At 72.5% G+C, this 109251-nt stretch carries 112 protein-coding genes, 1 tRNA gene, 1 pseudogene and 1 riboswitch (2 of these 115 cut by a window edge); of the genes and pseudogenes, 54 read left to right on the forward strand and 60 right to left on the reverse strand.

Annotated elements, in window-relative coordinates; genetic code table 11:
* Window positions 1-391 carry the 3' end of a HelD family protein gene (locus ACZ5DC_RS16640; RefSeq protein WP_468653314.1) on the forward strand. 1670 nt of this gene lie to the left of the window's left edge, so 391 of the gene's 2061 nt are visible here — the last part of the coding sequence; its start codon lies beyond the left edge, outside the window; the stop codon is at window positions 389-391.
* 510 nt (window positions 392-901) lie between these two features.
* Here ACZ5DC_RS16640 and ACZ5DC_RS16645 read toward each other — a convergent pair.
* Window positions 902-1600: a copper homeostasis protein CutC gene (locus tag ACZ5DC_RS16645; protein WP_468653316.1), complete on the reverse strand. Its 699-nt coding sequence runs from the start codon at window positions 1598-1600 to the stop codon at window positions 902-904.
* 71 nt (window positions 1601-1671) lie between these two features.
* Window positions 1672-2340 carry a maleylpyruvate isomerase family mycothiol-dependent enzyme gene (locus tag ACZ5DC_RS16650; RefSeq protein WP_468653318.1) on the reverse strand — a complete coding sequence of 223 codons (669 nt, stop codon included), beginning with the start codon at window positions 2338-2340 and terminating at the stop codon, window positions 1672-1674.
* Between the two features lie 44 nt (window positions 2341-2384).
* Here ACZ5DC_RS16650 and ACZ5DC_RS16655 point away from each other — a divergent pair, with 44 nt between their 5' ends.
* Both ACZ5DC_RS16655 and ACZ5DC_RS16660 read left to right on the forward strand, forming a co-directional pair.
* The gene (locus ACZ5DC_RS16655; RefSeq protein ID WP_468653320.1) at window positions 2385-3029 is read left to right on the forward strand and encodes an HD domain-containing protein; all 645 of its coding nucleotides are present in this window, start codon (window positions 2385-2387) and stop codon (window positions 3027-3029) included.
* Window positions 3030-3064: 35 nt separating this feature from the next.
* The gene (locus tag ACZ5DC_RS16660; RefSeq protein ID WP_468653552.1) at window positions 3065-4156 is read left to right on the forward strand and encodes a GNAT family N-acetyltransferase; all 1092 of its coding nucleotides are present in this window, start codon (window positions 3065-3067) and stop codon (window positions 4154-4156) included.
* Here ACZ5DC_RS16660 and ACZ5DC_RS16665 read toward each other — a convergent pair.
* The gene (locus ACZ5DC_RS16665) at window positions 4138-4413 is read right to left on the reverse strand and encodes a DUF4031 domain-containing protein (RefSeq protein ID WP_468653323.1); all 276 of its coding nucleotides are present in this window, start codon (window positions 4411-4413) and stop codon (window positions 4138-4140) included. The two genes, ACZ5DC_RS16660 and ACZ5DC_RS16665, sit on opposite strands and share 19 nt — an antisense overlap.
* Before the next feature lie 7 nt (window positions 4414-4420).
* Window positions 4421-4804 carry a hypothetical protein gene (locus tag ACZ5DC_RS16670; protein WP_468653325.1) on the reverse strand — a complete coding sequence of 128 codons (384 nt, stop codon included), beginning with the start codon at window positions 4802-4804 and terminating at the stop codon, window positions 4421-4423.
* 55 nt (window positions 4805-4859) lie between these two features.
* Here ACZ5DC_RS16670 and ACZ5DC_RS16675 point away from each other — a divergent pair, with 55 nt between their 5' ends.
* The 3 genes from ACZ5DC_RS16675 (at window position 4860) to ACZ5DC_RS16685 (ending at window position 7418) form a co-directional block, all read left to right on the forward strand.
* A complete protein-coding gene (locus ACZ5DC_RS16675; protein WP_468653327.1) occupies window positions 4860-5765 on the forward strand; it encodes a MurR/RpiR family transcriptional regulator in 906 nt (301 codons plus the stop codon).
* Window positions 5766-5873: 108 nt separating this feature from the next.
* Window positions 5874-6797: an N-acetylmuramic acid 6-phosphate etherase gene (gene murQ, locus ACZ5DC_RS16680; RefSeq protein WP_468653554.1), complete on the forward strand. Its 924-nt coding sequence runs from the start codon at window positions 5874-5876 to the stop codon at window positions 6795-6797.
* A gap of 48 nt (window positions 6798-6845) precedes the next feature.
* Window positions 6846-7418 carry a hypothetical protein gene (locus tag ACZ5DC_RS16685; protein WP_468653329.1) on the forward strand — a complete coding sequence of 191 codons (573 nt, stop codon included), beginning with the start codon at window positions 6846-6848 and terminating at the stop codon, window positions 7416-7418.
* A gap of 27 nt (window positions 7419-7445) precedes the next feature.
* Here the strand turns inward: ACZ5DC_RS16685 and ACZ5DC_RS16690 are convergent, their stop codons facing one another.
* The 5 genes from ACZ5DC_RS16690 to thrC all read right to left on the reverse strand — a co-directional run bounded on the left by ACZ5DC_RS16690 (window position 7446) and on the right by thrC (window position 12986).
* A complete protein-coding gene (locus tag ACZ5DC_RS16690) occupies window positions 7446-8573 on the reverse strand; it encodes an NADH:flavin oxidoreductase (RefSeq protein ID WP_468653331.1) in 1128 nt (375 codons plus the stop codon).
* A 235-nt stretch (window positions 8574-8808) separates the two neighbouring features.
* Window positions 8809-10431, reverse strand: a complete 1623-nt coding sequence (gene groL, locus ACZ5DC_RS16695) for a chaperonin GroEL (RefSeq protein ID WP_014673417.1) — start codon at window positions 10429-10431, stop codon at window positions 8809-8811.
* A 299-nt stretch (window positions 10432-10730) separates the two neighbouring features.
* Entirely contained in the window at window positions 10731-10934 is a 204-nt protein-coding gene (locus ACZ5DC_RS16700; protein ID WP_004986573.1) for a cold-shock protein, read from the reverse strand.
* Between the two features lie 449 nt (window positions 10935-11383).
* On the reverse strand, window positions 11384-11659 hold the full coding sequence (locus ACZ5DC_RS16705; protein ID WP_468653333.1) for a ubiquitin-like small modifier protein 1: 276 nt from the start codon (window positions 11657-11659) through the stop codon (window positions 11384-11386).
* 43 nt (window positions 11660-11702) lie between these two features.
* On the reverse strand, window positions 11703-12986 hold the full coding sequence (thrC, locus tag ACZ5DC_RS16710) for a threonine synthase (protein WP_468653335.1): 1284 nt from the start codon (window positions 12984-12986) through the stop codon (window positions 11703-11705).
* Window positions 12987-13003: 17 nt separating this feature from the next.
* Window positions 13004-13143: riboswitch (SAM riboswitch) on the reverse strand.
* Window positions 13144-13274: 131 nt separating this feature from the next.
* Between thrC and ACZ5DC_RS16715 the strand changes: the two genes are divergently transcribed.
* Window positions 13275-14219: a glucosyl-3-phosphoglycerate synthase gene (locus tag ACZ5DC_RS16715; RefSeq protein ID WP_468653337.1), complete on the forward strand. Its 945-nt coding sequence runs from the start codon at window positions 13275-13277 to the stop codon at window positions 14217-14219.
* Between the two features lie 74 nt (window positions 14220-14293).
* Window positions 14294-15733, forward strand: coding sequence for an alpha,alpha-trehalose-phosphate synthase (UDP-forming) (locus ACZ5DC_RS16720; RefSeq protein ID WP_468653339.1), 1440 nt, complete (start codon window positions 14294-14296; stop codon window positions 15731-15733).
* Here the strand turns inward: ACZ5DC_RS16720 and otsB are convergent.
* The 3 genes from otsB to ACZ5DC_RS16735 form a co-directional block, all read right to left on the reverse strand.
* Window positions 15700-16563, reverse strand: coding sequence for a trehalose-phosphatase (gene otsB / locus ACZ5DC_RS16725; protein ID WP_366749897.1), 864 nt, complete (start codon window positions 16561-16563; stop codon window positions 15700-15702). The two genes, ACZ5DC_RS16720 and otsB, sit on opposite strands and share 34 nt — an antisense overlap.
* Window positions 16564-16657: 94 nt before the next feature.
* Complete coding sequence (locus tag ACZ5DC_RS16730) at window positions 16658-16882, reverse strand: DUF3263 domain-containing protein (RefSeq protein ID WP_468653342.1); 225 nt, start codon at window positions 16880-16882, stop codon at window positions 16658-16660.
* A 36-nt stretch (window positions 16883-16918) separates the two neighbouring features.
* Window positions 16919-18154, reverse strand: a complete 1236-nt coding sequence (locus ACZ5DC_RS16735; RefSeq protein WP_468653556.1) for an ABC transporter substrate-binding protein — start codon at window positions 18152-18154, stop codon at window positions 16919-16921.
* Window positions 18155-18312: 158 nt separating this feature from the next.
* On the opposite strand from ACZ5DC_RS16735, the gene ACZ5DC_RS16740 reads away from it, so the two are divergent.
* From ACZ5DC_RS16740 to ACZ5DC_RS16750, 3 genes are all read left to right on the forward strand, one after another.
* Entirely contained in the window at window positions 18313-19257 is a 945-nt protein-coding gene (locus tag ACZ5DC_RS16740) for an ROK family protein (RefSeq protein WP_468653558.1), read from the forward strand.
* Window positions 19257-20459, forward strand: a complete 1203-nt coding sequence (gene nagA, locus ACZ5DC_RS16745) for an N-acetylglucosamine-6-phosphate deacetylase (protein ID WP_468653343.1) — start codon at window positions 19257-19259, stop codon at window positions 20457-20459. Before ACZ5DC_RS16740 ends, nagA begins: the two co-directional genes overlap by 1 nt.
* A 121-nt stretch (window positions 20460-20580) precedes the next feature.
* On the forward strand, window positions 20581-21510 hold the full coding sequence (locus tag ACZ5DC_RS16750; protein ID WP_468653345.1) for a 1-phosphofructokinase family hexose kinase: 930 nt from the start codon (window positions 20581-20583) through the stop codon (window positions 21508-21510).
* Here ACZ5DC_RS16750 and ACZ5DC_RS16755 read toward each other — a convergent pair.
* Complete coding sequence (locus ACZ5DC_RS16755; protein ID WP_468653347.1) at window positions 21507-22424, reverse strand: CBM35 domain-containing protein; 918 nt, start codon at window positions 22422-22424, stop codon at window positions 21507-21509. The two genes, ACZ5DC_RS16750 and ACZ5DC_RS16755, sit on opposite strands and share 4 nt — an antisense overlap.
* A gap of 118 nt (window positions 22425-22542) precedes the next feature.
* Window positions 22543-24198, reverse strand: coding sequence for a diguanylate cyclase CdgB (gene cdgB / locus ACZ5DC_RS16760; RefSeq protein ID WP_468653349.1), 1656 nt, complete (start codon window positions 24196-24198; stop codon window positions 22543-22545).
* A 330-nt stretch (window positions 24199-24528) separates the two neighbouring features.
* On the opposite strand from cdgB, the gene ACZ5DC_RS16765 reads away from it, so the two are divergent.
* Together ACZ5DC_RS16765 and ACZ5DC_RS16770 are read left to right on the forward strand one after the other, a co-directional pair.
* A complete protein-coding gene (locus ACZ5DC_RS16765) occupies window positions 24529-25101 on the forward strand; it encodes a flavin reductase family protein (RefSeq protein WP_468653351.1) in 573 nt (190 codons plus the stop codon).
* 79 nt (window positions 25102-25180) lie between these two features.
* On the forward strand, window positions 25181-25642 hold the full coding sequence (locus ACZ5DC_RS16770; protein ID WP_468653353.1) for a GNAT family N-acetyltransferase: 462 nt from the start codon (window positions 25181-25183) through the stop codon (window positions 25640-25642).
* 11 nt (window positions 25643-25653) lie between these two features.
* Here the strand turns inward: ACZ5DC_RS16770 and ACZ5DC_RS16775 are convergent, their stop codons facing one another.
* Window positions 25654-26493 (reverse strand): sigma-70 family RNA polymerase sigma factor, encoded by an 840-nt coding sequence (locus tag ACZ5DC_RS16775; RefSeq protein ID WP_468653355.1) that lies wholly within the window; start codon window positions 26491-26493, stop codon window positions 25654-25656.
* Window positions 26494-26599: 106 nt separating this feature from the next.
* Entirely contained in the window at window positions 26600-27037 is a 438-nt protein-coding gene (gene arfB / locus ACZ5DC_RS16780) for an alternative ribosome rescue aminoacyl-tRNA hydrolase ArfB (protein ID WP_366749905.1), read from the reverse strand.
* A gap of 167 nt (window positions 27038-27204) precedes the next feature.
* On the opposite strand from arfB, the gene ACZ5DC_RS16785 reads away from it, so the two are divergent.
* Complete coding sequence (locus ACZ5DC_RS16785; protein ID WP_468653358.1) at window positions 27205-27780, forward strand: TerD family protein; 576 nt, start codon at window positions 27205-27207, stop codon at window positions 27778-27780.
* 84 nt (window positions 27781-27864) lie between these two features.
* Here ACZ5DC_RS16785 and ACZ5DC_RS16790 read toward each other — a convergent pair whose 3' ends face one another.
* A complete protein-coding gene (locus ACZ5DC_RS16790) occupies window positions 27865-28365 on the reverse strand; it encodes a hypothetical protein (RefSeq protein ID WP_468653360.1) in 501 nt (166 codons plus the stop codon).
* Window positions 28366-28897: 532 nt separating this feature from the next.
* Here ACZ5DC_RS16790 and ACZ5DC_RS16795 point away from each other — a divergent pair.
* The gene (locus ACZ5DC_RS16795) at window positions 28898-30292 is read left to right on the forward strand and encodes a M1 family metallopeptidase (protein ID WP_468653362.1); all 1395 of its coding nucleotides are present in this window, start codon (window positions 28898-28900) and stop codon (window positions 30290-30292) included.
* Window positions 30293-30322: 30 nt separating this feature from the next.
* Here ACZ5DC_RS16795 and ACZ5DC_RS16800 read toward each other — a convergent pair whose 3' ends face one another.
* Window positions 30323-31015 carry a pentapeptide repeat-containing protein gene (locus ACZ5DC_RS16800; protein ID WP_468653364.1) on the reverse strand — a complete coding sequence of 231 codons (693 nt, stop codon included), beginning with the start codon at window positions 31013-31015 and terminating at the stop codon, window positions 30323-30325.
* A gap of 123 nt (window positions 31016-31138) precedes the next feature.
* On the opposite strand from ACZ5DC_RS16800, the gene ACZ5DC_RS16805 reads away from it, so the two are divergent.
* Together ACZ5DC_RS16805 and ACZ5DC_RS16810 are read left to right on the forward strand one after the other, a co-directional pair.
* The gene (locus ACZ5DC_RS16805) at window positions 31139-32311 is read left to right on the forward strand and encodes an FAD-dependent oxidoreductase (RefSeq protein ID WP_468653366.1); all 1173 of its coding nucleotides are present in this window, start codon (window positions 31139-31141) and stop codon (window positions 32309-32311) included.
* A gap of 47 nt (window positions 32312-32358) precedes the next feature.
* Window positions 32359-33330 carry a zinc-binding dehydrogenase gene (locus tag ACZ5DC_RS16810; protein ID WP_468653368.1) on the forward strand — a complete coding sequence of 324 codons (972 nt, stop codon included), beginning with the start codon at window positions 32359-32361 and terminating at the stop codon, window positions 33328-33330.
* A 664-nt stretch (window positions 33331-33994) separates the two neighbouring features.
* Here ACZ5DC_RS16810 and ACZ5DC_RS16815 read toward each other — a convergent pair.
* The 3 genes from ACZ5DC_RS16815 to ACZ5DC_RS16825 are packed head-to-tail and all read right to left on the reverse strand — an operon-like array spanning window position 33995 to window position 36577.
* Window positions 33995-34474 carry a GNAT family N-acetyltransferase gene (locus ACZ5DC_RS16815; protein WP_468653370.1) on the reverse strand — a complete coding sequence of 160 codons (480 nt, stop codon included), beginning with the start codon at window positions 34472-34474 and terminating at the stop codon, window positions 33995-33997.
* A 32-nt stretch (window positions 34475-34506) separates the two neighbouring features.
* Entirely contained in the window at window positions 34507-35913 is a 1407-nt protein-coding gene (locus tag ACZ5DC_RS16820) for an NAD(P)/FAD-dependent oxidoreductase (protein ID WP_468653372.1), read from the reverse strand.
* Window positions 35914-35923: 10 nt separating this feature from the next.
* Window positions 35924-36577, reverse strand: coding sequence for a rhomboid-like protein (locus tag ACZ5DC_RS16825; protein ID WP_468653374.1), 654 nt, complete (start codon window positions 36575-36577; stop codon window positions 35924-35926).
* Between ACZ5DC_RS16825 and ACZ5DC_RS16830 the strand changes: the two genes are divergently transcribed.
* Entirely contained in the window at window positions 36576-37487 is a 912-nt protein-coding gene (locus ACZ5DC_RS16830; protein WP_468653376.1) for an aminoglycoside phosphotransferase family protein, read from the forward strand. The genes ACZ5DC_RS16825 and ACZ5DC_RS16830 overlap by 2 nt on opposite strands.
* Before the next feature lie 39 nt (window positions 37488-37526).
* On the opposite strand, the gene ACZ5DC_RS16835 is transcribed toward ACZ5DC_RS16830, so the two are convergent.
* Window positions 37527-37600, reverse strand: a tRNA-Thr gene (locus ACZ5DC_RS16835).
* A 110-nt stretch (window positions 37601-37710) separates the two neighbouring features.
* Here ACZ5DC_RS16835 and ACZ5DC_RS16840 point away from each other — a divergent pair.
* From ACZ5DC_RS16840 to ACZ5DC_RS16860, 5 genes are all read left to right on the forward strand, one after another.
* Window positions 37711-38625: a hypothetical protein gene (locus ACZ5DC_RS16840; protein ID WP_468653378.1), complete on the forward strand. Its 915-nt coding sequence runs from the start codon at window positions 37711-37713 to the stop codon at window positions 38623-38625.
* Window position 38626: 1 nt separating this feature from the next.
* Entirely contained in the window at window positions 38627-40837 is a 2211-nt protein-coding gene (locus ACZ5DC_RS16845; protein ID WP_468653380.1) for a UvrD-helicase domain-containing protein, read from the forward strand.
* Window positions 40838-41050: 213 nt separating this feature from the next.
* On the forward strand, window positions 41051-42187 hold the full coding sequence (locus ACZ5DC_RS16850) for an ABC transporter ATP-binding protein (RefSeq protein WP_468653382.1): 1137 nt from the start codon (window positions 41051-41053) through the stop codon (window positions 42185-42187).
* 196 nt (window positions 42188-42383) lie between these two features.
* Window positions 42384-42845 (forward strand): hypothetical protein, encoded by a 462-nt coding sequence (locus ACZ5DC_RS16855; RefSeq protein ID WP_468653384.1) that lies wholly within the window; start codon window positions 42384-42386, stop codon window positions 42843-42845.
* A gap of 98 nt (window positions 42846-42943) precedes the next feature.
* A complete protein-coding gene (locus tag ACZ5DC_RS16860) occupies window positions 42944-43675 on the forward strand; it encodes a nucleotidyltransferase family protein (RefSeq protein ID WP_366749922.1) in 732 nt (243 codons plus the stop codon).
* Window positions 43676-43802: 127 nt separating this feature from the next.
* On the opposite strand, the gene ACZ5DC_RS16865 is transcribed toward ACZ5DC_RS16860, so the two are convergent.
* The 7 genes from ACZ5DC_RS16865 to ACZ5DC_RS16895 form a co-directional block, all read right to left on the reverse strand.
* Complete coding sequence (locus ACZ5DC_RS16865; protein ID WP_468653386.1) at window positions 43803-45494, reverse strand: DoxX family protein; 1692 nt, start codon at window positions 45492-45494, stop codon at window positions 43803-43805.
* Between the two features lie 150 nt (window positions 45495-45644).
* Window positions 45645-46586, reverse strand: a complete 942-nt coding sequence (rlmB, locus tag ACZ5DC_RS16870; protein WP_468653388.1) for a 23S rRNA (guanosine(2251)-2'-O)-methyltransferase RlmB — start codon at window positions 46584-46586, stop codon at window positions 45645-45647.
* A gap of 89 nt (window positions 46587-46675) precedes the next feature.
* Window positions 46676-48079, reverse strand: a complete 1404-nt coding sequence (gene cysS, locus ACZ5DC_RS16875; RefSeq protein ID WP_468653390.1) for a cysteine--tRNA ligase — start codon at window positions 48077-48079, stop codon at window positions 46676-46678.
* Between the two features lie 450 nt (window positions 48080-48529).
* Complete coding sequence (locus tag ACZ5DC_RS16880; RefSeq protein WP_468653392.1) at window positions 48530-48934, reverse strand: PPOX class F420-dependent oxidoreductase; 405 nt, start codon at window positions 48932-48934, stop codon at window positions 48530-48532.
* A gap of 56 nt (window positions 48935-48990) precedes the next feature.
* Complete coding sequence (gene ispF / locus ACZ5DC_RS16885; protein WP_468653394.1) at window positions 48991-49488, reverse strand: 2-C-methyl-D-erythritol 2,4-cyclodiphosphate synthase; 498 nt, start codon at window positions 49486-49488, stop codon at window positions 48991-48993.
* Complete coding sequence (gene ispD, locus ACZ5DC_RS16890) at window positions 49478-50230, reverse strand: 2-C-methyl-D-erythritol 4-phosphate cytidylyltransferase (protein ID WP_468653396.1); 753 nt, start codon at window positions 50228-50230, stop codon at window positions 49478-49480. The genes ispF and ispD overlap by 11 nt, the downstream gene beginning before the upstream one ends.
* A gap of 364 nt (window positions 50231-50594) precedes the next feature.
* The gene (locus ACZ5DC_RS16895; protein ID WP_003953493.1) at window positions 50595-51077 is read right to left on the reverse strand and encodes a CarD family transcriptional regulator; all 483 of its coding nucleotides are present in this window, start codon (window positions 51075-51077) and stop codon (window positions 50595-50597) included.
* A gap of 626 nt (window positions 51078-51703) precedes the next feature.
* On the opposite strand from ACZ5DC_RS16895, the gene ACZ5DC_RS16900 reads away from it, so the two are divergent.
* Window positions 51704-52387: a copper chaperone PCu(A)C domain-containing protein gene (locus ACZ5DC_RS16900; protein WP_468653398.1), complete on the forward strand. Its 684-nt coding sequence runs from the start codon at window positions 51704-51706 to the stop codon at window positions 52385-52387.
* A gap of 88 nt (window positions 52388-52475) precedes the next feature.
* Here ACZ5DC_RS16900 and phoP read toward each other — a convergent pair whose 3' ends face one another.
* Together phoP and phoR are read right to left on the reverse strand one after the other, a co-directional pair.
* Window positions 52476-53156 carry a two-component system response regulator PhoP gene (phoP, locus tag ACZ5DC_RS16905; protein ID WP_014673455.1) on the reverse strand — a complete coding sequence of 227 codons (681 nt, stop codon included), beginning with the start codon at window positions 53154-53156 and terminating at the stop codon, window positions 52476-52478.
* The gene (phoR, locus tag ACZ5DC_RS16910; RefSeq protein WP_366749931.1) at window positions 53153-54454 is read right to left on the reverse strand and encodes a two-component system sensor histidine kinase PhoR; all 1302 of its coding nucleotides are present in this window, start codon (window positions 54452-54454) and stop codon (window positions 53153-53155) included. Before phoR ends, phoP begins: the two co-directional genes overlap by 4 nt.
* A gap of 180 nt (window positions 54455-54634) precedes the next feature.
* Here phoR and phoU point away from each other — a divergent pair, with 180 nt between their 5' ends.
* From phoU to ACZ5DC_RS16925, 3 genes are all read left to right on the forward strand, one after another.
* Entirely contained in the window at window positions 54635-55324 is a 690-nt protein-coding gene (gene phoU, locus ACZ5DC_RS16915) for a phosphate signaling complex protein PhoU (protein ID WP_468653401.1), read from the forward strand.
* Window positions 55325-55440: 116 nt separating this feature from the next.
* Window positions 55441-55596, forward strand: coding sequence for a hypothetical protein (locus ACZ5DC_RS16920; RefSeq protein ID WP_014673458.1), 156 nt, complete (start codon window positions 55441-55443; stop codon window positions 55594-55596).
* 129 nt (window positions 55597-55725) lie between these two features.
* Window positions 55726-55974: an SCO4226 family nickel-binding protein gene (locus ACZ5DC_RS16925; protein WP_366749933.1), complete on the forward strand. Its 249-nt coding sequence runs from the start codon at window positions 55726-55728 to the stop codon at window positions 55972-55974.
* Window positions 55975-56220: 246 nt separating this feature from the next.
* On the opposite strand, the gene ACZ5DC_RS16930 is transcribed toward ACZ5DC_RS16925, so the two are convergent.
* On the reverse strand, window positions 56221-57480 hold the full coding sequence (locus ACZ5DC_RS16930; RefSeq protein WP_468653404.1) for an MDR family MFS transporter: 1260 nt from the start codon (window positions 57478-57480) through the stop codon (window positions 56221-56223).
* A 198-nt stretch (window positions 57481-57678) separates the two neighbouring features.
* Here ACZ5DC_RS16930 and ACZ5DC_RS16935 point away from each other — a divergent pair, with 198 nt between their 5' ends.
* Together ACZ5DC_RS16935 and ACZ5DC_RS16940 are read left to right on the forward strand one after the other, a co-directional pair.
* Window positions 57679-58440, forward strand: a complete 762-nt coding sequence (locus tag ACZ5DC_RS16935) for a phosphoglyceromutase (protein WP_014673463.1) — start codon at window positions 57679-57681, stop codon at window positions 58438-58440.
* A 963-nt stretch (window positions 58441-59403) separates the two neighbouring features.
* The gene (locus tag ACZ5DC_RS16940) at window positions 59404-59613 is read left to right on the forward strand and encodes a hypothetical protein (protein WP_468653406.1); all 210 of its coding nucleotides are present in this window, start codon (window positions 59404-59406) and stop codon (window positions 59611-59613) included.
* Between the two features lie 84 nt (window positions 59614-59697).
* Here the strand turns inward: ACZ5DC_RS16940 and ACZ5DC_RS16945 are convergent, their stop codons facing one another.
* A complete protein-coding gene (locus tag ACZ5DC_RS16945) occupies window positions 59698-60069 on the reverse strand; it encodes a hypothetical protein (RefSeq protein WP_468653408.1) in 372 nt (123 codons plus the stop codon).
* 291 nt (window positions 60070-60360) lie between these two features.
* On the opposite strand from ACZ5DC_RS16945, the gene ACZ5DC_RS16950 reads away from it, so the two are divergent.
* The gene (locus ACZ5DC_RS16950; RefSeq protein WP_468653410.1) at window positions 60361-60834 is read left to right on the forward strand and encodes a carboxymuconolactone decarboxylase family protein; all 474 of its coding nucleotides are present in this window, start codon (window positions 60361-60363) and stop codon (window positions 60832-60834) included.
* A gap of 17 nt (window positions 60835-60851) precedes the next feature.
* On the opposite strand, the gene ACZ5DC_RS16955 is transcribed toward ACZ5DC_RS16950, so the two are convergent.
* A complete protein-coding gene (locus ACZ5DC_RS16955) occupies window positions 60852-61328 on the reverse strand; it encodes a DUF2000 family protein (RefSeq protein ID WP_468653412.1) in 477 nt (158 codons plus the stop codon).
* Here ACZ5DC_RS16955 and ACZ5DC_RS16960 point away from each other — a divergent pair.
* Window positions 61327-62124, forward strand: a complete 798-nt coding sequence (locus ACZ5DC_RS16960; protein ID WP_468653414.1) for a helix-turn-helix domain-containing protein — start codon at window positions 61327-61329, stop codon at window positions 62122-62124. The two genes, ACZ5DC_RS16955 and ACZ5DC_RS16960, sit on opposite strands and share 2 nt — an antisense overlap.
* On the opposite strand, the gene ACZ5DC_RS16965 is transcribed toward ACZ5DC_RS16960, so the two are convergent.
* The 3 genes from ACZ5DC_RS16965 to mshA all read right to left on the reverse strand — a co-directional run bounded on the left by ACZ5DC_RS16965 (window position 62103) and on the right by mshA (window position 65782).
* Entirely contained in the window at window positions 62103-63752 is a 1650-nt protein-coding gene (locus tag ACZ5DC_RS16965) for a glycosyl hydrolase family 28-related protein (RefSeq protein WP_468653416.1), read from the reverse strand. The two genes, ACZ5DC_RS16960 and ACZ5DC_RS16965, sit on opposite strands and share 22 nt — an antisense overlap.
* Before the next feature lie 154 nt (window positions 63753-63906).
* Window positions 63907-64407, reverse strand: coding sequence for a type III secretion system chaperone family protein (locus tag ACZ5DC_RS16970; RefSeq protein ID WP_468653418.1), 501 nt, complete (start codon window positions 64405-64407; stop codon window positions 63907-63909).
* Window positions 64400-65782, reverse strand: coding sequence for a D-inositol-3-phosphate glycosyltransferase (gene mshA / locus ACZ5DC_RS16975; RefSeq protein ID WP_468653420.1), 1383 nt, complete (start codon window positions 65780-65782; stop codon window positions 64400-64402). Before mshA ends, ACZ5DC_RS16970 begins: the two co-directional genes overlap by 8 nt.
* 261 nt (window positions 65783-66043) lie before the next feature.
* Between mshA and ACZ5DC_RS16980 the strand changes: the two genes are divergently transcribed.
* The 3 genes from ACZ5DC_RS16980 (at window position 66044) to ACZ5DC_RS16990 (ending at window position 70233) form a co-directional block, all read left to right on the forward strand.
* The gene (locus ACZ5DC_RS16980) at window positions 66044-66856 is read left to right on the forward strand and encodes a class I SAM-dependent methyltransferase (protein WP_468653422.1); all 813 of its coding nucleotides are present in this window, start codon (window positions 66044-66046) and stop codon (window positions 66854-66856) included.
* A 679-nt stretch (window positions 66857-67535) separates the two neighbouring features.
* Window positions 67536-68639, forward strand: a complete 1104-nt coding sequence (locus ACZ5DC_RS16985; RefSeq protein ID WP_468653424.1) for a C40 family peptidase — start codon at window positions 67536-67538, stop codon at window positions 68637-68639.
* A 292-nt stretch (window positions 68640-68931) separates the two neighbouring features.
* Entirely contained in the window at window positions 68932-70233 is a 1302-nt protein-coding gene (locus tag ACZ5DC_RS16990; RefSeq protein WP_468653426.1) for a PP2C family protein-serine/threonine phosphatase, read from the forward strand.
* Window positions 70234-70329: 96 nt separating this feature from the next.
* On the opposite strand, the gene ACZ5DC_RS16995 is transcribed toward ACZ5DC_RS16990, so the two are convergent.
* The 3 genes from ACZ5DC_RS16995 to ACZ5DC_RS17005 form a co-directional block, all read right to left on the reverse strand.
* Complete coding sequence (locus ACZ5DC_RS16995) at window positions 70330-70677, reverse strand: DUF2516 family protein (protein ID WP_468653428.1); 348 nt, start codon at window positions 70675-70677, stop codon at window positions 70330-70332.
* Window positions 70678-70786: 109 nt separating this feature from the next.
* The gene (locus ACZ5DC_RS17000; RefSeq protein ID WP_468653430.1) at window positions 70787-71401 is read right to left on the reverse strand and encodes a hypothetical protein; all 615 of its coding nucleotides are present in this window, start codon (window positions 71399-71401) and stop codon (window positions 70787-70789) included.
* 81 nt (window positions 71402-71482) lie between these two features.
* On the reverse strand, window positions 71483-71971 hold the full coding sequence (locus ACZ5DC_RS17005; RefSeq protein ID WP_468653432.1) for a helix-turn-helix domain-containing protein: 489 nt from the start codon (window positions 71969-71971) through the stop codon (window positions 71483-71485).
* 130 nt (window positions 71972-72101) lie between these two features.
* Between ACZ5DC_RS17005 and ACZ5DC_RS17010 the strand changes: the two genes are divergently transcribed.
* On the forward strand, window positions 72102-74471 hold the full coding sequence (locus tag ACZ5DC_RS17010; protein ID WP_468653434.1) for an ATP-binding cassette domain-containing protein: 2370 nt from the start codon (window positions 72102-72104) through the stop codon (window positions 74469-74471).
* Window positions 74472-74486: 15 nt separating this feature from the next.
* Here the strand turns inward: ACZ5DC_RS17010 and ACZ5DC_RS17015 are convergent, their stop codons facing one another.
* The 6 genes from ACZ5DC_RS17015 to ACZ5DC_RS17040 form a co-directional block, all read right to left on the reverse strand.
* Complete coding sequence (locus tag ACZ5DC_RS17015; RefSeq protein ID WP_468653436.1) at window positions 74487-74960, reverse strand: HAD domain-containing protein; 474 nt, start codon at window positions 74958-74960, stop codon at window positions 74487-74489.
* Window positions 74961-75012: 52 nt separating this feature from the next.
* Entirely contained in the window at window positions 75013-77067 is a 2055-nt protein-coding gene (locus ACZ5DC_RS17020) for a HelD family protein (protein ID WP_468653438.1), read from the reverse strand.
* 50 nt (window positions 77068-77117) lie between these two features.
* Complete coding sequence (locus ACZ5DC_RS17025) at window positions 77118-77738, reverse strand: TetR family transcriptional regulator (RefSeq protein WP_468653440.1); 621 nt, start codon at window positions 77736-77738, stop codon at window positions 77118-77120.
* Window positions 77739-77747: 9 nt separating this feature from the next.
* Window positions 77748-80006: a phosphotransferase gene (locus tag ACZ5DC_RS17030; RefSeq protein WP_468653442.1), complete on the reverse strand. Its 2259-nt coding sequence runs from the start codon at window positions 80004-80006 to the stop codon at window positions 77748-77750.
* A gap of 385 nt (window positions 80007-80391) precedes the next feature.
* Window positions 80392-81048, reverse strand: a complete 657-nt coding sequence (locus ACZ5DC_RS17035; RefSeq protein ID WP_468653560.1) for an HAD family hydrolase — start codon at window positions 81046-81048, stop codon at window positions 80392-80394.
* 86 nt (window positions 81049-81134) lie between these two features.
* Window positions 81135-82013, reverse strand: a complete 879-nt coding sequence (locus tag ACZ5DC_RS17040) for a GntR family transcriptional regulator (RefSeq protein WP_468653444.1) — start codon at window positions 82011-82013, stop codon at window positions 81135-81137.
* 130 nt (window positions 82014-82143) lie between these two features.
* On the opposite strand from ACZ5DC_RS17040, the gene ACZ5DC_RS17045 reads away from it, so the two are divergent.
* Window positions 82144-82332, forward strand: coding sequence for a hypothetical protein (locus ACZ5DC_RS17045; RefSeq protein WP_468653446.1), 189 nt, complete (start codon window positions 82144-82146; stop codon window positions 82330-82332).
* 40 nt (window positions 82333-82372) lie between these two features.
* Here ACZ5DC_RS17045 and ACZ5DC_RS17050 read toward each other — a convergent pair whose 3' ends face one another.
* Window positions 82373-83281, reverse strand: a complete 909-nt coding sequence (locus ACZ5DC_RS17050; protein WP_468653448.1) for a winged helix-turn-helix domain-containing protein — start codon at window positions 83279-83281, stop codon at window positions 82373-82375.
* Between the two features lie 332 nt (window positions 83282-83613).
* Complete coding sequence (locus ACZ5DC_RS17055; protein ID WP_468653450.1) at window positions 83614-84216, reverse strand: RsiG family protein; 603 nt, start codon at window positions 84214-84216, stop codon at window positions 83614-83616.
* Between the two features lie 161 nt (window positions 84217-84377).
* On the opposite strand from ACZ5DC_RS17055, the gene dtd reads away from it, so the two are divergent.
* On the forward strand, window positions 84378-84803 hold the full coding sequence (gene dtd, locus ACZ5DC_RS17060; RefSeq protein ID WP_468653452.1) for a D-aminoacyl-tRNA deacylase: 426 nt from the start codon (window positions 84378-84380) through the stop codon (window positions 84801-84803).
* Here dtd and ACZ5DC_RS17065 read toward each other — a convergent pair.
* On the reverse strand, window positions 84800-85000 hold the full coding sequence (locus tag ACZ5DC_RS17065; protein ID WP_468653454.1) for a DUF397 domain-containing protein: 201 nt from the start codon (window positions 84998-85000) through the stop codon (window positions 84800-84802). The two genes, dtd and ACZ5DC_RS17065, sit on opposite strands and share 4 nt — an antisense overlap.
* Window positions 84982-85824, reverse strand: coding sequence for a helix-turn-helix domain-containing protein (locus tag ACZ5DC_RS17070; RefSeq protein WP_468653456.1), 843 nt, complete (start codon window positions 85822-85824; stop codon window positions 84982-84984). Before ACZ5DC_RS17070 ends, ACZ5DC_RS17065 begins: the two co-directional genes overlap by 19 nt.
* 170 nt (window positions 85825-85994) lie before the next feature.
* On the opposite strand from ACZ5DC_RS17070, the pseudogene ACZ5DC_RS17075 reads away from it, so the two are divergent.
* Window positions 85995-86387: pseudogene (locus ACZ5DC_RS17075) on the forward strand (hypothetical protein); the annotation flags it as partial.
* A 5-nt stretch (window positions 86388-86392) separates the two neighbouring features.
* Window positions 86393-86704, forward strand: coding sequence for a hypothetical protein (locus ACZ5DC_RS17080; protein WP_468653458.1), 312 nt, complete (start codon window positions 86393-86395; stop codon window positions 86702-86704).
* A gap of 107 nt (window positions 86705-86811) precedes the next feature.
* On the opposite strand, the gene ACZ5DC_RS17085 is transcribed toward ACZ5DC_RS17080, so the two are convergent.
* The 4 genes from ACZ5DC_RS17085 to ACZ5DC_RS17100 form a co-directional block, all read right to left on the reverse strand.
* Window positions 86812-87099 carry a DUF1416 domain-containing protein gene (locus tag ACZ5DC_RS17085; RefSeq protein ID WP_366754703.1) on the reverse strand — a complete coding sequence of 96 codons (288 nt, stop codon included), beginning with the start codon at window positions 87097-87099 and terminating at the stop codon, window positions 86812-86814.
* 43 nt (window positions 87100-87142) lie between these two features.
* Window positions 87143-87988 (reverse strand): sulfurtransferase, encoded by an 846-nt coding sequence (locus ACZ5DC_RS17090; RefSeq protein ID WP_468653461.1) that lies wholly within the window; start codon window positions 87986-87988, stop codon window positions 87143-87145.
* Window positions 87989-88110: 122 nt separating this feature from the next.
* On the reverse strand, window positions 88111-88191 hold the full coding sequence (locus ACZ5DC_RS17095) for an Ms5788A family Cys-rich leader peptide (RefSeq protein ID WP_350751515.1): 81 nt from the start codon (window positions 88189-88191) through the stop codon (window positions 88111-88113).
* 229 nt (window positions 88192-88420) lie between these two features.
* Complete coding sequence (locus ACZ5DC_RS17100; protein WP_468653463.1) at window positions 88421-89158, reverse strand: LmeA family phospholipid-binding protein; 738 nt, start codon at window positions 89156-89158, stop codon at window positions 88421-88423.
* A gap of 132 nt (window positions 89159-89290) precedes the next feature.
* On the opposite strand from ACZ5DC_RS17100, the gene ACZ5DC_RS17105 reads away from it, so the two are divergent.
* Entirely contained in the window at window positions 89291-89554 is a 264-nt protein-coding gene (locus tag ACZ5DC_RS17105; RefSeq protein WP_366754706.1) for a DUF3099 domain-containing protein, read from the forward strand.
* Window positions 89555-89581: 27 nt separating this feature from the next.
* Here the strand turns inward: ACZ5DC_RS17105 and ACZ5DC_RS17110 are convergent, their stop codons facing one another.
* Entirely contained in the window at window positions 89582-89944 is a 363-nt protein-coding gene (locus tag ACZ5DC_RS17110; protein WP_468653465.1) for a DsrE family protein, read from the reverse strand.
* 235 nt (window positions 89945-90179) lie between these two features.
* On the opposite strand from ACZ5DC_RS17110, the gene ACZ5DC_RS17115 reads away from it, so the two are divergent.
* From ACZ5DC_RS17115 to ygfZ, 3 genes are read left to right on the forward strand one after another with little or no spacing between them, the layout of a single operon-like run.
* Complete coding sequence (locus ACZ5DC_RS17115; protein ID WP_468653467.1) at window positions 90180-90755, forward strand: heme-binding beta-barrel domain-containing protein; 576 nt, start codon at window positions 90180-90182, stop codon at window positions 90753-90755.
* Window positions 90756-90804: 49 nt separating this feature from the next.
* Window positions 90805-91242 carry a Fur family transcriptional regulator gene (locus ACZ5DC_RS17120; protein ID WP_468653469.1) on the forward strand — a complete coding sequence of 146 codons (438 nt, stop codon included), beginning with the start codon at window positions 90805-90807 and terminating at the stop codon, window positions 91240-91242.
* 9 nt (window positions 91243-91251) lie between these two features.
* Window positions 91252-92217, forward strand: a complete 966-nt coding sequence (gene ygfZ, locus ACZ5DC_RS17125; RefSeq protein ID WP_468653471.1) for a CAF17-like 4Fe-4S cluster assembly/insertion protein YgfZ — start codon at window positions 91252-91254, stop codon at window positions 92215-92217.
* A 26-nt stretch (window positions 92218-92243) separates the two neighbouring features.
* Here ygfZ and ACZ5DC_RS17130 read toward each other — a convergent pair whose 3' ends face one another.
* From ACZ5DC_RS17130 to ACZ5DC_RS17145, 4 genes are all read right to left on the reverse strand, one after another.
* Complete coding sequence (locus ACZ5DC_RS17130) at window positions 92244-93440, reverse strand: serine hydrolase domain-containing protein (protein WP_468653473.1); 1197 nt, start codon at window positions 93438-93440, stop codon at window positions 92244-92246.
* A gap of 75 nt (window positions 93441-93515) precedes the next feature.
* Window positions 93516-94823 (reverse strand): hypothetical protein, encoded by a 1308-nt coding sequence (locus tag ACZ5DC_RS17135; protein WP_468653475.1) that lies wholly within the window; start codon window positions 94821-94823, stop codon window positions 93516-93518.
* A 3-nt stretch (window positions 94824-94826) separates the two neighbouring features.
* On the reverse strand, window positions 94827-95081 hold the full coding sequence (locus ACZ5DC_RS17140) for a MoaD/ThiS family protein (protein ID WP_171155021.1): 255 nt from the start codon (window positions 95079-95081) through the stop codon (window positions 94827-94829).
* A gap of 66 nt (window positions 95082-95147) precedes the next feature.
* Window positions 95148-95996, reverse strand: a complete 849-nt coding sequence (locus tag ACZ5DC_RS17145) for an alpha/beta hydrolase (protein ID WP_468653477.1) — start codon at window positions 95994-95996, stop codon at window positions 95148-95150.
* A 180-nt stretch (window positions 95997-96176) separates the two neighbouring features.
* Between ACZ5DC_RS17145 and ACZ5DC_RS17150 the strand changes: the two genes are divergently transcribed.
* The 6 genes from ACZ5DC_RS17150 to ACZ5DC_RS17175 all read left to right on the forward strand — a co-directional run bounded on the left by ACZ5DC_RS17150 (window position 96177) and on the right by ACZ5DC_RS17175 (window position 101757).
* A complete protein-coding gene (locus tag ACZ5DC_RS17150; protein ID WP_366754713.1) occupies window positions 96177-96956 on the forward strand; it encodes a winged helix-turn-helix transcriptional regulator in 780 nt (259 codons plus the stop codon).
* Between the two features lie 106 nt (window positions 96957-97062).
* A complete protein-coding gene (locus ACZ5DC_RS17155) occupies window positions 97063-98085 on the forward strand; it encodes a LacI family DNA-binding transcriptional regulator (protein WP_468653480.1) in 1023 nt (340 codons plus the stop codon).
* A gap of 119 nt (window positions 98086-98204) precedes the next feature.
* Window positions 98205-99194 carry a S1C family serine protease gene (locus tag ACZ5DC_RS17160; RefSeq protein WP_468653482.1) on the forward strand — a complete coding sequence of 330 codons (990 nt, stop codon included), beginning with the start codon at window positions 98205-98207 and terminating at the stop codon, window positions 99192-99194.
* 25 nt (window positions 99195-99219) lie between these two features.
* Entirely contained in the window at window positions 99220-99444 is a 225-nt protein-coding gene (locus ACZ5DC_RS17165; protein WP_030653636.1) for a hypothetical protein, read from the forward strand.
* Between the two features lie 127 nt (window positions 99445-99571).
* On the forward strand, window positions 99572-100306 hold the full coding sequence (locus tag ACZ5DC_RS17170) for a response regulator transcription factor (RefSeq protein WP_392051895.1): 735 nt from the start codon (window positions 99572-99574) through the stop codon (window positions 100304-100306).
* Window positions 100303-101757 (forward strand): HAMP domain-containing sensor histidine kinase, encoded by a 1455-nt coding sequence (locus tag ACZ5DC_RS17175; protein WP_468653485.1) that lies wholly within the window; start codon window positions 100303-100305, stop codon window positions 101755-101757. The genes ACZ5DC_RS17170 and ACZ5DC_RS17175 overlap by 4 nt, the downstream gene beginning before the upstream one ends.
* Before the next feature lie 112 nt (window positions 101758-101869).
* Here ACZ5DC_RS17175 and ACZ5DC_RS17180 read toward each other — a convergent pair whose 3' ends face one another.
* Window positions 101870-103654 carry a bifunctional metallophosphatase/5'-nucleotidase gene (locus ACZ5DC_RS17180; RefSeq protein ID WP_468653487.1) on the reverse strand — a complete coding sequence of 595 codons (1785 nt, stop codon included), beginning with the start codon at window positions 103652-103654 and terminating at the stop codon, window positions 101870-101872.
* A 175-nt stretch (window positions 103655-103829) separates the two neighbouring features.
* Here ACZ5DC_RS17180 and mshD point away from each other — a divergent pair, with 175 nt between their 5' ends.
* The 5 genes from mshD to ACZ5DC_RS17205 all read left to right on the forward strand — a co-directional run.
* Window positions 103830-104756 (forward strand): mycothiol synthase, encoded by a 927-nt coding sequence (gene mshD / locus ACZ5DC_RS17185; RefSeq protein ID WP_468653489.1) that lies wholly within the window; start codon window positions 103830-103832, stop codon window positions 104754-104756.
* 92 nt (window positions 104757-104848) lie between these two features.
* Window positions 104849-105235: a GntR family transcriptional regulator gene (locus tag ACZ5DC_RS17190; protein ID WP_468653491.1), complete on the forward strand. Its 387-nt coding sequence runs from the start codon at window positions 104849-104851 to the stop codon at window positions 105233-105235.
* A complete protein-coding gene (locus ACZ5DC_RS17195) occupies window positions 105232-106152 on the forward strand; it encodes an ABC transporter ATP-binding protein (RefSeq protein WP_468653493.1) in 921 nt (306 codons plus the stop codon). Before ACZ5DC_RS17190 ends, ACZ5DC_RS17195 begins: the two co-directional genes overlap by 4 nt.
* Window positions 106149-107186 carry an ABC transporter permease gene (locus ACZ5DC_RS17200; protein ID WP_468653495.1) on the forward strand — a complete coding sequence of 346 codons (1038 nt, stop codon included), beginning with the start codon at window positions 106149-106151 and terminating at the stop codon, window positions 107184-107186. Before ACZ5DC_RS17195 ends, ACZ5DC_RS17200 begins: the two co-directional genes overlap by 4 nt.
* 1058 nt (window positions 107187-108244) lie before the next feature.
* Window positions 108245-109251, forward strand: the 5' portion of a protein-coding gene (locus ACZ5DC_RS17205) for an RNA degradosome polyphosphate kinase (RefSeq protein WP_468653497.1). 1354 nt of this gene lie beyond the right edge of the window; 1007 of the gene's 2361 nt are visible here — the first part of the coding sequence; the start codon lies at window positions 108245-108247; its stop codon lies beyond the right edge, outside the window.

Genomic DNA, 109251 nt, shown 5'->3' on the forward strand with positions numbered 1-109251 from the left:
GAACCCCGGGTTCTTCGAGGTGCGTACGGCCACGGGGGCGGGCGACGTCGTCGCCGCGTGCACCGAGCTGCTGCGCAACGAGGGCTCGACCGGCCTGATCGCCGCCGACGCCCGCGTCCCGGCGCTCGCCGAGGCCCTGACGGCGGCCGGCATCCCGTACCTGGCCCCCGGTGAGGAGACCACCCGCGAGACCCGGCTGACCCTGGTCCCCGCCTCGCTCGCCAAGGGCCTGGAGTACGACTACGTGGTCCTCGACGAGCCGCAGGCCGTGGTGGACGGCGAGCCGGACGAACGCACGGGCCTGCGGCGCCTGTACGTGGCGCTGACCCGCGCGGTGTCGGGCCTGATCGTGACGCACACGGCCCCTCTGCCGCCGCAGCTCACCGAGTAGGCACCGGGGACGAGGGCGCCCGCCCCCGATCCCCCGTCCGGCGAAACCGGGCCCCGCGCGCGAGACGGCGCCGCCGTCCAGCGCCGTACGCCACCCGGCGACCGCGGCCGGCGAGACCGCGCCGCGCGTGAACACCACTGGGCGAGCGACCGCCCCGAGCGCACCCCGCGCGCGACCGGACAGCCCCGCCGTCGAACGCCGGACGCCACTGGGCGGACCGGCAGCCGCCGAAACCGGGCCGCGCGCATCCGTCCAGCGCCGTGCGCCACCGGGCGACCGGCGTCGCCGGAACCGGGTCGCGCGCCGACAGCCGTGTCACCGCCCCAGGGCATCCGCCACTGGGCGAGCGACCGCCCCGAGCGCACCCCGCGCGCGACCGGACAGCCCCGCCGTCGAACGCCGGACGCCACTGGGCGGACCGCAGCTACCGAAGCCGGGGCTCGCGTCGCCTTCCGCGCCGCGCGCCACCCGGCGACCGCAACCGCAACCGCGGGACCGCGCCGCGTGCGGCTAGGCGGGCTCGCCGTCCAGCGTCGTGCGCCACTGGGCGACCGCGGTTGCCGAGACCGGGCCCTGCCAGCCGTCGGGGCGGGCCGCGCCGCCGATGTGGAACGCGGTGATCCCGCCCGCGCGCAGCCGCGCGACATGGTCGAGGCGCAGTCCGCCGCCGACCATGATCTGCTGCTCGTACCCGGGCTCGCCGTCGTGTGCCGCTTCGGCGAGCAGCGTGGGCAGGCCGTCGTCCACGCCCGCGGCGGAGCCGGCGGTGAGGTAGGTGTCCAGACCCGGCAGGTCGGCGAGCTGCTTGCGCAGGGCGTCCCGGTCGGCGGCCCGGTCGATCGCCCGGTGGAAGGTCCAGCGGCAGCCGCCGAGTGCGTCGACGACCCGCTCCACCGCGCCCAGGTCCACGCCGCCGTCCGTGCCGAGGAACCCGAGCACGAACTGGTCGGCGCCGGCCTGCCGCAGCGCGTCGGCGACGCCGATCAGCCGGTCCAGGTCGCCGGCCGCGAAGCCGTCCGCGAGGCGGAGCATCACGCGCAGGTCGATGTCGACGGCGGCGCGGATCGCGGCGACGGTGGCGGGCGCGGGGGTGAGCCCGTCGGCCGCCATCTCGGTGACCAGCTCCAGTCGGTCCGCGCCTCCGGCCTGGGCGGCGACCGCGTCCTCGACGTCGAGGGCGATCACCTCCAGGACTGCACGCTTGCTCATGGCACCCCATTCGTCGGCGCTACAGGTCTAGTCCAATCCGGTCCAAGACTACGCCTGCCGGGGGACGCCCTTCACCCGAAGATGTTCAGCTCCTCCTCCCGGGCCCCCACCAGCTCGTAGGACGCCCCGTTCAGCGGCCGTCCCGCGTACAGCCGTACGAGCGTGGCCGCGTCGCCGATGTACCGGGCGGGCGGACCGCCGGCGGCCGGCGCGCCGAGCCGCAGCGGTTCGTCGAGGTCGTCCAGGTCGGCGTGGAGCGGCACGTGCTCCTTCTGCCGGGTGAGCCGCGCCAGCAGCGTCAGCGCGTGGGGCAGCCCGGCCCCGGCGTACGCCCCCGGCGCCCCCAGCACCTCCCGCACGTCCCCGGCGTGCACCCACTCACCGAGCGCGATCGCGTCCAGCGAACCGTCCGACCCGGCGATCACCGGTCCGGCCTGCGTCATCCCGCGCTCCAGCTCGTCCACGACCCGCGCGTTCGTCCAGCCCGCCCGCTCGGCGATGTCCCGCTCGTTCGACTCCGGCGAGAACACGCCCGCCTCGAGCCGGTTCTCCACCACCCGCGTCAGCACGGCGGAACAGTGCGCCAGCACGTCCCGCACCGACCAGCCGGGACACCCGGCCGACGGCAGCGCGAAGTCGGCGTCGGGCCGCGACCGCAGCAGCGGTACGAGGGCGTCGCGCTCGGTGGCCAGCAACCGCCCGGGGAGCTCGGGATCGCGTACTTCCTGCGTCTCAGTCATGGGAAGCACGCTAGGGCCTGGCCGGCAGCCGACAGAATGGGGACATGGCCGACCTTGACGCCCTGCGCCTCCGTTTCGCCCGCGCCCTGGAAGCAGCCCGCTCCCCCGGCGGCGGCCCCGACCCCGCCCCCTACGCCGACAACCTGCTCGCCCGCTGGCAGGAGCCGCAGCGCCGCTACCACACGGTGGCCCACCTCACCGCCGTGCTCGACCACGTCGACATGCTGGAGGAGTACGCGGCCGACCCGGACGCGGTCCGCCTCGCCGCCTGGTTCCACGACGCCGTCTACCTCCCCGAACGCTCCGAGAACGAGGAGCGGTCCGCGCGGCTGGCCGAGCGCGCCCTCCCGGAGGCCGGCGTGCCGGAGGCGAGGACGGCCGAGGTGGCCCGGCTGGTCCGGCTCACCGTCAGCCACGACCCGGCCGACGACGACCGCGACGGGCAGGTGCTGTGCGACGCCGACCTCGCGATCCTGGCCGCGCCCCCGTCGGCGTACGCCGTCTACACCGCCGAGGTCCGCGAGGAGTACCACTTCGTACCGGGCGACGCCTTCCGCGCCGGCCGCTCGGCGGTCCTGCGTCAGCTCCTCGCCCTGCCCCGGCTGTACCGCACCCCGTACGGGCGGGAGCACTGGGAGGCCACCGCCCGCTACAACCTCACGTCCGAGCTGGAAATGCTGTCGACCTGAGGACACCACCGCCGTACTGTGCGCGCATGCGGACGATGAGCGGGGATCAGGTGGAGGAGGCCGTCGCGAGCTGCGCGGCGGTCCTGCGCACGGCGCTCGACCGGGACTGGGACGCGGTCGCCGCGGCCGGTCTGGACTGGAGCTGCCGCACCACGGCCTTCCACATCGCCGAGGACTTCGCCGTGTACGCCAGCCGCCTCGCCGCCCGCGCCCAGGACCGCCTCCCGCTGCGCATCACCCTCCCCGAGGGCACCGACAACGCCGGCCTGCTCCAGGTGATCGAGGCCACCGGCGCCCTGCTGGCCGCCGCCGTCCGCACCACCCCGCCCGGCGTCCGCGCCTTCCACCCCGCCCGCTTCGGCAGCGCCGACGGCGAGGGCTACGCCGCGATGGGCGTCGCCGAGGCCCTGCTGCACACCCACGACATCGCCCGGGGCCTCGGCCTGCCCTACGAACCGCCCGCCGGACTCGCCGAATCCGTTCTGACCCGGCTCTTCCCGCACGTCCAGCCCGGCCCCGCGCCCTGGCCGACGCTGCTGTGGGCGACCGGCCGCGGCGAGCTGCCCGGCCGCGCCCCGGTCACCGACTGGACCTGGTACAACAACCTCGTCCTGCCGGCCGGACGCGTCACCCTCACCGGCATCCGCCCGGCCGCCGCCCGCGATCTGGCCCTCGGCGGCGACGGCGGCTTCGACTGGCTGGACGACGGCCCGTACGAGGGCACCCGGGAGGCCTGCTCCTATCTGACGAAGGCGTACGAAGCCGGCGTGCACCGCCCGGAGTTCGGCGTCTTCGCCCTGGTGCGGGCCGAGGACGGCCGGGCGGTGGGCGGCATGGGCTTCCACGGCGCGCCGGACGACGAGCGCCGGGTGGAGATCGGCTACGACCTGGTCGGCAGCGCCCGCGGCCACGGCTACGCGACCGAGGCGCTGCGCGCGCTGACCGAGTGGGCGCTGGCCCGGGACGACGTCGACTCGGTCATCGCCACGATCGAACCGGCCAACCTGCCGTCCCAACGGGTGGTCACCCGGGCGGGCTTCACCCGCGCGACCGTGGAGGAGGAGCGTACGGCCCACGACGAGGACGACACCGAGGCCGGGCTGCGGCTCTACGTCCGCCGGGCGTGACGCCCCTTGCGCCTGCGCAGACCGGCCGAGTGCAGCAGGCGGACCACCTCGCGACTGCTGACCTGCACCGCGCCCGCCGCCACCGCGTCCGCGTAGCGGTGGGACGGGACGTCGTAGTGGTCGCTGTCGAAGGCCCGGCGGGGCATGCCCAGGCCCTCGGCGAACAGGTGGAGTTCGTCGTACGACACATCGCTGACCAGGTGCGACCACATGCGCCCGTGGCCGGGCCAGGTCGGCGGGTCGATGTAGAGGGTCACCGGCGCCTCAGGAGGACGTCGTCCCGCGCAGGGCCGGCCCCAGCGAGCCCACCGGCGCGACCTTCACGCCGGCCTTGTGGCACACCCAGTGCGGATCGGGGCCCAGTTCCGGCTCCACGTCCAGCGCGTGCGGGTCGCCCGAGCCGCAGGCCGGGCACAGCGGCCAGCGGCCGTACCGCTCCAGCAGCGCGTCCTGCACGTCCTGGGCGACCAGCCCGGCCACGAAGGCGGCGCCGTCCGGCCACTGCTCGACCCACCAGCGCCGCTGGGCGATGGAGTCCTCCACCAGGGAGACGACGTCGGCCTCCGCGACGTCTCCCGCGACGAGATCCGCGAGCACGAGGGCGCGGGCCGCGTGCAGTGACTGCTCCAGGGGGCTGATGGGGTCCATGCCCCCATTGTGCGCACTCTTGACCAGGACACCGAACCGAAAATATCTTTCAGGAGTGACCCAGGACGTGAAGGAAATTTTCGGCAGTCCGGGCGGATCGCTCGCCGCCAAGGTGCGCACGCTCGCCCCGTCCATGACCCGGTCCATGCAGCGCGTCGCCGAGGCCGTCGCCGGTGACCCGGCCGGCTGCGCCGCCCTCACGGTCACGGGCCTCGCCGAACTCACCGGCACCAGCGAGGCGACGGTCGTCCGCACCGCCCGGCTGCTCGGCTATCCGGGCTACCGCGACCTGCGCCTCGCCCTCGCCGGCCTCGCCGCCCAGCAGCAGTCCGGGCGCGCGCCCGCGATCACGACGGACATCGCGGTGGACGACCCCATCGCCGACGTCGTCACCAAACTCGCCTACGAGGAGCAGCAGACCCTCGCCGACACCGCCGCCGGACTCGACACCGTCCAGCTCGGCGCGGCCGTCACGGCGCTGGCCGGCGCCCGGCGCACCGACGTGTACGGCATAGGGGCGTCCGGGCTGGTCGCCCAGGACCTCACCCAGAAGCTGCTGCGGATAGGGCTCATAGCCCACGCGCACAGCGACCCGCACCTCGCGGTGACCAACGCGGTGCAGCTCCGTTCGGGTGACGTGGCCCTCGCGATCACGCACTCCGGGTCCACCGGGGACGTCATCGAACCGCTCCGGGTGGCCTTCGAGCGGGGGGCGACGACGGTGGCCATCACCGGGCGGCCGGACTCGCCGGTCACGCAGTACGCCGACCTCGTGCTGACGACGTCGACGTCACGGGAGACGGAGCTGCGGCCCGCCGCGATGTCCTCCCGGACGAGCCAGCTGTTGGTCGTGGACTGTCTGTTCGTGGGGGTGGCGCAGCGGACGTACGAGACGGCGGCGCCCGCGCTGGCCGCCTCCTACGAGGCGTTGGCGCACCGGCACCGGAGCGGTTCGCGCTAGGGGGTAGGAAGGAACCGCACCAGGTTCACCCCCCTCACACGTCACCGGAGAGAGCCGCCCCCTATGACCTCTCGCGACACGACCTCCCACGACACGACCTCCCACGACATGGCCTCCCTCGACCTGCGCGACCAGCTGGCCTCGCTGACCACCGAGGCCTTCCGTCCGGAACTCGCCGAGATCGACCGGTTGCCCACCCTCGACATCGCGCGGCTGATGAACGGCGAGGACGCGGGCGTGCCCGCCGCCGTGGCGACGCAGCTACCCCGGATCGCCGCCGGCGTCGACGCGGTCGCCGAGCGCATGGGCCGCGGCGGGCGGCTCGTCTACGCCGGTGCCGGGACCGCCGGCCGGCTGGGCGTGCTGGACGCCTCCGAGTGCCCGCCCACCTTCAACACCGACCCCGAGCGGGTCGTCGGCCTGATCGCGGGCGGTCCCGCGGCCATGGTCACCTCGGTCGAGGGCGCGGAGGACTCCGCGGAGCTGGCCCGCCGGGACCTGGACGCGCTGAAGCTCACCCCGGACGACACCGTGGTCGGCGTCTCCGCCTCCGGCCGCACCCCGTACGCCGTCGGCGCCGTCGAGCACGCCCGCGCGCACGGTGCGCTGACCATCGGCCTGGCCTGCAACGCGGGCAGCGCGCTGGCCGCCGCGGCCGAGCACCCCATCGAGGTCGTCGTGGGGCCGGAGCTGATCACCGGTTCCACCCGGCTGAAGGCGGGCACGGCCCAGAAGCTGGTGCTGAACATGCTCTCGACGATCACGATGATCCGGCTCGGCAAGACGTACGGGAACCTGATGGTCGACGTGCGCGCCTCCAACGACAAGCTCCGGGCCCGCTCCCACCGGATCGTCTCCCTGGCCACCGGAGCGAGCGACGCCGACATCGAGAAGGCCCTCACTCAGACCGGCGGCGAGGTGAAGCACGCGATCCTGGCCCTCCTCGCCGGCGTGGACGGCCCGACGGCGGCCCGCCTGCTGGCGGAGTCCGGCGGCCATCTGCGCACGGCGCTGGGCCACGCGGCACGCTGACGGACCGCGCGGTCAGGGCACCATGGAGGCAAGGAGGCACCCACCGACATGAATCACGCCCAGCTCACCGCCCTCGGACGGGCTCTCCGGCTGCTCGGGGAGCACGGGGACGCCCTGACCGCCGACACGCCCGACGCCCGGCTGCACGAGATCAAGGACGACCTGCGGCGGGCCCTGGACCTGCTGGACGACACCGTGACCACCGCCGCGCCCGCCACCCGCTGCCCGGAGCACCCGCAGGGACCGGTGGACGAGAGCGCGCCCGACCTGTGCCTGCTGTGCGAGACCCGGCGCCGGGCCGCCCGGCGGTCGGAGTTCCAGGGCGGCAGGCCCCGGCCGGGCGAGCCGGTGCCCACCGCCCCCTCCCGGTACGGCGTGCGCGGTGACCGGCCGCAGGCGCAGCAGCGGTGGCTGCCGGAGCTGTGGAACGGCCAGGAGTGGCAGCTGTGCGGGACGCCGAGGCGGGACCGGCACGAGGCGGAGGCGTACCTCGCCGCCCAGCGGCGCGGCTCCCGGCCCGCCCTGGCGTACCGGCTCGTGCACGAGTTCACCGACTACGAGGTGCTGCGGGTGTGGGGGACGCCGGTGCGGGTCGACATCGAGCCGATGGGCAACCTCTAGCCCCCGGCGCCCCCCGGGGGACCCCGGTCAGCTCAGGGTCTTCAGGGCCGCCGCGTCGTACGGCTTCAGCTCGTCGAAGCGGTCGGAGAGCACCTTGGCCGCCCACTCGGGGTCCTGGAGCAGCGCGCGGCCGACGGCCACCAGGTCGAACTCGTCCGCCTCCAGGCGGTCCAGGAGGTTGTCGATGCCCTTGACCGGGGAGCCCTCGCCCTGGAAGGCGTTGATGAAGTCGCCGTCGAGGCCGACCGAGCCGACGGAGACGACGGGCTTGCCGGTGAGCTTCTTCGTCCAGCCGGCCAGGTTCAGGTCGGAGCCGTCGAACTCGGGCAGCCAGTAGCGGCGGGTGGAGGCGTGGAAGGCGTCGACGCCGGCCTCCGCGAGCGGGGTGAGGATGGCCTCCAGCTCCTCGGGGGTCTCGGCGAGCCGGGCGGTGTAGTCCTGCTGCTTCCACTGCGAGTAGCGGAAGAGGACCGGGAAGTCCGGCGACACCGCCGCCCGCACGGCGGCGATGATCTCGGCGGAGAACCGGGTGCGGGCCACCGGGTCGCCGCCGTAGGCGTCGGTGCGGCGGTTGGTGCCCGCCCACAGGAACTGGTCGAGGAGGTAGCCGTGGGCGCCGTGGAGCTCCACGCCGTCGAAGCCGATGCGCTCGGCGGCGGCAGCGGCCTCGGCGAACGCGGCGACGACGTCGTCCACGTCCGACTGCGTCATCGCCTTGCCGGTGGGCTCGGCGCCGGCGGCCTCCAGGCCGGAGGGGCCGACGGCGGGCGCGTCCGGGAAGGGGGCGTCGCCCTGCTTGCGGACCATGCCGATGTGCCACAGCTGCGGGACGATCGTGCCGCCGGCCGCGTGCACGTCCTCGGCGACCTTCGCCCAGCCCGCCAGCTGCTCCTCGCCGTGGAAGCGCGGGACGCGCGCGCTGTTGCCGGCCGACTCGTGGCCGACGTACGTGCCCTCGGTGACGATGAGGCCGACACCGGCGGCGGCCCGGCGGGCGTAGTACGAGCGGACGTCCTCGCCCGGGACGCCGCCCGGCGAGAACATGCGGGTCATGGGCGCCATCACGATGCGGTTCGGGACGGTGAGGCCGTTCAGCCTGACGGGGCGGGACAGGACGCGGGCCGCGCGAGAGGCGGCGGGCGTGGTCACGGTCACGTGGGGGGCTCCTCGTGAGTCGACGGGGTGAACCGGTTGGTATGTGCGCACGCATTGTTGCAGCGTCTTAAGTAAACACCGTCCGCCGGCCCGTGTACCGGACCGGTCTCCGTTTCGCTCACGTGATACCGGACACTCTCCGCCGGTCCCGGGAAACGCCGAGGGCGGCACTCCCAGCCGGTGGCTGGGAGTGCCGCCCTCGGTCCGCAGGACGAGCGATCGGCCGTCAGGTCGATCAGAAGTCCATGTCACCGCCCGGCATGCCGCCGCCGGCCGGGGCCGCGGCCTTCTCCGGCTTGTCGGCGATGACGGCCTCGGTGGTGAGGAACAGCGCGGCGATGGAGGCGGCGTTCTGCAGCGCGGAACGGGTCACCTTCGCCGGGTCGATGATGCCCTCGGCGACCAGGTCGACGTACTCGCCGGTCGCGGCGTTCAGGCCGTGACCCGGGGTCAGGTTGCGCACCTTCTCCACCACGACGCCGCCCTCGAGGCCGGCGTTGACGGCGATCTGCTTCAGCGGGGCCTCCAGGGCGATGCGCACGGCGTTGGCGCCGGTCGCCTCGTCACCCTCCAGCTCCAGCTTCTCGAAGACCTGGGAGGCCTGGAGCAGGGCCACGCCACCACCGGCGACGATGCCCTCCTCGACGGCCGCCTTCGCGTTGCGGACGGCGTCCTCGATGCGGTGCTTGCGCTCCTTGAGCTCCACCTCGGTGGCGGCACCGGCCTTGATGACCGCGACACCGCCGGCGAGCTTCGCCAGGCGCTCCTGGAGCTTCTCGCGGTCGTAGTCCGAGTCGCTGTTCTCGATCTCGGCGCGGATCTGGTTCACACGGCCGTTGACCTGCTCGGAGGAGCCGGCACCGTCGACGATGGTGGTCTCGTCCTTGGTGATGACGACCTTGCGGGCGCGGCCCAGGAGGTCCAGGGTCGCGTTCTCCAGCTTGAGGCCGACCTCCTCGGAGATGACCTCGCCGCCCGTGAGGATGGCGATGTCGCCGAGCATGGCCTTGCGGCGGTCACCGAAGCCCGGGGCCTTGACGGCGACGGACTTGAAGGTGCCGCGGATCTTGTTGACGACCAGGGTCGACAGGGCCTCGCCCTCGACGTCCTCGGCGATGATCAGCAGCGGCTTGCCCGACTGCATGACCTTCTCCAGCAGCGGGAGCAGGTCCTTGACCGAGGAGATCTTGGAGTTGGCGATGAGGATGTACGGGTCCTCCAGCACCGCCTCCATGCGCTCCATGTCGGTCGCGAAGTAGGCCGAGATGTAGCCCTTGTCGAAGCGCATGCCCTCGGTGAGCTCAAGCTCCAGACCGAAGGTGTTGGACTCCTCGACGGTGATGACGCCTTCCTTGCCGACCTTGTCCATGGCCTCGGCGATCAGCTCGCCGATCTGGGTGTCGGCGGCGGAGATGGACGCGGTGGAGGCGATCTGCTCCTTGGTCTCGACGTCCTTCGCCTGCTCCAGCAGGGCGGCGGAGACGGCCTCGACGGCCTTCTCGATACCGCGCTTCAGAGCCATCGGGTTGGCACCGGCGGCGACGTTGCGCAGGCCCTCCTTGACCAGGGCCTGGGCGAGCACGGTCGCGGTGGTCGTACCGTCGCCGGCGACGTCGTCCGTCTTCTTGGCGACTTCCTTGACCAGCTCGGCGCCGATCTTCTCGTACGGGTCCTCGAGCTCGATCTCCTTGGCGATGGAGACACCATCGTTGGTGATCGTGGGGGCGCCCCACTTCTTCTCGAGGACGACGTTGCGGCCCTTGGGGCCGAGCGTCACCTTCACGGCGTCCGCGAGCTGGTTCATGCCGCGCTCGAGGCCGCGCCGCGCCTCCTCGTCGAACGCGATGATCTTGGCCATGTGAAGTGGTCCCTCCAGGACTGGGGGTGATTCCTTCGGACCGCGCCCGCGCCCGCGACGGACGGCTCGCGCGCCTCGTGGTTCCTTGCCCCACCCGGCCCGCGGGCCTCACCGACCCGGTCCTTCGCTGTCACTCTCACCTTCAGAGTGCTAACGCCAATGATTAGCACTCGGCATGGTCGAGTGCAAGCGCCTGGGCGGGTGGGAGGCCCCCGTCAGCCGCACGCGAACAGCGGAACCGGGGCACGGCGAAGGGCCCGCACCCTCTGCGAGGTGCGGGCCCTTCGGACAAGAGACGTTCAGGCGGTGACGCGAACCATGTCGGCCTGCGGACCCTTCTGGCCCTGCGAGATCTCGAACTCGACCCGCTGGCCCTCTTCCAGGGTGCGGTAGCCGTCCATCTGAATCGCGCTGTAGTGGACGAAGACGTCCGCACCACCGTCGACCGCGATGAAGCCGTACCCCTTCTCCGCGTTGAACCACTTGACGGTGCCCTGAGCCATGCCTAACTCCCCTATTACTGGCCCTTGCACAGATCCACACTTCGCGGACCCGGGTCAGACCTCACCCCCCAATTGGTCGGGGGCGTGCGCCGGAACGCGTCGACCGCGGCTGAATGTATCTGTCCAACTGCCGTCTGCAACAGGTCAATCGGACGAGAATTCTGGACGCGAGCGGTCCGGAATGTAGCGAGAATTCATCTGAATTCAGGGCAAGTCGGGCCCCATAAAGGCCACAAAAGCCGCAGACAACCCACACACTTTGGCTACTTCTTGTCGGGCGGGCGGCATGGAACGCGGGGCCCGCGACCCGGAGGCCGCGACCGCGTTCCCCAACTCTACCGCGCTCAATCACACAGAATTGCCCCCTCCGTTTCTCTCACGGAGGGGGCAATCGGGCGAACAGCCGGTAACCGCGGTTACCGAAGGTAATAATCGGGCGGATCCGCGGCTCAGCCGCCGGCGACCGCCGGGATGATCGAGACGCCGGCCCCCTCGGGGGTCGCCGTGTCCAGGCCCTGCTCGAAACGGACGTCGTCGTCGTTGACGTACACGTTGACGAACCGGCGCAGCTTGCCCTGGTCGTCCAGGACGCGCGCGGCGATGCCCGTGTGGTTCTTCTCCAGGTCGGCGATGACCTCGCCGAGCGTCGCGCCGTCGGCGGCGACCTCGGCCTGCCCGCCGGTGTAGGTGCGCAGGATGGTAGGGATGCGAACGGTCACGCTCATGCGGTCGGACCTCCGGTCGGGTTCACGGGTACGGCGGGGCCTGTCATGCGAGGCCGGCCTCGCGGAAGGAGTCCAGGGTCGGGCGGATGGTGGCGGTGAGGCCGGTCCCGGCCACCGCGTCCAGGGTCTTCAGGCCGTCACCGGTGTTCAGGACGACCGTGGTCTTCGCCGGGTCCAGCACGCCCGCCTCCAGCAGCTTGCGGGTGACGCCGACCGTCACGCCGCCGGCGGTCTCCGCGAAGATGCCCTCGGTCCGCGCGAGCAGCTTGATCGCGTCCACGACCTGCTCGTCCGTCACGTCCTCCACGGCACCGCCGGTGCGGCGCGCGATGTCCAGGACGTACGGCCCGTCGGCCGGGTTGCCGATGGCCAGCGACTTGGCGATGGTGTTCGGCTTCTGGGGCCGTACGACGTCGTGGCCGGCCTTGAAGGCGGTGGAGACCGGGGAGCAGCCCTCGGCCTGGGCGCCGAAGATCTTGTACGGCCTGTCCTCGACCAGCCCCAGCTTGATCAGCTCCTGGAGCCCCTTGTCGATCTTCGTGAGCTGGGAGCCGGAGGCGATCGGGACCACGATCTGGTCCGGCAGCCGCCAGCCGAGCTGCTCGCAGATCTCGTACGCCAGGGTCTTGGAGCCCTCCGCGTAGTACGGCCGCAGGTTGACGTTGACGAAGCCCCAGCCCTCGCCGGCCGGGTCGCCGATCAGCTCGGAGCAGAAGCGGTTCACGTCGTCGTAGTTGCCCTCGATGCCGACGAGTTCTCCGCCGTAGACCGCGGCCATGACGATCTTGCCCTGCTCCAGGTCGTGCGGGATGAACACGCAGGAGCGCAAGCCGGCGCGGGCGGCGGCGGCGCCGACGGCGCCGGCCAGGTTGCCGGTCGAGGAGCAGGACAGGGTGGTGAAGCCGAAGGCGCGGGCGGCCTCCAGGGCCTGGGCCACGACCCGGTCCTTGAAGGAGTGGGTCGGGTTGCCGGAGTCGTCCTTGACGTACAGACCGCCGGTCACGCCCAGCTCGCGGGCCAGGTTGTCGGCCTGGACGAGCTTGGTCCAGCCCGGATTGATGTTCGGCTTGCCGGCGACGTCCGCCGGGACCGGCAGCAGGGGCGCGTAGCGCCAGATGTTCGCGGGGCCCGCCTCGATGCGGCGGCGCAGGTCCTCGGTGTCGTAGGCGGAGAAGTCGTAGGCGATCTCCAGCGGGCCGAAGCACTCCTCGCAGGCGAAGACCGGGCCGAGCGGCACCCGGTGGCCGCACTCGCGACAGCTCAGGGCCGCGGCGGGGCCGAGGTCGACGGTGGATTCGCTGGTGGTGGCAACTGTCTGCACAGCCATGGAGGCGAGGCCCTTTCTCCTCATCTTCCTCACGACGCACCTCGCCGTGAGACGGAATTGGCACCTTCCCTGGCCGTGAGCCTCGCGCGAACGAGTCCGGTCAGGGGGGTTGCCGGGGCTTCACCGGGCCGTGTCCCTCTGCCCCTCTGGATGAGCGGTATGCGGTTGTGGAACGCGCGCGACCCCCGACATGCGATGGTCACCGGCGTTGTTCAAGACTGTAACCGACGGCCGGGACAGTTGAGATAGTCGTCCGAACCGCGAGACACGAGTGAGGAGCCGCAGACTGTGCTGGAAGAAGTCGAGCGCTGGCTGACCACCCGGTCCTGGTCCGTGGCCGACCGGCCGCTGCACCAGATCCTCGCCGCCAAGCAGCGCACGGGCCAGACCGTCAGTGTCGTGCTGCCCGCGCTCAACGAGGAGGAGACCGTCGGCGACATCGTCGCGGTCATCCGCCGCGACCTCATGGAGCGGGTGCCGCTCGTCGACGAGCTGGTGGTCGTCGACTCGGGCTCCACCGACCGCACCTCCGAGGTCGCCGCGCGCGCCGGCGCCCGGGTCGTCCACCGCGACACCATCCTGCCGCGCCTCCCGGCCGTCCCCGGCAAGGGCGAGGTGCTGTGGCGCTCGCTGCTGGTGACCGGCGGGGACATCGTCTGCTTCGTCGACGCGGACCTCAGGGAGTTCTCCTCCGACTTCGTCTCCGGGATCGTCGGCCCGCTGCTCACCGACCCGGACGTCGACCTGGTCAAGGCGATGTACGACCGCCCGCTCGGCGGCAGTGCCGGGCAGGGCGGCCGGGTCACCGAGCTCATGGCCCGCCCGCTGCTGAACATGCACTGGCCCAGGCTGGCCGGGTTCGTGCAGCCGCTGGGCGGCGAGTACGCGGCCCGCCGCACCCTGCTGGAACAGCTGCCGTTCCCCGTCGGCTACGGCGTGGAGCTGGGCATGCTGGTGGACGCGCTGCACCTGGTGGGCCTGGACGCGCTGGCCCAGGTCGACGTGGGCGTGCGCAGGCACCGGCACCAGGACGGGCAGGCGCTCGGCCGGATGGCCGCCGCGATCTACCGCACCGCCCAGCTCCGGCTGGCCCGCGGCCATCTGATCCGGCCCGCGCTGACCCAGTTCGAGCGGGGGGAGGAGGGGTTCGAGCCGCGCACCTACTCGGTGGACACCGAGGAGCGGCCGCCCATGGCGGAGATCGCGGAGTACGCCGAGCGCAAGGTGGCGTGAACGGGCCGTACACGGTCCGTCCGCCGGGCGGGCCGTACGTTTGAGCGGTTGGGGGCCGGGCTAGGTTGAGGCGTATGGCTTCCACGCTCGATGCTGCTCAGAAGGCTCAGGTGCTGGTCGCGTCGAACCGCGGCCCGGTCTCCTATCAGGTGGGCGAGGACGGCTCGCTGCACGCCCGGCGGGGTGGCGGCGGGCTGGTCTCGGGACTGTCCGCCATCGGCTCCGACGCGGGCTCGGTGTGGGTGTGCGCCGCGCTGGGCGACGGCGACCGGGCGGCCGTCCGGCGCGCGGCCGGCGGGCTGCTGCCGGCCGAGGAGACCGGCGGGCAGCGTGTGCGGATGCTCGACATCGACGCGGCCGTGCACGCCGAGGCGTACAACGGCATCGCCAACTCGGTGCTCTGGTTCGTCCACCACATGCTGTACCAGACCCCGCTGGAGCCGGTCTTCGACGCCGGTTTCCGGCGGCAGTGGGCGTCGTACGAGGCCTACAACCGGGCGTTCGCCGAGGCGCTGGCCGAGGAGGCGGCCGAGGGCGCGGCCGTGCTGATCCAGGACTACCACCTGGCCCTGGCCCCGCGGATGCTCCGCCAGCTCCGGCCCGACCTGCGCATCGGCCACTTCTCGCACACCCCGTGGGCGCCGCCGGACTACTTCCGGCTCCTTCCCGACGACATCGCGGCCGAGCTGCTCAGCGGCATCCTGGGCGCGGACCGGGCGGCGTTCCTCACCCGGCGGTGGGCGGACGCGTTCACGGACTGCTGCCACGCGGTGCTGGGGCCGGGCATCCCCTCCGGCACCCGCATCGGGGTGCACGGGCTGGGCGCGGACGCGGACTTCCTGCGCAAGCGGGCGCACGAGCCGGACGTGGACGAGCGGATGGCGGCGCTGCGGGCGGAGATCGGAGCAGGCCGGAAGACGATCGTCCGGGTGGACCGGACCGAGCTGTCCAAGAACATCGTGCGCGGGCTGCTGGCCTACGAGCAGCTGCTCGAGGACCGCCCCGAGTGGCGGGAGAAGGTCGTCCACGTGGCCTTCGCGTACCCGTCCCGGCAGGACCTCGCCGTGTACCGGGAGTACACCGCCCAGGTGCGGCGGGTCGCGGACGAGATCAACGAGCGGTTCGGCACGGCCGGCTGGACCCCGGTCGTGCTGCACGTGAAGGACGACTTCGCCCGCTCCCTCGCCGCCTACCGGCTGGCCGACGTGGCGCTGGTGAACCCCATCCGGGACGGCATGAACCTGGTCGCCAAGGAGGTCCCGGTCGTCTCCGACGAGGGCTGCGCGCTGGTGCTGTCGCGGGAGGCGGGGGCGTACGAGGAGCTGGGCGAGGACGCCTTCGTGGTGAACCCGTACGACATCGCGGGCACGGCACGGGCGCTGCACGAGGCGCTGAGCCTGCCGGCGGACGCGCGGGCGGAGCGCTCGAAGCGGCTGGCCGCCGCCGCGACCGCGCTGCCGCCGGCCCGGTGGTTCCTCGATCAGCTGGCGGCGCTGGACCCCCGGCCGAGCTGAGCGGCCAGCGCCCGCAGCAGGCCCACGACCCCCTCCGGGCCGTCGACCACCAGGTCGGCCCGGTCCGCCAGTTCCGTGACCTCCGTGCTGCCGCTGCACACCAGCAGGCCGGGGACGCCGTTGGTGCGCAGCTTCTCGATCGCGGCGAAGGCGGGGAGGTCGCCCAGGTCGTCGCCGGCGTAGACGACACAGCCGGCCCGGACGGCGCGGGCGTGGTCCAGGAGGGCCACGCCCTTGTCCATGCCCGGCGGGCGCAGTTCCAGGACCATCCGGCCGGGCTCGACGATCAGGCCGTGGCGGGTGGCCAGGTCGGCGAGGGGGGCGCGCAGGGCCTCGAACGCGGCCCGCGGGTCGGGGGCGCGGCGGGTGTGCACCGCCAGCGCCCGGCCCTTCTCCTCGATCCACGTGCCCTCCCCCGCTCCGGCGCGCTCCAGCAGGCCCGGCAGTTCGGCGCGGGCGGCGGCCACGCCGGGGTGCGGGGGCGGGGCGGTCAGCTCGCCGGTGGCCGCGTCCCAGCGCTCGGCGCCGTAGTGGCCGAGGACGGTGAGGTGCTCCAGGCCGGGGACGCCGGCGAAGCCGCCGTAGCGGACCGCGACCTCGGGCGGGCGGCCGGTGATCACGGCGACGGAGGCGATCTCGGGGGCGAGGGCGGCGAGGGCGGGCACGGCCCCGGGGTGGGCGCGGGCCTGCTCGGGATCGGCGACGATCGGGGCCAGCGTGCCGTCGAAGTCCAGGCCGACCAGGGCGGTGCGGGGCTGCGCGAGCAGGGCGGCGAGGCCGTCCTGGCCGGCTTGGGTGCGCGGGGTCGGCAGAGCGTCCATAGCGTCCATACCGCGACACTATCCAGCTCGGGGCGGCTCACGCCTGGGCCGGCGCCGCACACCCCGGGGTCCGGCCCCGGTCCCCCGCCGGGTGTGCGGAAGGTCAGCGTTCCGCGCGTCTCGTCTCGCGGATACGGCGCAGGCGGTTGACCGTCACCGGGTCGTGGGCCAGGGCCCGCTCGTCGTCCAGGAGGGCGTTGAGGAGCTGGTGGTAGCGGACGGGGGACAGGTCCAGCTCCTCCCGTATCGCGCGTTCCTTCGCGCCGGGGCCGGGGAAGGTCCGGCGCTCCAGCGCGAGGACCGCTTGCTCGCGGGTGCCCAGTTCCATGCCTGCCACGGTAGCGGCGGGCACCGACAGCGGGCTTCAGTTCACGCTGCTGCTGTCGGCCGCCAGGGCCGCCGACTGCAGGCGGGTCAGGACACCGGCGGGGCTGGCGCCGGGGGCGACCGCCTGGCCGATGTTCTGCTTCACGGCCGCGCTGACCGCCGCCCAGGAGGTCTTGCCGACGGGGTACAGCTCCGAGGTCGGCAGCTGCTCCAGGAAGGGGCGCAGGGCCTTGTCGGCGGAGGCGTCCGACGCCGCCATGGTGTTGGACGCGGAGCTGGTGACCGGCAGCAGCCCGTACTCGCGGGAGAACTCGAGGACGTTCTTCTCGTTGTAGGCGAAGTCCAGGAAGCCGCCGATCTGCTCGGCGTGCCCGTTCTGCCTGAAGCCCATCATCCAGTCGGCGACGCCCATGGAGGCCCTGGCCCTGCCGGTGCGGCCCGGCATCGGCACCGTGCCGAACTTCACGCCCTTCTTGGCCGCCTGCTGGATGAGCGTGGGGTGGCCGTTGACCATGCCGACCCGGCCGTCGGCGAACGCGGCGAACGCGGCGGCCCGGTTGAGCTTGCCGGGGGCGACCGGGCCGGTCAGGCCCTTGCCGACCAGCTCGTCCTTGAGCCAGGTGAAGGTCTCGACGTTCGTGGCGGAGTCGATGGTGTAGGTGCCGACGTCGTCGGTGTAGCCGCTGCCGCCGTTGCCGCCGCTGAGCAGCCACTGCATGGTCTCGGCCTGGGCCTCCTCGGGGCCGAGGGGCAGCGCGTACGGGTACTGCACGCCCTGCGCCTTGAGCGCCCTGGCGTCGGCGGCCAGCTCGTCCCAGGTGGTGGGCGCCGTCAGGTTGGCCTTGGCGAACAGGGTCTTGTTGTAGAAGAGCACGCGCGTGGAGGCGGCGAACGGGATGCCGTACTGCGTGTGCTTCCACTGCCCGGCGTCGGAGAGCGGGGAGAGGAAGTCCGCCTGCGTGCGTATGGAGAGCAGGTCGGAGACCGGGTAGAGCTTGCCGGCGGCGGCGTAGTCGGCGTAGGCGCCGATCTGGGCCATGTCCGGGGCGTGGCCGGCGTCGACCATCTCCTTGACCTTGCGGTCGACGTCGTTCCAGGAGTAGACGCTGACCTCCACCTTCACGTCCGGGTGCTGTTTCTCGTACTCCTTGACCAGGGCGTCCCAGTACTTCTTGGAGCTGTTGGCGGCGGAGTCGCCGTAGTCGGCGGCGACGAGCCTGAGGGTCACGTCGGAGGAGCCCGTGCTCCCGCAGCCGCCGAGGACCGCCGCCATGCCCAGTGCGGACACCACCGCGATCGTTCCTGCCGTACGCCGACGCACGCTCAATCCCCAACCCTGCTGTCTGACGGTTCAATATGTGGACACATAAGGTCTACACCACGTGAGTGGACTAGACCTCTCACGGGTGGGAGGGCCACACTAGGCCCGTGGTGAGACATGTCATCGCCCTCGACGTGGGCGGTACCGGGATGAAGGCCGCCCTGGTCGGCGACGACGGCGGGCTGCTCCACCGCGCCCGCCGCGCCACCGGCCGCGAGCGCGGCCCGGAGGCGGTGCTCGCGGGCATCCTCGACTTCGCCGCCGAACTGCGCGCGTACGGCGTCGAGCACCTCGGCGAGCCCGCCGGCGCGGCCGGCATCGCCGTCCCCGGCATCGTCGACGAGACGACCGGCACCGCCGTCTACGCCGCCAACCTCGGCTGGCGGGACGTCCCGCTGCGGGACCTGCTCACCGACCGGCTCGGGGTGCCCGTCGCCCTCGGCCACGACGTCCGCACCGGCGGCCTCGCGGAGGGCCGCATCGGCGCGGGCCGGGGCGCGGACCGGTTCCTGTTCGTGCCGCTGGGCACGGGGATCGCCGGCGCCATCGGCATCGACGGCCGGGTCGAGGCCGGCGCGCACGGCTTCGCGGGCGAGATCGGCCACATCGTCGTACGCCCCGGGGGCACGGTCTGCCCCTGCGGGCAGCGCGGCTGCCTGGAGCGGTACGCCTCCGCGTCCGCCGTCAGCGAGGCCTGGGCGGCGGCCTGCGGCGACCCCGGGGCGGACGCGGCGGACTGCGCCCGCGCCGTCGCGTCCGGTGACCCGAACGCCGTCCGGGTCTGGCGGGAGGCGGTGGACGCGCTCGCCGACGGGCTGGTCACCGCCCTCACCCTGCTGGACCCCCGCACGCTGATCATCGGTGGCGGCCTGGCCGAGGCGGGGGAAGTGTTGTTCCAGCCCCTGCGGGACGCCGTCCGGCACCGGGTCACCTTCCAGAAACTGCCGGCGATCGTCCCGGCGGCGCTGGGCGACGCGGCCGGCTGCCTGGGCGCGGGGCTGCTCGCGCAGGACCTGCTGACAGCCACTTCTACGACTCCGGAGGTAAGCACCTGATGGCAACCGAGCGGGAAACTCCGGGCAGGCACGGCGCCCCGTCGGGGGCGCGGCCGACCCCCACCGGCCCGCAGCTGCTCACCGGCGCGAACGTGGTGCTCCCCACCGGAACGGTGAAGAACGGCCAGGTGGCCGTCGACGGCAAGCGCATCGCCGGTACCGCACCGGCCGGCGCCGAGGTCGTCGACGTCACCGGCCACTGGCTCGTCCCCGGCTTCGTGGACCTCCACAACCACGGCGGAGGCGGAGCCTCCTTCTCCGGCACCGCCGAGCAGATCCTCACCGCCATCCACACGCACCGCCGCCACGGCACGACCACCCTCGTCGCCTCCACCGTCACCGACGAGATGGACCTGCTGGTGCGTCAGGCCGGCCTGCTCAGCGAGCTGGCCGAGCAGGGCGACATCGCGGGCATCCACTTCGAGGGGCCGTTCATCTCGCCGTGCCGCAAGGGCGCGCACTCCGAGAAGCTGCTGCGCGACCCGGACCCGGCCGAGGTCCGCAAGCTGATCGACGCGGCGCGCGGCAAGGCGAGGATGGTCACCCTCGCGGCCGAGCTGCCGGGCGGCATCGACTCCGTACGGCTGCTCGCCGAGCACGGCGTGATCGCGGCGATCGGGCACACGGACGCCTCCTACGAGCAGACGTCCGCGGCGATCGACGCGGGCGCCACCGTCGCCACCCACCTCTTCAACGCCATGCCCGCCCTCAACCACCGCTCGCCCGGCCCGATCGCCGCCCTGCTGGAGGACGAGCGGGTCACGGTCGAGCTGATCAACGACGGCGTCCACCTGCACCCCGCCGCGCTGGAGCTGGCGTTCCATCACGCGGGCGCCGACCGCGTGGCGTTCATCACCGACGCGATGGACGCGGCCGGCACCGGCGACGGGCGCTACATGCTCGGACCGCTGGAGGTCGAGGTCAGCGAGGGCGTGGCCCGGCTGGTGGAGGGCGGTTCGATCGCGGGCTCCACGCTGACGCTGGACCGCGCGTTCCAGCGGGCGGTGACCGTCGACAAGCTGTCGGTGGAGGACGCCGTGACCGCCCTGTCGGCCAACCCGGCCCGGCTGCTCGGCCTCTCCGACCGCGTCGGGTCCCTGGAGCCCGGCAAGGACGCCGACCTGGTCCTGCTGGACGCGGACTTCGCGCTGAAGGGCGTGATGCGGCAGGGCGAATGGGTGGTAGCGCCCCAACTGCCCTGATCCGTACCGGTGTCGAGGAGACGGCGGCCGGCCCGCGCACTGGGCCGGCCGCCGTCTCTTTGGCATGATCGAAGCCCCGGAAACGAGACAGCCGCACGGACTTCGAGGGAGGTCGGCCCGGGTGATCCTCACGGTCACGCTGAACACCGCTCTCGACATCACCTATCGCGTTCGGTCGCTGCGGCCGCATGCCTCGCACCGCGTCTCCGAGGTGACCGAACGGCCCGGCGGCAAGGGCGTCAACGTGGCCCGGGTGCTGGCCGCGCTCGGCCACGAGGTGACGGTCACCGGCTTCGCGGGCGGCGGGACCGGCCGGGCGGTACGCGACGGGCTGGCCGGCACGCCCGGACTGACGGACGCGCTGGTGCCGGTCGCCGGGGCGACCCGGCGCACGATAGCCGTGGCCGACGAACTGGCGGGTGACACGACCCAGCTGAACGAGCCCGGCCCGCAGATCGCGCCGGCCGAGTGGGGCGCCTTCCTCGACCGCTACGAGGAACTGCTGGAGGGCGCCTCGGCGGTGGCCCTGTGCGGGAGCCTGCCCCCGGGGGTCCCGGTCGGCGCGTACGCGAACCTGGTCCGCACGGCCCGGTCCGCCGGCGTGCCGGTGCTGCTGGACACGAGCGGCGAACCGCTGCGCCGGGGCGTCGCGGCCCGCCCGGACATCATCAAGCCGAACACCGACGAACTGGCCGAACTCACCGGCTCCCACGACCCGCTGCGCGCCACCCAGGACGCCCGGCGCCGCGGCGCCCGCACGGTGGTCGCCTCCCTCGGCCCGGACGGCCTGCTCGCCGTCACCCCCGAGGGCCGCTGGCGCGCCACTCCGCCGGCCCCCGAGTTCGGCAACCCCACCGGCGCGGGCGACTCGGCGGTGGCGGGCCTGCTGTCCGGCCTGGCGGAACACCTCCCCTGGCCGGACCGCCTCACCCGCGCGGTCGCCTTGTCGGCGGCGACGGTGCGGTCCCCCGCGGCGGGCGAGTTCGACCGGGCGGCCTACGAGGAGCTGCGGGAACGGGTGGCGGTGACCGGCGCGGTCAGCGCGGCCTAGCCCCGGCCGACCTTGCCCTTCTTCAGCCAGAGCTGGTCCAGGAGGACGTCGCACTTGTCGCCCGGCTGGCAGGACAGGGAGATGGTGTTGGAGCCCTTGTTCAGCGTCGGGTAGGCGTAGCTCTCCGTCCACGCCTTCGCCGGGTCGGACAGGCGCGTCCAGTTGGCGAAGTTGAACCCGCTGCCGTACTTCTGACCGTTGACGGTGAGGGTCATCGACTGGTTCTCACCCGGGTTGTTGTACCGCGCGAGGAGGGTGTACGCGCCCCCCTCGGGGATGTCCACGGTCCACGTCACCGAGGCCCCCACCGTGTTCAGACCGCCCACATAGGTGCCGCCCGCCGCTCGTGCGCCCTGTACGTCCGTCGCCTTGGTCGCACCGCCGGCCAGCTGGAGCGCGCTCGCGTCCGACTTCGGCAGCTCGCCCGGGGCCGCCGAACCGCTGCCCGACGGGCTCGGGCTGCTGGTCTGGGACTGGGCCGGGGTGGAGCCGGCCTCGTTGCCGGAGTTGTCGTCGTCTGTGTTGCCGTTGATCATCGCGACACCGATGCCGATGACGACCGCGGCGACCACGGCGATCGCGCCGATCAGCAGGCCCTTGGTGTTGGGGCCGCGACGGCCGGGCGCGGAGGCCGCGGGGCGGTGGGAGGCCGGGGCGCCGCCCGGGAGCGTCTCCGGGGCCTGGTAGTGGGCGTTCGGCTGGCCGTAGGCGCCCTGCTGGGGGACGCCCTGGCCGTACGTCGCCTGCTGCGCGCCGTAGCTGCGCTCGCCGACCGCGCGCACCCTGCTGACCGAGTTCGGGTAGCCGTAACCGCCGGACGGCGGCTGGGCTCCCCGGGCCTGGCCGTCTGCGTACAGGTAGCCGAACGGGTCGTCGTCCTCGGGCGTGCTCGCGCCGTTGTCGCCGGGCGTCATCCCTTGGTACTCCTCAACAGATGCGGTCGGATGCGGTACGGGTGTGGAATGGCGAGCCTACCCGCTCTCGCCGGCCCAAACAGGTGACTCGGACCGCATCAACTCGCTGACCTGCGCATCATCCAGCGCGACGGTGCTGTTTGGGACGAGATCGTTTCTCTACGTACATCCGCTCGTCAGCGGACTTCAGCACCTCGTCCGCCGTCATCCCGCAGTGCGCCCAGCCGATGCCGAAACTCGCGCCCACCCGGACGGCCCGGCCCTCGGCGCGGATCGGCTGGATGATCTCGTTGCGCAGCCGTACGGCGAGGTCCTGGGCGTCGGCCCGGCCGAGACCGTCGGCGAGGATCACGAACTCGTCGCCGCCGAGCCGGGCGACCGTGTCGCCGTCGCGGACGCCGTTGCTCAGCCGCCGCGCGACCTCGATGAGCACCGCGTCGCCCGCGTTGTGCCCGAACCGGTCGTTGATCGACTTGAAGCCGTCGAGGTCGCAGAAGAGGACCGCGAGGCCCTTGGTGCCGTCGTCGCGGCCGTCCTCGGGGGCGACGGTGTGCACATGGTGGTCGTAGGCGTCGAAGCCCTCCGCGCCCGGCGTGAAGTCGAAGCCGTGGTCCGCGGGGGCGTCGAAGGCGGGGTGGCCGTAGGCCGCGTCCAGGGACTCCAGCGCGCCGGCGTGCGCGGGGCGCCGGCACAGCCGGGCGGACAGCCGCGAGCGCAGTTCGGCGGAGTTGGGCAGGCCGGTCAGCGAGTCGTGGGAGGCCCGGTGGGCGAGCTGGAGCTCGCGCCGCTTGCGCTCCTCTATGTCCTCGACGTGGGTGAGCAGGAAGCGGGGGCCGTCGGCGGCGTCGGCGACGACGCTGTTGCGCAGGGACACCCAGACGTAGGTGCCGTCGCGGCGGCCCAGCCGCAGTTCCGCCCGGCCGCCCTCCGCGGAGGTCCGCAGCAGGGTGCCGACGTCCTCGGGGTGGACGAGGTCGGCGAAGGAGTAGCGGCGCATCGCGGAGGCGGGCCGGCCGAGCAGCCGGCACAGGGCGTCGTTGGTGCGCAGGATGCGGCCGTGCTGGTCGCCGCCCATCTCGGCGATGGCCATGCCGGAGGGGGCGTACTCGAAGGCCTGGCGGAAGGATTCCTCGCTGGCGCGCAGGGCCTGCTGCTCGCGCTCCAGCCGGACCAGGGCGCGCTGCATGTTGGCGCGCAGGCGGGCGTTGCTGATCGCGATGGCGGCCTGGAAGGCGTACATCTGGAGGGCCTCGCGGCCCCAGGCGCCGGGGCGGCGGCCGTTGCGCGGCCGGTCGACGGATATGACGCCGAGCAGTTCGCCGCAGGCGGTGCCCTGCACGCCCGGGGTGTACATGGGCGCGAAGAGCCGGTCGGAGGGGTGCCACTCGTCCTCGAAGCGCGGCTCGGGCCCGTCGGTGTACCACTGGGGGACGTCGTCGTCGTCGAGGACCCAGCCCTCGGTGTGCGGTATGAAGACGAGGTCGCCCCAGCGTTCGCCCATGCCCAGCCGCCGGTCCCAGGACTCCCGCGAGCCGGCCCGGCCGGTGATCAGGGCCTCGGCGGCGGAGTTGCCGGAGAAGGCGGCGACCACGAGATCGCCGTCCTGGCGGACCAGGTTGACGGCCGCCATCTCGTAGCCGAGGGCGGACACGGCGCCGTCCGCGACGGTCTGCAGTGTGTCCGCCAGGCTGCGTGCCGTGTTCATGTCGGCCATGACCTGGTGCAGCTGTCGCAGGGACGCAAGACGGACATACGGCTCCGACTCGGTCTCCATGCTCACCCTCCCCCCGAGACCTCGCAGCGAATCAAGGGTTGTGTCTGAACCTCTTCGTGGCTTCCCCGCCACTGAATCACAGCGCGAAGCCCACTCGGTACACAGGGTCAACAATTCCTGCCCCTTGTGACTCAAGTCACAGGAGAACGTGAACAATTGAGTGGAGTTTCTGCGTTTGCCCTGTGCGTTTCCTGAACGCACAGCGTGCACCCGTGCTCACATGATGCGCGTATCCGGCCGGTTCGCGCCTGTGTGCGCCGCTGGTCCTAGGACCAGGCTCGGGCGGAGGGCCGATGCGGGCCGCGCGGGGCGGCGACTAGCGTTTCCGGCGTGCTGAAGACTCCCTCCCCCACGACCCCCCTGCCCACCGGGCATGCTGAGGGGGTGAGCAACGACGAGTTCCGGGCCGCGATGTCCCGGCTGGCCGCCGGCGTGGTCCTGGTCACCGCGCAGGAACCGCCGCTGGACCCGGACGACCCCGAGGCGCCGGGCGTGGAGGACGTCGGCATGACCGCCACCGCGTTCATGTCCGTCTCCCTCGACCCGCCGCTGGTCCTGGTCAGCCTGCGCACGGGCGCCCGCATGGACGACCTGCTCGACGAGCAGCCGCTGTGGGCGGTGTCGGTCCTCACCGAGAGCCAGCGGCACATCGCCGGCCGCTTCGCCATGAAGGGCCGCATCAGCGACCGGCTGCTCTTCGAGGACATCCCCTACGTCCGGGGCGAGGTCACCGGCGCCCAGCTGGTCGGCGGCGCGCTGGCCACCCTGGAGTGCCGGACCGAGCAGCGGGTGACCGCCGGGGACCACACCCTGGTCATCGGCCGCGTCCTCACCGCCCGGGTGCCGAGCGCCGAGGGGGGCCCGCTGCTGTACTTCCGGGGGCGGTACCGGCAGTTGGGCTGAGCCGGGCACCTCGCGGCGGCGCCGGGCCGGCCGGTGAATTCCGTGGCGGCCCCGGGAAGCGCCCGCCTACGGTGCGCGGATGACACCACGTCTGGAAGAAGTCACCCCGGAGAACTTCGACACCGCCGTCGCCCTCCGCGTCCGCCCCGACCAGGAACACGCCGTCTCACCGGTCGTACGCTCCCTCGCCGAGGCGTACGTCCACCCCGCCGGTGTCGCCTGGCCCCGCCTGATCGTCGACGGCGCACGCGCGACCGGCTTCCTGATGGCCTTCTTCGACATCGACTGGCACGGCGACGGCAGTGTGCGCCGCTCCGGGCTGTGGCGGCTGAACATCGCCGCCGACGAGCAGGGCAACGGCTACGGCCGCTTCGCCGTCGACGCCGTGGCCGCCGAGATCCGCCGCCGGGGCGGCAAGCGGATGTACGTCAGCTGGCACCCCGGCCCGCACGGCCCCGAGGAGTTCTACCTCCGCCTGGGTTTCCGGAAGAACGGGGAGACGAGCGGGGGGCAGACGGTGGGGGTGCTGGACCTGGCCTGAGCCGGGCCCGTTCACAGCTCCTCGACGGTCAGCTCCGCCAGCCGGGCGGGCCCGGTGACGACGTCGATCACCGAGATGCGGCCGGCGGCGAAGGTGAAGGCCAGCACCCGCTCCGGGCGGCCGCCGGCGAACACGGCGAGGCCGGTCGCGCCGTCCACCAGCACCGGACGCGCGACGTCCGCAAGATGGGCGAAGGTCGCCGCGGCGGCGGCGACCCGGGCCGCGCCGCTGTTCACACCGGCCTCGCTCCGGGCCTCCACCGCGGGGTCGAGCACCGCCAGCAGCCCGTCGAAGTCACCGTTCCGCGCGGCTGCCAGGAAGGCGTCCACCACCTCCCGCTGCCGGGCCAGGTCGGTCTCCGGCGCCTGCACGCCCCGCACCCGGCGCCGGGCCCGGCTGGCGAGCTGCCGGGCCGCGGCCGGGCTGCGGCCCAGGATGCCGCCGACCTCCTCGAAGGGCACCCCGAACAGGTCGTGCAGCACGAAGGCGAGCCGCTCGGCCGGGGAGAGCGTGTCCAGGACGACGAGAAGGGCCGGCCCGACCGAGTCGGCGAGCAGGGCGTCCCGCACCGGGTCCGGCTCGGCGGAGGGCGCCGGCCGCCAGGTCTCCAGCGGCTGCTCGCCCCGGGAGCGGCGGGAGCGGAGCATGTCGAGGCAGACCCGGCCGACGACGGTCGTCAGCCAGCCGCCGAGGTTCGCCACCTCGCGGGTGTCGGACCGGCTCAGCCGGAACCAGGTCTCCTGGACGGCGTCCTCGGCCTCGGCGGCGGAGCCGAGCATCCGGTGGGCGACGGCCCGCAGGTGCCCCCGGTACGCCTCGAAGCGCTGGGCGAGAAAGTCGTCGTCGGTCATGGGTGGCTGCGGCCTCTCCGTCGTCGTCCCCGGCGGTCCCGAGTCCTCCTGCACCGCCTTGACGACGGGGAGCGCGGAGATGTGACAGGGCGCGGCTCCGGCCCGGCTAGCCCCAGTCCCGGCCCGAACGGCCCCGCTTGGTCTGCGCGCGCTGCTTCTTCTCCCGCAGCCGGCGTTCGTTGATGCCGCGCGGGATGCGGGTCGGCGTGCGGGGCTTGGGCGGTGGCGCGGTGGCCTCCGCGAGGAGCGCGGCGAGGCGTACGGCGGCGGCCTCGCGGTTGCGCCACTGGGAACGGTGTTCCGAGGCCCGTACGGACACCACCCCGTCGACGAGGCGGCCGGCCAGCCGCCGCAGTGCCCGCTCCTTCCACACCGGAGGGAGCGCCTCCGTGCGGGCGAGGTCGAAGCGCAGCTCGACCTGCGAGTCACTGGTGTTGACGTGCTGCCCCCCGGGCCCGGACGACCTGGAGAAACGCCACATCAGCTCGGCCTCGGGAAGCGAGACCGAGCCACGGATGAGGTAGGGCCCGGACATGTCTTTCATGTTCCCGGCCCGGCCCGCCTCACGTCACCTGGATTTCCGGTTCGGTAAAAAAGGTAAAGGGATCAGGAACCACGGGGACCCCCCTCGACGTTGTCCCCGGTGACGGTAGCTTCGTCGGCACAGAGTGCACCGATACGCACGGATATCTAAGGAAGGGACTCCCAACAATGGCTGTAAGCCTGTCCAAGGGTGGCAACGTCTCGCTCACCAAGGAGGCTCCGGGCCTGACCGCCGTCACCGTGGGCCTCGGCTGGGACGTCCGCACCACGACCGGCACGGACTTCGACCTGGACGCCTCCGCCATCGCGGTGAACGGCCAGGGCAAGGTCTACTCGGACGCCCACTTCGTCTTCTTCAACAACAAGCAGACCCCGGACAACTCGATCGTCCACACGGGCGACAACCGCACGGGCGAGGGCGCCGGCGACGACGAGGCGATCAACGTCAACCTGGCCGCGCTCCCGGCCGACGTCGAGAAGATCGTCTTCCCGGTCTCCATCTACGACGCCGAGAACCGCGGCCAGAACTTCGGCCAGGTCCGCAACGCCTACATCCGCATCGTCAACCAGGCGGGCGGCGCCGAGATCGCGCGCTACGACCTGTCCGAGGACGCGGCCACCGAGACGGCCATGGTCTTCGGCGAGCTGTACCGCAACGGCGCGGAGTGGAAGTTCCGCGCGGTGGGCCAGGGTTACGCCTCGGGCCTGGTGGGCATCGCCCAGGACTTCGGCGTGAACGTCTGACGGGTGTGAGCCGTGCGAGGAGGCCCCCGGTTCACGACGGATTCGAGGGGCCTTCCTCACCGCACCCGCTTCATGGCACCCGCTTCACGGCACCCGGGGGAAGCGGGCCTGGAGGGTCCAGACCGCCGGGTTCTCCGCCAGGTCCTCGTGGAGGTCGGTGAGGTCCGCGAGCAGGTCGTGCAGGAAGTCGCGGGCCTCGCGGCGGAGTTCGGCGTGCGAGAAGGTCAGCGGGGACTCCTCGGCCGGCACCCAGTCGGCGGTGACGTCGACCCAGCCGAAACGGCGCTCGAAGAGCATGCGGTCGGTGGACTCGGTGAAGTCCAGCTCCGCGCGCTGCGGGCGGGCGGCGCGCGAGCCCATCGGGTCCCGGTCCAGCCGTTCCACGATGTCGCACAGCGCCCACGCGAAGTCCAGCACCGGCACCCATCCCCAGGCTGTGGACAGTTCCCGGTCGGACTCGGTGTCCGCGAGGTAGACGTCCCCGCAGAACAGGTCGTACCGCAGCGCGTGGACGTCCGCGCGGCGGTAGTCGGTCTGCGGGGGGTCCGGGAACCGGTTGGAGAGGGCGTAGCCGATGTCGAGCACGGAGGAGATGGTGTCACGCCACCCCACCCGAGCCGCGGCCACGGTCACCCGACCCCACTGACCCGGCCCACCGTCCGAGCCACGGACACCGCCGACCCGACTCCCGCCTTCGAAGCCACGGACCCGCCGGCCCGGCCCAGCCCCGGTCCCCGAGCCCTGCCGCCCCGCCTCGCCAAGGTTCGCCGAACTCCGCCCGAGGCCGGGCCCACCTTTCGCAGCCACACACCCGCCGACCCGGCCCCCACGCCCGCGCCGGCCCGGCCCAGTCCCGGCTCACGACCCCCCGAGCCCTGCCGCCCCGCCTCGCCGAGGTTCGCGGAACTCCGCCCGAGGCCCGGCCCACGTTCGCAGCCACGCACCCGCCGACCCGCCCCAGCACCGGTCCCCCGAGCCACGGACCCGGCGACCTGGCTCCCGCCCCCGACAACCCGGCCCACTCCCGGCCCACAGTCCCCCGAGCCCCGCCGGCCCGGCCTCGTCCGTGAATGCGGTGGGCCTGCCCGGGGCGGGCTCCGTGCCTAAGATCGCTGGCATGTCCAGATCCGTGCGCCTTGTCCCGGTCCTCGCCGCGTTCCTCGGCCTCGCCCTCACCGGCACCGCGTGCGACGGCGGCGTGCGGGGCACACCGGGCGGCTCCGGGGTGCGCGACCCGTACTTCCCGAAGGCGGGCAACGGCGGTTACGACGTCGGCCACTACGCCCTCAGCCTGGACTACACCCCGGCCACTCGCCGGCTGACCGGCACGGCCGTCATCACCGCCCGGGCCACCCGGGACCTGCCCGCCTTCGACCTCGACCTCACGGGGCTGCACGTCGACTCGGTCACCGTCGAGGGCGAGGACGCCCGCTGGAACCGCGCCGGCCAGGAACTCACCGTCCGCCCGCACGACGACCTCGCCCGGGGTGAGACGTTCCGCACGACCGTCCGCTACTCGGGCACCCCGCGCACCCTCACCGACCCCGACGGCTCCGAGGAGGGCTGGCTGCCCACCGCCGACGGCGCCCTCGCCCTCGGCGAACCCGTCGGCTCCATGGCCTGGTTCCCCGGCAACCACCACCCCTCCGACAAGGCGACGTACGACATCACGGTCACCGTGCCGAAGGGGCTCCAGGCCGTCTCCAACGGCGAGTTGACGGGCCGGAGCACGAAGGACGGCCGCACCGCCTACCACTGGCACACCGGCCAGCCCATGGCGAGCTACGTCGCCACCGTCGCCATCGGCCACTACGACATCACCCGGAGCACCGGCCCGCACGGCCTGCCCGTCCTCACCGCCGTCGACCCCACCCAGGCCGGGGCGAGCGCGAAGGTGCTCGCCGAGCTGCCGGAGATCCTCGACTGGGAGGAGTACAACTTCGGGCCGTACCCGTTCTCCTCGGCCGGGGCGATCGTCGACCGCCCGCACGACGCGGGCTACGCCCTGGAGACCCAGAACCGGCCCGTCTTCCCCGCCGACCAGCTGGACACCTCGATCCTCGTGCACGAACTCGCCCACCAGTGGTACGGCGACTCGGTCACCCCGCGGTCCTGGCGGGACATGTGGCTCAACGAGGGCTTCGCGACGTACGCGGAGTGGCTGTACCAGGAGGACCACGGCGGGCCCACCGCCCAGGAGACGTTCACCCGCCTCTACGAGGGCGACCGCCAGGACATCTGGGCGTTCCCGCCGGCGCAGCAGCCGGACGCCGCGCACATCTCGGGCAGCCCGGTCTACGAGCGCGGCGCGATGGTCCTGCAGAAGATCCGCCAGAAGGCCGGCGACGACACCTTCTACGCCATCCTCCAGGGCTGGGCCGCCGCCCACCGCCACGCCACCGCGAGCACCGCCGACTTCACCGCGTACGTCGAGGAGAAGGCCCCGGACCAGGACTTCGACGGGATCTGGAAGGACTGGCTGTACGGCGACGGCAAGCCGGACCACCCGTGAGGACGGGCGGCCCGGACCACGGACTGCGCCTCAGCCTTCCACCCGGATGCCCATCGCCGCCGCCAGCACCGGGGCCAGGTCGAGCAGCTGGCCCGTGCTGATCACCGCGCCGGAGAGCCGGTCCAGGCCCCGGGTGATCTCCAGCGGAGCGGCCCCGCGCAGGTCGACGTCGGTCAGGGTCGCCCCGCCGAAGTCGGCCCCCTTCAGGGCGCAGTCGGTGAACTCCACCCGCTCCAGGCGCGCCCCCGCGAAGTCCGGCTCGACCAGCACGCAGGACTCGAAGACGACGTCCTTGAGGCGGGCCTCGCGCAGGTTCAGGTAGTCGATCTTGCCGCCCCGGATCACGACTCTCTCCAGCACGGCTCCGTGCAGCTGCGTACCGCCCAGACGGGCGTCGACCAGCTCGACGTCCCTGAGCGTGGCCTCGGCCAGCCTCGTCCCCACCCCGCGCAGTCCGGTCAGCACCGAGTCCAGCACCCGGGCCCGGCCCAGCGCGGTCTCGTCCACCGCGCAGCCCGTCAGCGCGCAGTCCATGAACCGGGCGCCCGCGCCGTCCTGCCCGGCGAGATCGCACTCCCGGAACTCCAGCCCGTCGTAGTCGCCGTCCGGCGCCAGCTCCCCCTCGGTCCAGGGCTCCAGCGGCGGCAGCCGCACATCCGGCCGCCGCGCGCCCCGCACCGCCTGCCGGCCCGCGGGCCGGCTTCCCGTCGCTCGCCTCACCATGCGCCCATGCTGCACCCCGCCACTGACAACCGGCGCCGAGCTGGGGAAACACCCGGGATGTCACACACGGCGGGGCACGGGCCGTCGTACTGCCGGACAGGTGCACCGACCGCAGGGAGAACCATGCACAAGCCCGCGCACCACATCACCGTCATCGGCGGCGGCTTCGCCGGACTCACCGCCGCGATCACCGCCGCCGAGGCCGGCGCGCGGGTCACCGTGTACGAGGCCCACGGCACCCTGGGCGGGCGGGCCCGGACGGCGGAGGGGCCGTACCGGACCAACGAGGGGCCGCACGCCCTCTACGCCGGCGGCCCGCACTGGACCTGGCTGAGGCAGCGGGACCTGATCGGCCCGCTCGCCGCCCTGCCGCCCCTTCAGGCCGCCCGGCTGCGCCTGCGCCACCACGGCGTACTGCGCCGCACCCCGCCCTTCGCCATGCTCAAGCTGCTGCGGCGCCGGGTCGGCCCGGCCCCCGCCGACGCCGACTTCCTCGGCTGGGCGAGCGGGATCGCCGGGGAGGAGGGCGCCCGCGCGGCCGCCCACTACGCCGCGGTGGCCCTGTTCCACCACGACCCGGGCGGCCTGTCCGCCGCCTTCGTGCAGGAGCGGCTGCGCCGGGCCGCCAAGCTGCCGCCGGAGGCGCACTACCCGCGCGGCGGCTGGGGCGGGGTCGTCGACCGGATGGCCGCGCGGGCCTGGAACATGGGCGTGCGGATCGAGACCGGTGCCCGGGTGGACGCGCTGCCGGAGGACACCCCGGTGGTCGTCGCCACCGGCCTGCCCGCCGCCCGGCGGCTGCTGCGCGACGACGCGCTGGAGTGGCCGAGCGGCCGCACCGTCCTGCTCGACCTCGCCGTACGCACCCGGCGCGGGGACGCGTTCGCCGTCTCCGACCTGGACGCGCCCGGCTGGATCGAGCGCTTCACCGCGCAGGACCCGTCCCTCGCGCCCGCCGGGGAGCAGCTGGTCCAGGGGCAGTTCCCGATCGGGCCCGGCCAGACCCGGGCCGACGGCGTGGCCCGCGCCGAGCAGCTGCTGGACCTCGGCTTCCGGGGGTGGCGGGAGCGGGTGACCTGGCGGCGGGAGGCCGTGGCGGACGGCCGTACGGGGGCCGTGGACCTGCCGGGCCGCAGCTGGCGGGACCGGCCCGCCGTGGACCGCGGCGACGGGGTCTACCTCGTGGGGGACCAGGTGGCGGCCCCGGGGGTGCTCGCGGAGGTGTCGTTCAACAGCGCGGTGACGGCGGTGTCCCTGGTCCTCGGCCGGCCCGCCCTTGACCTCAAGCGCGCTTGAGGTCCGAGGGTGGGGACCACACCGAACCTCGTCTCCCTGGGGGTCCCATGCACGCCGTCCGCCTGTACGCCTTCGGCCCGGCCGAGAACCTGACCTACGAGGAACTCCCGGACCCCGTCCCGGGCCCCGGCCAGGTGCGGATCGCGGTCGCCGCGGCCGGTGTGCACCTGCTCGACGCGGCCCTGCGGGAGGGCCACCAGGGCCCGCTGCCCGAACCGCCCCGCCTGCCGACCGTGCCCGGCCGGGAGGTCGCCGGGGTCGTGGACGCGCTCGGCGACGGCGTGGACGGCCTGTGGCTCGGCCGGCGGGTGGTGGCCCACCTCGGCTTCGCGCCCGGCGGCTACGCCGAACTGGCCGTCACCGAGGTCGAGCGTGTGCACGACATCCCGGACGGCCTGGACCCCGCCGCCGCCGTCGCCATGATCGGCACGGGCCGTACGGCGCTGGGCATCGCGGGGTTCGCCGAGCCGGGACCGGACGACGTGGTGGTCGTACCGGCCGCGGCCGGCGGCATCGGCACCCTGCTCGTGCAGCACGCCAGGAACGCCGGGGCGACCGTGATCGGGCTCGCGGGCGGCCCGGAGAAGACCGCCCGGGTACGCGCCGACGGCGCCGGCCTCGCCGTCGACTACACCGACCCCGACTGGCCCGCCAAGGTCCGCGCCCACCTCGGCGGCAGGCCGGCCACCCTCGTCTACGACGGCGTCGGCGGCCGGGTCGCCCGGGACGCCGTCGCCCTGCTCGGCCCCGGCGGCCGGCACCTGGTGTTCGGCTGGTCGGCGGAGGGCATCGGGCAGGGCCGGGGGTACCACGTCGAGGGCGTCTCGGAATCGGTGCTCGGCCCGGCGATGCTGGAGCGCGCCGGCGGCCTGCGCGCGCTGGAACTGCGCGCCCTCGCCGAGGCCGCCCGGGGCCGGCTGCGCCCGGCCGTCACCCGCTTCCCCCTCACCCAGGCCGCCACCGCACACCGGGCACTGGAGGAACGGAGAACCATCGGCAAGGTCGTACTGGAACCCTGACGGCCGACGACCGGGCCGGCGCGGGGGGCGGGGCGGAGGCGTGAGGGTGCGGCGCGGCGCGTTGGCGGGGCAGGGGAAGGGCGCAGGGCGGGCCGACGCGGAGGCGAGGCGTGGGCGAGGCGCGGAGGCGCGGAGGCGGGGCGGCGCGAGGCCGGGCCGCCGCGACGGCGAGGTGGGGCCGCGCGGTTCGGCGCCCCGGCCGGGCGCCCGCCGGTCGCTCGCACCCATCACCCGGCGGAACCACACAGCGGCACGGAACCGCGCCGAGCGAGCGGGCTGCGGCTCGCCGGCCCCGGGGCGCGGGGAACGGCGCGACCGGCCACGGACGCCCGGGCCAGCGGAACGGCGCGGAGGCGGCACGAGAGCGCATGGCGGGCCGACGCGGAAGCGGGGCGGCACGAAGGCGGGCCGCCGCGACGGCGAGGTGGGGCCGCGCGGTTCGGCGCCCCGAGCGGGCGCCCGCCGGCCACTCACACCCACCACCCGGCGGAACCCCACAGCGGCACGGACCCGCGCCGAGCGAGCGGGCTGCTGCGGCTCGCCGGCCCCGTGGCGCGGGGAACGGCGCGACCGGCCACGGACGCCCGGGTCACCGCCACCGCCCCGGCGGCCGGGACCGAAACCGTGATCGCGACCGTGACCGCGACCGCCGTCGGAAGCGGTGTCAGCCGGCCGAGCCCAGTGCGGTCAGCGCCCCGTCCGTGGGCCGGTACACCGTCCACTCGTCCTGGGGCCGGGCGCCCAGCGCCTCGTAGAAGCCGATCGCCGGCCGGTTCCAGTTCAGCACCGACCACTCCAGCCGCTCGTAGCCGCGCTCCACGCAGATCCGCGCCAGCTCGGCCAGCAGCGCCCGCCCGTGGCCGCCGCCGCGCGCCTCCGGACGGACGTACAGGTCCTCCAGGTAGACGCCGTGCACCCCGCGCCAGGTGGAGAAGTTGAGGAACCACAGCGCGAACCCGGCCGGCTCCCCGCTCGCCTCGTCCACCGCCATGTGCGCGAACGCGGCCGGCCGCTCCCCGAACAGCGCCTCCCGCAACTGCGCCTCGCTCGCCCGGGCCTCCTCGGGCGCCTTCTCGTACTCGGCCAGCTCACGGACCATGGTGTGGATGACGGGGACGTCGTCGGGGGTCGCGGTACGAATCATGCCGCGAGGGTAACCGGCCCGCCCACCGGGCCTCAGTGCCGTCCCGCCACCCGGTCGGCCACCTTCGCCAGGCGCGAGGACTCGGTGCCCGGGTGGAGGCGTTCACGCTGGTCGGCGGCGCGGTAGGTGGCGTACATGCCCTGGACGCCCAGCCAGCGGAAAGGTTCCGGCTCCCACTTGCGGACCCTGTGGTTCACCCAGGGCAGGTCCGTCAGCGCGGTCCGCCCGCCCTGTCCGGAGTCCCGCTGCACCAGGTCGCTCAGGGTGCGGGCGGCCAGGTTGGTGGTGGCGACGCCGGAGCCGACGTAACCGCCCGCCCAGCCGAGGCCGGTGGAACGGTCGAGCGTCACCGTGGCGCACCAGTCCCGCGGCACCCCGAGCACCCCCGACCACGCGTGTTCGATCCGCACCCCGGCCAGGGACGGGAAGAAGCGGGTCAGGATCTCCCGCAGGGCCTCGACCGTCGCCGCCTGCGTCCGGCCGTCGTTGTCGGTGCGCGAACCGAAGCGGTACGGCACCCCGCGCCCGCCGAGCGCGATCCGGCCGTCCGCCGTGCGCTGGGCGTACATGTAGGCGTGCGCCATGTCGCCGAGGGTCTCCCGGCCCGACCAGCCGATCGCCGCCCACTGCTCCTCGGTCAGCGGCTCGGTCGCGATCATCGAGGAGTTCATCGGCAGCCAGGTCCGCCGCTGCCCCCGCAGGGACGCGGTGAAGCCCTCGGTGCAGCGCAGCACGTACGGCGCGCGGACGGTCCCGTAGGGGGTGACCGCGTGCTTGGGGCGGATCTCCGTCACCGGCGTCGACTCGTGGATGGTCACGCCGAGCGCCTCCACGGCCGCCGCGAGCCCCTTGACCAGCTTCACCGGGTGCAGCCGGGCCCCGTGCGGGGTCCAGGTGGAGCCGACCGCGTCCGCGATCCGGATCCGCTCGGCGGTCTCCCGGGCGCCGTACAGTTCCCGGTCCTTCTCCCCGTACGACAGCTCGTGCCGGTGGAACGCCTTCAGCCGGGCCAGCTGCGCCGGAGTGGTGGCCACCTCCAGGACGCCGCCCCGGTGCACGTCGGCGTCGATGCCCTCCGCCTCGGCGACCGCGATCACCTCGGTCACGGTGTCGTTCATCGCCCGCTGGAGCCGTACGGCGGCCTCGTGGCCGTGCAGCTTCGCGTACCGGTCGCGGCCCGCGATCCCGTTGTACAGCCAGCCGCCGTTGCGGCCGGAGGCGCCGTAGCCGCAGAACTTCTGCTCCAGGACGGTGATCCGCAGGAAGGGCGCCGCCTTCTTCAGGTAGTACGCGGTCCACAGCCCCGTGTAGCCGCCGCCCACGATCACGACGTCGGCGGACGCGTCCCCGGGCAGCGGCTCCCGCACCGCCGGGAGGCCGTCGTCCGCGTACCAGAAGGAGATGCCACCGTTCACGACACTGCTCGCCGAGCTGCTCATGGCGGGGACGTTAACCCCTGAGCCCGTCCAGTGTCTCCTTCGGATTCCATGCTTTTCCGCAGCCCCTGACCAGCGGATAGCAGGCCAGACCGATCAGTACGGCGACGATGTGACCGAAGTCGGTGAAGGTCGGCCCGGCGGCCAGCGGCAGCCCGAACACGGCCAGCACCACCGGCAGGTACACGTACCGCCAGGGCGCCGCGATCCGGTAGACGAGCACCGCGATCACCCCGGCCAGCGCGTAACTCACCCCGATGTCCAGGGTGTTCACCGCCGACTGCGGGGCCATGCCCTGGCGGATCGCCTCCAGCAGCGCCCCCTCGCTGATCAGCGAGGCCAGCACGTGCGCCAGCGCGCACACCGCCAGCCAGCGGGCCGTGCCCAGCCAGCGCTCGGCCGGCGCGTGGAACACCGTGTACAGCAGGGCGTACGGCACCCAGTGCCCGCTCTCGATCCACATCGCGCTGGCCACCAGCACCCGCACCGGATTGCGGGACAGCTCATGGATGTTGGTCGACCGGCGCCGCAGGAAGTGCTCCTCGAACTCCGGCGACATGTGGTGCAGCGCGACGGTCGTCACGACCAGGACACCCAGCCACACGTACGTGCCGGGAGCGGCGCGGACGTACGCCCACACCCCGCTCAGGCCCCGGAGAAATCGCATGAGCCGATTCACGCACGCCAGTATCGTCCGCTTCGTGATTGACATCCCCGGCGAGCTGGCCAAGGCACAGGAGACGTACAACGGCGCGGCGGGACGGGCGTTCATCGCCGCGCTGCCCGGCCTCGCGGCCGAGTTCCTGAGCCGCTGGCGGCTCACGCTCGACGGGCCGTCGATGAACGGCGTCAGCGCCCTGGTCCTGCCCGTCGTCCGCGCCGACGGCCTCCGCGCGGTCCTCAAGCTCCAGCTGACGGACGCGGAGAGCGTGGGCGAACCGGTCGCGCTGCGCGTGTGGGACGGCGACGGGGCGGTGCGGCTCCTGGACCACGACCCGGCCACCGGCACCATGCTCCTGGAGCGCCTGGACGAGTCCCGGATGCTCGCGGGCCTCGGCGACACCCGCGAGGCCGTCCTGGTCATCGCCCGGCTGCTGGCCCACCTCACGTCCTTCCCCGCCCCGCCCGGCCTGCGCCGCCTGGGCGACATCGCCGAGGCCATGCTGGAACGGACCCCGCGGGCGCTGCCGCGCATCCCGGACCCCGGGGTCCGCCGGATCGTCGCCGACTGCGCGGCCGCCGTGCGCGAGGTCGCCCACGAGCCCGGCGACCGGCTGCTGCACTGGGACCTGCACGACGAGAACGTCCTCGCCGCCGACCGCGCCGACTGGCTCGCCATCGACCCCAAACCGCTGGCCGGCGATCCCGGCTTCGAGCTGTGGCCCGCCCTGGACAACCGCTTCGACGCGGCCGAGGTCCGCTGGCGCTTCGACGCGATGACCGACGTCCTCGGCCTGGACCGCGCCCGGGCCCGCGCGTGGACCCTCGGCCGCCTGCTCCAGAACGCCCTGTGGGACGTGGAGGACGGCCGCCCGATCGAGGCCCGCCGACTGGAGATCGCCCGCCTGCTCACATGAGAAAGCCCAGGCGGGACGATGTCCCACCTGGACCGCACGAGCCCCCTGTCGGATTCGAACCGACGACCTTCGCTTTACAAGAGCGGCGCTCTGACCAGCTGAGCTAAGGAGGCAGGACCACCCACTTGGGCAATGGGTGGACCGTGAGCAACCTTACACAGTCGTCCCACCACCGAGCCACAACCTTCTCCCCCCGGCCGGCCACCCGGAGTACGATCCCGCCGTGACTGACACCACACTCCCACCTGGTGAAGTGCAGAGCGAGGACTTATTCGCCGAGCACGATCGAGTCCCGGCAGACGCCGACGTCGCCATTCGGCAAGGCGATGTGATCCAGTTCCTGCATCCCGAGAAAGACTTCCCGCACGATCGCGGCGGAACGTTGGGGTTCGTAGTCACTGCTAATTGCGACCTCGCGTACGGGAAGAACTGGAACCTCATCACGTACGTGCCCGCCATTCCCGTCGACACCTACATAGAGCAATTCGTCATACCCAAAGAGCTGGACGCTCAACGACTTGCGGCCGAGCGGGCCATTCGCAAGTTCTTCCGCGACGCCAGCAACTCGGATCAGGTAGACAGGGCGTTCGAAATGATTCGGCTCGGTTACGCCCCCGAGGATGTCGCGAGGCTCCTTCCTCATCAAAGCAAGACGCGTGACGAGCTTGCCACCGGCATTCGCGCTCTGCTGGCCTTGGAGAAGACCGTCGCAGAGTTGACCCTGTGCGCGCACCGCCAGCCGTTCTGCCGATGCATCCAGGCGCATTGCAGAAGGATGGACAAGGCCAAGCCGGGCAAGAAGAGTACCGATCAGATGCTCAGGAGCAGCCTGCGCGATCGCCTGCAACGATTCCCCGGCGACTTCCTGTACGTACACAAGCCGAGCCCGTACCATCCAGCCGGTTATGTGGCACTTCTGCGCCTCGTCAGCAGCATCCACGAGTCCTCGGTCTCCCTCAGGCCGATGGACGAGACGGCCTCGACGAAGGCTCGTCGCGTAGCCCGGCTCAGCACCCTGTTCTGTCATCGTGTCGTTCAGCAGATGGCGCAGGTTTTCACCGACATAGGGTTGCCGACGGATTACGAACTGGCTCGTGACAATCACTTGTCGAAGCTCGCCGAAGCCTGGGAGTGCTGAGTTGATCACCTTCACACGAGCCAGCCTCACTGCCTACCTGCAGAACTTCTACTCGGTCGGCACCGAAGGCGCGGATGACGACTTCGTCTGCGACGACGTAGTGAAGAGAACGGTCGAGGACAACACATACTTCGTCCACCGCGAAGACACCCGGGACAGCAATCTGATCCTGATCGAGGATTGGTGCTGGGAGCTCATCCTGGACCACGACGAATACGAGGCAGCTCGGTTCCTCGAGCGCGTCGACCGCGCCTCCCAGGCCATGGCACGCCCGCCCGTTTCGCTGCCTTCCGCGTGGAGCAAGTTCTCCTACGAGAACTTGCTGGCCTTCTTCGCCTTGCCGAAGAACATGAACCCGGATTCACTGCGATGGATAGCAGAGTCCCTCGGTGGTGGACACTTCGGTTTCTGGGCGCTTACGAGCCGTGACGACCGTACGACCCTCCAGCAGTTCAGGGCCGAGCGGGATCTCCAACCCGCGAACACCGCCTTGAAGGCGTTCCCCGCGGCGTGGGAAGCGACCCGGGCACCGTTCGCCAGCCGAGCTCCGAAACCTCAGCGAGTGCAGAATTCAGTCGATTTAGAGCGAGTCGGGAACGGGGCGCTGCTGAAGGACCGCTCCTTCACAGAGTGGCTGCCCTTCCTGACCGAGACGCAGCGTAATGTCCTCAACAACGACCTTGCGAATCCTCTGAAGATTCGCGGTGCGGCCGGCACGGGTAAGACCCTGATCCTTCAACTCAAGGCACTTCACGAGCTGTACCAAGCGGAGAAAGTCGGCAAAACCCCCTTCCGAATCTTGTATCTCACACACAGTTGGGCAATCGCCCAACAGGTCGAGGAAGCATTGCACAAGCTCGACGAGCGGGGTCTGTGCGATCAGATCGACGTGATGCCGCTGACCTTCCTCTGCCAATGGCTGCAAGGAACCGAGCTGGAGGTGCTGGGCGAGGACAGCCTTGACGGCAAGCAGCAGCAGATGAAGCTCATCGACGCCGCCGTCGAACGCATCAGGTCCAACACCTGGCAGAGCTACCGGGACTTCGTGAGCGCCTGGGTCTGCGACGGGGTCGAGGCCCCATCCGATCAACCCGAGCGCCTCCGACTGTGCTGGGCACTCCTGCGCGAGTACGCCGAGGTATTCGATACCCATCAGATCAAACCGAGCTTCAACGCCCTGGAAGAATACCGAGGGCTGAACCGTGAGCCTTGGATGGTTCCGCTGGAGACACCGGCGGACCGAGAACTAGCCTTCGCTGCGTACCGCTTCTACATCAAGAGCCTGAACGATCGCAAGCAGCTCACCACTGATCAGATGGTTGACGACTTCAGACGCTACCTGGAGACGTACACCTGGCACACGCTCCGTGAATCACGGGGCTATGACCTCATTTTCGTGGACGAGTTCCACTTGTTCAGCGATTCGGAGCGCTACCTGCTTCATCACCTGACCCGCGAGGCCGAGCTGCATCCCAAGCTGATCATGGCTACGGACCCCCATCAGTCGATCTTCGTGCTGCTGACCAAGCTCTCGGAGAACGAACTCAGCGGAGGATCCGGGAACAGATCCCAGAAGGCTCAGACGGTCGATTCGATCGACCTGGAGAAAGTGCACCGGTTCTCCAAGCCCGTGTTCGGCTTCGTGCAGCACCTGCACAGCTCGATGCCCAACATGGTGGAGGTGGGGCACGACTGGGAGTACCAGGTCCCGACTGCCTCCGACGAGGAGGGCGAGGACATGCCTCGTATCCAGTTCGCACCACGGGAGTCATTGGCCGCCACGGCACTGCGGGGTGCCCTCGAGCAGCTCAAGGGAAGCTCGCAGCACCAGCGAGTGGCCCTCGTCGGCGTGGGAAACGGCGATCTCGAAGCGCTCAAGACCGCGCTCCTCGCCCCGGAGTTCTCGAAGGCATCGGTCGTCCTGATCGAAGGCCGGGACGACATCGACCGTCTGAGGTATTCACGTCGGGCACTGATCATCACAGCTGCCGAGTACGCCGCCGGCCTGCAGTTCTCACATGTCGTCGTACTGGGCGGCGCCGGCGGACTGCACGAGTACGGCCAAGGCGGCAGTGCCATGCGGGCGCTGTACTCGCAGTTCTACCTCTCGGTGAGCAGGGCGGAGAGCCACCTGACGGTCTTCGCCCCCCATGACGGTGAGTTCAGCAGCATCGTCACGAAGGCCCTGGACGCCGACGTCGCCATCTCCTGATCACCGTTCCGCTCCGGCGGGCAGCCCTCGCTTCCGCTGCCCGCCGGAGTCGCTGTCGAAAATTTCCGTGAAGTTCACACCGGCCGGGCTACTGACAGATCGAGTGAACGCCAGGTACCGTCCTGATCCAGTTCACCCGCGTGGACTACACCAACCACCTTCCTACAACGGATCGTCCGGCACGTTCCTGCCGGTAGAAGGGGGCCCATCACCATGGCCACAGTCACGTTCGACAAGGCGACCCGGATCTACCCGGGTTCCACCAAGCCCGCCGTCGACGCACTCGACATCGCGATCGAGGACGGCGAGTTCCTCGTCCTGGTCGGCCCGTCCGGTTGCGGAAAGTCCACCTCCCTGCGAATGCTCGCGGGCCTGGAGGACGTCAACGGCGGTGCCATCCGCATCGGTGACCGCGACGTCACGCACCTGCCGCCCAAGGACCGGGACATCGCCATGGTGTTCCAGAACTACGCCCTCTACCCGCACATGACGGTCGCCGACAACATGGGCTTCGCGCTCAAGATCGCCGGCGTGAACAAGGCGGAGATCCGGCAGAAGGTCGAGGAGGCCGCGAAGATCCTCGACCTCACCGAGTACCTGGACCGCAAGCCGAAGGCGCTCTCCGGCGGTCAGCGCCAGCGTGTCGCCATGGGCCGCGCGATCGTCCGCGAGCCGCAGGTCTTCCTCATGGACGAGCCGCTGTCCAACCTGGACGCCAAGCTCCGCGTCTCCACCCGTACGCAGATCGCGTCCCTCCAGCGCCGCCTCGGCATCACCACGGTCTACGTCACCCATGACCAGGTCGAGGCCATGACGATGGGCGACCGGGTGGCCGTGCTCAAGGACGGCATCCTCCAGCAGGTCGACTCGCCGCGGAACATGTACGACAAGCCCGCGAACCTCTTCGTCGCCGGCTTCATCGGCTCCCCCGCCATGAACCTGATCGAGGTGCCGATCACCGACGGCGGCGTGAAGTTCGGCAACAGCGTCGTCCCGGTCAACCGGGAGGCCCTGAAGGCCGCCGCCGACAAGGGCGACCGCACGGTCACCGTCGGTGTGCGTCCCGAGCACTTCGACGTGGTCGAGCACAACGGCTCCGTCGCCGCCTCCCTGTCCAAGGACGCCTCCGACGCCCCGGCCGGCCTCGCCGTCTCCGTGAACGTCGTCGAGGAGACCGGCGCCGACGGCTACGTCTACGGCACCGTCGAGGTCGGCGGCGAGACGAGGGACCTCGTGGTCCGCGTCAGCAGCCGCTCCGTGCCGGAGAAGGGCTCCACGCTGCACGTCGTGCCGCGGCCGGGCGAGACCCACGTGTTCTCCACGTCCACCGGCGAGCGGCTGTCCGACTGACGGCCGACGGCTTACGGCCGACCGCTTACGGCCGACGGCTTCGCGAGGGCCCCGCACGCTCGGCGTGCGGGGCCCTTCCCGTCGATCTTGTGAGGGGGCGCTTCGTCAACCCGTTACCCGGAAATCAGCGCCTTCTCATCCCCCATAAGGGTGACTCAATGTCTCCAAATCATCACGGGGCGCTACCCTCACACGCGTGAAGCACTCCACCACCCCACAGACACGACGCGGCCACCGGGGCGGCCCTGCCCGCCGTATCGGCCGCACTCTCGCCCTCGTCCTGCCCGTCGTCCTGGTGCTCTCCGGGACCCTCGCGGTCACCCGGGTCAACTGGACGGGGAGCCCCTCCAGCTCGGTGCTGGCCGCCTCCGACGTCTCGTCGGTCGAGGTCTCCGCCAAGAGGACCACCCGCGCCCCGCAGGACGTGCTCCGCGACCAGCTGATGACCGAGCTCCAGCACAAGAACCCGGGGGTGGTCCTGACCCACCTCCAGCAGGCCGTCAACGGCCGCCCCTCGCTGGCCCGGCACTGCTCCTCCATCGCCCGCGCCCTCGGCAGGGCCGCGGTGCACATCTACGGCGCCTCCCGCGCCCAGTCGTACGCCCGCCCGGTGTGCGACACGGCCTTCGCCTCCGGCGTGCTGGCCGCGCACAGCTGAGCCCCGGCGGCGCGTCCCCGGTGAGAACCGGGTAACGGCTCCCCAAGGAGCGCGCCGCCGCCCGTGGACAGCCGTGGGGCGCCACGTACAGTGCGGTCATGACCCATCCGAACGCCGCGTCGCGCCCCACTCAAGCCGTGGTCCTGGCCGGTGGCCAGGGCTCCCGGCTGCGTCCGTACACCGACGACCGGCCCAAGCCGATGGTCGAGATCCCCGGTACGGGCACTCCGATCATCGGCCACCAGCTGACCTGGCTGGCCGAGGAAGGTGTGACGGACGTCGTGGTCTCCTGCGGCCACCTCGCCGACGTCCTGCAGAAGTGGCTGGACTCGGCCGACCTTCCCGTCTCCGTCACCACCGTCGTGGAGAGCGAGCCCCTCGGCCGCGGCGGCGGCCTGCGGTACGCGGCGGCCCGTCTGCCCCATCCGGAACGGCCCTGGTACGCCACGAACGGTGACATCTGGACGCGGTTCTCCCTGCGGGACATGGCCGACTTCCACACCGAGCGGGACGCCGTCGCCACGCTGGCCCTCGCCCGGCCGCGGATCCCGTGGGGAGCGGTGAAGACCGACGGGTTCGGGCACATCACCGACTTCATCGAGGCACCGCCGTCGACGTTCGAGATCAACGCGGGTGTCTACGTGTTCTCGCCGGAGTTCGCCTCCCTGCTGCCCGAGCGAGGCGATCACGAACGGACCACGTTCCCCCGGCTGGCCCGGGAGAAGAAGCTGGCCGGGTTCCCCATTCCGCAGGGCGCGTACTGGCGGGCCATCGACACGGCGAAGGACCTGACGGAGGCGGCCAAGGAGCTGGCGACGCTCGGCCGCTGAACGGCTCCGCGGGCCCCTGGGCGGGCCCGCCGGCCCCGAGTCCCCGGGTTTCCGAGTCCCCGAGAGCGAAGAGGGCCCCGTACCTTTCCCGGTACGGGGCCCTCCTTCTGTTCCTGCTCCTGTTCCGTCAGCCCAGCAGGCCGCCCACCAGGCCCGGCTGGCCGGTGGAGGTGCTGCCGCCGCCCGTGGACGTGCTGCCGCCGCCGGTCGTCGACCCGCCGGTGCTGGTGCCGCCGCCCGTGCTCGTCGGACCCGCCGTCGTGCTCGGGGCGCCGCCCGTCGTCGGGGACGTCTGGCGGGGCGGGACCTGACCCGTGGTGCCCTGGGTCTGGGTCGGGGTCGTGGTGGTGCCGCCGGAGGTGGCCCGGCTGGTGCCCGGGGTCGTCGCCGCCCCCGAGGGGCTCGCGCCGGCCGTGGCGCCGCCCGTCGGGGAGCTGGACGCCGACGGGGTCTTCTCGTGCCGCGTGCCGGGTTCCTGCGGGAGCGGGGAGCCGGGGAGCTGGTTGCGGGGCGCCTCGCCGGGTCCGGGGACGACCACGCGGCTGGAGTCGCGGACCGCGCCGCCCAGCAGGGACCCGATGAACAGGGTCAGGCCGACCGTGACGGCCGTGATCAGCGCGCCGCGGCGCAGGACGTGGCGGCGCAGTTCCCAGATGTCGGCGCGGGGGCCGAGACGGCGCCAGGCACCGCCCGCGAGACGGCCGTCCACGGAGTAGACGGGGGCGCCGGCGATGATCAGCGGGGACCAGGCGGCGAGGTAGATGATGTCCGGGGCGTCGTAGACCGGGACGGTCTTCCAGCTGACGGTGACGATCAGGGCGGCGGAGAGCATCGCGCCGACGACCGCCGCGACGCGCTGCCAGCAGCCCAGGATGGTCAGGACGCCGACGACGACCTGGAGGAACGCGATGACCAGGCCGGAGCCGACCGGGTGGTGCAGGGCGAACTGGCGCAGCGGCTCGGCGACGTCCCAGGGGTGCAGCGTGTTGAGCCAGGTGACCATGGAGCCGCGCTTGCCGCCGTCGAAGTAGACGGGGTCGCACAGCTTGCCCATGCCGGCGTAGATGGAGATGAAGCCGAGGAAGATGCGCAGCGGGAGCAGGACGACGCCGAGGTTGAGCCGGCGGCCGGGGTAGTAGGCGTGCCGGGCCGGATCGTCGCCCTGGCGCCTGGCGCGGCGCGGGGCGTCGGCGTCCGCGGCGGGGTCGCTCTCGGGGTCGGTGCCGGCCGGGTAGGTGTCGTACGGCTCGTGGTCGTCGGGGTAGGCGGGGTAGGGCGGGTCGTCGTAGGCGCCGGTGGCCGTGCGCATGTGCGGCAGGAGGCGGGTGCCGTCGGCGCCCGGGGCGGTGCGCTGGTGGCCGACGACGGGCGTCTCGACGGTGAGGTCGCGTTCGTCGTAGGCGTCGGCGTAACCCGTCTGGACGCGCGGGATGACCTGGGTGGCGCCGGCCTCGGGCTCGTCGGCGTGGCGGACGCTGCTGCCCCGCACGGCCTGGAGGAGCCGGTGGGCGCCGGTGTCGTCGGGGGCGGACTTGCCGCTCCACACGACGGGGCGGCGGCGGCCGGCGGCGCCGGCCCGGCCCGCCGTGCCCACGACGGGCATCCGGGCGGTGTCCTGGCCGGCGCTCAGATGCCGGGCGATCCGCGGGGATTGGGTGCGCCGGGCCGCCGCGCCCAGCTGCACGCGGAAGCTGGCGTGGTTGACGATGACCTGCGCCGGATCGCTCGGCACCTTCACCATGCTCAGCGCGGGAGCGTCGTCGAATCCCGACGAACGGTCGCCCGTGGGTGTGCGGGGTGTTCTGGTGTCCACACTCATCTAACCGAGTGACGTGGCGTTAGGACACTGCTTTGACCGCCCGGATGTGTCCGGACCCCGTCAAAGCGGCCCCGAGCGCCATATGGCCGCCCGAATTACCCCGCAAGGGTGAACTTCCGGACGGGCGTTCAGGCCCGTCCGGACGGTTGTTCAGCTGCGCCGGCGCGCGGCCTCGTACAGCACGATGCCGGCGGCCACACCCGCGTTGAGCGACTCGGCGCCGCCCGGCATCGGGATGCGGACGCGGAAGTCGCAGGTCTCGCCGACCAGGCGGGACAGGCCCTTGCCCTCGCTGCCGACGACGATGGCGACCGGACCCCCCAGGGCCTCCAGGTCGCCGAGTTCGACCTCGCCGTCCGCCGCCAGGCCGACCACCGTGAGGCCGGCCTTCTTGTAGGCCTCCAGGGTCCGGGTGAGGTTGGTGGCGCGGGCGACCGGCGTACGGGCGGCCGTACCGGCGGAGGTCTTCCAGGCACCGGCGGTCATGCCGGCCGAGCGGCGCTCGGGGACCAGGACGCCGTGGCCGCCGAAGGCGGAGACGGACCGGACGACGGCGCCGAGGTTGCGCGGGTCGGTGACCCCGTCCAGGGCGACGACCAGCGGGTCCTCGCCCTCGTCGGCCGCGGCGTCGAGCAGGTCCTCCGGGTGCGCGTACTCGTACGGCGGGACCTGGAGGACCAGGCCCTGGTGGTTGAGGCCGTTCGTCATGCGGTCCAGCTCGGGACGCGGGGCCTCCATGAGGTTGATGCCGCCGCGCTCGGCGGCGAGCTGGAGGGCCTCGCGGACGCGCTCGTCGTTGTCGATGAACTGCTGGACGTAGAGAGTGGAGGCGGGGACGCCCTCGCGGAGCGCCTCGACGACCGGGTTGCGGCCGACCACCAGTTCGGAGGTGGACCTGCCACCGCCCCGGCGCTGCGGCGTGCGGCCCTGCGCGCGGCGGGCCTTGGCCGCCGCGGCGCGCTGCTTGGCGTGCCCCTTGCGCATCTCGGCGGGCGGGGTCGGGCCCTTGCCTTCCAGGCCCCGGCGCCGCTGGCCGCCACTGCCGACCTGCGCGCCCTTCTTGCCGGACATGCGACGGTTGTTCGCGGCCATGACCTACCTGTCTTCGTGAGCTTTCGTACGTACGTCTTATGCAGTGTGCCGCCCGGAGGGCCGGGCGGCACAATCGATCAAGCGGGGGGCTAGCGCGGGCCGAGGCTCCAGCGCGGGCCCTGCGGGCTGTCCTCGATGGCCAGCCCGGCCTGGCCGAGCTGGTCGCGGATGGCGTCGGCGGTGGCCCAGTCCTTGCGGGCGCGGGCGGACTCGCGCTGGTCGAGGACGAGGCGTACGAGGCTGTCGACCACGCCGTTCAGGTCCTCACCCCGGTCGCCGGCCTCACCGGCCCAGTGCGGGTCGAGCGGGTCCAGGCCGAGGACGCCGAGCATGGCCCGCACCTCGGCGAGCCGGGCGACGGCGGCCTCCTTGTCGTCGGCGGCCAGCGCGCTGTTGCCCTGCCGGACGGTGGTGTGCACGACGGCGAGGGCCTGCGGGACGCCCAGGTCGTCGTCCATCGCCTCGGCGAAGGCGGGCGGGACCTCGGCGGCCGGCTCGACCGGCTTCCCGGCCAGCTCGGTGACCCGCTGCACGAAGCCCTCGATCCGCGCGAACGCGGACTCGGCCTCGCGCAGGGACTCCTCGCTGTACTCGATCATCGAGCGGTAGTGCGGGGTGCCCAGGTAGTAGCGGAGCACGACGGGCCGCCACTGCTTGACCATCTCACTGACCAGCACGCTGTTGCCGAGCGACTTGGACATCTTGTCGCCGGCCATGGTCACCCAGGCGTTGTGCACCCAGTACCGGGCGAACTCGTCGCCGTAGGCCTTGGCCTGCGCGATCTCGTTCTCGTGGTGCGGGAAGATCAGGTCGAGGCCGCCGCCGTGGATGTCGAAGGCGCTGCCCAGGTACTTGTGGGCCATCGCCGAGCACTCCAGGTGCCAGCCGGGGCGGCCCGGGCCCCACGGGGTCGGCCAGGTCGGCTCGCCGGGCTTGGCGGACTTCCACATGGCGAAGTCGCGCGGGTCCCGCTTCCCGGTCTCGCCCTCGCCGGACGGCTGGAGCAGGTTGTCCAGCTCCTGCCGGGACAGCGCCAGGTAGTGCGGGAAGGACCGTACGTCGAAGTAGACGTTGCCGTCGGCCTCGTAGGCGTGCCCGCGCTCGATGAGGCCCCGCATCATCTCGACCATCTCGGGGATGTGGCCGGTGGCGCGGGGTTCGTAGGTTGGCGGGAGGCAGCCGAGGGCGGCGTAGCCCTCGTTGAAAGCGCGCTCGTTCTCGTACCCGATCGACCACCAGGGCCGGTTCTGCTCGTGGCTCTTGGCGATGATCTTGTCGTCGATGTCGGTGACGTTCCGGATGAACGTCACCTCGTAGCCGCGGTACGCGAACCAGCGGCGCATGATGTCGAAGTTGAGGCCCGAGCGGATGTGGCCGATGTGGGGTGCCGCCTGCACGGTGGCGCCACAGAGGTAGATCGAGACGCAGCCCGGCTTGAGCGGGGTGAAGTCACGGATCTGCCGGGCGCTGGTGTCGTACAGGCGAATAGTCACCACTCCAGAGTAGTGGGCCCCGGGCAGTGCCATGCGCCTTCCCGCCAGGATGCCGCGTCACCACGGAACCGGCCCCCGCGCCGCCCCGCCGACACGCTCCTCACCCCTCCCGCGACCGGACCCGCACGACCACCCGCCCGGCGTCCCGGCCCCAGACCGGGTCACCGCACCCGACAACGGGCTCCGCCCACGGGCGGCGCAGTCACCACCGGCAATGACGCGCGCGGGCGGCGGGTCCTCACCGGCCGCCCCGATCGCCGTCACAACCGCCCGACGACCTCCCGCAACCGGACCCGCACGACCACCCGCCCGGCGTCCCGGCCCGAGACCGGGTCACCGCACCCGACAACGGGCTCCGCCCACGGGCGGCGCAGTGTCCTCAACGGCCACCCCGCCGCCCCACGACCCCGCGCGGGCGGCGCGGTCCTCACCGGTCGGCCCCGGTCACCGTCACAGCCGCCCGACCACCTTTCGCGGCCGGATCCGTACGGCCACCCGCTCGGCGTCCTGGCCCGAGGCCGGGTTGAAGTCCGCGTAGTCCTTGCCGGTGTACTTGCGGCTGAGTTCGTCGATGAGTTCCTGGCCGCCCTCGGTCGTGGTCTCGGCGGTGCCGCGGATCTCGGCGTACTCGTACGGCTCGTCGGGGTTCACGACGACGACCGTCACCCGGGGCTCGCGCTCCAGGTTGTGGTACTTGCGGCGGTCGACCGTCGTGGAGACCAGGAGGTCGTCGCCGTCGCGCTTCACCCACACCGGGGACATCTGCGGGCTCCCGTCGGGCTGGACGGTGCCGAGGACGACGAACACCTTGCCGTCGAGCACGGACTTCAGGCGGTCGGACAGTACGGCGGACATGGGCACCCTCCGGAGTACACGATCACTGGTGGTCGTGTGGGTACCCTGCCACGCCGTCAGCTCACGCGCACCACGAGTGCCGTGGCCACCGCCATCAGTCCCTCCCCGCGCCCCGGAAAGCCGAGCCCGTCCGTCGTGGCGCCGGAGACCGACACGGGCGCGCCGGCCGCCTCGGAGAGGATCTTCTGCGCCGCGTCGCGCCGCTTGCCGATCTTCGGGCGGGGGCCGATCACCTGGACGGCGACGTTGCCGACGGTGAAGCCCGCCGCGCGCACGATCCGGGCGGCCTCGGTGAGCAGGGTGACCCCGGACGCGCCGGACCACTCGGGGCGTCCGGTGCCGAAGTGCTGCCCCAGGTCACCGAGCCCGGCGGCGGAGAAGAGGGCGTTGCAGGCCGCGTGGGCGACGACGTCGGCGTCGGAGTGGCCGGCCAGGCCGGGCCCCTCCCCCTCCCACTTCAGGCCCGCGCACCACAGCTCGCGGCCCTCTTCGAAGGCGTGGATGTCGGTGCCGATGCCGACCTGGGGAAGCACGAAGCCGGCCTCAGAAGCCATCGGTCAGCCTCCTGCGGGCCAGGACCGCCTCGGCGAGGATCAGGTCGAGGGGGCGGGTGACCTTGAAGGCCTCCTCGTGGCCGGGGACGGCCACGACCGGCAGCCCCAGCTGCTCCACCATGCTCGCGTCGTCGGTGACGTTCTCGGTGACGCTCTCGTGGGCGCGGACCAGGGTCTCCCGGTCGAAGCCCTGCGGGGTCTGGACGGCCCGCAGCCGGGCCCGCTCGGGGGTGGCGACGACCGGCTCCGGGTCGCCGGCCACGGCCGCGGGCGCGACCTCCTTGACCGTGTCGGCCAGCGGCAGCGCGGGCACCACGGCGGGGGCGCCGTCGCGTACGGCCTCGATCACCGCGTCGACGGTGTCGACCGGGACCAGCGGCCGGGCCGCGTCGTGGACGAGGACGATCCGGTAGTGCGGCGGCAGGGAGTCCAGGCCGATGCGGACCGACTCCTGGCGGGACTCGCCGCCGGGGACGACCTGGAAGTCCGTCCGCTCCGGCAGCGCGTGCGACTCGAGCAGGGACTTGACCTCTGCGGCGCCGTCCGGCGGGGCCACGACGATCACCAGGGAGACGTGGCGGGACGCGGCGAGGGCGCGGACCGCGTGGATGAGCATGGGTGTGCCGTTCAGCGCGCGGAGCGCCTTGGGGGCGCCCGGGCCGAGCCGTACGCCCCGGCCGGCGGCGGGAATCACGGCGGCGACGGGGGTCTGCGCGGGGGTGGGGCGCGATTCGTCAGACATCGGTTCCTGTCAGGTTTGTGTGCTCGACCTAGGTGGGTATGGCCTGGAGGAGTGCCGGGCGCGACGCCTTGACCGGACCCTTTCCGTGACCCTGGTCGAGCCATCCGCCCGGGCCGGCACATCGAGTACCGGCACAGTCGAGTACCGGCCGACCGGGGGATCGGGCGTCGACCGGTGATCGATTATCGGGTGATCGCGTGCCGGGGGTCGGCCCACCGGCGTCCGGGGCACCGGCTTCCCGGGGAGCGCCCGCCGCGGGGATGCAACATGCCGCAGCGCCCGGCGACAGGATCAGTGTCATCGGGCACCGCGGCATTTCAGTGTGCTGAGCGTGCCGGAAGCGAAGGTTCGCTGCCGTTGCGCGTCAGGAGGCGAGCACCTCGTCGAGCAGGGCCTCGGCCTTGTCCTCGTTCGTGTTCTCCGCGAGAGCCAGTTCGCTCACCAGGATCTGGCGGGCCTTGGCGAGCATGCGCTTCTCACCGGCGGACAGTCCACGCTCGCGCTCGCGGCGCCACAGGTCGCGTACGACTTCCGCGACCTTGATGACATCGCCGGAGGCGAGCTTCTCCAGGTTTGCCTTGTAGCGACGGGACCAGTTCGTGGGCTCCTCGGCGTACGGCGCGCGCAGCACCTCGAAGACCCGGTCCAGCCCGTCCTGACCGACCACATCACGCACGCCGACGAACTCCGCATTGTCCGCTGGCACACGCACCGTGAGGTCACCCTGGGCGACCTTCAGCACCAAGTAGGTCTTGTCCACGCCTTTGATCTGGCGAGTTTCGATGGCCTCGATCAGCGCGGCCCCGTGATGGGGATAGACCACGGTGTCGCCAACCTTGAACGTCATGTGACAGGTACCCCTTCCGTGGCTATCCAGGGTAACACGGATACGGCGTCTTCTGAATGGCGTTTTCGCAGGTCAGGGCATATCTCAGGGCTTGACAACAGCAACCGGAACGTGCTGCGGGGAGCCTCCGGAACCGGGTATTCGCAGGTCGGAGGGGCTCTCCGGGCGGGGCGAAACACGTACGCCACACGTCCCGGGAGACCGTCCCAAGTGGCGGAACATCCCGGTTTGTCCACCCTCAAGCGTGCGACTTCCGCTACTCCGTTCGGTGGCCACGGCCGGGTACGAGACGAATCCAGAATTGATCAACGGCTGCCGGAGGGGTGCGTCGTGATCAATTTCGGGGAGGTTCGCGCATTCCTTCACGGAAATTTCGCGGGCGTCGTTGTGAGGGCCCGAGTGGCGGTCGCCGTCGCGTTATGTGAATGACAGACCAGCGGCTCCGCAATGCGGACGCGGGGTCACGCGGGCCCCGCGGAGTACCCCCAGCCGGAGGGAAGCCCGCGGCCAGGAGGAGGGTCGGGTGCGACGGCGCGGGAACGGCTCGGTAGCCTGAAGCCGCTGACAGACACTTAGGGCGGCTTTACAAGGAAGGCCGCCCGCGCGTTCAAGGAGTTGCCGCCGCCGTGAGCAGCAGCCTTCGACGCGGCGCCCTCGCCGCCTCCGCCATCGTCTTCTCGATCGCCTCGCTCGCCGCCTGCGGCGCCGGAAACAACGCCCAGACCCTGGAGATCAAGCCGGACAACGCGGCGACCAGCGTGGGCGACATCAAGGTCCAGAACGCTCTGGTCATCACCCAGCCCGACCTCCAGTCGACGGGCCCCGCGGTGGTCTCCGCGACCGTGTTCAACTCCGGGAGCACCGACCAGACCCTCCAGTCGATCACGCTGGACGGCAGCGGGACGTCCGCCGAGCTGAAGCCCGCCAAGGGCCAGAGCCTGACCGTTCCGGCGCACGGCTCGCTGACCCTCGGCGGCAAGGACAACGCGTCCGCGACGCTGCCCAGCGGCCGTGAGGCCGTCCAGGACGGCAACGCCCAGAAGATCACCTTCACCTTCAGCAAGACCGGCAAGGTGAGCCTGCGCGCCTTCGTCGTCCCGGCCACCAGCTACTTCGACAAGTGGGGCCCGAGCCAGGTCCCGTCCGCCCCGGCCGGTGCCGGCGGCGCGACCGCCACCCCGTCCGGCAGCGCGAGCGCGTCCGGCACCGGCAAGCCGGCGAGCGGCCACGGGACGAGCCCGTCGGCCACCCCGTCCGGTGCGGCCGCCACCCCGCACGACTCGGCGTCGGCGTCGGCCGCCGGCCACTGACCAGCCGTACGCCGAAGGGCGGTACCCCCACGGGGTGCCGCCCTTCGGCATGCGGACGAGCGCTCGCCCTGCTGGGAGCGCTCGCGGTCTACGGCTCGAACTTGTAGCCCAGGCCCCGCACCGTCACCAGGTACCGCGGCGCGCCCGGGTCCGGCTCGATCTTGGCGCGCAGGCGCTTGACGTGGACGTCGAGGGTCTTGGTGTCGCCCACGTAGTCGGCGCCCCAGACGCGGTCGATGAGCTGCATGCGGGTGAGCACACGGCCCGCGTTGCGCAGCAGCATCTCCAGGAGGTCGAACTCCTTGAGCGGCAGGTCGACCTTGGAGCCGCCGACGGTGACCACGTGCCGGTCGACGTCCATGCGGACCGGGCCCGCCTCCAGCGCGGCCGGGGTGACCTCCTCCGGCTCGCCGCGCCGGCGCAGCACCGCGCGGATGCGGGCGACCAGCTCGCGGGAGGAGAACGGCTTGGTGACGTAGTCGTCGGCTCCTATCTCGAGCCCGACGACCTTGTCGATCTCGCTGTCCTTGGCGGTCACCATGATCACGGGGACGTTGGAGCGGCCACGCAGCTGGCGGCAGACCTCGGTGCCGGGCAGGCCCGGCAGCATCAGGTCCAGGAGGACCAGGTCGGCGCCGTTGCGCTCGAACTCGTCCAGGCCGTCAGGGCCGGTCGCCGCGACGGCGACCTCGAAGCCCTCCTTGCGGAGCATGTACGACAGGGCGTCGGAGAAGGACTCCTCGTCCTCGACGACGAGCACACGGGTCACGGAAGGACCTCCGGGGCGGGAAGCGATGCGTACGGGGGTGGATCGGTGGGTCCGGCCTCGTCGTCGAGGTCGGGGTGCTGCTGTGCGCGGTCGCGGGCCGCGCCCGCCTCCGGCAGCCTGAGGGTGAAGGTGGAGCCCTGGCCTTCGGCGCTCCAGACCGTGACCTCCCCGCCGTGCGAGGCGACCACGTGCTTGACGATGGCGAGACCCAGACCGGTGCCGCCGGTGGCCCGGGAGCGCGCCGGGTCGACGCGGTAGAACCGCTCGAAGATGCGCTCCTTGTCCTTGTCCGAGATGCCGATGCCCTGGTCGGTCACCGCCAGCTCGATCATGTCGCCGCCGGGCGCGCTGATCCGGCGTGCGGCGATGCCGACGCGGGTGCGGGCCGGGGAGTAGTTGACGGCGTTCTCGACCAGGTTGCCCAGGGCTGCGGCCAGCTGGCCCCGGTTGCCCCAGACGTGCAGGTCCGCCGTACCGTCCGCCCGTCGCCCGCCACCCTCCTGATCGGGTCCTTCGGGCACCCATACGTTCGAGGCCATCGTGATCTGCTTCGTGCCCGCCTGGTGGCGGCAGCGGTCCACGGCCTCGGCGACCAGCTCGTCCACCCGGACGGGCTCGGCGTCCTCCAGCGGGTCGTCGTTCTGCACCCGGGAGAGGTCGATCAGCTCCTGCACCAGGTTGGTCAGGCGGGTCGCCTCGATCTGCATCCGGCCGGCGAAGCGCTGCACCGCCTCCGGGTCGTCGGAGGCGTCCATCACCGCCTCGGAGAGCAGGGACAGGGCGCCGACGGGCGTCTTCAGCTCATGGCTGACGTTCGCCACGAAGTCACGGCGCACCGCCTCGATCCGGCGGGCCTCGGTCAGGTCCTCGACCAGCAGCAGGACCAGGCGGGAGCCGAGCGGGGCCACGCGCGCGGAGACGGCGAGGGCCTCGCCCCGTCCGGTGCCGCGCCGGGGCAGGTCCAGCTCGACCTGCCGTATCTCCCCGTCCCGTCTGGTGTCCCGGGCCATCTGGAGCATGGGCTCCACCGAGAGCTTGCCGCCGCGGACCAGTCCGAGGGCGTAGGCGGCGGAGCTGGCCTTGACCACGGCGTCGGCCTCGTCGAGGACGACGGCGGAGGAGCGGAGCACGGACAGTACGGTGTCCACGCCGGGCGGGAGTACGGGATCAGTGTGCAAGGAAGTCCTGGTCGGTCGCTTCTGGTCGCGTTCGCTCCAGCGGAACGCCAGCACGGCGATGACACCGGTGAGCACCCCGGCGATCGCTGCCGCTGCGGCAACCGCCGCGTTCACGTCCATGCCCCCAGGTTAGGCACGGGGTACGACATGACCACAGCCGTCACCGTGCGACCTCGAACACTCGTCGCCCAGAGTTCACCTTGCAGCCAGTACCGGTTCATTCGGGATGGCGGAAACGGACGGGTGCGGGGCACAACGTGGGAGCGTGGGGACCAAGCACACCGATGAGAGGGAACCCTGATGCGGGACGCGTACCACGAGGAACTGGACTCGATCGGCGACGGACTGGTGGAGATGGCCCGGCTGGTCGGATCGGCGATCGGGCGCGCCACGACCGCCATCCTCGACTCCGACCTCAAGCTGGCCGAGAGCGTGATCGAGGCCGACAAGAAGGTCGACGAGCTCCAGCACGACCTGGAGGCCCGGGCGATAGCCCTGCTGGCCCGGCAGCAGCCGGTGGCGACGGACCTGCGGATCGTCGTCACGTCGCTGCGGATGTCCGCCGACCTGGAGCGCTCGGGCGACCTCGCCCAGCACGTGGCGAAGCTCGCGCGGCTGCGCTTCCCGAACCGGGCCGTTCCGTACGACCTGCACGCCACCATCCTGGAGATGGGCCAGCTCGCGCAGCGCCTGATGGCCAAGGCGGCCGAAGTGCTCGTGACCAAGGACGTCGACCTCGCCCTCCAGCTGGAGCAGGACGACGACGACATGGACCTGCTGCACCGCACGCTCTTCCAGCACCTGATCGACGAGCGCTGGAAGCACGGCATCGAGACGGCCGTGGACGTCACCCTGCTGGGCCGCTACTACGAGCGGTACGCCGACCACGCCGTGGCCGTCGCCAAGCGCGTGGTCTACCTGGTGACCGGCGAGCACGCGGACGAGTTGCAGGCGGACATCCAGCCGGTGACGGGCGCCGAGGGGGTGTGACCCCGTCCGGGCCGGGGACGTCCGGGTCCGCGAACGCCTCCGTGCGCCGTTGATGCGCCCGGCGCGACGGGCATGAAATGGGCGAGGGCACCCTGCCCCAGGTCTAGGAGGGACCCATGGCCGAATCCCCCAGCACCACGCCCGACCCGACGCAGGAGCGCGAGACCGGGCAGCCCGCCGAGATCAGGACCCTTCCGCTGTTCGGCGCGTGCGGCTGCGGCTCCGGCTGCGGCTGCGGCTGCCAGTCGGGCAACCCCTGCCAGTGCGGCTGAACGGCGCGTCCGGGCCGGTGTGAGCGCGTCTCGCACCGGCCCCGCCGTACCGGATGCCCCTCCCGCACCCCGGGCGCAGCATGGAAGGTGCGGGTGGGACGGCAGCCGGCGACAGGAGGTGGCGGGGCCATGGCGAAGTTCATCGACGTGCACCGCGGCATGGAGGGCATCACGGCCGACCAGCTGATGGAGGCGCACCGGGCCGACCTCGCCATCGAGGCGGACGAGTCCGTGCACTTCCAGCACGCCTGGGCGGACCCGGAGTCCGGCATCGTCTACTGCCTCTCCGAAGCGCCCTCGGCGGAAGCGGTCCAGCGCGTCCACGAGCGCGCCGGCCACCGGGCGGACGAGGTGCACCCGGTGACGCTGGAGGCGTGAGCGCGGGCTCGCCTCCGGCGTCGGCGGACGGACACCCGGCGCTTTCCTTGCGCGTCGGCCGGCGGATCTGCTGATCCCGGGTCACTGGTTGACCGTGTGGCCGGGCGGCCGGGCGGCCGGAGGCGTACCCGCGGGCCCGTAACCGGTCCGGGGCCTGCTCGGGGTCCGGATCCGCCCTGGTCCGGCCGCACCGGGGCCGTCGACGCCGGGACGAGGACGATCCACACGACCGGGTCCGGGACAGATCTAGGCCGTACGGACCTCGGCCGCGGTGTCGGCCGGTGCCGGGGCAGGGGCCGGGGCCGGCCGCTCCGGGGGCAGGCGGCGCATGAGGACGCCGTAGCCGAGCCCGGCCGCCATCCCCACCACCGCGCACGTCCCCCACAGCCACCCGGCGCCGAGATGGTCGATGACCACGCCCGACATCAGGGGCGCGACCAGGGCGGCGACGGACCAGGAGAGGGTGTACATGCCCTGGTAGCGCCCGCGGCCGTGGACCGGGGACAGGCGGACGACGAGGCCCGTCTGCGTCGGGGCGTTGACGATCTCGGCCAGCGTCCACACGCACACGGTGACCATGAAGACGCCGACCGAGCCGGCGAACGCGGTCAGCCCGAAGCCGTATCCCGCGAGCAGCGAGGAGGCGACCAGGAGGGTGCGCGGGTCGCGGTGCTCGATGAACCGGGTGACGGGGATCTGGAGGGCGACGATCAGGATGCCGTTGACGGCGATGGCGAGGCCGTAGTCGGCCGGGGAGAACCCGGCCCGGCCCATCGCCACCGGCAGTCCGACCGAGCCCTGCTGGAAGACCAGGGCGACGAGGAAGGACAGCCCGACGACGGCCATGTACCGCCCGTCCCGCAGCACCGTGCCCAGGCTGACGCTGTCCTGCGCCTGCTTGGCCGTGACCGCCGGCCGCGACTCCGGCACCCTGGCGAAAACGACGACCGCGCAGGCCAGGGTCATCCCGGCCTCGATCAGGAACCCGGCGAGATAACTGAACTCGGCGATGAACCCGGCGGCCATGGAGGAGACGGCGAAGCCCAGGTTGATCGCCCAGTAGTTGAGGGAGAACGCCCGCACCCGGTCCTCGGGGCGGACGATGTCGGCCATCATCGCCTGCACGGCGGGCCGGGAGGCGTTGGAGGCCATGCCGACGAGGAAGGCGACGGCGGCGATGGCGACCGGGCCGGTCATGAAGCCGAGCAGGGCGACCGAGGCGGCGGTGGCGGTCTGCGCGACGAGCAGCGTGGGCCGCCGGCCGAGCCGGTCGGCCATCACCCCGCCGCCCAGCGAGGAGACGACCCCGCCGAGCCCGTGCAGGGAGGCGACGAGTCCGGCGTACGAGGCGGAGTAGCCGCGGTCGAGCGTGAGGTACAGGGCCATGAACGTGGCCACGAACGCGCCCAGCCGGTTGACGAGGGTGCTGGTCCACAGCCACCAGAACTCCCTGGGGAGCCCGGAGACGGATTCGTGGACAGCGCGTCTCACACGGGCTGGTGACATCGAGGATCCCCCACGTCGGTAAGCGGCTCAGGCGGTGATCACAAATTACGAGTGGGGGCCTGGGGGGCGCCAGTCAATTAGCGGTTCGCGTCAATCGGGCCACGAGCGGGCGGAGCGGGGTACGACGCCGCCCGGTCGGCCGGGCCCGGGCCCCCGGGCCCGACACGGCCCCCATCCCCCTTAGGTAGGCTCAAGGCCATGGCCGACGCACCGTACAAGCTGATCCTCCTCCGCCACGGCGAGAGCGAGTGGAACGCGAAGAACCTGTTCACCGGCTGGGTGGACGTGAACCTGAACGAGAAGGGCGAGAAGGAGGCGGTCCGCGGTGGCGAGCTCCTGAAGGACGCCGATCTCCTCCCCGACGTGGTCCACACGTCCCTCCAGAAGCGCGCGATCCGCACGGCCCAGCTGGCGCTGGAGGCCGCGGACCGCCACTGGATCCCGGTCCACCGCTCCTGGCGCCTGAACGAGCGCCACTACGGCGCCCTCCAGGGCAAGGACAAGGCGGCGACGCTGGCCGAGTTCGGCGAGGAGCAGTTCATGCTCTGGCGCCGCTCGTACGACACCCCGCCCCCGCCGCTGTCGGACGACTCGGAGTTCTCCCAGGCCCACGACGCGCGCTACGCGACGATCCCGCCGGAGCTGCGCCCGCGCACGGAGTGCCTGAAGGACGTCGTCTTCCGGATGCTCCCGTACTGGTACGACGCGATCGTCCCCGACCTGCTGACCGGCCGCACGGTCCTGATCGCCGCCCACGGCAACAGCCTGCGCGCCCTGGTCAAGCACCTGGACGGCATCTCCGACGCGGACATCGCGGGCCTGAACATCCCGACGGGCATCCCCCTCTACTACGAGCTGGACGCCGACTTCAAGCCGGTCACCCCCGGCGGCAAGTACCTGGACCCGGAGGCGGCGGCAGCCGCGATCGAGGCGGTCAAGAACCAGGGCAAGAAGAAGTAAGCGCCCACGGATAAGCCCCCTGCCTGCGGGTTCTCCGCGAGCAGGGGGCTTGTCGCTGTGCTTGGGCCGTCCCCGGGCCGTCAGGCGCGTCGGCGCCAGCGGCAAACACGGATGTCGAGAGCGATCAGCAGTGCCACAGGCACGGCGACTTCGGCTGGAGCTTTGGCCCAGAGGGCGAGTGCGCCGCCGGCCGAGCCAATGAGAGCCATCGGTAGGTCGCGAGAGCGGATTTCGACAGTGACGCCTGGACGTGGGACCATGAAACCTCCATCTGTGATCGGTTCCTTCGCTGGGGATCCCGAACGCGGAAGTGGAAACGAATGCCGCCCCTGCACGGGCGGCATTCGCATGTGGTGAGACTTTCGCACAGGTCTAGCGTCTCCGACAAACGTGCAGCTAGATCGATCCTCTTCTACTTGCACAGTAGAAAGGTAGTAGCGAGGGGGCGCCCGACCGGGGCGGCATCAAGCCTGTTGAACAACTTGTTCCACAAGTTGAACAACAAGTCCTGCGGCGTTCTGTGCAGGTGGGAAGCCTTGACGGGGTCTCTCGATCGGTGATTGGGAATTTCGGACTTGCTTGCGTGCAAGCGCTTTTTGCTTGCACGCAAGCAAGTCCCTACTCCGACGGGGAAAAGAGGCCGTCGCTCTTTTATAGAGCCCCCGGCTCATGCCGTCAGCTAGATTCGCGCGGGAACATGTGGTCCTTGATGTTCTTCCGTCTTGTCCCTGTCCCCGCCCTGCCCTGAGGCCGCCCCCGGGCCGCTCGGCGGCTCCGCCGGATATGACGGCGCCGACCCGTCGGACCGCGTTTCCGCAGGTCAACCGGCCAAGAGACCACCCCTCGGCCAGGCCGGCCTCTTCGTTCCGTCACCCGAATGGCCCAATCTGGCGTGCCACCCACGTGGGTGAAGATCAGGCTGAGTAGTGCCCCAATCCAGGCAATCCGTGAAAGGGGAACCACATGCGCGTTCGACGCTTCCTCGCCGCCGGCATCGCCACGGCGGCCCTCACCGGACTCGGCCTCACGAGCGCAGCCACCGCCATCGCCGCCCCCGCACAGGGTGCCCACTCCTACGTCACCCCTTCCGAGTGCAAGCAGGGCGGCGGGATGGCCGATCTGAAGGACAACCTCTGTAAGGGCGGGACGCACGACGGGGAGAAGGTCGACTAAGCCCGCGGACACGGCAGACGGCACGCACCCGGCGCGGTTCCCGGCGCCGGGTGCGTGTTCGGCTTGCCTTCACATCGGTTCGGGTCACTTCAGTTGCGGTACGCAGCCGAACCAGTTCACCGCGTGCTCGTCCTTCGTGTAGCCCAGGCACCTCAGCGTCTTGTCGTGCAGGGTGCTGGTCCCGGCGATGTTCTCGTCCAGGTAGTCGGTCTTGTGGCGGGGCTGGACGAGGCTGTCGATGTCGATGACGTACCAGCGGTGCTTCTGCTCCGGGATGTCGCAGCCGTGGGCGGTGACGTTGCGGCTCGGCCCTTCGCTCCATATCGGGCGTTCGGCGCGCTCGCAGTATGCCTTCCCGGATGCGGCGGCGGTGCCGGCACCGGTGCCGAGCAGCGCCGCGGCGCCCATGGCCACCACCGCGGCGGCGCCCAGCAGACGGTGCGGGGTGCGGTTCATCAAGTGCTTCTCCCTGGCGGTCACGATGACGGGTCGGATACGGCGGGACAGATACGGCGGACGGATACCGCGGGACCACGGTCACGGACGCGGGACGAACCGTCCGCTTCTGTGATCGTCACACCGGTTCCGGCGCCCGTCCTGGCGGGGAGCCCGCCCGTCCCACGTCCCGGTGACAGGCGTGGTGCCAATGCAGCAGGGGGAGTGACACGGGTCACACGGGGGCGCGTCACATGCCCGGCCCGCCCTCCGTCAACGAGGTGCAAGCAGCCCTCGACCCAGGAGCACACCATGGACGCTCGGCTCGACCTCTTCGCCAGTCCCGTCACCGGCAAGGTGTTCAAGCACTTCGCCGCCGCCGGCAAGGCGGTCACGGAGTCCTCGCTGTCCGCCGCCACGCAGGAGCTGGTGAAGATCCGCGCCAGCCAGATCAACGGATGCGGGCCCTGCCTCGACATGCACACCAAGGAGGCCCTGGCGGCCGGGGAGACCCCGACCCGGCTGCACCTGGTCGCGGCCTGGCGTGAGGCCACCGTGTTCAGCGACGCCGAGCGGGCCGCGCTGGAGCTGGTGGAGCAGGGCACCCGGATCGCCGACGCGGCCGGCGGGGTGCCGGACGAGGTCTGGGCGAACGCGGCCAAGCACTACGACGAGGAGCAGCTCGCCAACCTGGTCGTCCTCATCGCCGTGATCAACGCCTACAACCGCCTCAACGTCGTCGTCCGGCAGCCCGCCGGCGACTACGTTCCCGGCACGTTCGCCTGACACACCGGAGAACGGCCTCACGGGTGCATGCGCGCGCCCTTGAGGACCTTGTCCACCCCGTTCCTCGGTCCGTACACCGCCAGGCCCACCAGGTCCAGCTCGGCGGTCGGGACGGCGCGGACGGCCGCGCGGTTGTCGCGGTCGTTGCCCGTGGTGAACAGGTCCGCCGTGAACACCGCGCACGGCAGGGCCCGGGTCAGCGCCCTGCCGTGCGCCGCCTTCAGGGTCTCCTTGGCGCCCTCGAAGACCAGCACCGGCTGGCGGAACATCGGCAGGTACGACACGCCGTCCGCGTCCTCGTACGGGTCGCCGACCACCTCCGGGAGCGTCAGGCCCAGGCCGCTGACCAGGAACGCGGTGACGTTCAGGCGCTGCCAGGGTTCCAGGTCCTCGCGCAGCAGCACGGCGATCTTCGTGTCGAAACGGATGGGTTCAGTGTTCATGGACTGAGACTCGCGGCCGGGTCCCGGTCGCGTCTTGTACGTTTTTTGCATGGCCGCCGGTCGGGAACTCGTCAGCGCGTGGCGTCCCCGGGTGCCGGGCGTCACCGAGGTCTTCCACGCCCGCTTCACCGAGTACGCCTATCCGATGCACGTCCACGACGCCTGGACGCTGCTCATCGTGGACGACGGGGCCGTACGGTACGACCTCGACCGGCATGAGCACGGCACCCCGCTCGACACCGTGTCGCTGCTGCCGCCGCACGTGCCGCACAACGGGTCGCCGGCCACGCCCGGCGGTTTCCGCAAGCGGGTCGTCTATCTGGACAGCAGCCGGCTCGGGGAGGAGTTCATCGGGCCCGCCGTGGACTCCCCCGACCTGCGGGACCCCGTGCTGCGGCTGCGCGTCGGGCAGTTGCACGCCTCCCTCGCGCGGCCCGGGGACGAGCTGGAGGCGGAGAGCAGGCTGGCCCTCGTCGCGGAGCAGCTGCGGCTCCGGCTGCGGCGGCGCACGGCCGGGGGGCGGCAGCACAGTCCCGTACTCGCCCGCAGGCTGCGGGAGTTGCTGGACGCGCGGGTCGTCGAGGGGGTCTCGCTCGAGGAGGCCGGCCGGTTGCTGCACGCCCATCCGGCGCACCTCATCCGGGCGTTCAGCGGCGCGTACGGCATCGCCCCGCACCAGTACCTGATGTCGCGGCGGGTCGGGCGGGCCCGGCGGCTGCTGCTGGACGGGGTGCCGCCGGGCGAGGTGGCCCCGGTCGCCGGGTTCTACGACCAGGCCCATCTCACCCGGCACTTCAAGAAGCTGGTCGGGGTGACGCCGGGGCGTTACCGGAGCAGGGCGCGCTGAGCCTCGTAGAGGTTGCGCGGGCGTACGGCGTCCGTGGTGCCGTACAGCTCCAGGCGGGAGTGCAGGTCGCCGGTGAAGTCGGGGACGTCGGTCTGGTCGAACTCGCGGACCTCGTTGATGCCGACGGTCGCCGAGTACGGGGCGAGGCCGTCGATCTTCACGAGGCCGGCGCGGCCGTTGGTGACCCTGATGTTCCAATGGGTGAAGCGCGCGCCGAAGAGCGGGCCGGCGCTGGCGTCCCCGCCGTGGCGGCCGTTGTTGTTCACGGTGATGTCGGTGCGGACGTTGGCGAAGGGCAGGCCGCGGTGGCTGTCGAAGGTGCCCATCCGCATGTCGCCGCGCGACCAGACGTTGTGGGAGGAGAGTCCTTCGACGTTGATGCCGTGCAGTTGGGTGTTCGCGGGCGCGGGGACCGTGCGCTCCTCGATGGTGAAGTCCTCGACCAGGTTGTCGTGGGAGCCCTCGCGGCAGAAGTACGGGTGGTGCGAGCCCCGGCCGGCGACCCGGGTACGGCGCAGGGTGCAGGCGGAGGCGGCGACCAGGCCGAAGCCGTTGTCGACGTGGCGGACCGTGACGTCGTCCACCCAGCAGTCGTAGGCGCACTGGAGGACGACGCCGTTGTAGCCCTTGTCGAGGAGGTGGGGGGACTGCGGGGTCTGCACCGCTTCCAGGGTCAGGCCCTCGACGCCGGATCCGGTCAGTTCCGGCACGTGCGTGGTCAGGCGCGGGTCCCACTCCGGGCGGAGGTCGAGGGGCAGGGGGCGTTCCAGGGTGACGCGCCGGCCGTGGACGCGGTGGACGCGGACGGGCCATTCGTACGGGACGTACGAGGTCAGTTTCGTCTTGTCGTCCCAGACGTACGCCGCCGGGCCGGGGCCGTCGCCCGCCATGTGCCGCAGGAGGGTGTGGGCGGCGTCGTCGGCGAGGCGGAGCAGGACGAGCCGGCCGGGGCGGAGGGCGGAGGGGTCGTCGACCGTGACCGTCCACGAGCCGCGTTTCGCCGGGGCGACGGGGGTGAGGGTCGTCCACTCGTCGCGCCTGTTGCCGGTCCAGCCCTCGAAGGGCCAGGCCCGGTCCCTGATGGCGGCGGTCAGGGATTCCCAACGGGCGCTCGGGGCCAGCCAGATGAGGCCGCCCGCCCAGGACCAGGAGGACTTGTCGCCGCCGTAGCGGGAGCCGTAGACGCCGATCAGTTCGGTGAGGTTCTTCGTCGCGTACAGGGTCGTACGGCCGCTGCCGGCGCCGCGCAGCACGACGCCGGACTCGCCGAGGCGGATGACGTCGTCGATGCGGTAGGTGCCGGGCGGGATGGTGACCGTGCCACCGCCGGCCCTTCCGGCGGCGGCGATGGCACGGTTGATCGCGGGGGCGCAGTCCGTGGTGCCGTCGGGTACGGCGCCGTACGCGGTGACGTCGGCGACGACCCGGGGGCGGGGGAAGCGGCCCGCTCCGGCCCGGCAGCCCGCCCGGCCGATGTACGGAATCTGCGGGTGGGTGAGCGGGGTGCGGGCGAACTCCCGCCAGAGGTCGGGGCGTTCGGCGGCCCGCGCGGTGCCGGTCGCGGCGCCCAGGGCCACCGCGGTGGCGCCGGCGAGCAGGGTCCGTCTGGTGAGGTGCGCGTTGCTCATGTCCACCCGCCCCTTCGTCCTCCGGCGTGCACGCCGGTTGCCGATCCACGAAGTCGATTCACGAATATGAACCACGTTCAGGAATGCGTTGGCGGTGAGCATGCCACTGTGCCCGGCGGGCGGGAAAGGGGTCGTACGGAAGAAAAGCGAGACGTCAGTCCGCCGGGCGGTCGATCAGGTGCGTGAACGCCTCCAGGTTGCGCGTGGACTCGCCGCGCGCCACCCGCCAGGCGTACTCCTTGCGGATCGAGGAGGCGAAGCCCAGCTCCAGCAGGGTGTTGAAGGCGCCGTCGGCCGCTTCCAGGACCTGGCCGAGGAGCCGGTCCACCCCGTCCGGGGTGACGGCGGCGAGCGGCAGCCGGGCGGTGACGTAGACGTCGCCGAGGTGGTCCACGGCGTAACTCACGCCGTAGAGCTTGAGGTTGCGCTCCAGCAGCCAGCGGTGGACGCCCGCCTCGTTCTCGTCGGGGTGGCGGATGACGAAGGCGTTGAGCGAGAGGGAGTGGCGGCCGGCGAGGAAGGACACCGTGGTGGACAGCTTGCGCGTGCCGGGGAGCGTGACCACGTAGTTGCCGGGCTCGGGGTTCTCCCACTCCAGTTCCGCGTCCCGGAAGACGCTCTCCAGGACCTGTCCGGCCTTTTCGACATCACCCATGGTGGGAGCGTACGCGACGGCGGTGGGACTGGGTCGCGGCCGTGTAGACGTCGGCGGTGGCGGCGGCGGCCGCGTCCCAGCCGAAGGACTGGGCGTGCCGGGCGGCGGCCCGGCCCATGCGCGCCGAGAGGCCGGGTTCGTCGGCGAACCGGCCCAGTACGCGCGCGTAGTCGGCCGGATCGTGTCCCTCGACGAGGAAGCCGGTCTCGCCGTCCCGCACGGCCACCGGCAGCCCGCCGACCGAGGCCGCGAGCACCGGCGTCCCGGACGCCTGCGCCTCGATGGCGACCAGCCCGAAGGACTCGCTGTACGACGGCATGACCAGGACGGACGCGGCCCGGAACCAGTCCGCCAGCTGCTCCTGGCAGACCGGCGGGCGGAACCGTACGACGTCCGCGATGCCCAGCCGGGCCGCGAGCTTCTGGAGCCCCTCCGGCTTGGCGAGCCCGCTGCCGCTGGGGCCGCCGACGACCGGGACGAGGATGCGGGAGCGCAGCTCCGGGCGCTCGTCCAGCAGTACGGCCACGGCGCGCAGCAGGATGTCCGGCGCCTTCAGGGGCTGTATGCGGCCCGCGAAGAGGGGGATCAGGGCGTCCGGCGGGAGGCCGAGACGGGCACGGGCGGCGGCGCGGGCGTCTTCCACGCGGGCGGGCGAGCCGTCCGCCGGCACGTCACCCTTCGAGAAGGGGCGGAAGCGGTCCAGGTTCACACCGGGGTGGACGACGGCGACCTTCGCGGGGTCGGCGGCGTAGTGCTGGACCAGCTCGCCGGCCTCCTCCGCCGTGTTGGCGATCAGCCGGTCGGCGGCGGCCACGATCTGGGTCTCTCCGATGACCCGGGCGGCCGGCTCGGGGGTGTCGCCGTCGGCGAGGTTGGCGTTCTTGACCTTGGCCATGGTGTGCATGGCGTGCACCAGGGGCACGCCCCAGCGCTGGGCGGCGAGCCAGCCGACGTGGCCGGAGAGCCAGTAGTGGGAGTGGACGAGGTCGTAGTGGCCGGGGCGGTGACCGGCCCAGGCCTGCATCACGCCGTGGGTGAAGGCGCACAGCTGGGCCGGGAGGTCCTCCTTGGCCAGGCCCTCGTAGGGGCCCGCGTCGACGTGCCGGACGAGGACGCCGGGGGCCAGTTCGACGGTGGGCGGCAGGCCACCGGCCGTGGCCCGGGTGAAGATCTCGACCTCGATGTTGATCGCGGCCAGCCGCTGGGCCAGCTCCACGATGTAGACGTTCATGCCGCCCGCGTCACCGGTGCCGGGCTGGTGGAGCGGGGAGGTGTGCACGGACAGCATGGCGACCCGGCGGGGCCTGCGGTACAGCCGCAGTCGCGTGCCGGCCGACGGGGAGCGTCGCCCGAGCCTGCTGACGTACTGGCTCACCTGGCGTTCCTCCTTGTTGCGGGCATGCCTGACGAGGGCCCACCTCGCCCTCCAAGCTGGTCCAACAGCGAGCGGGTGCCCGGCCATTTCCCCCTCAGGCGGCTTTGCCGAATCATTACCCATGATCGTTCAACCGTTCGAACGCGGTCGGCGTCGGCGGCAGCGGGGCCCGGCGGGGCGTGCGGAGGGGTCGCCCCGAGGGGTCTCGCCCCCGTACAGCGCCGCGTCCCCGCCGGCTCCGGCACGCTTACCCTCGTACCCATGACAGCCCGCACAGCCACCCGGCCCGTCGGAGCCGTGACGCGCGGGACCACCAACCCCAACCGGCTCCGCCGCATGGACCGCTGGATCGCGGCCACGCACGGCGCCGAGCTGCGCCGGGCGAGCGACCCGGTGGCGATCGACCTGGGATACGGCGCCGCCCCCTGGACCGCCGTCGAGCTGCTGACCAGGCTCCGCGCGGCAGCGCCCCGCGCGCGCGTCGTCGGCGTGGAGATCGAACCGGAGCGGGTGGCGGCGGCCCGGCCGTACGAGCGGGAGGGGCTGGCCTTCCGGCACGGCGGCTTCGAGGTCCCGGTCCCCGGGCGACCGCTGCTGATCCGGGCCGCCAACGTGCTGCGCCAGTACGACGAGGGCGAGGTCGCGGCGGTGTGGGAGCGGCTGTGCGCGCGGCTCGCCCCGGCGGCCGGCGGCTCGCGCGGCGGGCTGCTGGTGGAGGGGACGTGCGACGAGATCGGGCGGCGGCACGTGTGGGTGGCGCTCGGCCCGGAGGGTCCGCGCACGGTCACCTTCGCCACCCGGCTGGGCTCCCTGGACCGCCCCTCCGACCTCGCCGAGCGCCTGCCGAAGGCGCTGATCCACCGCAACGTCCCGGGCGAGCCGGTGCACGCCTTCCTGCGCGACTTCGACCGCGCCTGGGCCGCCGCCGCGCCCTACGCCTCCTACGGCGCCCGCCAGCGCTGGCTGCGCACCGTGCGGGCCCTGAGAGCCGACTGGCCCGTCACCGACACCCCGGCCCGCTGGCGACAGGGCGAAGTGACGGTGGCCTGGACGGCGTTGGCACCCCGCACCTGACCCCTACACACCGGGTCCGACGGCGACGCCCTGGGGTCGAGTCCGAGACGCCGACCCCGGCGGCGGCGACACCCTGGGGGCGGGTCCCGCGCACCGGCCCCGGCGACAACACCCCGGACTTGAATCCCGCGCACCGGCCCCGGCCGCGACACCCCGGGCGTGCCACGAAATACCGGCACCGGCCGCGACACCCCGCGCGTGAGCCCTACGCACCAGCCCCGGCGACAACACCCCGGGCGTGACTCCAAAGCACCAGCCCCCGTCACCACGCCCCGGCCCTGACTCCGACGCACCGGCCCGGGGCCCTCCGACGCACCGAACCCCGCATCGACACCCGCCAGAGGCGACTCCGGCGCCCCAGACCCGGCGGGGACACCCCGACCCCACAGCCACGCCCCGGGCCCCGCAGTACCCCCGCCCCCGCCCCTCCCGGCCCCGGCACCCCCAACCCCGCCCCGCCGCCGCGCAGCTGACCCCGTGTCGGATTTACCCGTTCGGGGTGCCGTGGGCGGAACGATCCCCGTGCGTGGTTCGTCACACCGGCGAGGAGATCGTCGTATCCGGCGATGAGCGGGGGAATCCCGGTTTCCGACGGCCTCTGTCGCTTTGCGCGCGGCCGTGGCACGATCCCTCAGACGTGCGTAAGTTACTGACGGTAAATCAGTTTGGGGGAAGACGTATGGGACCGGGCAAGCGCGGCCTGCTCACGGCCGCCCTGACCGTGATCTGCGCGGTGACCGTCCTGTCGGCGCCCGGCACGGCGTTCGCCGCCCCCGAGCCCCCGCGCACCCCGTCGGGGACCCCCGCCCCCACGGCGTCCCCAGGACCGGCGGCGACTCCCGCGCCCGGCAAGGATCTCGAAGAGGTCCGCGCGAAGCTCGACGAGCTCTACCACGACGCGGCCGTGGCCACCGACGCGTACAACGCGGCGGAGGAGAAGGCGGAGAAGCAGTCCGCCGAGATCGCGGCGCTGGCGAAGAAGATCGTCGACGGCCGGCGGAAACTGGAGGAGCTCAAGGACCAGGCGGGCGCCGCCGCCCGCGACCAGTACCGCACGGGCGGCCTGTCCGACACCGCCCGGTTCTTGCTCAGCGACGACCCGGGCCAGTTCCTGGACGGCGCCGGACGGGTGCTCCAGGGCCAGCAGGCGGCGCGGAAGCTGATGGCGGAAAAGGCCCGCACCCAGCAGGAGTTGCAGAGCTACGCCGACGACGCCTCCGCCCGCTGGAAGGAGCTGGAGGCGAACCGCAAGGCGAAGGACGCCGCCAAGAAGAAGATCGAGAAGCAGATCGACGCGGCCGAGAAGCTCCAGTCCCGGCTGGAGAAGAAGGAGAAGGAACGGCTCGCCCAGCTGGAGCGGGAGGCCGCGGCCAGGGCGCAGACCGCCTGGCTGGACACCGGCGCCCTCGGGGACGTCCACGGAAAGGCCTCCACGCAGGGCGAGAAGGCCGTGCAGTACGCCACCCGGCAGCTCGGCAAGCCGTACGTGTGGGGCGCCGAGGGCCCGGACTCCTTCGACTGCTCGGGCCTGACCTCCCAGGCCTGGGCGGCGGCCGGCCACCCCGTCCCGCGCACCTCGCAGGAGCAGTGGAAGCAGCTCGAGCACGTCGCGGTGAAGGACATGCGGCCCGGTGACCTCGTCATCTACTTCGACGACGCCAGCCATGTCGGGATGTACATCGGCGAGGGCTCGATCATCCACGCGCCGCGCCCCGGGCGGACGGTGACGATCGCGGGCGCCGGATCGATGCCGATCCTCGGGGTCGTACGGCCCGACGCGTGACCGGCCGCACACGCGCCGCGGGGCGGGTCATCTCCCCGGTGACGCGCGTCATGTGACCCGTCGCACGCCCGATCTCCCCCAAACTCCCCCAGGACGTGAGCTTCGTCATCCCGTACCGGCCGTCGGCGTGTCCAACTGCGGTACGGAAAGCGGCATATGACAGTGGTGGGCAGCGGAGCGACGCGGCTCACACCATTCCATCGGGGCGGTCCCAGCCGCTATGGTCCCGGTCGGTGGGTCGAGACCCCTCGACGCCGCCGTGCCCTCGGGGGGAGGGAAGGAACCCAGGACAATGCCCGTACCCGTACCGCGGCAGAGAGCGATCCCGGCCGTGGAGAGTGGTCAGGCGCAGGCCGCCCGCGCAGTCGGCGGCCCCCTCAAGGAAGAGGCCCACCGCGACGCCACGGCCGTGAACGGCACCGGCGCCACTCTCACCCTGCTGCTGATCGAGGACGATCCGGCCGGCTCCCCGATCGTGCCCGACCTGCTGGACCCGGCCGGCAAGCCGATCCGCGTCCGCACCGCCCGCAACCTCACCGAGGCCGGGCGGCTGCTCACCGACGACGTCCACTGCATCCTGCTGGACCTGGCGCTCCCGGCGCCCGGCGGCAGCGACAGCGACGACGAGCTGGCCGTGCTCCGGCACGTCCTCCAGCTCGCGCCCCGGCACGCCGTGCTCGCGCTGACCGCCTCCGGCGACGCCGAGCGCGGCGCCGAGGCCGTGCGCGTGGGCGCCCAGGACTACCTCTTCCGGGACGAGCTGGACGGCCGGCTGCTCAGCCGCGCCATCCGCTACGCGGTGGAGCGGAAGCGGTCCGACACGGCCGAGCGGCGGCTCGCCGAGGGCAAGATGCGCGCGCAGGAGAACCGCCGGCTGGAGCGCGGCCTGCTGCCGACCCCGCTGCTGGATGGCTCCTCGCTGCGGTTCGCCGCGCGCTACCGCCCCGGCCGGTCCCGGGCCCTGCTCGGCGGTGACTTCTACGACGCCGTCCGCACCCCCGACGGCACCGTGCACGCCATGATCGGCGACGTGTGCGGGCACGGCCCGGACGAGGCCGCGCTCGGTGTGGAGCTGCGCATCGCCTGGCGGGCGCTGACCCTGGCCGGGCTGTGCGGGGACGAGCTGCTGAACACGTTGCAGCAGGTGCTGGAGCACGAGCGCGCCGACGAGGAGATCTTCGCGACGCTGTGCACGGTGGACATCGCCCCCGACGGACGGCGGGCCGGCCTGTGCCTGGCCGGCCATCCGGCCCCGCTGGTCGCCCGCCCGGGCCGGCCGGCGCAACTGCTCCCCTACGAGAACAACGGCCCGGCCCTGGGGCTGCTGCCCGGCGCCCGCTGGCCGCGGATGCAGGTCGAGCTGGGTGCCGAGTGGAGCCTGATGCTCTACACCGACGGGCTGATCGAGGGCCGGGTCGGTGAGGGCGGGGAGCGGCTCGGTCAGGACGGCATGCTGGAGATGATCCGGCGGCAGCTGTCCGAGGGACTGCGGGGCGAGGAGCTGCTGCGGGCCGCGGTGAGCGAGGTGCGGGACCTCAACGGAGGTGAGCTGACCGACGACGTCGCGGTGGTGCTGCTGGACCGGACGCGGTAGGCGCGCTCCCGCCGTCCGGCGGTTCCGCGCCGTCGCCGGGTAGGGGCGGGCCGGGGCCGGCCCCCGCGCACCCGGCGCTCCCGCGGCGGGGCGCCGTCAGCGGCCGCCGTTGTACGGGCCGTACGGGCCGTCGCTGCTGCTTCCGCCCCGGCGGCGGCCCCATCCGCGGCCGCCGCCCACCTGCTGGAGGGCGGGGCGGACGTCGACGAGGTAGACGATGCTCGCCACCGCGCCGGCGATGGGGAGGATGGACAGGAGCGAGAACAGGTAGCTGACCACGAGGGTGATGCCCAGGATGATCAGCCAGAAGACCTTGTTCTGCTTGTCGGCGGCACGGAAGGCGTCCTCGCGCCGGAACGCGGCGTCGAACAGCCCGAACGCGGCCAGGGCCATCAGAATGATCTTCAAGATGCCCAGGAAACCCGCGAAGCCCAACATCAGCATGCTGCCCACCGCCCGTTGATGACCGATCCCTGCTACGCCGCCACCGTACCCATAGAACGGGCCGGACACCCCAAAGGTGCCCGGCCCGGATCCGTCTCGTCGGCCATGGTCACTTGGCCGGCGGGATCGTCTTCTTCGCCGTGGTGGACGGGGTGGCGGTGGTCTTGCGGGGGGTCGGGGCCTTCTTCGCCGCGGGCTTCGTGTCCGCGACCGGGTCGGCCTTCGCCTCGGCCGGCTTCGGCTGGTCGTCCTTGACGTCGACCGGCTCGGCCTTGCCCTCGACCGCGATCGCCAGGTCCTCGATCTCCTCGGCCGCCTCGCCGCGCCAGGTCTTCACGGCCTGCTCGCCGTGCTCGGCGACCCGCTCGTAGGTCTCGCGGGCCTTGACGGCGTACTCGGCGGCGACGCCGACGCTGCGCAGGGCGAGGTCCTGGGCGGTCTCGCCGAGCTTCTTGAGGTCGACGTCGATGGTTCCGATGAACTCGGTGACCTTGGCCTGAAGGGTCTCCTGCGCCTCCTTGGCGCGGGCGGCGGCCTTCTCCTGCACGGCCTTCGGGTCGGTGTTGCGCACGGCCTCGATGCGCGCCGGGGCCTCGGCGCGCAGCTGGTCGACCAGGGCCGGCACCTTCTTGGCCTGCTGGAACGCCAGGTCGGCGGTGCCGGCGGCGAAGTAGAACGGGGTCGGGTCGCTGAGGGTCTTGCGCAGGTCGTCGGTGATGGCCATGGTGAGGGTCCTCCCGGATCGGATTCGCGTTCGGCTGGGTGGGTGTGGTCCGCGGTGGGCGTCCGGAGCCCTGGTCCGGCGTCAGCCGGCCGTCCGCCGCGGGCCGGCGTCCGTTTCACTTCCGGTGGCATCGCCGGAGCCGGCCGCAGGACTGCCGCCGCCGGTCCCCTGGTCCACGGGTCCGTCCCCGGGGCCGTCCTCCTCGGCGCGTTCGCCGATCCCGAAGCCGTTCTCCTTGCGGAACGACTCGTAGATCTGGAGCAGCACCTGCTTCTGCCGCTCGTTGAGCGTGGGGTCGGCGAGGATGACGGCGCGCGTCTCGACCTCGTCCCGGTCCCGTTCGGCGTCGAGGATGCCGGCGCGGACGTACAGCGTCTCGGCGGAGATGCGCAGGGCCTTGGCGACCTGCTGGAGCACCTCCGCGCTGGGCTTGCGCAGCCCGCGCTCGATCTGGCTCAGGTACGGATTGGACACCCCGGCGGCGTCGGCGAGCTGCCGCAGCGACAGCTGGGCGTTCCGCCGCTGTTCGCGCAGGTACTCACCGAGGTTGCCGACGTTCAGCGATGCCATGCCTCCACCTTGCCCCACCCCCGCTAACAATTGCAAGCACCCGCTTGCAAGAGTGTGTCGTGTCACGGGTCGAGGAACGCGTCAGGATTGGAGAAGCGCCCCCCGGCGGGGCGCCGCTACGGTGGCCGGCATGGACGACGCCTTCGCACCGCACGCCGCCGACAGTCATGACCTGATCCGTGTGCACGGGGCACGCGAGAACAACCTCAAGGACGTGACCGTCGAGATCCCCAAGCGCCGGCTCACGGTGTTCACCGGGGTCTCCGGCTCGGGCAAGAGCTCGCTGGTGTTCGACACCATCGCCGCCGAGTCGCAGCGGCTGATCAACGAGACGTACAGCGCGTTCGTCCAGGGCTTCATGCCCACGCTGGCGCGGCCCGAGGTCGACGTGCTCGACGGGCTGACCACCGCGATCATCGTCGACCAGCAGCGGATGGGCGCCGACCCGCGCTCCACGGTCGGCACCGCGACCGACGCCCACGCGATGCTGCGCATCCTGTTCAGCCGGCTCGGCACCCCGCACATCGGCTCGCCCAAGGCGTTCTCCTTCAACGTCGCCTCGATCAGCGGGGCGGGCGCGGTCACCGTGGAGCGCGGCGGGAAGACGGTGAAGGAGCGCCGCGCGTTCAGCATCACCGGCGGCATGTGCCCGCGCTGCGAGGGCCGGGGCGCGGTCACGGACATCGACCTGTCCCAGCTCTACGACGAGGACAAGTCGCTCAGCGAGGGCGCGCTCACCATTCCCGGCTACAAGCCCGGCGGCTGGAACCACCGCCTCTACACCGAGTCGGGCCTCTTCGACCCGGACAAGCCGATCCGCACGTTCAGCCGGCGGCAGCTGGACGACTTCCTGTACCGCGAGCCGGTCCGGATGAAGATCGCCGGCATCAACATGACCTACGAGGGCCTGGTGCCGCGCATCCAGAAGTCGATGCTCGCCAAGGACCGGGAGGCGATGCAGCCTCACATCCGGGAGTTCGTGGACCGGGCGGTCACCTTCACCACCTGCCCCGACTGCGACGGCACCCGGCTCAGCGAGGCGGCCCGGTCCTCGAAGATCGAGGGGATCAGCATCGCCGACGCCTGCGCGATGCAGATCAGCGACCTGGCCACGTGGGTGCGCGGCCTGGACGAGCCGTCCGTCGCGCCGCTGCTGACCGGGCTGGGCGAGACGCTGGACTCGTTCGTGGAGATCGGCCTCGGCTACCTCTCCCTGGACCGGCCCGCGGGCACGCTCTCGGGCGGCGAGGCGCAGCGGACGAAGATGATCCGCCACCTCGGCTCCTCGCTGACCGACGTCACGTACGTCTTCGACGAGCCGACCACCGGCCTGCACCCGCATGACATCCGGCGGATGAACGACCTGCTGCTGCGGTTGCGCGACAAGGGCAACACGGTGCTGGTGGTGGAGCACAAGCCGGAGGTCATCGCGATCGCCGACCACGTGGTGGACCTCGGTCCGGGCGCCGGCACGGCGGGCGGCACCGTCTGCTTCGAGGGCTCCGTCGCCGGGCTGCGGGCGAGCGGCACGCTCACCGGGCGGCACCTGGACGACCGGGCGGCGCTGAAGAAGACGGTGCGCGCGCCGGCCGGGGCCCTGGAGATCCGCGGTGCCACCACCCACAACCTGCGGAACGTGGACGTCGACGTCCCGCTCGGCGTGCTCACGGTCGTCACCGGGGTCGCCGGTTCCGGCAAGAGTTCGCTGGTGCACGGCTCGATCCCGGCCCGCGAGGGCGTGGTGTCGGTGGACCAGGCGCCGATCCGTGGCTCGCGGCGCAGCAACCCGGCGACGTACACCGGTCTGCTGGAGCCCGTCCGCAAGGCGTTCGCCAAGGCCAACGGCGTGAAGCCGGCGCTGTTCAGCGCGAACTCCGAGGGCGCCTGCCCCTCCTGCAACGGCGCCGGGGTCGTCTACACCGACCTGGCGATGATGGCCGGGGTGGCGACCACCTGCGAGGAGTGCGAGGGCAAGCGGTTCGACGCCTCGGTGCTGGAGTACCGCCTGGGCGGGCGGGACATCAGCGAGGTGCTGGCGATGCCGGTGACGGAGGCCGAGGAGTTCTTCGGCGACGGCGAGGCCCGCACCCCGGCCGCCCACCGCATCCTGCGGAACATGGCCGACGTGGGCCTCGGCTACCTGACCCTGGGCCAGCCGCTCACCACCCTCTCCGGCGGCGAGCGGCAGCGGCTGAAGCTGGCCACGCACATGGCGGAGAAGGGCGGGGTGTACGTCCTGGACGAGCCGACCACCGGACTCCACCTCGCCGACGTGGAGCAGTTGCTGGGCCTGCTCGACCGGCTGGTGGACGCCGGCAAGTCGGTGATCGTCATCGAGCACCACCAGGCGGTCATGGCGCACGCCGACTGGATCATCGACCTCGGCCCCGGCGCCGGTCACGACGGCGGCCGCGTCGTCTTCGAGGGCACCCCCGCGGACCTGGTCGCGGCCCGTTCCACCGTCACCGGCGAGCACCTGGCGGAGTACGTGGGCGCGTGAGGCGCGCGCGCCGCGTCAGTGTGCCTCCAGCCACCGCTCCAGCGCGGCGAAGTCGGCCTCCGTCAGGCCGTACCGGTGGTCGACGCGGTACGGCAGGGCCGGGGCCGGGTGGTGGGCGGCGAGCCAGGCGCGGTCGGCCCCGGTGACCTCGTCGTCCACCCAGACGAAGGGGCGGCCCGCCGCCCAGCGGGCCAGCGGCCGGGTCTTCCAGTGCCGCGGGCCCGGCGGCTCGTCCGCGTCCGGCCACCGCACGACCGGCAGCGGGGGCAGGCCCAGCCACGGCGCGAGGCAGTCGTTGGCGTCGTCCGCCCACGTCGTCGCCCACACCAGCTCGCAGCCCAGCGCCGTCAGCCTCGGCCCCAGCGCGGGGTCGACGCGCGGCAGCAGCGGGTGGCCGGAGGGCACCGGCGGCCCGTCGTGGAGCGGGTAGGCGTGGTCCGCCGCCCCGAAGGGCAGGAGCGGGCCGTCGACGTCGAGGAAGAGCAGCATCACCCCTCAGGCTCGCCCCCGGGGGCACCGGCCGTCCAGGGGCCGCCCCCGGTCAGAACGGCAGCGGCCGGCTGTGGACGACGTCCAGCCGGGACACCGCCCGGGTGAGCACCACGTACAGCCGGTGGGCGCCGCGTTCCTCCGCCTCGGCCACGGCCGCCGGTTCCACGGCGACGACGTGGTCGTACTCCAGCCCCTTGACCACGCTCGCGGGGACGACGGTCAGCCGGGCGCCGGGCGTGCCGGGGCCGGCCGGGGCGAGGCCGGCCCGGTCGAGCGCCGCCCGCACCCGGCCGGTGTCCGCGTCGGCCGTGACCACGCCGACCGAGCCCTCGCGGGCGAGCGCGTCGCGCGCGGCGGCCACGGTGGTGCCGAGCAGGTCCTCGGTGGACCGCAGGGTCAGTTCCCCGTCGGTGCGCAGGGAGGTGGCGGGGGGCACGGCGACGTCGAGGCGGGCGAGCAGCCGGTTGGCGAGCGCGAGGACGGCCGCCGGCACCCGGAACCCGGTGGTCAGCGGGATCACGGCCGCGTCCGGCCGGCCGAGGTGGCGCAGTTGGACGGACCAGTCGCGGGCGGCCCACGGGGTGGTGCCCTGGGCGAGGTCGCCGAGGACGGTCAGGGAGCCGAAGGCGGCCCGGCGGGCGATGGCCCGGCACTCCATCGGCGACAGGTCCTGTGCCTCGTCGACGACGAGGTGGCCGTAGCCCTCGGGGTGTTCGACGAGCCCGGCGAGTTCGTCGAGCAGGACCAGGTCGGCAGCGGACCAGCGGGCCGACTTGTACGAGCGCGGCGGCCGGGACCACGGCAGTGCCGCCTGCTCGTCCGGGTCGAGCAGGCCGTCCGCCGCGCGGGCCAGCGCCTCGCCGCCGGTGAGGAGTCCGGCGAGGACCTCCTCGGGCCGGACCTTCGGCCACACGCTGTCGAGGTGCTCGGTCAGCGGCCGGCAGCGCTCGACGCGACGCACCCAGGAGGCGGGCAGCACCCCGGAGCGCCGTTCGGCCCGGTCGCGCAGCAGCCGCACCACCCGGGTGCGCACCCGCTCCCGTCCGACGGCGTACGGCGGTTCCTCGGCGCGCACCCGGGCGACCAGGCCGGCCAGTTCGGCGGCGGGGACGCGCCAGCGGTAGGAGCCGTCGGGCACGACGAGGTCGGTGGCGCCGTCGGTGGTGACGCGCGCGTACAGCGCCCGGCGCAGCACCTCGGCCATGCGCGGGTCGTGCTTGACCGCGGCGGTCCTCAGCGGGTCGGTGCCGGTGACCGGGTGGCGGGCGATCTCGTCCAGCAGGGTGGACTGCCGATAGCCCCCGTCAGTCGCTCCGCGACGGGCGGTCTCGCCGAGGGAGGGCAGCACCTCGGCGATGTAGGTGAGGAAGGTGCGGGTGGGGCCGAGGATCAGCAGGCCGGAGCGCTGGAGCCGCTTGGGGTGGGTGTACAGCAGGTACGCGGCGCGGTGCAGGCCGACGGCCGTCTTGCCGGTGCCGGGGGCGCCCTGCACGCAGACGGAGTCGGTGAGGGCGGCGCGGACGAGGTCGTCCTGCTCCGGCTGGATGGTCGCGGCGATGTCCCGCATGGGGCCGACGCGGGGCCGTTCGATCTCGCGGGCCACGATGTCGCTGGTGCGGGACTCGCCCCGGCCCAGGTGCTCGTCCTCCAGGGCGGTGAGGCCGGCGGAGTCGCCACGGCTGCCGGGCGCCCAGCCGAACCGGCGCCGGACCGCCACGCCCTGCGGTTCGCGGGCGCTCGCCTGGTAGAAGGCGCGGGAGACGGGGGCCCGCCAGTCGACGACGAGCGGCGGTGCGGCCGGGTCCTCGGTGATGCGGACCCGGCCGACGTGGTAGCTCTGCCCGCCGTGTCCGGGGGCGTCGTCGGCGAAGTCGAGCCGCCCGAAGAACAGCGGGCCCGGCGGGAGTTCGCGCAGGGCCTTGGCCTGACTGCGCAGCCGGCGGCCGAGGACTTCGGCGTCGGCTCCCGAGGCGGAGACGTCCTCGCCGATGACGACCTGTTCGGCGGCGCCCTCGACCATCGCGGCGAGGGCCGTGCGGCAGGTGTCGTGGTAGGCGCGCTCGGTGTGCAGGGCGTCCGTGAGGGCGGGGTCGAGTGACGTCATGGCGTCAGCGTACCGCCATAACGTTACCCGGTTACATTTTTAACCGCGTCTCACGCCAGGTCCCGGCCCCGCGGCCCCGGCAGCCCCTCGGCCAGCCGCCGGAACGCCCGCTCCGCCGCCGCCACCGCGTCCGGCGCCACCTCCGCCACCGGCTCCCCCGCCGCGATCCGCCGCCAGTTGTCCAGGGCCAGGACGCGCTGCACGGCGATGATCTGCGCGGCGGCCAGCCGTGCGTCCAGATCGCCCCCGAGCGCCTCCGCGAGCGCCGCCTCCGACCGCTCCTGGTGGGCGTACGCCCGCGCCACCAGGGACGGGGTGCCGTAGAGCAGGCGGTGGAAGGCGAGCACGCCGGGGTGGTCGTTCAGCCCGGTGACCGGGTCGCGCCGCTCCAGGCCCGCGAGGAAGTGCCGGCGCAGCGCGTCCACCGGGTCGGCCGCCCCGGCGACCACCCGCGCGGCCTCCGTCTCGTGGTCCGCGATCCGGTGCAGGACCAGGTCCTCCTTGGCCGGGAAGTACCGGAAGAGGGTCGGCTTGGAGATGCCGGCCGCGGCGGCGACCTCCGCCACGGACACCGCGTCGAAGCCCCGCTCCAGGAACAGCCGTACGGCGGTGTCCGACACGTCCTGGTACATCCGCTGCCTCTTGCGCTCGCGCAGGCCCATCTCACCCATGGGGCGAGCCTACGCAGGGCCGTCCTGACCGGTGCGCAGGCCCAGCGCGCGGGTGAGGTGGGGATTGCACCGGGGCGGGATGGTCAGGCCCAGCGACGCGGTGGCCGCCGCCAGCGTCATCGCGTACGAGTCCAGTGCCCGGCGGACGTTGGGCGCCTCCCGGCTCGCTCCGGTGACCAGCCGGTCGAGGTCGACGTACGCCGAACGCACCGTCTCGATCCACCGGTACACCCGCCAGTCCTGACGCCAGTTCCGGGTGCACTCCCGTGGCAGGCGGCTCTCCCAGCGGCGGAACATGCGGTCCCGGATCTCCGGCCGGGTGGGGGTCAGGTGCATGTGCCGGACCAGGTCGTAGAGCGGGTCCCCGACCAGCGCCATCTCCCAGTCGATCAGGGTCAGCGCCAGGCCGTCGTCCCGGCGCACCAGGTTCCAGGGGTTGAGGTCGCCGTGCAGCAGGGCCGGGGTGCGGCGGGTGAGCCGGTGCCGGCCGAGGATCTCGCGCAGCCGGGGCGCGCCGGGCAGCCCGAGGAAGCGGGCCAGCTGCTGCGACTCCTGGGGCAGACCGGCGACGAGCAGGACGAGCTGGTCGCTGAGCCAGTCGTAGAAGTCCAGGCCGACGGCGACCGGGTCGAGCTGGGCGTGGTCGACCCCGGTGAGCGCGGCCAGCTGGTCCACGAGTCCGTCCGCCTCCTGCGGAAGCAGCCCGTGGACCGGGTGGGCGGGCTTGCGGCCGGGATCGCGCGGACCCTCGTAGGTGTGGATCGCGAAGCGGTCCCCGGAGTACGCCCGGTTGCCGGAGTGGCTCTCCCCCAGCGCCAGGACCCTGGGCGCGGCCACCGCCGCCCCGGACTGCTCGATCGCCCGCAGCACGGCGTGCTCGCTGAGGAAGCTGCGTTCCAGCCGGCGGGCGTCCGCCACCCTGCGCCGCACGACGACGGGGAAGCCGGTGCCGGGAGCCCACACCACCGTGTTGAGGTGCACCGTGCCCTTGAACACCCGCTCGGCCGGGGCCGCGCCCTCCAGGAGCAGGGCGTCCCCGACGGCCCGGCGGGGGAAGCCGGGGTGCTCCGGGACGCGTCCGTCCGGCTTCCAGTCGATGGCCCGGGTGACCCGCCCGCCGCGCCCGGCGCCGCCGCGCCACACCGCGTCGCCCGCCGCGGCCCGCCAGCGGTAGAGGATGCCCTCGATCTCCCGCTCCCCGGGCACCCGGCCCAGGCGCAGCGGCTCGGCGGCGAGCTTTAGGGCGCGGTGCACGCGGGCCGTCGCCTCGTCCAGGCTCTTCTGGTCGAAGGCGTCCTGGAGGGACTGCGCCGCCCTCATCACATCGGGGTACACCGACTGGGCCCGCTCGAAGGCGAGGTAGTGGGGCAGGTCCCTGGCCACCCCGTTGACGGCGGCGGGGCGGACCGCCTGCACGGCGTGCGCCCAGGCGTCGACGACCTCCTTCTCCTGGTGGTCCGGGTAGCGCATCCGGACCAGGTGGGTGGCGAGGTCGTGCAGCGGGTCGCCGTAGCTCGCCAGCTCCCAGTCGACGCGGATCAGGGGCGGGTCGCCACCGTACGACATGATCACGTTGTCGCGGTGCAGATCGGCGTGGAGCAGGCTGTACGGCCGGCGTGCCATGGCCGGGACGCGTTCGGCCAGCCGCACCAGCGCGTCCTCCGGGATGCCCAGGGCGGCGAACAGGCCGCCGAACGCGCTCCGGTTGGGCTGCCGGATCTGCAGGTCGGCCATGCGGGCGAGGGCCTGGAGGAAGCCCTGGCTGTCGGTGTAGTTGCGCGGCCACAGCGGCGGCAGCGGCGGCAGCGTGGCGCTGCTGCGCACCTGCGCCGTCTCGGCGAGCAGTCCCGCCAGCGCTCTTATCAGCAGGCCGTCGACCGGCTTGCCGTCGCCGCACACGCTGGACAGCGGTACGCCGTCCACATAGCTGTGGATGGCGAAGCCGTCGCCCTCGGCGAGGCACTCGGGCACGTTGGGCAGCACGCCGTTGACGGCCCGCAGGATCGCCGACTCGTTCTGCCAGGTGCGGATCACCACCGGCAGCGCGCCCTTGCGCCGCACCCGCACGGTCACGGGGACGCCCGGCTCCCGGCCGAGCAGCCGGGCCACCGGTTCGGACAGCGGGACCACGTAGTTCTGGTGGTGGAACCCGCCGCTGGCCGCCCCCTCGGCGGCGGCGTACTCCAGGAACGTCTGGAAGACGGCCTGGCTCCGGGCTCCGTCGGCGCGGCCCCCGGTCGTGTCGAGGGGGACGGGAGGTGCGCCCACTGGCCGCTCCGGAGGTTCGATCGCGCGAGAACACGAAAAGGGGAAGGCTGGGGAAACGGTAAGTCCGCTTGGCGGGCGGCACGACCGGGCGCCCAGCCGAGTAGCCCAACGGTGGTCTGACACTCACCTGTGCGGCGTCGTCCGAGGCCGGCTCGTCGCCATCCCTCGCGCAGGGATCCGAGCGGTCGCTCAGCCTGCCTGCGCGGATGCTATCGCATGGGCACGGGCCTCGTCGGTGAGCAACGTCCACACTCCCTCGAACCAGCCCGTCATCCTGTCCACGAAGGTGGAGCCCGGGGAGTCGGGGCGCCCCTCACCGCCCGGGTCCGCGGGTGGGCACGGCGTCGGCGGGCGGCCGGGCTCCCGGGCCCGGCGCGGGCCGCGGTCACCGGCGGCGCAGCGCCAGCAGCAGGGGTTCCAGCGATCCGACGACGCACTCGGCTCCGGCCTCCCGCAGAAGCTTCCCCTTCTGTTCGTTACGCGCGTACCCGAGGAACGGCACGCCGGCGTCGCGCGCGGCGGTCAGGTCGGAGGGGGAGTCACCGATCATCAGGGCGTCCGAGGGGGCGGCGCCCATCGCGCTCAGGGCCCGGTTCAGGCAGTGCGGGTCGGGCTTGAGCAGGTGCAGGTCGGTGGTGCGGCCGTAGATGTGGGGGCTGAAGCAGGCGGTGAGGCCCCGGGTGTCGAGGTAGGCCGTGACCACCCGGGGGGAGTTGTTCGTGGTGATGGCCAGGCGGGAGCCGACCGCGGTCCAGGTGCGGATCAGCGGGTCGGCGTAGGCGGTGGGCAGCGCCGACGCGGCGGCCCGCAGTTCCTCCTTGGTGAGAAGTGCCTCCAGTTCGGCGACGAGGTCGCTGCCGGCGTGCCGGCGGTCCACGGCGCGCAGCACGCCGTGCGGGTCCATCGCCTCGCGCTCGGCGTCGTCGAGCAGGCCGTGCAGTCCGCGGCCGGCCAGCCACTCCACCAGCCCGGCCGCCACCCGCTCCGCCTTGTGCCCGGCGAACAGGCGGCAGACGGGCCCGTCGAAGTCCCAGAGAACCACGCGGGCGCGGCGCAGCAGTTCCCAGGGCTGTGTGGCCGTGCCGGCCGCTGTACCGGTCGTCGTGTCAGTCGTTGTCTCTGTGGTCACTAGGAGAGTGTCAGGTCCGTGGTGATGGTTTCCCAGAGGGCGTCGAACCACTTCTGGGACTGTTCCACGAACGCGGCGTCCCGGCGCCCGGTGCGCTTCTCGAAGGAGAAGAGCAGGGACTCGGAGCCGAGGGTGTCGTACATCTCCAGCGTCCCGCTCTCGGTGGGCTCCTCGCGGCGCGTGACCATGTAGTACGCGTACAGCGCCTCCGCGCCGTTGAGCAGGTACAACTTCGCCGGCGGGGTGAACGGCAGCGCCCGGAAGGCGACGTGGACGTCGATGTCGTGGGTGCCGCGCAGGGCCTGGAGGTTGTACTGGAGCACCTGCCCCTGGGCGTTGCGCATCGCCAGCCACCGCTGGTGGACGGCGTCGTCGTCGCTGCCGGCGTCGACCGATACCGGGAAGGCGAGGTTGATGTCCCGGGACGGCAGCAGGATGCGCACGTCGATCCGCTCCGGTCGCAGCCGGCCGTCGTGTATCAGGCGCAGCGGTTCGCCGAGGGCGGGGATCAGGCTCTGCGCGGTCAGGCAGACGGCGTCGATGCGCACGTGCGGCGCGGCGAAGGCCTCGGTCAGCCGGGGCGCGAGGGCCACCATGGTCGGCTGCGGTTCCTCGCGCGCGGGGCCCGGTTCGGCGACCCGGGGCGGGCTGCCCTTGCTGACGTTGCTGAGCAGTCCGGCCTCCTGGAGCACGCGCAGGGCCTGGCGTACGGTGCCGCGCTCCACGCCGAACTCCCCGGCCAGCTCGGCCTGGGTGGGCAGCCGCTCGCCGACGCGGAGGGCACCGGTCCGGATGCGTTCGCGCAGGGTGTCGGCGATCTGCTGGGACGTGAGCCGACCGCTGCCATTCACTGCCACGTTCTCCTGGGTCACGACCAAACGCTACAACCCGTCACCGTCTACGGGGAGTTGTTGAAAAGTTGTTTGCGGATAGGTGCCAAGTGGGGACAACTTAATCAGAGTTGGTCGCCAACTTGGTCAAGTTGGCAGACCGAAAGGGGGAACGTCCATGCCTGTCCTCGCGCTCCTCTCCGCCCTCCTCGTGGTCGGCTCCGAGCAGCTCGTCCAGTGGCGCTTCGGCGCCGCCGGCCTCGTCGGCCTGTTCCTGCTCACCGTCGGTGTCAAGGCCGAGAGCCCGGCCGTCAGCTCGGCCGGCGCCGTCCTGCTGGCGGTCCTGCTGGCCGGTCCCGCGCTGTGACGCGGTAGCCCGGCCCGGGGCGCCGGCGCTCCGTGCCGGGCTACGGCGTCAGCGCCAGGTCCGAGCTGATCGTCTCCCACAGCGCCTCGAACCACAGGCGGGACTGCTCCACGAACGTCGCGTCCCGCTGTCCGGCCCGCCGCTCGAAGGCGAACAGCATGGACCGGGTGCCGTCGGCGTCGTACAGCTGCACGTGCTCGTGCTCGATCTCCCGCTCCCGGCGCCCCAGCGTGTAGTACGCGAACAGCGCCTCGGAGTCGCCCAGCAGGTAGAGCTTGACCGGCGGGGTGAACGGCAGCGCCCGGAAGGAGACCCGGACGTCGATCCCGTGCGTGGTGCACAGCGCCAGCAGGTTCTGCCGCAGCACCAGGCCCTGGGCGTTGCGCTGGGCCAGCCACCGCCGGCGCAGCAGACCGCCGTCGTCGGCGCCCACCGGCGTAGGGAAGGCCAGGTCGATGTCGCGGCTGGGCAGCAGCAGCCGCACGTCGATCTTGGCCGGTTTCAGCCGCCCCGCGTGGATCTGTCGCAGCGGCTCGCCGATCGCCAGGGTGAGCGAGACGGAGGTCAGGCAGAGGGCGTCGATCCGCACGTGCGGGGCGGCGAAGGCGGCGGCGACGCGCGGCGCGAGGCCGACCATGGTGGGCTGCGGCGGCGCGGCGGGACCCGCCGGGGGACGCCCCGGCCCCGGGACCGCCGCCACGGTGGCCGGGCTGCCCTTGGAAACGTCGGTGAGCAGATGCTCCGACGCCAGGATGCGCAGGGCCTGCCGCACCGCGCCGCGTTCGACCCCGAACTCGTCGGCCAGCTTGGCCTGGGTGGGCATGCGCTCGCCCGGCCGCAGCACACCGGACCTGATCCGGCTGCGGAGTTCGTCGGCGATCTCGCGGTGGGACGAGCGGTGCCGCTGGGGCCTCGTCCGCCCACTGGCGGAGGCGTGCTCCGGGTCCACAGTCGAACAGTACAACTTCCCGCCAACTTGCGGCAGTTCCCCGACGGCTGGTTATAAGCCGCATTCCAGCGGACATAAGTACAGTGAAGTTGGCAACCAACTTGCGGGACATGGTCGGACTTCCCAGTGGTTGGCCGCTCGGGTTCCCTTCCGGAGGGGAGCCGGGAGCCCGGACAGGGGACGGCCGCCGGAGCGCACAGCCACAACTGAACAGCGACATCTGAATACCGACATCGCACAGCCACAACTGAACAGCTCGCTACGGATGCAGAGCACGCGGAGGGAAACACCGCAGACAGGGCGCCGACCTCGCACGAGGCGGCGCCCTTTCGTCACATCAGCAGGTCGTCCACCTGGGCCTCGCCCTCCCGGTACCGGCGGGCGATCTCCCCGCTGCAGTCGTCGGCCGTCCGCTGCAACCGCTGGCGGCGCCGCGAGACCTCCTGCTCGTAGCGGACCAACCGCCCCATGGCGGCGCTCAGTTCCAGGTCCGTACGCGCCGTCAGGTCCGACAGCTCGACCTCGGCGAGCATCTCGGCGGCCAGTTGCCCGTACTCCTCGTTGTGCGGTGTGCCGAGCGTGACATGGCGGGCCGAGGAGCGCTGCCGGGCCGGGGCGTCCTTCAGGATCTCCGGGAGCCGGTCGACCACGGAACCGTCCGCCGGCGCCGGCACGGACGCCCGGCCGCGCCGTCCCAGCTCCGCGCGCAGGATGTCGATCCGCCCCTGGAGCAGCCGCCGCACATAGCTGAGGTCCGCCTCGTCGCGCTGGGCGTCCCGGCGCAGGGCGCGCACCTCGGGAAGGCTCAGCCGGGCCAGGTCGTGCTCGGCGGGCTCGGCGGGCAGAGCAGGGCCCGCGGAGCCGTCGGCGCGCTGGACGGGCGGCCGGTACGTCCCCTGCGTCCCCAGCCGCCCGCTGGTACTCGGTGTGCTCATGGTGCGTGTGACCGTCCCCTCGACCGGCGTGTGGGAAGCATCGTGCCACCCCAACCGACCGCAATGTGACCGAGTGCGCGCGAACTTCCCCAGATGGGCGGTAAGAGATCCATAGTGGACCCCGTGCGGACTAGTGCGGGACACCGGGCATGATGGTCCGCATGCGTGCGGTGGTGCAGAGGGTGGACGGCGCGAGCGTCGTCGTGGACGGCGAGACGGTGGGCGCGATCGAGGGCGAGGGGCTGTGCGTCCTCGTCGGGGTGACCCATGAGGACACCAAGGAGAAGGCCGCGCAGCTCGCCCGCAAGCTGTGGACGGTCCGGATGCTGCACGACGAGAAGTCGTGCAGCGACATCGCCGCCCCGCTCCTGGTGATCAGCCAGTTCACCCTCTACGGCGACGCCCGCAAGGGCCGCCGCCCCACCTGGAACGCGGCGGCCCCCGGCGACGTCGCCGAGCCCCTGGTCGACGAGGTGGTGGCCCAGCTGCGCGCCCTGGGCGCGACGGTGGCGACGGGCCGCTTCGGCGCCCGGATGAGGGTGTCCCTGACGAACGACGGGCCGTTCACGGTGCTGCTGGAGATCTAGCGGGCGTTCCCCTTGACCCCGTCCACGAACGCCGACCAGGCCTCCGGCCCGAAGACGAGGGCCCCACGGGCGGGGGCCTTGCTGTCCCGGACGGGGACGAGGGGGAGGTTGTCGGCGACTTCGAGGCAGTTGCCGCCGTCCGAGTTGCTGTAGCTGCTCTTGCGCCACTTCACGTTGCTCAGGTCGATGGCTCGCACGGGACTTCCTCCAACATCCGCAGGATGAACTTGTGCGACTCCGCCGGGGAGAGGGCTTGGTCGCGCACCGCATCATATGTGCGGTGGAAACGCTCAACCTGGCTTAATTCCTCGACCAGTTCACCGCGCACGTCGTTCTCGACGTAAGCCACGGTACGGCCGTTGGGCAGCCTCAGGAACATGACGTCGGTACTGTCCAGGCCGTGCAGCCCGACGCCGAACGGCAGCACGTGGAGTGTGATGTTCGGTTGCACCGCAGCTTCCGCCAAGCGCTCCAGTTGCCCCCTCCACTCCCGTGGGTTGCGCAGCGAGTTCCGCAGGACCGCTTCGGAGAGGAGGACGCGGAACGGGGGCGGGTCACTCCCCTCCAACACCGACCGCCGTCCGGTGCGCGCCTCGACCTGCTGGTCCAGCTCCTCGCCCCTGAGACCACCCGCGGCGAGCGCTTCGCGTGCGTACCCGGCTGTCTGGAGAAGTCCCGGCGGTCTGCTCACGGAGTACTGCCACAAACTGATCGCCTCGGCCTCCAGCAGCATGTACCGCCGGTACTGCTCCTTGAACTGCGTCGGGTCCGCCACCGCCAGTTCCCACAGCGTGACCAACAGCCCCGGCGCTCCGTAGAACTGGTCCAGCGCCTGGACGACCTCGGGTCCGCCCAGGGTCTGCCCGCTCTCCATCTTGCTGAACTGGGACGCGTCCCAGCCGACCTCCTTCGCCAGGTCCCGCAGGCTCAGCCCCCGTTCGCTCCGCAGGCGCCGTAACTCCTCGCTGAACCGCGCCCTCGGCTCCTGGCTCCGTCCCGTGACCACCAACCGCTGTGGCATCGCGCTCCTGTTGAATTTGTTGAATTTGGCGGGCCCCGCGTGGAATTTGGCCCGCTCAGCAGCCCGGACGCCGTTTCCGTGCGTCATGCTCTTGAACACCGCCGAACACGCAGCGTAGCCGCCTCTTCGCGCTGCGCACACGCGTTCTTGGAAAGGAGCAGGCCGCCGTGATGACGACGACGCCCGAGTCCCACGAGCCGGGACGAGTTCTCTACGACCCCGCCACCGACAGGGTCGGCGAGTACCGGGACCGGGCCGGCCCCTACGTGATGCTGCGCCCCGTCGGCGGCGGGGCGGAGTGGCAGGCCGATCCCGAGAAGGTGCGTCCGGCCACGGACCGGGAGCGGATCGGGGCGGGTGTGCGGGCCGTCAACCAGCGCGCCAGGGGCGTCCCGTCGCTGCCGCCGCCCCTGGACGAGGCGAGCCGGCCACCGCGCCCCGTGCCGGGCTGTGCCGCCTGTCTGGAGCTGGCGGAGCGGCGGGAGGCGGCGCGGGTGGCGTACGACCGCAGCGCCGAGACCGACGCGAACGTGCTGCTGCGCCAGCACCAGCGGGCGGAGCACCGCGCATGGCGGCCGAGGGGGGCGGTCTGCCGTACGAGGAGTGCGGGCGGTGGCAGCGGGAGAACCCGGCGCCACGGGACCGGGCCACGACCCCGCCGGCCTACGCGCTGCCGCCCTTCCATCCCGCGTTCGCGCCCGATCCGCGTCCCGGGGTGCGTGGTGCGCCCGACGTCCCCGACCCGGGCCCCCCGCCCCGCCCCGGACGCCGTCCCGGGCGCCGCGTGCCCGACGGTGCGGCCGTCAGCGGTTTCCTCGTCGCACTCTGCGTCGGCGCGCTGCTCGCGGCGATCGGGCTCGCGGCGGTCCGGCGCTGCTGACGCGGGCCCGTGCACAGCCGAAGGGCCGCACCCCCCACTGGCGTCCAACCCGGGGGATGCGGCCCTCAGCCGTCACTGAGCCCGTCACAGGCCCTCCAGCGGTCCGCTCAGACCGCGATGGCGACCTCGGCCAGGCCGCCCTTCTGGGCGACGACCGTGCGGTCGGCGGTCGCACCCGGCACCAGCGCCCGCAGCGTCCACGTGCCCTCGGCCGCGTAGAAGCGGAACTGGCCGGTCGCGGAGGTGGGCACCTCCGCGGTGAACTCGCCGGTCGAGTCGAGCAGTCGGACGTATCCGGTCACCGGCTCGCCGTCGCGGGTCACCTGGCCCTGGATCGTGGTCTCACCGGGCTTGACCGTCGAGGCGTCCGGGCCGCCGGCCTTCGCTCCACACATGCGTTTCTCCAGAGGGGTCTCGGTCCGACCAGAAGGTCGGGGGTTACTTGGCGGCGCCGAGCTCGATCGGCACGCCCACGAGGGAGCCGTACTCGGTCCAGGAGCCGTCGTAGTTCTTGACGTTCTCCACGCCCAGCAGCTCGTGCAGCACGAACCAGGTCAGGGCCGAGCGCTCACCGATGCGGCAGTAGGCGATCGTGTCCTTGGCGAGGTCCACGTTCTCGGCGGCGTAGAGCTCCTTGAGCTCCTCGTCCGACTTGAAGGTGCCGTCGTCGTTGGCGTTCTTCGACCACGGGATGTTGCGGGCGCTCGGCACGTGGCCCGGCCGCTGCGACTGCTCCTGCGGCAGGTGCGCCGGGGCGAGCAGCTTGCCGGAGAACTCGTCGGGCGAGCGGACGTCGACCAGGTTCTGCGAGCCGATCGCGTTCACGACGTCGTCGCGGAAGGCGCGGATCGAGGTGTCCTGCGCCTTGGCCTTGTAGTCGGTCTTCGCGCGCTCGGGGACCTCGTCGCCGGCGACCAGCTCACGGGCGTCCAGCTCCCACTTCTTGCGGCCGCCGTCGAGGAGCTTGACGTTCTCGTGGCCGTACAGCTTGAAGTACCAGTAGGCGTACGACGCGAACCAGTTGTTGTTGCCGCCGTAGAGAACCACCGTGTGGTCGTTGGCGATGCCCTTCTCCGACAGGAGCTTCTCGAAGCCCTCCTGGTCGATGAAGTCACGGCGGACCGGGTCCTGGAGGTCCTTGGTCCAGTCGATGCGGATCGCGTTCTTGATGTGGTTCTTGTCGTAGGCGGACGTGTCCTCGTCCACCTCGACGATCGCGATGGTCGGGTCGTCCAGGTGCTCCTGGAGCCAGTCGGCGTCGACCAGGACGTCGCTGCGGCTCATGCTCTTCTCCTCCGGGGCAGTCGCGGCGGGGCGTGCGAGTAGAGAGGGGCGCGCTCGGTGCCGAGCGGCGCACGGATGCCCTGGCAGCAGGGCGGGTGAGACGCGGGAGCCGGGGCTTCCGCTCAGAAGGGGCGACAGAGCATGGCGGCAACGCGGCACAGGTCCACTGCCCGCCGCTTCGTGAGATCCGCCTGTCGCTTCATGGGCTCGATCGTAGGGACGTCCGGGCGGGCGTGTCACCGGTGTGTCGCATGGCGAGACGGGATCGTCCGAATGGCGGGATACGCATGCCCCCCGAACGGCGTCCGGCAGCCCCCGGGCGCTCGCCCAGGTCATCGCATCTGCGCTACGGACGTGACCGTCTCGCCAGTCGGACAAGACCGGTCACCGCCCTCGCCCGGTCCGCCGGCGTCCGTCTCCGCCGGCGTCCGACTACCCCGCCAGCTTGACGTCCGAACCCTGCACGCTGATCCGCACGCCCTTCGGCGCGGCCTCCACCTTGTCCAGCTTGATGCCGCCGGGCAGCTGATCGACGGCCTGCTGGAAGTCGGTGATCCGGCGGATGCGGTCCTCGGCGATCGCTGCGGCGCCCAGCTGCGGCAGCGAGTCCGCGTGCACCTCGACCTTGTTGTTCACCACGGCCACCGAGCTGAGCACGGACACCGTCTGCTTGACCCCGAGAGCCGGGACGGTCCCCTGCACCGCGACCTTGATCTTCCCGTTGCCGCCGTCGGAGAGGCCGACGACCCGGGCCATGACGCCGGGGGCCACCTCGGTCGGCTCGGACTTGGCCGTCTTCAGCAGCTCGGCGTACGAGATCGACGCCGTGCCGGTCGCGGTGGACGCGGTGGCCGAGCTGTAGTCGCCGGAGAACTCGACGCCCTTCATGTCGGCCTTCAGATCGTCGATCCGGATGGTCTGGCCGGGCTTGCCGGTGGCGGCCTGGTAGTCCTTGATGCCGACCTCTACGTCGTCGAGGGAGCCGCCCGCGAGCTGGGTGAGGAACGGGAAGCCCTTGATGTCCACGCTCGGGGTCGAGGACAGGTTCTGGGTCGCCTTCAGCTTGTCCGCGGCCTCGCCCTCGGCGAAGTGCACGGCGACCCGGTCCACGATCACGAAGAGTCCGCCCAGGACCACGACGAGGATCAGGAGTATTCGCAGGGCGCGCATGTGGAGGTTCCCCCGGGTCGGCGACGGTGTTCGTGAATCCGGTACGGACACGCCACGGTAACCCCGCCGGGCCCGGTCGCAGGGAATTTGTGGATCAGTTGTGACAGGCCGTGCCGGACCTACAGTGGACGTATGTACGCCCGGCGTCGGCACGTCTACTTCGCCATGATGGGGACCTGCATCGGTCTCTTCGTCCTGGCCTGGGGGGTCATCCGCATCTGGTCGGTGCCCGCGGCCGTCGGCATGTGCGTGCTGGCGATGGTCATCCCGCCGGTCGCCGCGATGATCGCCAACCGCCGGGGCCCGGAGGACCGCTGGTGGGACGACCCCTCCGGCGACCCGCAGTCCGACGAGTGGTGGGACGAACTGGACGGCAAGAAGCGCCCGCGGCCCTAGGAGCGCCGGCGGCCCTGCGGGGAGGGCTCAGTAGACGAGCGCCTGCGTCTCCTCCGCCAGCGCCTCCTGCACGAAGACCTGCGCGCCCGCGATCCGTACGCCCTCGACGACGTCCTTCTCCGTGATCTCCCGGCGGGCGGCGCACTGCGTGCACAGCGTGACGCGTCCGGCGGCGAGGACCGACTCCAGCAGATCGGGCAGCGGCGCGGCGTGCGGCAGCTCGAACTCGGCGGCCCGGCCCGGCAGCGCGAACCAGGACGACTCCCCGGTCAGCCACAGCGAGACCTCGACCCCGCTGGCCACGGCCACGGCGGCCACCGTGAACGCCTGCGAGCACCGCTCGGGGGCGTCCGCCCCGGCCGTCACCTTGATCACGAGCTTCTTCGCCATGCGGGAAGCGTAGCCCTCGGCGGCGCCGCCCCTCGCAAGGAGCGCCCCGGCCCGGCCGCGTAAGCTGGGCTGCGGCTCTGTCGTCCGCCCACCCTCGCTCAAGGAGCACCCGTGGAAGCATTCTTCGAAGTCCTGCTGGTCCTGGTCTGCGTCGGCGTGCTCGCCTTCGCCGGTCTGACCGTGAAGAAGCTGTTCCAGGGCCAGCGCTGATCCACACCCACGAAAGCCTCCGCTCATGATCGAGATCCCGTCCGACCTGCACAAGGACCTTGTCCCGCTCGCCTTCCTGCTCGGCAACTGGGCCGGCGCGGGCGTGCATGACTTCCCCGGCTCTCAGAAGTGCAACTTCGGGCAGGAGGTCAGCTTCACCCACGACGGCCGGGACTTCCTGGAGTACCACTCCCGCACCTGGGTGCTCGACCAGGACGGCAACAAGGTCCGCCCCCTGGAGTCCGAGTCCGGCTTCTGGCGCATCCGCCCGGACCGCAAGGTCGAGGTCACGATGACCCGCGACGACGGCGTGATCGAGATCTGGTACGGCGAGATGGCCGAAAAGAAGCCGCAGATCGACCTGGTCACGGACGCCGTCGCCCGCACTGCGGACTCCCGGCCGTACAGCGGCGGCAAGCGGCTCTACGGCTATGTCAAGAGCGACCTGATGTGGGTCGGCGAGAAGCAGACCCCCGAGGTACCGCTGCGCCCCTACATGTCGGCCCAGCTGAAGAAGGTCGTCACCCCCGAGGACGTCGAGCGCTGGGCGAAGGCCCTCCCCGACGACCTTCCGGACGACGGCATCGCGTTCTTCAAGTAGGCCGTCTTCGTCCGGTGGCACCGCGCCCGGTGGCTCTAGACTCGTCGGTGTGGTGAGCACCGACTGGAAGAGCGACCTCAGGCAGCGCGGCTACCGGCTGACGCCTCAGCGGCAGCTTGTCCTGGAAGCCGTGGACACCCTCGAGCACGCGACCCCCGACGACATCCTCGTGGAAGTGAGGAAGACGGCGTCGGGGGTCAACATTTCCACCGTCTACCGCACGCTGGAGCTGCTGGAGGAACTGGGCCTGGTCAGCCACGCCCACCTCGGGCACGGCGCCCCGACCTACCACCTCGCCGACCGCCACCACCATCTGCACCTGGTGTGCCGGGACTGCGACGACGTCATCGAGGCGGACCTGGACGTGGCCGGGGAGTTCACGGACAAGCTGCGCCGGCAGTTCGGTTTCGACACCGACATGAAGCACTTCGCGATCTTCGGCCGGTGCCAGGACTGTTCCCTGAAGGGTTCAAGTACCACGTCGTAGGCTTGCGGTATGAAGAGCCCCCTGCTGTCCCTGCCCGGCGCCGTCCCCGCCGAGGGTGTGGACGAAGGTGTCGCCGCCCACTACGGCGACCTGTTCCGCGAACAGCGCGCCCTCGCCGACGGCACCGGTTTCGTCGATCTCTCCCACCGCGGTGTCGTCACCGTCAGCGGCGAGGACCGGCTGAGCTGGCTGCACCTGCTGCTCACCCAGCACGTCAGCGAACTGCCCGTGGGAGAGGCCACCGAGGCCCTGATCCTCTCCGCGCACGGGCACATCGAGCACGCCCTGTACCTGGTGGACGACGGTGCGACCGTCTGGGCCCATGTGGAGCCCGGCACCCAGGACGCGCTGATCGCGTACCTGGAGTCGATGAAGTTCTTCTACCGGGTGGAGGTCGCGGACCGCACCGCCGACATCGCCGTGGTGCACCTGCCCGCCGGTTCCATCGCCGACGTCCCGGACGGGGTCGTCGTGCGCGAGACGCCGTACGGCCGTGACCTCTTCCTGCCCCGGGCCGGGCTGGAGGAGTTCGCCGCCTCCCACGGGCCCGCCGCCGGGCTCCTCGCCTACGAGGCGCTGCGCGTCGAGCAGCACCGGCCCCGGCTGGGCTTCGAGACCGACCACCGCACCATCCCGCACGAGCTGGGCTGGATCGGCACGGCGGTGCACCTCCAGAAGGGCTGCTACCGCGGGCAGGAGACGGTCGCCCGGGTGCAGAACCTGGGCAAGCCGCCGCGCCGGCTGGTCTTCCTGCACCTGGACGGCAGCGACGTCCATCTCCCGGTGCCCGGCACGGAGATCCGCGTCGCGGACGACGGCCCGGAGGGCCGCAGGGTCGGTGTCGTGACGACGTCGGTGCGCCACCACGAGCTGGGGCCGGTCGCGCTGGCACTGGTGAAGCGGAACGTCCCGGTCGACGCGCGGCTCCTGGCCGGGGAGACGGCGGCGGCCCAGGAGGTCGTGGTCGAGCCGTAGGGCCTGTCGCTCGGATCGCGCCGGGCTCAGGCGGTGAGCACGCCGACGACCCGCTCGACCATGTCCTCCCCCGAGTTCAGCGCGGTCGGCGTATAGGACAGCACGAAGCGGGTCGACAGGTCGGGCGTGGCGAACACACGGGTGCGGTAGCCGTAGTTCTCGCCGGTCTTCCCCCAGAACGTCGTGCCGTTCACCGTGGCCGCCTGAAGGCCCATGCCGTAGCGGGCCGGGGTGCCGTCCAGCATGGGCACCGCGGGCAGGGTGACCATCTTCCGCAGGGCCGGCCCCGGCAGCAGCACCCCGCTGAACAGGGCCTCCTGGAACCGGAAGAGGTCGTCCGCGGTGGAGACCAGTTCGCCCTCGCCCCAGGCGGCGGACTGGTCGTAGACCGTGACGTCGCGCAGGCTCCCGTCCGTCATGCGCAGGAAGCCGTGGACGGACGGGCCGTGCAGGCGGGGGTCGCCGCCCGGTATCCGGGTGCCGGCCAGTCCCAGGGGCCGCAGGATCCGGGAGGCGATCACCTCCCCGTAGGGGCGCCCTGTCAGTTCCTCGATCAGGAGGGCGAGGAAGACGTAGTTGACGCCCCGGTACTCCTGCGCGCGGCCGGGACGGAACTTGAGGCCGTCCCGCGTCACCGTGGCGACCAGGGCCCGCGGTGTCCAGTGGTCGAAGCGGTGCCGCACAACCGCCTCCGGTGTGCCGAGGTCCGGCAGGCCCCGGTGGTCGGGCAGCCCACTGGTGTGCTGGAGCAGATGCGCCACCTCGACGCGGTGGAAGCGGGCGGGCAGGGCGAGGCCGGGGAGGCAGTGCGTGATCGGGGCGTCCAGGTCCACCCGGCCCTCCGCCCAGAGCTGGAGGACGACCGTGGCGACGAGGGCCTTCGTCACGCTGCCCGCGCGGAAGCGGTCGTCCGCCCGGACGGACCGGCCGCTCACCGGGTCGGCCGTGCCCGCGGTGCCGTACCAGCGGCTGCCCCGCCGCTCCACCAGCAGCTGGGCGGCGGTCGCCTCCGGATGCGAGAGATCGCTGATCGCGGCGCGTAAGGCGGCGATGTCGAGCGGGGCGGGACCGGAAGCGGTGGGGTCCGGGGCGGTGCGGTCCGGAGCCGTGGGGGCGGGTGCGATCGGCGCGGCCGTCGCCGGGGCGGCGAGGCCCGCGGTGGCGAGCGTCAGGGCGGTGGCCGCGCCCATGCCGGCGAAGGCGCGTCGGGAGAGGGAAGTCATGGGAACGATCTTTCTCCCGCCCGCGCGCCGGGACATCGGGGATGCCCCCGAAGCGACCCTGGGCCGCCCCCGACCTCAGCCCAGGGCGCGGCCCAGGACCCACACCACCGGTGCCGCCGCCGACAGGGGCAGGGCCACGCCGGCCGTGAAGTGGACGAAGCGGGACGGGTAGTCGTAGCTGGCCACCCGGTGGCCGATCAGGGCGCACGCCCCGGCGGCGGCGCCCAGCAGCGCCCCCTTCGTGCCGAAGCCGGTCATGCCGCCCACGGCGATCCCCGCGCCCGCCGCCGCGAGCAGCGCGACCACGACCGACACCGGGGTCGGCAGGGGCAGGGCACGGGCCAGGACCGCCACCGCGACGGCCGCGGCGCCGACCGAGACCGCGTGCGCGTCGACGGCCAGGTACCCGGTGGCCAGGACCGCGAGCGCCGCCGAGGCGACCGTCGCCATCAGGCCGTACATCCGCTCGTCCGGCGAGGCGTGCGAGCGCAGCTGGAGGACGAGGGAGAGCAGCACCCACAGGCCGAGCGGGCCGAGGATGGCCACCAGGGCGTGGTCGCGGCCCGCCGCGAGGACCGCCACGTCGGACGTCAGCGCGCCCGCGAAGGCCAGCGCGATGCCCTGCCGGGCGGGCCACATGCCGTTCAGCCGGAACCAGCCCGCCGCCGTCACCGCCTGGAGCGCCACCAGCGGCACGGCCAGGGCGTACGAGGCGACGGGGGCCGCCGCGGCGAGGAGCAGGCCCAGCACGGCGGTGAGCAGCGCCGGCTGCATGCCGGGCTCGATGATCGGGGAACGGCCCTCCAGGCGGGCCCGCTGGGCGTCGGTGATCCGCGCGTTGCCGGCGAGGGTGGCGGGGCCGTAGGCGGGCCCGGCCTCCGGTTCGGCCGGGGACGCGGGCGCCGCCGGTGCGGGCGCGGGCGCCGGTTCGGGGCTCGGTGCGGACGCGTACGTCCCCGCCCCCGTGTGCGCTCCCGTGTGCGACCCGGCGTACGCCCCCGTGTACGGCTGCCCGGCGTACGGCTCCCCGTACTGCTGCTGGGGCTGGGACTGGTGCTGCTGGTACTGCGGCTCCTGGCACGCGTGCTGCTGGTGTCCCTGCTGGGGATAGCCCGGCTGCGGATACCCCGCCTGCGGATACCCCGCCTGCGGGTACCCGTCCTGCTGGTACCCGCCCTGCTGCTGCTCCTGCCGGGGCAGGTACGCCGTCTCCGCCGCCTGCACGGGCGCGTGCGTCTGCGTCTCCCAGGTCTGGCCCTGCCACTGCTGGGTGAGCTCCGGGTCGTGGCCGGGCTGCCCGTGGTGCGGGTCCTGCGCGGGCCACTGCTGCTGGTGGGGGTCGTAGCCCTCGTAGGGGCCGCCCTGGTACGGCTGGTTGGTCATCGCTCACCCTCCTGCGAACGGCGGGAGCACCTCGACCGTGCCGCCCTCGGCCAGCCGTACCGTCTCATGCGCGCGGGTCCCGACGGGGTCGCCGTCGACGAGGAAGGAGCATCGCTGCAGCACGCGGGTGAGTTCGCCGGGGTGCCGCGTGCGCACGGCGGCCAGCGCGCCGGCCAGCGTGTCCGCCTCGTACGGCTCCTCGGCGACCTGGGCCGCGGCCTTGGCGGCGGCCCAGTAGCGCACCGTGACCTTGGGCATCTGAATCCTCAATCGACGGCAGGGACAGGAACAAACAAGAGAACGATAAGGACAGTGTGGGTCAGGCTAGCCCGCCGCCGTCACCGACCAGTCCCCGATCCGGGCCATCAGGGCGTCGTCCGCCGCGTTCTCCGCGTGGCCCATGCCCGGTACGACCCACAGGTCGCCGTGCTCGCCGGCCGCCTCGGCGAGCATCCGGGGGTGGTCGAGCGGGAAGTAGCCGTCGCGGTCGCCGTGGACGATCAGGAGCGGCGTCGGGGCGATCCTCGGGACCGCTTGCACGGGCGGGAGCGGGACCGGGTCCCAGTCCCGGTGGTGGATGCGCGTGCGCAGGCCGTAGCGGCCCACCAGGCGGCCCTCGGGGCGGGTGACCAGCCAGTGCAGGCGGCGCATGGGGGCCGTGCCCCGGTAGTACCAGCGGGCCGGCGCGCTGACGGAGACGACGGCGTCCGTGCCGCCGTGCAGCGCCGCGTGCCGCAGGACCACCGAGCCGCCCATGGAGAAGCCGACGGTCACCACGCGCGCGTGCCCGAGAGCGCGGGCCCACTCCACGGCGGCGGCGAGGTCCAGCACCTCCTTGTCGCCGACCGTGGACCGTCCGCCGGAGCGGCCGTGGCCGCGGAAGGAGAAGGTGACGACGGCGCCGTAGCCGCGCAGGACGGCCGCCACCCGGCGCACGTGCGGGCGTTCCACGTCCCCGGTGAAGCCGTGCGCGATGACGAACACCAGGTCACCGGAGGGCGGCCGGGAGGCGTCCGGAGGGGTGCCGTACCCGGCGGACGGCGGATCGTATACGGAATCGATCGGAATCCCGTCGGCGGTGCGCAGAAACGTCCGGATAGGGCTCTGTCTGCCTGTCTCGGAATTCGGACGAACGGTGGAACGTGCCCCATGACCTGCCGGACGGTTGCTCATGTGGGCTATTCTGCTGGGCAGAGGACTCGGGCAGCGTAGCCCCCGGGTCCTTTTGTGCTTTCGGAAGCGTTGTATACGAAGCGGGAAACCTCAGGTGACCGCCGGTGTACGGGGCCTTCGGGATCGCAGAGCAGTACCCGTCCGCACTGTCCTCGCAGGGACCGAGGAGGAACCAGACGTATGAGTTCTCTGCTGCTCCTGACCAACGCCCTCCAGCCGTCGACGGAGGTGCTCCCGGCCCTCGGCCTGCTCCTGCACAACGTGCGGGTCGCCCCGGCGGAGGGACCCGCCCTGGTCGACACCCCGGGCGCCGACGTCATCCTCATCGACGGCCGGCGCGATCTGCCCCAGGTGCGCAGCCTCTGCCAGCTGCTGCGGTCCACCGGCCCCGGCTGTCCGCTGCTCCTCGTCGTCACCGAGGGCGGTCTCGCCGCCGTCACGGCCGACTGGGGCATCGACGACGTCCTGCTGGACACCGCCGGTCCGGCGGAGGTCGAGGCGCGGCTGCGGCTTGCCATGGGACGCCAGCAGATCGTCAACGACGACTCGCCGATGGAGATCCGCAACGGCGACCTCTCGGTGGACGAGGCGACCTACAGCGCCAAGCTCAAGGGGCGGGTCCTGGACCTGACCTTCAAGGAGTTCGAGCTGCTGAAGTACCTCGCCCAGCACCCGGGCCGCGTCTTCACCCGCGCCCAGCTGCTCCAGGAGGTGTGGGGCTACGACTACTTCGGCGGCACCCGCACGGTCGACGTGCACGTACGGCGGCTGCGCGCCAAGCTCGGCCCGGAGCACGAATCGCTGATCGGGACCGTCCGGAACGTCGGTTATCGATTCGTTACACCGGAGAAGCCCGACCGGTCCGCCGAGGAGGCCAAGGCCAAGGCGAGCCGGGCAAAGCCGGAGGATGCGGACGCGCCCGCCGTCCTGGAGGGCACCGAGGTCCACGCCGAGGCCTAGCCGGTCCACGGCGGACGCGTGAGGGCACCCGGGCGGGGCACCGCCCGCGCCCGGCCCCCCGTGATAAGCCCTGCCCACGGCGGGTCAATCCGCGTAGACTCCGCGCGTGGCCAAGGTGACTCGGGATGACGTGGCACGGCTGGCTGGAACCTCCACAGCCGTCGTCAGTTATGTCATCAACAACGGACCCCGGCCGGTCGCCCCGGCAACGCGCGAGCGCGTCCTCGCCGCGATCAAGGAACTGGGGTACCGGCCCGACCGGGTCGCCCAGGCGATGGCCTCCCGGCGCACCGACCTCATAGGCCTCATCATCCCCGACGCCCGCCAGCCGTTCTTCGGCGAGATGGCTCACGCGGTCGAGCAGGCCGCCTCGGAGCGCGGGAAGATGGTCCTGGTCGGCAACACCGACTACATCGGCGAGCGCGAGGTCCACTACCTGCGTGCCTTCCTCGGCATGCGCGTCTCGGGCCTGATCCTCGTCTCGCACGCCCTGAACGACCTGGCCGCCGCCGAGATCGACGCCTGGGACGCCCGGGTGGTGCTGCTGCACGAGCGTCCGGAGGCCATCGACGACGTGGCCGTGGTGACGGACGACCTGGGCGGCGCCCAGCTCGCCGTGCGCCACCTGCTGGAGCACGGCTACGACTACGTCGCCTGCATGGGCGGCACGGCGCAGACGCCGGCGGTCGGCGACCCGGTCTCCGACCACGTCGAGGGCTGGAAGCGGGCCATGGCCGAGGCGGGCCTGTCCACCGAGGGCCGGCTGTTCGAGGCGCCGTACAACCGCTACGACGCCTACCGGGTGGCCCTGGACGTCCTGTCCGGCCCCCACCGGCCGCCCGCGGTCTTCTGCTCCACCGACGACCAGGCCATCGGACTGCTGCGGGCCGCCCGCGAGCTGCGCATCGACGTGCCCGGGCAGCTCGCGGTGGCCGGCTTCGACGACATCAAGGAGGCCGCGCTCGCCGACCCGCCGCTGACCACGGTCGCCTCCGACCGCTCGGCGATGGCGCGGGCGGCGGTCGACCTGGTGCTGGACGACGGGCTGCGGATCGCCGGGTCCCGGCGCGAGCGGCTGAAGACGTTCCCCTCGCGGCTGGTGCTGCGCACGAGCTGCGGCTGCCACTGATCCCGGGGGCCTTCCCGAAGAGGCCCCCGGATCCCTCTTTATATGGGGCAAACGCGGTTCTGCCGGGCTTCTCAGGCGGCACTCAGGAAGCTCTCATGGTCGCGGGGGACTCTTTTGTCATGACCGAGAGCCAGGGCACTTACGAGCAGCCGCACTCCTACTCCGCTCCTGTGAACCCCGAGTGGCCGCCCCCGCCGCCGTACCAGCCGGCGACCGCGGCCCCCGAGCCCGGGAAGAGGCGCACCCGCGGGCCGATGGGCCTGCTCGCGGCGGTGGCGATCGTCGCGGCGGCGGTCGGCGGCGGTACGGCGTACGCCTTCCAGGAGCTGGCGGGCAAGGACACGGTGGCCACCGCCGGCAGCACCACCACCGTGGTGCCGTCGAGCAAGAAGGGCGACGTCGCCGCCATCGCCGCGGCGGTCAGCCCGAGCGTGGTCGAGATCAACGCGACGCTCCAGAACGGCTCCTCCACCGGCTCCGGCGTGATCATCACCTCGAACGGCGAGATCGTCACCAACAACCACGTCGTCTCCGGCGCCACCTCGGTCAAGGTGCGCACCAGCACCGGCAGGAGCTACACCGCCGAGGTCGTCGGCACCGACAGCTCCAAGGACCTCGCCCTGATCAGACTGAAGGGCGCCTCCGGCCTCAAGGCGGCGGCGCTCGGTGACTCGGGCGGCGTCCAGGTCGGCGACACGGTCGTCGCGATCGGCTCCCCCGAGGGCCTGACCGGCACGGTCACCAGCGGCATCGTCTCCGCCCTGAACCGGGACGTCACCGTCTCCACCGACGAGAACCAGGGACAGGGCCAGGACGGCGAGGGGCAGTGGCCCTTCCAGTTCGGCGGCCGTGAGTTCAACGGCGACACCGGCTCGTCCACCACCACCTACAAGGCCATCCAGACCGACGCGTCCCTCAACCCCGGCAACTCCGGCGGTGCGCTGATCGACGCGAGCGGTCACGTCATAGGCATCAACTCCGCGATGTACTCCTCCGCCTCGCAGGCGTCCTCGTCCTCGGACGCGGGCAGCATCGGCCTCGGCTTCGCCATCCCCGTGGACACGGTGAAGTCCGACCTGGCCAAGCTGCGGGCGGGCTCCGACAGCTAGCAACACCGAGTGCAAGGAGCAGGTCATGATCAAGCACGTCCCCCACCGGTTCAGTGAGCGTGGTCCGGCCGGTCTCACCCTGGCCCTGTCCATCGTGTCCGAGCTGCACGTGCCCGTCCCGGCGCCCCGGGCCCCCGAGGTGGCCGCGCCCGTCACGCCGGTCCCCCAGCTGATGGGCCTGCGCACCTCCGCCGCCCGTCCGCACCGCCGCAAGGTCCCGCTGCACCGCCTGAACACGGTCCGGGTCTGACCGGCGGGCGTGTCCCCGGCTCCCGGACATGGGACGCTGAGAGACACCGGCCACGGCCGGGAGGCCCCCACCCCCGGCCGGAAGGCACCGGCCGGCCCGCCCACCGCACCCCGAGGAAACGCGAGCGATGAGTCCCGCCGAAGGCGACCGTGACCCCCAGCGCATCCTGATCGTCGACGACGAGCCGGCCGTGCGCGAGGCCCTCCAGCGCAGCCTCGCCTTCGAGGGGTACGGCACCGAGGTCGCCGTCGACGGCGCGGACGCCCTGGAGAAGGCCGCGGCCTACCAGCCCGACCTGGTCGTGCTGGACATCCAGATGCCGCGCATGGACGGGCTGACCGCGGCCCGCCGCATCCGGGGTGCGGGGGACACCACCCCCATCCTCATGCTCACCGCCCGCGACACCGTCGGCGACCGCGTCACCGGCCTGGACGCGGGCGCCGACGACTACCTGGTCAAACCGTTCGAGCTGGACGAGCTCTTCGCCCGCATCCGCGCCCTGCTGCGCCGCAGCTCCTACGCGGCGGCGGTGTCGGCCGAGGCCCAGGCGGACGAGGCGCTCACCTTCGCCGACCTGCGCATGGATCTCGCGACCCGGGAGGTCACGCGCGGCGGCCGGCCGGTCGAGCTGACCCGCACGGAGTTCACCCTGCTGGAGATGTTCATGGCACATCCGCGTCAGGTGCTCACCCGTGAGCAGATCCTGAAGGCGGTGTGGGGCTTCGACTTCGAGCCCTCCTCCAACTCCCTCGACGTCTACGTCATGTACCTGCGCCGCAAGACGGAGGCCGGCGGCGAGCCCCGCCTGGTGCACACCGTGCGCGGGGTGGGTTACGTCCTGCGGCAGGGCGGCGCCGAGTGAGGCAGCTGGCGCGCCGGTACCGGGCGCTGCCGCTGCGGGCGCGACTGGCCATGCTGGTCGCGGCGGCGGTGGCGTTCGCGGTGGCGGCGGTCTCGGTGAGCTGCTGGTTCCTCGTGGAGCGCAAGCTGTACGACCAGCTCGACGAGGACCTGCAGAAGTCCCTGCGGAACACGACGCAGACGGACCAGTTGCAGTTCACCCTGGACAACTGCACGGACACCCCGCAGGCCAACAGCTTCCTGCTGCGCGACCGGTACTCCCAGCTGGTCACGGAGGACGGCAAGGTCTGCCTCTTCGGTGCCGCCTCGGGCCGGATCAGGATCACCCAGGCCGACAAGACCGAGATCAAGAACCTCGACACCAGCATCCTGTACTTCCGCAACGGCAGCGACGACGAGGGCAACGAGCTGCGGGTGCTCACCAAGCCCGTCGGCGGCACCTCCACCCCGAGCGGCGGGCGCGGGCCCAACGTCGGCGTGCTCATCGCCGTACCCCTCAAGAGCACGCAGAAGACCCTCAACGACCTCGCCCTGGTCCTCCTGCTCGTCTCCGCCGTCGGTGTCGTCGGCGCCGGCGCCGCGGGCCTCGCCGTCGCGCGGGCCGGGCTGCGGCCCGTGGACAAGCTCACCGAGGCCGTGGAGCACGTGGCCCGCACGGAGGACCTGACCATCCGCATCCCCGTGGAGGACGTCAGCGAGGACGAGGTGGCCCGGCTGTCGAGGTCGTTCAACTCGATGACCGCGTCGCTGGCCAGCTCCCGCGAGCTCCAGCAGCAGCTGATCGCGGACGCGGGCCATGAACTGCGCACGCCCCTGACCTCGCTCAGGACGAACATCGAACTGCTCACCCGCAGCGAGGAGACGGGCCGTCCGCTCCCGCCCGAGGACCGCAAGGCGCTGCTCGCCTCGGTCAAGGCGCAGGTGACCGAGCTGGCCGCGCTGATCGGCGACCTCCAGGAGCTGTCCCGTTCGGAGGGGCAGCACGGCGAACGCGTCCAGGTGGTCGCCCTCCAGGACACCGTCGAGGCGGCGCTGCGCCGGGCCCGGCTGCGCGGCCCCGAGCTGTCGATCACCGCGGACCTGGAGCCCTGGTTCGTGCGGGCGGAGCCCTCCGCGCTGGAGCGGGCGATCGTCAACATCCTGGACAACGCGGTGAAGTTCAGCCCCGAGGGCGGCACGGTCGAGGTGCGGCTCAGCGAGGGTGTGCTGACGGTCCGCGATCACGGTCCCGGCATCGCCGAGGACGAACTGCCGCACGTCTTCGACCGGTTCTGGCGCTCCCCCAGCGCCCGCGCCCTGCCGGGCTCGGGCCTCGGTCTGTCCATCGTCGCCCGTACGGTCAAGCAGGCGGGCGGCGAGGTCTCGCTGGCCCTCGCCGAGGGCGGCGGCACGGTGGCGACGGTACGGCTGCCGGGGGCGCCGACCCCGCCGCCGGAGACACCGGCCGGCTGATCCCCGTACTCAGTCCGGCCGGGGCATGGCGCGCAGCCGCCGGTCCTGGGTGTCCCTGGGCTCCCGCCTCCCCGGCCCTTGTCCACAGCTGTGGACAAGGGCCGGGGCCGTCCTACCGCACGACCGTGATCCGGTCCGTCTTCGGCGGTGCGAGCGGGGACGTGGCCGACGAGTTGGCCGTCAGGTACTTCTCCAGGGCCGTCAGGTCGTCCGCGCCGACCAGGTCGCCCGTGCCCTGGCCCAGCGTCGGGAAGCCGTCGCCGCCGCCCGCGAGGAAGCTGTTGGTGGCGACGCGGTAGGTGGCCGACGGGTCGATCGGGGCGCCGTTCAGGCGGATCGAGTCGGTGACCACGCGGTCCGCGCCGGACTTGGTGAGGTCCAGGGTGTAGGTGAGCCCGGCGGACGGCTGGAGGATCTTCGGGGCCGCCGCGTTGGCGCCGCTGACCTGCTCCTTGAGGACCTGGACCAGCTGGGCGCCGGTGAAGTCCTGGAGGTTCACGGTGTTGGCGAACGGCTGGACCGTGAAGCCCTCGGCGTAGGTGACCACGCCGTCGCCCTCGGAGCCCTTGGCCGCGTAGGTGAGGCCGGCCCGGACGCCGCCCGGGTTCATCAGCGCGAGGCTGGTCCTCGGGTCCAGCTCCCGGCCGTGGGCGAGCTGGGCGTCGGCGATGAGGTCGCCCATCGGGGACTCGGTGCCGCTGTTGTTGACGTCGGCGGAGATGTACCCGATGGGACGGTTGCCGATCGGGGCGGCCAGGGTGTTCCAGCGCGAGATCAGGTCGGTCATGTCCGGCGCCCTCGGGACGTCCCGGGTGACCACGTGGTTCGCGGACCTCACGGCCGTGCGCGCGATGTCACCGGTGCGGCGGTCGTACGTCAGCGTGGTGTCCGTGTAGAGGCGGCCGAAGGAGGACGCCGAGGTGACCATGCGGGGGCGGCCGGACGGGTCGGGGATCGTGCAGACGTACGCCTGGTGGGTGTGGCCGGTGACCAGGGCGTCCACCGCCGGGGTCACGTTCTTGGCGATGTCCACGATCGGGCCGGAGATGCCGCTGCCGGCGCCCGGGGAGTCGCAGTCGTAGTTGTAGGAGCCGGACGCCGGGTAGCCGCCCTCGTGGATCAGGGCCACGATCGACTGCACGCCCTGGCGCTGGAGCACCTTGGCGTACTTGTTGATGGTCTCGGCCTCGTCCTTGAAGGACAGGCCCTTGACGCCGTCGGCGGAGACGATGCCGGGGGTGCCCTCCAGCGTGACCCCGATGAAGCCGATCCGGACGTCCTTCTTCTGCCAGACCCAGTACGGCTTCAGGATCGGCTTGCCGGTCTTGTCGTCCAGCACGTTCGCGGCCAGGTACGGGAAGTCGGCGCCCTTGAACCGCTGGTCCGTGTAGCAGCCGTCCGTGGGGTGGCAGCCGCCGTTCTGGAGCCGGGCCAGTTCCCGCGCGCCCTCGTCGAACTCGTGGTTGCCGACCGAGGTGACGTCCAGGTCCAGCTTGTTCAGCGCCTCGACGGCGGGCTCGTCGTGGAAGAGGCCCGACAGCAGCGGGGAGGCGCCGACCAGGTCGCCGCCGGCCGCGGTGACCGAGTAGGGGTGGCCGGCGCGGGCCTGGCGGAGGTGGGTCGCGAGGTACTCGACACCGCCCGCGTCGACCGTCTTCGCCGTGCCGTCCGGCTGGAGTTCGGTGACCCGGCCGGAGGATCCGGACGGGGGCTCCAGGTTGCCGTGCAGATCGTTGAAGGAGAGCAGCTGGACGTCCTGGTAGCGGTCCGGACGGTGGTGGCTCTCGTGCGCGTCGGCCGGGAGCGCGGCGGTCAGCGCCGCGGCCGTGGCGAGCGTGGCCGCGCTCGCGAGAAGGGCGTACGTACGACGTCCGGTGCGCCGGGGCGCGGCTGGCATGGGACCCCCCTGTGGGTCGGCTGTGCTGGCTCGGCGCAGCCTAGGGTCAACGCGCGTAGCACGACAGGGGGTTCATGGTTACATCCTGGTTTCCCTTTGCCCGTGCCTTTACCGGTGCGCCCGCCGTGGCCGATGTGCCGGGAATTCGCCTCGGCCGCCCCGTACCCTCGTACCCATGAGCAGCGACGACACCGTACGGGGCTTCCCCGCCCGCTCCATCGAGACCTCCTCCGCGCTCACCCCGGACCGGGCCGAGGCCGTGCTGCGCCTGCTCGGTGAGGCCGCCCGGACCGACGGGCAGCAACCGGTGTCCGAGCAGGGCCGGCTGCAACTGCGCGGTGGAGCCCGCGAAGGCGTCTCGCACCTGCTGCTGTCCGTCGACGGCGAACTCGTCGGCTACGCCCAGCTGGAGGACACCGACCCGGTGGAGGCGCCGGCCGCCGAACTGGTCGTGCACCCCGCCCACCGCGGGCACGGCCACGGCCGTGCGCTCGGCTCGGCCCTGCTCGCCGCCTCCGGCAAGCGACTGCGGGTGTGGGCGCACGGCGGGCACCCCGCCGCCCGGCACCTCGCCCAGGTGCTCGGCCTGACCCTGTTCCGCGAACTGCGCCAGATGCGGCGGTCGCTGACCGATCTGGAGCTGCCCGATCCGGTGCTGCCGGAAGGCGTGACCGTGCGCGCCTTCGTGCCCGGCAAGGACGATGCCGCCTGGCTCGCCGTGAACGCCGCCGCCTTCGCCCATCACCCGGAGCAGGGCTCGCTGACCCAGCGGGACCTGGACGACCGCAAGGCCGAGCCGTGGTTCGACCCCGCCGGGTTCTTCCTCGCCGAGCGGCGCGGCGAACTGATCGGCTTCCACTGGACGAAGGTGCACGCCGAGGAGGGCCTGGGCGAGGTGTACGTCCTCGGGGTCCGGCCCGGCGAGCAGGGCGGCGGCCTCGGCAAGGCCCTCACCACCGTGGGACTGCGCCACCTGGCCGCGCAGCAGCTGCCGACCGCGATGCTCTACGTCGACGCCGACAACAAGGCGGCGGTGACGGTGTACGAGCGCCTGGGCTTCACGGTCCACGAGACGGACCTGATGTACCGCACGGAAACCTGACATACCACCACCAGAGGGGCGGTCGCCTTGACGACCGCCCCTCTTTTGCACCACCCTTTCACTACTCAATTAGTGAAAGGGTGGTTGTTCCGATGGTCGAGTACCGCATCGACCGGCACAGCGGCGTGGCCACCTACGTGCAGATCGTCCAGCAGACCAAACAGGCACTCCGGCTGGGCCTGCTGCGGCCGGGCGACCGGCTGCCCACCGCGCGCGAGGTGGTGGAGGCCACCGCCATCAACCCCAACACCGTCCTGAAGGCCTACCGCGAACTGGAGCGCGAGGGCCTGGTGGAGGCGCGGCGCGGCCTCGGCACCTTCGTCCGGCGGTCCCTCGGCGCCACCCCCGCCGACTCGCCCCTGCGCGGCGAGCTGGAGCAGTGGGCGGACCGCGCCCGCGCCGCCGGACTGGAGCGGGACGACGTGGCCGCACTCTTCACCGCCGTACTCGACACGCACTTCCAGGGAGACCCGACATGAACAGTGACACCGCGTTGCGGGCGGAGGCTCTGGGGAAACGGTTCCGCCTCCGTGGGGGCTGGGCGCTGCGGGACTGCTCGTTCCGGCTGCCCGCCGGGCGCGTGTGCGCGGTCGTCGGCCCCAACGGCGCCGGCAAGTCCACCCTGCTCGCCCTGGCCGCCGGGCTCACCGCGCCCACCGAGGGCAACGTCAGCGTCCTCGGCACCACACCGGCCGCCGCCCGCCCCCGGGTCGGCTTCATCGCCCAGGACAAGCCGCTGTACCCGCAGCTCACCATCGCCGAGACACTGCGCATGGGCGCCGACCTCAACCCCCGGCACTGGGACGCGGACGGCGCCTCGCGGGTCGTCGCGGGCGGCGACCTCGACCCCGGGGCCCGCGTCCGCTCCCTCTCCGGCGGGCAGCGCACCCGGGTGGCACTCGCCCTCGCCCTCGGCAAACGGCCCGAACTGCTGCTCCTGGACGAGCCGATGGCCGACCTGGACCCCCTGGCCCGGCACGAGCTGATGGGCACGCTGATGGCGCAGGCCGCCCGGCACGGCACCACCATCGTGATGTCCTCGCACGTCGTCGCCGAACTGGAGGACTCCTGCGACCACCTGCTGCTCGTCGGCGGCGGCCGGATCCGGCTGTCCGGCGAGATCGACGACCTGCTCGCCGCCCACCGGAGGGTGAGCGGCGCCGCCGCGACGACCCCGCTGGACGCGCACACCGTGGTCGAGTCCCGGGTCACCGGCCGGCAGCTCACCGCGCTGATCCGCCCGTCCGGACCCCTCCCCGGCGACTGGCACACCGCGACGCCGTCCCTGGAGGAGCTGGTCCTCGCCCACCTGCGCAACCCCGGCGCCCCCGCCCTGACCCCGGCCGACACCGCCGACACCGCCGACACCACCGACGATGAGGAGCACGCCGCGTGACCGCCACCCTGAGCGCACCCGCCCCGGTGACCGCCGCCCCGCGCCAGATCCGCTGGCTGCTGCGCCTGCACCGGCCCGCCGTGTACACCTGGGCGCTTCTGGTCGTGGGCGGCGCCGGCGCGCTGCTGTGGCTGTGGGGTCCGCTCACCGACGCGGCGGCGGCGGCCTGGCACGACTACGACGCCTGCGTCCCCTTCCGCCCCTGCCGGTACGACCAGGACGCGATCCTGCGCTACAAGGACGTCTACCAGTACACGACCACCCTCATCCTCGCGGTCCCGTTCCTCACCGCCGCCTGGGCGGGTGCGGCGCTGACCGGCCGCGAGGTGGAGACCGGCATGGTACGGCTCGCCTGGACCCAGGGCGTCTCACCGGTCCGCTGGCTGGCCTCCCGGCTCGCGGTCCCGGCCCTCCTGGTCACCGCCGGCACCGGTCTGCTGGCCCTGCTGCACCACGTGGCATGGTCCGCGGGCGACGGCCGGATCGACACCGCCAAGCGCTGGTACGACTTCGCCACCTTCTACTCGGGCGGCCCGCTGATCGTCGCCCTCGCCCTGACCGGCCTGGCCGTCGGCGCCCTCGCCGGGCTGCTGATCGGCCGCTCGCTGGTCGCGCTGTGCGCCTCCGCGCTCTCCGTGGCCGCGCTGTGGATCGCCGTCCACATCAGCCTGCCGCACCTGTGGCCGACCGTCACCGGCGTCGCCGGACGCGGGAAGTCCCCGACGCACTCGGGCATCACGGTCGAGGAGGGCATCGTCACCGCGACCGGTGCCCACGTGCCCGCCTCGACCTGCGCCTCCGACGCCGCTGCCGGGTGCCAGAGCCTCAACGACCAGCGGCACGCCGTCGGCTTCTACGCCGACTACCACCCCTACTCCCACTACTGGCCGCTGCACCTCGTCCCGGCGGCCCTCCTCCTCGCCCTCACCGCCGCACTGACCACGCTCGCCTTCTGGCTGGTCCGCCACCGCACCACCGGCACCCCGCCCCACCCGAAGACGACCCCCGCCACGGGCGCCGGCCGCGAGGGATAGCTGGGGTCGGTCACGGGGGAGCCGCGGGGGCCGGTCGCGGGGGAACTGCCGGGGCTGGTCGTGAGGAAGCCGCCGGGGTCGGTCGGGACGGAGCCACCGGGGCCGACCGTGAGGAAGGCTCCGGGGCCGGTCGTGAGGAAGCCGCCGGGACCCGCCGTGACGGAGCCGCGAGGGCCGACCGCTCGGAAGCCACCGGGGTCGGTCGGGACGGAGCCGCCGGGGCCGACCGTGAGGAAGGCGCCGGGGTCGGCCATGACCGAGCCGCCAGGGCCGACCGCTCGGAAGCCACCGGGACCGACCGTGACCGAGCCACCGGGGACCGGCCACTAGGAAGGCGCGCCGCGACCAGCCGCGCGAAAGCCACCGGGACCGGCCACGAGGAAGCCACGGGTAGCGGTCGTGACGGGGTCGGAGGGTGACCGCCCTCGCCCCCCTGGCTGACCCCCGGCGGCCCGGCCACCCGTCGGCCCCCTGCCGCGGCCGTACCGCCCGGCCGTGCTGCCACGCACCGGCGTTCGCGCTGCTCGCGGCCCACGCGCTGCCGTGCGCCCGCCCGCGCCGCTCCCCGTGACCGGGCCTGCCGCCCCCGCCCACCGGCTCCGGGGTGCTCGCCCCCGGCCTCCGGGGCGGTTCGGTCCACGGACCGGGCCCTCCGGTCACGTAGCGGAGTCAGTCCCGCGTTCACGCCCCGCGCGTCCCGCCGGCCGGCTTCCGGACCGGCCCCCCGCCGCCACCGGCGCGATCCTCGCCCCCACCACCGACCCCACCACCGCACCGGCACCGGCGTCGTCCTCACCGCCACCATCCCAGCCGCCACCACCGCCACCGCCACCGCCACGATCCTCGCCCCCACCACCGGCATCGACCTCACCACCTCACTGGCACCGGCGTCGTCCTCACCACCGCCATCCCAGCCATCCCCGCCGTCACCGCCGGACGGCACCCCGCCCGGACTGACGGTCTTCTCGCAGCCGGGGACGCCTTCGGGCCGCCCCCCGCTATCCCGCACGTCATGTCGCCGTAACCATTGATTCAGCCGGGCTTGCGACGCTCAGCCAATGAAGCCCGCCGTGCCAGAGCCTTCGCCACCCCCCGAGGGGCCCGCGGGGAACGGGGCCGTCACGCTCCCGCCCGCACGTTCCGACGCGCCTGTGTCACCCGTTGCGCGGAAGAATGGGTTCATGAGCCAGCAAGACACCCAGGCAGAGGTACAGCACCCCCAGCCCTCCGTGGGCTCCATCGCCGCGCACCGCCAGCACGCCGTGGCCGCCGTGGTCTCCGACCTGGAACCCGATCTCGACGCGGGTCTCGACACCTACGAGGAGGCGCCGAGCGACGGCGCGCCCCTGCCCCAGGGCCGCTTCCTCGACCGGGAACGCAGCTGGCTCGCCTTCAACGAGCGCGTCCTGGAGCTGGCCGAGGACCCGAACACGCCGTTGCTGGAACGCGCCAACTTCCTCGCGATCTTCGCCAGCAACCTGGACGAGTTCTTCATGGTCCGCGTGGCCGGCCTGAAGCGCCGCATCGCCACCGGCGTCGCCACCCGCTCCGCCTCCGGCCTCCAGCCCCGCGAGGTACTGGAGATGATCTGGGCCCGCTCCCGCGAGCTGATGGCCCGGCACGCCGCCTGCTACCACGAGGACGTCGCCCCCGCACTCGCGGACGAGGGCATCCACCTGGTCCGCTGGACCGAGCTGACCGACAAGGAACAGGCCCGGCTCTTCACGCTCTTCCGGCACCAGATCTTCCCCGTCCTCACGCCCCTGGCCGTCGACCCCGCGCACCCCTTCCCGTACATCTCCGGCCTCTCCCTGAACCTGGCCGTCGTGGTGCGGAACCCGGTCAGCGGCCACAAGCACTTCGCGCGCGTGAAGGTCCCGCCGCTGCTGACCCGCTTCCTGGAGGCATCCCCCGGCCGCTACGTCCCCATCGAGGACGTCATCGCGGCCCCCAACCACCTGGAAGAGCTGTTCCCGGGCATGGAGATCCTGGAGCACCACGCCTTCCGGATCACCCGCAACGAGGACCTGGAGGTCGAGGAGGACGACACCGAGAACCTCCTCCA

It is taken from the genome of Streptomyces sp. NPDC031445, assembly GCF_055581365.1.

Bases quoted from the DNA above. Each gene is read 5' to 3' on its own strand.
- mshD (WP_468653489.1), top strand. From the start codon at position 103,830: ATGAGCAGCGACGACACCGTACGGGGCTTCCCCGCCCGCTCCATCGAG.
- ACZ5DC_RS17140 (WP_171155021.1), bottom strand. From the start codon at position 95,081: ATGCCCAAGGTCACGGTGCGCTACTGGGCCGCCGCCAAGGCCGCGGCC.
- phoR (WP_366749931.1), bottom strand. From the start codon at position 54,454: ATGGACGTGAACGCGGCGGTTGCCGCAGCGGCAGCGATCGCCGGGGTG.
- arfB (WP_366749905.1), bottom strand. From the start codon at position 27,037: ATGAAAGACATGTCCGGGCCCTACCTCATCCGTGGCTCGGTCTCGCTT.
- ACZ5DC_RS16850 (WP_468653382.1), top strand. From the start codon at position 41,051: ATGGCCACAGTCACGTTCGACAAGGCGACCCGGATCTACCCGGGTTCC.
- ACZ5DC_RS17150 (WP_366754713.1), top strand. From the start codon at position 96,177: ATGAGTTCTCTGCTGCTCCTGACCAACGCCCTCCAGCCGTCGACGGAG.
- thrC (WP_468653335.1), bottom strand. From the start codon at position 12,986: ATGGCTGTGCAGACAGTTGCCACCACCAGCGAATCCACCGTCGACCTC.
- ACZ5DC_RS17165 (WP_030653636.1), top strand. From the start codon at position 99,220: ATGATCAAGCACGTCCCCCACCGGTTCAGTGAGCGTGGTCCGGCCGGT.
- ACZ5DC_RS17015 (WP_468653436.1), bottom strand. From the start codon at position 74,960: ATGCTGCTCTTCCTCGACGTCGACGGCCCGCTCCTGCCCTTCGGGGCG.
- ACZ5DC_RS16960 (WP_468653414.1), top strand. From the start codon at position 61,327: ATGGCCGCCGGTCGGGAACTCGTCAGCGCGTGGCGTCCCCGGGTGCCG.
- ACZ5DC_RS17195 (WP_468653493.1), top strand. From the start codon at position 105,232: ATGAACAGTGACACCGCGTTGCGGGCGGAGGCTCTGGGGAAACGGTTC.
- ACZ5DC_RS16940 (WP_468653406.1), top strand. From the start codon at position 59,404: ATGCGCGTTCGACGCTTCCTCGCCGCCGGCATCGCCACGGCGGCCCTC.
- ACZ5DC_RS16805 (WP_468653366.1), top strand. From the start codon at position 31,139: ATGCACAAGCCCGCGCACCACATCACCGTCATCGGCGGCGGCTTCGCC.
- ACZ5DC_RS17105 (WP_366754706.1), top strand. From the start codon at position 89,291: ATGTACGCCCGGCGTCGGCACGTCTACTTCGCCATGATGGGGACCTGC.
- ACZ5DC_RS17070 (WP_468653456.1), bottom strand. From the start codon at position 85,824: ATGCCACAGCGGTTGGTGGTCACGGGACGGAGCCAGGAGCCGAGGGCG.
- ACZ5DC_RS17005 (WP_468653432.1), bottom strand. From the start codon at position 71,971: ATGGCATCGCTGAACGTCGGCAACCTCGGTGAGTACCTGCGCGAACAG.
- ACZ5DC_RS16955 (WP_468653412.1), bottom strand. From the start codon at position 61,328: ATGCAAAAAACGTACAAGACGCGACCGGGACCCGGCCGCGAGTCTCAG.
- ACZ5DC_RS16670 (WP_468653325.1), bottom strand. From the start codon at position 4,804: ATGGACCCCATCAGCCCCCTGGAGCAGTCACTGCACGCGGCCCGCGCC.
- nagA (WP_468653343.1), top strand. From the start codon at position 19,257: ATGGCAACCGAGCGGGAAACTCCGGGCAGGCACGGCGCCCCGTCGGGG.
- ACZ5DC_RS16925 (WP_366749933.1), top strand. From the start codon at position 55,726: ATGGCGAAGTTCATCGACGTGCACCGCGGCATGGAGGGCATCACGGCC.
- ACZ5DC_RS17010 (WP_468653434.1), top strand. From the start codon at position 72,102: ATGGACGACGCCTTCGCACCGCACGCCGCCGACAGTCATGACCTGATC.
- ispD (WP_468653396.1), bottom strand. From the start codon at position 50,230: ATGTCTGACGAATCGCGCCCCACCCCCGCGCAGACCCCCGTCGCCGCC.
- ACZ5DC_RS16895 (WP_003953493.1), bottom strand. From the start codon at position 51,077: ATGACGTTCAAGGTTGGCGACACCGTGGTCTATCCCCATCACGGGGCC.
- ACZ5DC_RS16685 (WP_468653329.1), top strand. From the start codon at position 6,846: ATGAATCACGCCCAGCTCACCGCCCTCGGACGGGCTCTCCGGCTGCTC.
- ACZ5DC_RS17080 (WP_468653458.1), top strand. From the start codon at position 86,393: ATGGCGGCCGAGGGGGGCGGTCTGCCGTACGAGGAGTGCGGGCGGTGG.
- ACZ5DC_RS17085 (WP_366754703.1), bottom strand. From the start codon at position 87,099: ATGTGTGGAGCGAAGGCCGGCGGCCCGGACGCCTCGACGGTCAAGCCC.
- ACZ5DC_RS16995 (WP_468653428.1), bottom strand. From the start codon at position 70,677: ATGCTGATGTTGGGCTTCGCGGGTTTCCTGGGCATCTTGAAGATCATT.
- ACZ5DC_RS16945 (WP_468653408.1), bottom strand. From the start codon at position 60,069: ATGAACCGCACCCCGCACCGTCTGCTGGGCGCCGCCGCGGTGGTGGCC.
- ACZ5DC_RS17145 (WP_468653477.1), bottom strand. From the start codon at position 95,996: ATGAGCAACCGTCCGGCAGGTCATGGGGCACGTTCCACCGTTCGTCCG.
- ACZ5DC_RS17130 (WP_468653473.1), bottom strand. From the start codon at position 93,440: ATGACTTCCCTCTCCCGACGCGCCTTCGCCGGCATGGGCGCGGCCACC.
- ACZ5DC_RS16645 (WP_468653316.1), bottom strand. From the start codon at position 1,600: ATGAGCAAGCGTGCAGTCCTGGAGGTGATCGCCCTCGACGTCGAGGAC.
- ACZ5DC_RS17055 (WP_468653450.1), bottom strand. From the start codon at position 84,216: ATGAGCACACCGAGTACCAGCGGGCGGCTGGGGACGCAGGGGACGTAC.
- ACZ5DC_RS17020 (WP_468653438.1), bottom strand. From the start codon at position 77,067: ATGACGTCACTCGACCCCGCCCTCACGGACGCCCTGCACACCGAGCGC.
- ACZ5DC_RS16705 (WP_468653333.1), bottom strand. From the start codon at position 11,659: ATGAGCGTGACCGTTCGCATCCCTACCATCCTGCGCACCTACACCGGC.
- rlmB (WP_468653388.1), bottom strand. From the start codon at position 46,586: ATGGCCGCGAACAACCGTCGCATGTCCGGCAAGAAGGGCGCGCAGGTC.
- ACZ5DC_RS16985 (WP_468653424.1), top strand. From the start codon at position 67,536: ATGGGACCGGGCAAGCGCGGCCTGCTCACGGCCGCCCTGACCGTGATC.
- cdgB (WP_468653349.1), bottom strand. From the start codon at position 24,198: ATGGAGACCGAGTCGGAGCCGTATGTCCGTCTTGCGTCCCTGCGACAG.
- ACZ5DC_RS16770 (WP_468653353.1), top strand. From the start codon at position 25,181: ATGACACCACGTCTGGAAGAAGTCACCCCGGAGAACTTCGACACCGCC.
- ACZ5DC_RS17110 (WP_468653465.1), bottom strand. From the start codon at position 89,944: ATGGCGAAGAAGCTCGTGATCAAGGTGACGGCCGGGGCGGACGCCCCC.
- ACZ5DC_RS16990 (WP_468653426.1), top strand. From the start codon at position 68,932: ATGCCCGTACCCGTACCGCGGCAGAGAGCGATCCCGGCCGTGGAGAGT.
- ACZ5DC_RS16700 (WP_004986573.1), bottom strand. From the start codon at position 10,934: ATGGCTCAGGGCACCGTCAAGTGGTTCAACGCGGAGAAGGGGTACGGC.
- ACZ5DC_RS16970 (WP_468653418.1), bottom strand. From the start codon at position 64,407: ATGGGTGATGTCGAAAAGGCCGGACAGGTCCTGGAGAGCGTCTTCCGG.
- ACZ5DC_RS17045 (WP_468653446.1), top strand. From the start codon at position 82,144: ATGCCTGTCCTCGCGCTCCTCTCCGCCCTCCTCGTGGTCGGCTCCGAG.
- ACZ5DC_RS17180 (WP_468653487.1), bottom strand. From the start codon at position 103,654: ATGCCAGCCGCGCCCCGGCGCACCGGACGTCGTACGTACGCCCTTCTC.
- otsB (WP_366749897.1), bottom strand. From the start codon at position 16,563: ATGGACGCTATGGACGCTCTGCCGACCCCGCGCACCCAAGCCGGCCAG.
- ACZ5DC_RS16820 (WP_468653372.1), bottom strand. From the start codon at position 35,913: ATGAGCAGCTCGGCGAGCAGTGTCGTGAACGGTGGCATCTCCTTCTGG.
- ACZ5DC_RS17000 (WP_468653430.1), bottom strand. From the start codon at position 71,401: ATGGCCATCACCGACGACCTGCGCAAGACCCTCAGCGACCCGACCCCG.
- dtd (WP_468653452.1), top strand. From the start codon at position 84,378: ATGCGTGCGGTGGTGCAGAGGGTGGACGGCGCGAGCGTCGTCGTGGAC.
- ACZ5DC_RS16775 (WP_468653355.1), bottom strand. From the start codon at position 26,493: ATGACCGACGACGACTTTCTCGCCCAGCGCTTCGAGGCGTACCGGGGG.
- ACZ5DC_RS16650 (WP_468653318.1), bottom strand. From the start codon at position 2,340: ATGACTGAGACGCAGGAAGTACGCGATCCCGAGCTCCCCGGGCGGTTG.
- ACZ5DC_RS16865 (WP_468653386.1), bottom strand. From the start codon at position 45,494: ATGAGTGTGGACACCAGAACACCCCGCACACCCACGGGCGACCGTTCG.
- ACZ5DC_RS17090 (WP_468653461.1), bottom strand. From the start codon at position 87,988: ATGAGCCGCAGCGACGTCCTGGTCGACGCCGACTGGCTCCAGGAGCAC.
- ACZ5DC_RS17095 (WP_350751515.1), bottom strand. From the start codon at position 88,191: ATGAAGCGACAGGCGGATCTCACGAAGCGGCGGGCAGTGGACCTGTGC.
- ACZ5DC_RS17115 (WP_468653467.1), top strand. From the start codon at position 90,180: ATGATCGAGATCCCGTCCGACCTGCACAAGGACCTTGTCCCGCTCGCC.
- ACZ5DC_RS16815 (WP_468653370.1), bottom strand. From the start codon at position 34,474: ATGATTCGTACCGCGACCCCCGACGACGTCCCCGTCATCCACACCATG.
- ACZ5DC_RS16800 (WP_468653364.1), bottom strand. From the start codon at position 31,015: ATGGTGAGGCGAGCGACGGGAAGCCGGCCCGCGGGCCGGCAGGCGGTG.
- ACZ5DC_RS16720 (WP_468653339.1), top strand. From the start codon at position 14,294: ATGGCTTCCACGCTCGATGCTGCTCAGAAGGCTCAGGTGCTGGTCGCG.
- murQ (WP_468653554.1), top strand. From the start codon at position 5,874: ATGGCCTCCCTCGACCTGCGCGACCAGCTGGCCTCGCTGACCACCGAG.
- ACZ5DC_RS16950 (WP_468653410.1), top strand. From the start codon at position 60,361: ATGGACGCTCGGCTCGACCTCTTCGCCAGTCCCGTCACCGGCAAGGTG.
- phoU (WP_468653401.1), top strand. From the start codon at position 54,635: ATGCGGGACGCGTACCACGAGGAACTGGACTCGATCGGCGACGGACTG.
- ACZ5DC_RS16795 (WP_468653362.1), top strand. From the start codon at position 28,898: ATGTCCAGATCCGTGCGCCTTGTCCCGGTCCTCGCCGCGTTCCTCGGC.
- groL (WP_014673417.1), bottom strand. From the start codon at position 10,431: ATGGCCAAGATCATCGCGTTCGACGAGGAGGCGCGGCGCGGCCTCGAG.
- ispF (WP_468653394.1), bottom strand. From the start codon at position 49,488: ATGGCTTCTGAGGCCGGCTTCGTGCTTCCCCAGGTCGGCATCGGCACC.
- ACZ5DC_RS16930 (WP_468653404.1), bottom strand. From the start codon at position 57,480: ATGTCACCAGCCCGTGTGAGACGCGCTGTCCACGAATCCGTCTCCGGG.
- ACZ5DC_RS17135 (WP_468653475.1), bottom strand. From the start codon at position 94,823: ATGACCAACCAGCCGTACCAGGGCGGCCCCTACGAGGGCTACGACCCC.
- ACZ5DC_RS16935 (WP_014673463.1), top strand. From the start codon at position 57,679: ATGGCCGACGCACCGTACAAGCTGATCCTCCTCCGCCACGGCGAGAGC.
- ACZ5DC_RS16860 (WP_366749922.1), top strand. From the start codon at position 42,944: ATGACCCATCCGAACGCCGCGTCGCGCCCCACTCAAGCCGTGGTCCTG.
- ACZ5DC_RS16830 (WP_468653376.1), top strand. From the start codon at position 36,576: ATGAGCCGATTCACGCACGCCAGTATCGTCCGCTTCGTGATTGACATC.
- ACZ5DC_RS16880 (WP_468653392.1), bottom strand. From the start codon at position 48,934: ATGTCCGCCGTACTGTCCGACCGCCTGAAGTCCGTGCTCGACGGCAAG.
- ACZ5DC_RS17170 (WP_392051895.1), top strand. From the start codon at position 99,572: ATGAGTCCCGCCGAAGGCGACCGTGACCCCCAGCGCATCCTGATCGTC.
- ygfZ (WP_468653471.1), top strand. From the start codon at position 91,252: ATGAAGAGCCCCCTGCTGTCCCTGCCCGGCGCCGTCCCCGCCGAGGGT.
- ACZ5DC_RS16980 (WP_468653422.1), top strand. From the start codon at position 66,044: ATGACAGCCCGCACAGCCACCCGGCCCGTCGGAGCCGTGACGCGCGGG.
- ACZ5DC_RS17160 (WP_468653482.1), top strand. From the start codon at position 98,205: ATGACCGAGAGCCAGGGCACTTACGAGCAGCCGCACTCCTACTCCGCT.
- ACZ5DC_RS17190 (WP_468653491.1), top strand. From the start codon at position 104,849: ATGGTCGAGTACCGCATCGACCGGCACAGCGGCGTGGCCACCTACGTG.
- ACZ5DC_RS16655 (WP_468653320.1), top strand. From the start codon at position 2,385: ATGGCCGACCTTGACGCCCTGCGCCTCCGTTTCGCCCGCGCCCTGGAA.
- ACZ5DC_RS16660 (WP_468653552.1), top strand. From the start codon at position 3,065: ATGAGCGGGGATCAGGTGGAGGAGGCCGTCGCGAGCTGCGCGGCGGTC.
- ACZ5DC_RS16965 (WP_468653416.1), bottom strand. From the start codon at position 63,752: ATGAGCAACGCGCACCTCACCAGACGGACCCTGCTCGCCGGCGCCACC.
- ACZ5DC_RS16735 (WP_468653556.1), bottom strand. From the start codon at position 18,154: ATGGCGGCGGTCCTCGGCGGCTGCGGGAGCACGGGCTCCTCCGACGTG.
- ACZ5DC_RS16730 (WP_468653342.1), bottom strand. From the start codon at position 16,882: ATGGAACTGGGCACCCGCGAGCAAGCGGTCCTCGCGCTGGAGCGCCGG.
- ACZ5DC_RS16825 (WP_468653374.1), bottom strand. From the start codon at position 36,577: ATGCGATTTCTCCGGGGCCTGAGCGGGGTGTGGGCGTACGTCCGCGCC.
- ACZ5DC_RS16920 (WP_014673458.1), top strand. From the start codon at position 55,441: ATGGCCGAATCCCCCAGCACCACGCCCGACCCGACGCAGGAGCGCGAG.
- ACZ5DC_RS17025 (WP_468653440.1), bottom strand. From the start codon at position 77,738: ATGGGTGAGATGGGCCTGCGCGAGCGCAAGAGGCAGCGGATGTACCAG.
- ACZ5DC_RS16785 (WP_468653358.1), top strand. From the start codon at position 27,205: ATGGCTGTAAGCCTGTCCAAGGGTGGCAACGTCTCGCTCACCAAGGAG.
- ACZ5DC_RS17100 (WP_468653463.1), bottom strand. From the start codon at position 89,158: ATGCGCGCCCTGCGAATACTCCTGATCCTCGTCGTGGTCCTGGGCGGA.
- ACZ5DC_RS16755 (WP_468653347.1), bottom strand. From the start codon at position 22,424: ATGACGCCCGGCGACAACGGCGCGAGCACGCCCGAGGACGACGACCCG.
- ACZ5DC_RS16810 (WP_468653368.1), top strand. From the start codon at position 32,359: ATGCACGCCGTCCGCCTGTACGCCTTCGGCCCGGCCGAGAACCTGACC.